A 110,523-nucleotide genomic window follows, 5' to 3' on the forward strand; every position below is an offset into this window, starting at 1 on the left:
AACTGGGACTGTGACAGTCGGGGCAATTGATCTGTATTTGTGTCTTCATAACCTCAAATATATCATCTTGCTTTGACTGTCACCCTCCCTTTATTACTCCAGCATACTTTTTGATACACCACCAAATATTTTAGTTGTCCCCTAGTAGGTCATTATTTGTATAACCAATCCTATATAAAGCTGACCGATTGTCGGTCGCGCTAAAACATTATTATCTTCGAGGTTTTATGAATGCTATTCTGAGTCAACACCCATGAGATGCTGCCACTGGTCTTGTACCAGCGTGCGTGTCTTTTTCCATAGTGATTCGTCCACCAATAGTGACTGCTCTGACAATGCCAACTGATGGGTAGCCGCACGAATTCTGAGATAGGCATCGGTTAAGTCTTGGCAGACTTGCTCTTCCCAAATGCCAAGCAGCGCCACTTCTTCAAAAATACGGACGTTGTCACTCCATTTGGTCAAGCTTCGATGCTCATGCGAATAAGCCAATACTGCAAATTGCGCCAAAAACTCAATGTCAATTATCCCGCCGGCGTCTTGCTTGAGATGAAACTTACCTGCTTGCTGTTGCCATTGACTGGTCCCTAGATGTTTTTGCATCTTGATACGCATACTGGTGACCTCAGTACGTACCTGCTCTATGGTACGCGGTAGTGCCAGTACATCTCGGCGGATATCACAAAAGCGTGCTGTTACGCGTCTGTCACCGCAAATCGCCCGTGCCCGTACCAATGCCTGATGCTCCCACGACCATGCCTTATCCATCTGATAGGTTTCAAAGGCATGACAAGATACCACCATCATGCCAGCATTCCCCGAAGGACGTAGACGCATGTCAATCTCATAAGCGCGACCATCTCGAGTTTGGGTGTTGAGATAGTTCATCAGCTTTTGTACCAAGCGCGCCGCAAACTTCATACCACTGACGGACTTTTCACCTGTGGTCATGCCCTGCTCTTTTATCTTATGTAAAAACACCAAATCTAAGTCTGATGAATATGACAATTCTAGCCCGCCAAGTTTGCCATAACCAATGATAGCAAAGCCGCAGTCCGCTTCGGTTACAGGATCGCCATCTTGTCCAATGGGATAGCCATAGCGTTTGACAATCTCTGCAAATGCTCGCTCTAGCGCCGCTTCCAACACCACTGCTGCTATATAAGTTAGAGAGTCTGACACCTTCATAATCGGACGTTCAGCCAATACGTCGCTGGCGGCGACAGCCAATACTTGGTTCTTTTTGAACAGTCGCAATACACTGAGCAGCTCTTCTTCGTCATTGGGCTCTACCCGCAATAACTGTTGACGCAAAATATCACGCAGCTCGAGCTTGTCCGGCAGATGACGATAGCGCTGCTGTAAAAACGTATCTAGTAGCACAGGATAATGTGCCAACTCCTTGGCAATCCAAGGACTGGCGGATAACATCGGAATCAGCTCAATGGTGGCATTAGGGTTTTCAGCAATCATCACCAAGTAGATAGAACGACGACAAATCGCTTCGAGCAAAGTAATAAGGCGCGGTAATGCTGTATTTGCCAGTTGCTGCTGCTCTTGATGAGCAAGTAACGCATGAACAATGACAGGATAGGCATCGTCTAAACGTTCACGAGCCTCATCGCTCAAATTAGCGACCATTTTTGATTGCCAAAAGCTCTGTAACAGCTCACGATTTTCTTCTGTTAATACATCATTTAACCGCGCAATCTGCTCTGTCAGATGCTCAGGCTCAAGGTCGGTATCTTCATGATCGGGTATCTGTCGCTCAGTGACCATTCGCTCAAATGGCACATTGACATTGTCTCGGTGATGATTGAGGGTACCAAGCAACCCATCCCAATCCTCAAAGCCAAGGGTAATAGCCAAGTTATGTTGCCACTGCGGATCATGTGGTAGACGCTGAGTCTGTTGGTCATTGATTGCTTGAATGGCGTGTTCAAGCCGGCGTAAAAACCGATAGGCCGCTTGTAGCTGCTCATATGTTGCAGGCTCTAAATACTCCAGCTTATACAATGCCTGCATCGCTTGCAGACAAGCTTTAACCTGTAGCTGTGGATGTCTACCGCCATAAATTAACTGAAAGGCTTGTACGATAAATTCAATATCTCTGATACCGCCTGCGCCAAGCTTGATATTGTCCAAGTCTTCACGCTGTGCCACTTGGTTTTGAATCAGAGACTTCATCTCTCTGAGTGCCGAAAACGCACTGTAATCCACATAATAGCGAAAAACAAATGGTTTGATGAGCGCTTGTATCTCCTCATAGAACGGCTGCTCTATGTTCCCAACCACACGTGCTTTGAGCCAAGCAAAACGCTCCCATGCTCGGCCATGTAATGAAAAATACTTTTGCAGCGCTGACAAATGGATAGCCAAGTCACTACCATCTCCCCATGGGCGCAGACGCATATCGACACGAAACACAAAGCCATCGGCTGTCTTGTTATCGAGTAATTTAATAATGCCTTGGCCCAGCCGAGTCATAAACCGCTTATTGTCTATGCTGCGTGTGCCCTTGGCTTTGTCACCATTGGTTTCACCGCGCGCTTGATGTACAAAGATAAGATCGATATCGCTTGATAAGTTGAGCTCGTGAGCACCAAGCTTACCCATGGCCATAATCGCCATGTCATCTATTTGTACATTGCCTTGATCATTAATAAAGGTTGGTTCACCATACTGCTTGGTTAGATGCTGATAGGTATAGTCTTTGGCAAAGGATATACAACCATCGGCAAATTCCGACAGCTCGTCGGTCAACTGCTCAAGCGCTATCAGCTGTAAGGCATCTTGCCAAATCCAGCGCATCATCAGCAGCGTACGTAGATGACGAAGGCCGCTCATGACTTTTGTTTCATCAGCGAGTTGATAATTATCATCCAATGTATAGTCTTGAATCAAATCATCAATTTGCTGACGTGTTAAGGTTTGATCCAACGGATAGCTACGTAAAAATGTCTGACATGAGACAGTCCGGCTCTCCCAAATCTGATAAGCAAACTCACTTGCCGTCTGCAATACTTGCAGCTGTTCTGCTGTCGGCTGACAGTCTGTACCATGAGTTGAGCGTAAGGACATAGCAGGTAACATAGGGAATGAAACTCCTTGCATAGAGTGCTAAGACTACGTGAACCTAGCCTATAAGTTTATTGTTTTTTCTTACGAGGCAGTCACAGCATCCAATAATTGTGGTGAATACATCGGTATTTGGCGCATAATATGCCAATATTTGGTACAGAACCTCATTTATTGACAGTGATTCTATTTGCTTTTAAGCGCTTTATGGTAGCATAAACACCTTTAGCACAGACGATTGATAAGACCTCCTATGACAACCACTACTCCACTGCTCTTAGTAACTGCTGACCCCAGTCATCCGCTTGCCCATTTAGCGCTGCGTTATGCGCGTGCTTACCTGCAAAGCACTTCTCAAACAGACATTGGCAATCAAAATACACCCTTAAACGTGTTTTTTTATGGAGACGGCGCTCATACTGCCAATAGTTTGCGTTGGCAGTCAGCAGAACAGCCTGATTTAACCAAAGAATGGCAAAAACTGGCTGAGCAGTATCATATGCCACTGCCTGTCTGTGTCAGTACTGCACTCAGTCGCGGCATTAGTGACACGGATAACAGTACACGCCATCAGCTAAATGGTGACAACCTGGCTACAGGGTTTACGCTGGTAGGTCTTAGTGAGCTGGCGATGATGATGCAAGATGACTGTCGTCTAATGCAATTTTAGCGATGCTCCTTTAAAATTTAAACACCTTTAAAACATTAAGCGCGCCTTGATTACCTGTACATCCTTAATGAACGGTGACTTTGAAAATACGTACGACGTAATGACAACAGTCAGTGATAGATACGATTAGGAATTACCCATGAAATTATTAATTCAGCTACATACACCGACTGAAATAGCCAGTTATGAGGGCTGTGCACTGGCACTAACGCTGGCAACCTTTGGTCATGAGGTGCAATTGTATTTGGATGCGCCGGTCTTTGGTTTATTGATGCAGACCGATTCGCGTTTACACGGTATGATTCAGTCACTTGAGTTATATGACATGCCAGCGGCGTGGCTACCTGATGATGTCTTTAGCGGTTGGGTCACGGGTATGCTACCTGTTGACTTATCCTCTCAATTGACGCTGATACCAGAAGTGATTAACGCAGCAGATTTTGACCAGATACTGACCTTTTGATTGGTCAGACACTTTTTAATTCATACGAATTAATCAGACAAATACTGGCTTAGCTTTTTATTTGGTTTTATTTTTGCTAATAAGCGCAAGCCATCAAATATGATTCGGACAACATTATGGCAACTTTATATCAATTACATAGCACCATGGATACACTCAGACGCAGCACCGAAGAGATGTCTCGCACTTGGCGTCTCGGTGACAGCATTGTATTACTAGGAACAACGGTCGCTTTTGTCGATTGGCTCAATGCTTACTTGCCCGATAGCGATATAGAAGGCGTTGCTGCCATTTATGCACTGGCTGATGATGTCGCACAACTGACAGCCAATACCTCTGGCAAACTGGATTTAGACACTAAGTTAAGTGCACTGTTAACAGATGAGGAGTGGGTAGCTCTGACTCAGAACACTGGTGTTAGTAGCACTGGATTTGATAAAGTGGTGACCATTACCTTATGAATAATGACAATATGAGTAAAGACAATATAAGCAATGAGAGTACAGGTACGTCTGTTGTAGCATTATCTACCCTAGAATTAGATCAAGACGGTCATCTGTGTGACCATGCTATTTGGACACCTGCCATCGCCCAGCAACTGGCCGATACTTTAGAGGTGCATTTAGAAGAGGAGCATTTGCAGGTTTTGCAGCAAGTGCGCGCTTTTTTTGATAAGTTCAATCACGCACCAGCGACGCGCCCACTGATTAAATGGCTACAAAAAACCTTACCCGAACACGATATGAGTAATCAGAAGTTGCAGCAGTTATTTAAGACCGGTTTGGTAGCCCGTCATGTCAATCGACTTGCAGGCCTACCAAAACCCCCTAACTGCTTATAATGCTATTTAATAAACAGACCTATTTTGGGTCATAAACCGTCAAAGTCTCATAACCAATACTACGACCCTCATCACCTGCAAACCCTTGCTGACGCCAAATCTCATAGAGACATATCGCCACGCTGTTGGATAAATTCAAGCTGCGTGAGTCCGCCAGCATGGGCAGTCTTAACCAGTGCTCAGCGCCAATATCCTCCCGTATCTCATCTGCCAGTCCTGCCGTCTCAGAGCCAAATACCAACGCGATATTTGGCATCTCATTAGGTCGCTGATTGGCAGTCTGCTGCCCCCTCTCTGTCTTGTCCGCAACTGGCTGACCACCAAAGTCGTACTCATAGAATGGCTTGCTCAGTTTGGTGGTCAATGCGGTAATCACATGACAGTCTGCAGCGTGCAGTGCTTGTTTTGCTGCTGTCCAGTCATCATGAACTTGCAAATGCGCGTACTCATGATAATCCAATCCTGCGCGGCGTAGCTTCTTATCATCAAGCTCAAACCCCAAAGGTCTAACTAAATGCAGCTGCGCGCCAGTATTAGCACACAAACGAATAATATTGCCTGTATTGCTAGGCATTTTAGGGCTTACCAACACGATATGAATGGTCATGATAACTCCGTCATTGATTGATGCTTATTCTTTATCTATTTATTTATCTCAGTAATTATCTTAAATAAGTAATCAAAAGTTACAGTTTACTGCCAATAATTACATTTTGATACTGTGCACCGTTTTTAACTTTCACTATGATGTCTCTAACGGATAGCGAGATAATCTCTACACATTATTCTCTTATCCAGTAACCACTCAGTGAGGCCATAGCATACTGCTTAGCGTCACTGTTATTATTTATAAAAATCGATTTATCTTGAGGATACTATTATGAAAAAAGTAATTATCGCATCTTTGACTGCTATGTTTGTTCTAACTGGTTGCAACACGTTTAAAGGTCTAGGCCAAGACGTATCAAGCGCTGGTGATGCTGTTACTGGCGGCGCACAAGACGTACAAAACAAAATCTAATTACTGATTTTATAGATTTCTTGAAGGGCTTATCATTTATTTGATAAGCCTTTTTTTAAGCCTGAATTCTGTCATACGTCATATCCCTTTTATATCGTTCTATTTGGTGTAATGGACAAAATTCATGCTGGCGTAGGGTCTAACGCTATATACTGTCTATATTTGCAAGGAATCAACGCCATGAATCAAAAAACTGCCCTTTTTGTAGTGATAAACACATCAAAAAGAATGGACGCAAGCTAGGCAAACAACAGTATCAATGTCTAGCTTGCAGACGGCAGTTTTTAGGTGGCATCAGACTCAATAATCAAACCCTTTGGAATGAATATACGCAAGGTAAACAGACCTACCAACAACTGGCTGATAAGTATCACTGTAGTCTTAAAACCATTCAAAGGCGCTTAGATAAAGTCAGTATTGAGTATCCAGTTAAACGTCCTAAGACTGCTAATATCATCATGGACACCACTTACTTCGGTCGCAAATTTGGTTTAATGGTTTTTATGGACAACACCACTAAAGCCGTTCTTTATTACGCGATAGTCAGCCATGAAACCAATAGCGCCTATAAGCAAGGGATTGATCACTTAGCATCGTTAGGCGTTGATATACAAAGCATTACCTGTGATGGTAGACGAGGGCTTAGAACGTTATTCACCCGAACCCCTTGCCAGATGTGCCAGTTCCATCAAGTGCAAATAGTGACTCGCTATTTAACTCGTCGCCCTAAGAATATCGCAAGTATTGAGCTTAGACGGCTCACTTTAAACTTAACACAGCTTAACACAGCTTAATAAAGCTGACTTCATAGAGCACTTAGATTATTGGTATTTGACTCATGAAGATTATCTTAATGAGCGTAGTACCAATGACGATAACAGTAGAACGTGGTACACGCATAAGCGTCTTAGAAGCGCTTATCGTAGTTTACGAGTCAATAATGATTGGCTATTCACTTATCAAGAATATAAGCACTTAGACATACCAAATACCACCAATTCTCTTGAAGGGTTATTCAGTGAGTTAAAGCGACAATTACACAGTCATCACGGTCTAAATGAGCAGCGTAAGCTGCGGTTTATTAAAGGCTTTTTAGGGTCAAAGTCACTCAAATAGCATGAATTATGTCCATTAGCGACTACCTTCTACTTTTTAGCATGAATTTTGTCCATTACACCTTCTATTTTTACTTTTAGAAACTACTTAAAATCTCAATTTATAAGAACGCTCTTAATATCTGATTAAGATAACGCTGTCCTAATAGCGTCGGCTGTAAGCGCTCAGCATTGTCCATCAATAACCCTTGAGCCACCAGCGCATCTACTTGTCGCGCAATATCGTCATAACCTAGCCCTGTCCTTGCGGTAAATAATGACCATGCGACGCCATCGTGCAGTCGTAGCGCATTTAGCATAAACTCACTGACCAACTCATCACTAGCTACGGCTTGCCAGCCGACCATTTTTGGTGCGCTTCGGCCAATAGTCGACAATTCATTAACGTTTTGATAATTTAAATAATCTTTCGGCAATCGCGACTTACTGAAACGATAGATGCCTGATTCTGCTAATAAATCATGATTAAGAATCGCATTTGTAGATAGTGCTTGAGAGTGAGAGTGACTCTTATCTAATTTACTTACTTCATTAGAATTTAATGCCTTATTAGCATCTGATGACTTATCGACACCTAATGACTTAGGAGCAACCGTTACTTTGCCATGTGCACCTGCGCCAATCGCTAGATAGTCACCGAACTGCCAATAGTTAACATTGTGGCGGCATGGCTTATCATGATTACCTGACCAAGCAGATACTTCATAATTTGTATAGCCTAGCTGCTGTAATAGTGACTGACCTGCCTGCTCAATGTCAGCTAAGTTATCTTCATCTGGCAATATGGGCTGGCTACGGAAAAATACCGTGTTGGGCTCAATCGTTAATTGATACCAAGAGATATGTGTTGCACCAGCATAATGCGCCATCTGAATATCATCTAACGCCTCATTCATATTTTGTTGTGGTAGCCCATGCATCAAATCCACATTAACCCGCTCAAAACCAGCGGCTCGAGCAGCATGAATAGCAGACAATGCTTGAACAGGGTCATGGATGCGCCCGAGCGTTGTTAGCTTATCAGCAGCAAAGCTTTGTACACCAATTGACAGACGATTGATACCCACGTCTAGATACTGCGCAAAAGGCGCATGTTCAAGCGTCCCGGGGTTGGCCTCCATCGTCACTTCGATGTCATCAGCGAATGTAAGAATTTGACGCAAACCGGTAAACAGTCGTTGATATTGCTCAATGGGCAATAATGAAGGCGTACCTCCACCGATGAAAATCGAGCTGATTTCTCGCCCTTGGGTTAATGGATGCTGCATTGCAGCATCTAATAACAGCGCATCTACATACTCGTCATACATCGATAGTTGCATGCCCGATGGCAGCTCATGTGAGTTAAAGTCGCAATAAGGACATTTTTTCACGCACCAAGGAATATGTATATAGAGCGCTAACGGGATATCCCCTACCTCTAGCCCATGCACATTGTTAGGTATATTTTTAGGCAGGGTCTTATGGGCACTGCTATCATTGGAAAATTTAACTGATTTGATATTTGACATAACAATGGTATCTATAATTTGACATAACGATGGTACGGTATAAGAAAATACGCACAACAGGATACGTATAAGAAGCCATAAAAACCACTAGCTGCTGTAATTGGCAGAAAGTAGCGCTAGGATAACGGCTAGATACCATAAAGAAAAGCACAGTGTTGATAAAATCATCAATGATGACCATTTACAAAAACGGATGTTGAAGTAAATGGCTTACGGAAAAAACACTATAATGCTATCAATTATGATTCTATGAAAATCCACCCTATAAAACACCCTATAAAACACCCTAAATAATCCTCTTAAGACCCTGTTCAGAAAAATTTGAATATTGATTGATAGCAAACCCTCAATTATAACAAAAGGATAACGCCATGGCTTATTGGCTTATGAAGTCTAACCCTGCCTATTTTGGTATCGATGATTTAAAACGCCTAGGCACTGACAGTTGGGATGGGGTGCGCAATTATAGAGCGCGTAACTTTATGCGCGATGATATGAAGGTCGGTGACAAGGTATTCTTTTACCACTCTAGTGCCAAACCATCCGGTGTGGCCGGTATCATGACAGTACACAAGGCTGGCTACCCTGACCCCAGTCAGTTCCATCCCGAACATCGGCATTATGATCCTATTGCCACTGAGGAGGAGCCACGCTGGTATATGGTAGACGTTGCCTTTGATCAAGCATTTACTGATGTACTGCCCCTATCAGAGCTCAAGTATTTACCGCCATTGGAGGACTCACTATTACTCCGAAAAGGCTGTCAGCAACTGACGGTTATCCCTCTAGAGCCCAAACACTGGCAAGCCATTATGAATCTGGCTGAGACACTTACTTTATTGCCAGATTGAAAATACCCTTTATACGTAACGATTGAGTAAGAATTTTTATGTCATCAATGAACACTTATTCCTGCGGTATCGATAGAAAGTTTGCTATATTTACGGACAGTAACGAATTTATTTGTACTTAAGACAATTTGAAATTGTCTGTGTAACTGCCAACCATACATCATCAGGACGCACTCATGAGCGCACCAAAGCTATTATTATCTGTATTAACCGTCAGCATATTCAGTCTAACTCTCAGTGCCTGCGGCAGTGATGGAGATAAAGTTAAAGAGGAATATGACCGTGTAGAAGATCAGGTAAAAGACGAATATGATCGTGTGGAAGACAAGGTCAAAGAAAAGTACAAAGAAGTAGAGGACAAACTGAGCGATGATGAAAAGAGCATGGCTGAGATTTTAGAGTCAGTATTTTTGCCAGAAGAGTCGCTTGATAACTTCTTAGACAAGCTAACACCAGAAGGTGGTCGCGGCGGCTTATATGTCGGACACTTCGTTGAAATTGATGACGGTGATAACAATGATATCGATATCGGCGCTGTCTATTTTGACATCAGTAAGGATGGTGCTGGCAGTGTCGATGGCAGCTTTAGTTATCAGCAACAAGCCTGCCAAGAAAACAATATTTTAGGCATCAATTCAGCGATTAAAGTAGACAACTATATCGCGGGCAAAGTAACAGGTAGTCTTGATACGCTAGAGTTTTTGGATATTAAGTATGTCAATGATTTGGGCATAGAGACGCCAAACTTATTGACCACTTTTGCAGGGAGCTTTGAGGAAAAAGAAGCTGGCACACCATGGAAAGGTAGCTTTGAGTATCAGGATGGCCTCGGCGGTAAACAACTAACCAGTAGCGAAAAAAACTGCAATGTTACTTATACCATCAGTGATCGCTCTAACTTTAAGACCTATCCACTAGATTACAGCCTTGGAAAAATGAATCTAGATGCCAGCGGAAACGGTAATCAGAAAATTGTTACTTGGCAGAACCCTATCAACACAAGACACGTATTGGTCAGCCAAATTGATGTTAATAAAGCAGAAGCTGGGGCGAACGGCTATGTGCAAAACCTAGTATTGAGCAACCTTGAGACACAGTTCACGCCTATTATTCCAAACACTTCAACCAATTATGCAATCGTAGTACAAGCATTCGATGCCAATAATACGTTGATTGGCTACCAAGCACTGGTACAGGATTTACCTGAATCTTTATAGCTATATAAAAATATGATTACTGAAATAGCTGTATTAGTATATTGGTCATGTATAAAGAATGCACAAAGGCTAAGTACGACTGTTAAATCAGGGATTATTTTTAGTGATATAAGGCTGTTAAAGCGTTGACATCCTAGTGTCGCTTGTTTACCATCTTATTTATTTATGACCTGTCAATTCATCTCTTGGATTGACGGGTTATTTTTATTTTGGTGTCTGCAATTTTATTTTCATACTCTGTCTATATGGGCTTGCTCATAATATTTATCGGAGTATTATCATCGGCATCATTCCTATCTTGTACCATTTCCAAAAAGCATAAACAGCAGTGACACACTTGCTTGGCCTACCAACGTAAGACGAACCATTTTTTATTGCTACTTACGTTTTTGGAAATGCTATTACTGTCTCGCTATTGACTGGTTGATGACCATATTTGCTCATCAATGATAACTACCGTCAAGAATAACAAGTTGCTCATTATGGTTTTCCCATTATCTTTTAGAGATTTTAGAAGTTATAGCTTACGCTTAGCCGTGCTAGCACTGCCTATTTTGATTACTCAGTTTTGTCAGGCTGCACTTGGTGTGGTAGATGCCATCATGGCAGGTCAGGTCTCCGCGCTTGATTTGGCGGCAGTGGCCGTCGGCTCTGGTATTTGGCTCCCACTATTTTTATTAGCCACTGGTATCTTAATCGCCACTACTCCTCTCATTGGCGAGGCCATCGGCCAAAACAAACACAGTCAGGTCCCTCATATCACGCAGCAGTCGCTCTGGACTGCAGGCGTCATTGGTATTCTAGGGTTTATTATTGTCAACCTGGCGCCTAATGTTCTTGGGGTCATGGGCGTGCCAGAGAATATCCAGCCGATAGCAACGCAGTATCTACATGGTGTCTCGTTTGGTTTCCCGGCGCTGGCAGTCTATGCCGTACTACGCAGCTATTGCGAAGCACTTGGTCGACCTGAACCTGTAACGATTATTAGTATTATTGGTTTGCTCGCCGATATACCGCTGAACTATATCTTTATTCATGGATTGTTTGGCATGCCTGAGATGGGCGGCGCAGGCTGCGGCGTGGCCACTGCCTTGGTATTATGGATAAACGTATTATTGCTTGCCACTTATACCAGTTTTACTAAACGTCGGCAGTTTGCCAGTACACGCTTTTTTTATGGTTTTGCCAGTCCCAATCGCGCACAAATAAAAAAACTGCTGAAACTTGGCATACCAATTGGTGTCTCTATCTTTTTTGAAGCCAGCTTGTTTAGCTTAGGTGCGCTCGTCATCAGTCCGCTAGGTGAGCTGGCAACCGCATCGCATCAAGTCGCACTAGCAGTGACCTCACAGCTATTTATGATACCTATATCGGTCGCTATGGCACTGACCATCATGATATCCAATCGGTTTGGTGAAAAAAACCTCATGGCGCTACGTCAAGTGCAAGCCACTGGACTGATTTGGACAGTCATGATTGCGCTGACTTGTATGCTTGGCATCTGGCTATTTAGACCACAACTGGCAGCCGCATTTACGGACAACCCAGCTGTCATCGCCCAGTCTATGCACTTATTAATCTTCGCACTTGGTTATCAGTTGTTTGATGGCTGGCAGGTCAACGTTGCGGGGATATTACGTGGTATGCAAGATACGACTGTACCGATGTGGGTGACGCTATTTTGTTATTGGTTAGTGGCATTACCACTGGGTATTTACTTGGTACGTTTTACCGATGTTGGTGCGCAAGGATTTTGGATGGCGCTTATCACAGGCTTATTTTTGTCCTCCATCTTATTGACTCTACGTCTACGCTATCAGCAAAAACGCCTGACTGAGATGTGGGGCTAAGTTTATTTAATAGCTATTTACCCAATCGTCGTTTTTAATAGTAAGGCACCCTTGGATATCAAAGTATCTGGTAACCATTACTGGCGCTACTTAGTCACATAGACTATGATAAATAATGAAGAATTCTTACTAAAAAGCCAGCTTACGTCAAAATATGTAAAAATTCTCAGTTAACAACTGTACATCGATTGCTCATTGCCTTGAATCTAGGTATCATTAGCAACTAATCAGACAATATTTAGTTACACTATTTCTCGAATTTAGTACAAGGCAAGATAAAAATTATGGATATTGAAAAAATACGCACCCTAATCGCCCTCATGGAAGAAAGTGAACTGGTTAATTTAGAAATCAGCTCAGACGATGAGCATATTAGTTTAACTCGTCACTATGATACTCCTGCACCGACGATGATGGCCGCCCCTACTGCTGGTGCCGCCCCTATCGCTGCTGACGCAAAGCCAGCGGTAAAGGCTGGTAGCGTTGAGACATCACCGATGGTTGGTGTTTTCTATTCAGCGCCTAGTCCTAATGACCCACCATTTGTAAAGGTTGGACAAAAAGTACAAGCTGGTGACACGCTTGGTATTATTGAAGCCATGAAAATCATGAATCCTCTTGAAGCGACTCAAAGTGGTGTTGTGGACGAAATCTTGGTAGACAACTCTGAAGTTGTGCAGTTTGGTCAACCTGTCATACGCTATAAAGCGTAACGATATTTGCCACACTTACTTCATGATGACTGTCTCTGGATACCAATGGCATCTATAAGCTTAATAATAATATGACGCTACATTTTGAGACATCATCACTGACTGTTGCTTCGACAAGGATGACCCCATGATAAAAAAACTGCTCATTGCCAATAGAGGTGAAATCGCGCTACGTATCGTACGAGCTTGTAAGGCATTAGGTATCGAAACTGTCGGTGTCTACTCCACTGCTGATGCCAACTTGATGCACCTGCGCTTCGTTGACGAAGCCATCTGTATCGGCAAGCCCAATGCCAACCAAAGCTATCTAGACATCAACACTATTTTGACAGCGGCTGAAATCACTGGTGCAGACGCCATTCATCCTGGTTATGGTTTTTTGGCTGAAAATGCTGAGTTCGCTGAGCGTATCGAAGAAGCGGGTCTCACCTTCGTAGGCCCTAATGCTGACCATATCCGGCTGATGGGCAATAAAGTCTCTGCTATCAATGCCATGAAAAAAGCTGGTGTCCCTACTGTACCGGGCTCTGTGGGCGCTGTGACATTACACAATGCTGAAGAGCAAGCACGCAATATCGGTTTCCCACTGCTGATTAAAGCGGCCTCTGGTGGCGGTGGTCGTGGTATGCGTGTGGTTGAGCGCTTTGAGGAAATTATCGGTCAAGTGCAAGCGGCAAAGCAAGAAGCTGAGCTGTGGTTTGGTGATGACACGGTCTATATGGAGCGTTACCTACAAAACCCACGCCACGTAGAGATACAGGTGCTAGGCGATGGTAATGGCAATGCCATTCATTTATATGATAGAGATTGCTCATTGCAGCGCCGCCATCAAAAAGTGTTAGAAGAAGCCCCTGCTCCTGATATTCCTGACGATGTCCGTCAACCTATATTAGATGCCTGTGTCAAAGCCTGTGAGCTGGTTAAGTACCGCGGTGCAGGTACTTTTGAGTTTTTATTTGAAAACAATGAATACTTTTTTATTGAAATGAATACTCGTGTGCAAGTTGAGCACACCATTACTGAAATGATTACGGGTATTGATGTGGTGGTTGAACAGCTCAAAATTGCTGCTGGTTATGGTCTGTCTTATCGTCAGAGCGAAATTGAAATCCAAGGTCATGCGATTGAATGTCGTATCAATGCCGAAGATCCCGTCACGTTTATGCCATCACCTGGTACTGTCACTCAGTTCTACTCACCTAGTGGGGCTGGTGTTCGCTTTGACTCACATTTATATCCAGGTTACGAGATTCCCAGTTATTATGACTCGCTCATCGGCAAGCTTATCTGTCATGGGCAGACTCGCCAGCAAGCAATATCTAAAACACTGCACGCGTTGGATGAACTAGTGATTGAAGGGATTAAGACCAATATACCGATGCATCGTGATGTCATTTTATCTGATGACAAATTCGTTCATGAAGCACAAAACATTCATTATCTTGAACGAGAGCTGTTAATCAACGATAAGGTGAAAGAGTCCTCTTAAACTGAGCGACCCTTCTTATAAGCAGCTTTTAGCTACTCACACGAGAGCTTGTCTCTAATGAAAAAAAACCGCTATTTTAATAGCGGTTTTTTATTGAGCTGAATAAAGACAGCATACTCTAAAATACTGCTATGGCAGCACTCTATTAAAATTCATAAAGCATTCTTGACCATCAGGGTCAGCACACCATTGCATTTGATTGTCATCGTGGTATAAGAATGCAATTAACGCCTCATTGGTTTGGTCAACCTGATTACCAGAACAATCTACTTCATTATTATCATAAACAGTCTTAATGGCGATAATCGGTAGCCCTTCTTCACGGTGAGTCACTAAGTAACGGCCGTAGGTCCATTCCTTACCACTGACTGCCCACATCTCATTATCAGCGCCAAAGTTATATAATTCACGGCACTGATTAGCACTCGTTGCAGAGGTGATCAAATTCTTATTAGTGTTAGGCTGAATATTGAGTACACGCTCTTCACTTTGTGTCAGCACTCCACCATCTGAGCCTGCCATGACTTTTGGCTCATTGGTTTTGCTGTTCTGTGCACTCTTTAGTGCCGCTTGCCGAGCTTCTGCTTCCTTGGTCATGGTGATACTGCTGTCTAAATCTATCTCCCATTGTCCCGCGATAGCAGGACTGATATGGGTAGTAATGGTCGGTTTGATAACGACCTCACCGTTTGCAGGCAATGAAGCCAGAATAGATGCCAATGTAAATGAAGCAAAGGATATAGGTTCCATAATTAACCTTGTATTTATCGTTTTATAATAATGCGTACCATGTACATTAGCGTAAGTCTTAGACACCAAAAACACAAGTAACATTATGCTATTAGTCGTCAAACTTTCGCCAACAATAGGTTAAATTAGATAAAAAATAACGCCATAGCAGTGCTTGCTAGAGGCAAGGTGCTATGGCGTTATTGAGATAATGAAAGCGCTTTAATCAGATTAAATTGAATAAATCACATTCAATGATTAAGCAGCTGTGGTATTTAATGCCTGAGCAAAGGCTGATAACGCCCCTTTCAACATCGCCGATACCGTACTGCTACAGGTTCCGATGCCAGAATATACTTCACCATCTACATTTAACTGAATATAGGCGGCAGCGTTAGCGTCAGTTTTATTATCACTGTTATTGTCATCATCGATACCATTACCACTGTTATGCTGCGGATTGATGGCATGTTCAGCATAATTGATAACGTGTATTGACTTACCCGTATGCTGTGCAAGACCATCGATGAATGATGATAATGGGCCGTTACCAGTACCATCAATCGTGATAGTATCGCCATTCATCTGTACTTGACCATTGAAATAAACGTCACCACCTTTGTTATTAACACTATAGTCTAATAGCTCAAAACTGCCCTGCTGCAGGTAGGTATCTTCAAAAGTTTGTAAGATTTCATCGTTCTGTAATTCGCGTGCAGCCGTTTCTGCTTGCTTTTGTACCACGCCACTAAAGTCAATTTGCATCCAACGTGGCAAGTTAAAGCCATAGTTACGCTGCAAGATATAAGCAACGCCGCCTTTACCAGACTGACTGTTGATACGCACCACATCTTGATAGCTACGACCAATGTGCGCCGGGTCAATCGGCAAGTAAGCCACATCCCAGATATTGTTGGTCTCATCTTGATGTTTTTCATTATAATCGAGAGATTTTTTGATAGCGTCTTGATGCGAGCCACTAAAGGCGGTAAATACTAGCTCACCCACATACGGATGACGTGGATGCAATGGCAAGTTATTACACTCACTCACCACTTGTACGATTTCGCTCATGTTACTAAAGTCTAGCTCAGGGTCAATGCCTTGACTAAACAAGTTCATCGCCATGACCATCACATCCATATTACCCGTACGTTCACCGTTACCAAGTAAGGTACCTTCGATACGATCTGCACCAGCCAATACACCAAGCTCAGCAGCAGCAACAGCGCAGCCACGATCATTATGCGTATGCAAACTAACGGTCACATGCTCACGCTGCGCAAGATGACGGCAGAAATATTCAACTTGATCGGCGAAGACGTTTGGCATAGAGGCTTCAACCGTCGCCGGTAAGTTCAAAATCACTGCTTGCCCATTTTGTGGTTGCCATACTTCACACACGGCATCACAAACTTCTACCGCATATTCGGTCTCCGTCTGGCTAAAGCTCTCAGGTGAATACTGGAACACCCATTCTGTCTCTGGGTACTTGGCCGCATACTCAACCAATAGGTTAGCACCAGCAATCGCAATCTCTTTAATCTCAGCTTTGTCTTTGCCATAAACCTTTTCACGTTGTACGCGACTGGTTGAGTTATACACATGGACGACCGCGCGCTTTGCACCTTTCAATGACTCAAAAGTACGGGCAATTAAATGCTCACGCGCTTGTACCAGTACCTGCAAAGTCACATCATCAGGCACATGATTTTCTTCGATAAGTTTACGAGCAAAGTCGAATTCAACCTGTGCGGCTGATGGAAAACCGATTTCAATCTCTTTAAAGCCAACCTCAACCAGGGTCTTAAAAAAACGCATTTTTTGTTCAATTGTCATCGGATCAATCAGCGCCTGATTACCATCACGCAGATCCACACTTGCCCAGATTGGTGCTTTCTCAATCGTTTTGCTTGGCCATGTACGATCTGGCAGCGACGGCGCAAATGCAAATGGACGATACTTTTTATAATCAAAAGCGGCACTTTTCGGTGTGTTCTTTGCGGCTGCAGTGTGTGTGGTTTGGTCAGACATAATCAATCCTTAGATGATATGGAGATTTATATTTGTAGCTGGATGGCCGGTGATTAGATCAGTGTTTATCATACGAGATAACCAAAGTTTATGCCATAATAATATCAAAGTTTGTGAAACAGAAATCAGCTTTCTTTTACTTAATTTGACAGTATTTTGGTGAAAAAAACCACATTAATGACTATAATTAGATTAATTCACTCAAGAGAAAGAAATAGATGACAAATAACCATTCTGACAATGTATTTTCTATTGAGATTGATGATACGGACAGACAGCTATTACGTTTGTTGCAGACTCAAGCGCGTATGAGCATTACCGAGCTGGCTGAACGTGTCAACCTATCAGCCACGCCTTGTGCACGCCGCATTAAACGTCTGGAAGACACAGGTATTATCACAGGCTACCATACGCAAACAGATGCGCAAAAGCTTGGCTACCCACTTGCCGTCTTTATCGCAATCAGTATGGATCGCCATACTGCCGAGCGTTTTGAGCTGTTTGAATCGAAAATCCAAAGCTTTGATGAAGTCATCAGTTGCAGCATCGTCACGGGTCGTACAGAAGACTATTTGATTAAAGTACGTGTGCGCGATATGGCACATTATGAAGAGTTTCTGTTACATAGGCTCAATCGTATCGAAGGCGTCGCTCAAGTACATACCAGTTTTGAGTTACGAGAAGTTTTTAGCCGTAACGTGGTTTAGCCATAGGCTTTAAACGATCACTCGTGATTGTCGACGGAATACTAACAGTAGCAGCAACCCCAACATCAAACCAATCGCGGCAACCAACAGACCCGCGTTAAAGTTGTCATTCTGTCCTGCTAGCGCTACTGTCACCAATGGCCCTAAAAACTGCCCAAGCGCATAGGCTAAAGTTGCCAATCCTATCAGCAAATTAGAGTAAGTTGGATTGATATTTTTGATGATATTCAAGGTCATCGAGACCATACCGACAAAGGTCAACCCTAAAATAGCGGCATTGCCATACAGTCCAATCGCACCGTCAAACCAAATCGGCAAGCACATCCCCACTGCTTGCAATAGAGTCAAACCCATCAAAGTTTTTATCTCGCCAATTCGCTTGGCAAGAGCGCCCCATAAGGGATTAGACAGCATGGCAAAAACACCAACGACCAACCAAATCAACAACCCTGAATAAGAATGTGCCGTTAAGCGCTGTGTTGCCATGACGGGCAAAAAAGTCGCAGAGGTAATATAACCAAAACCTGCCAGCACATAGCTTGCCGATAACAAAGCAATGGCTTTATGATGACCAGCAATCGCCTCATATAAAGCGCGTTTAAAATTTAGATAGGTTTGATGCATGCTCAGGCGTTGGCTGAAGTGTTGCGAGTTCTGTAGATGCAAGTTCTTGGCTTTCGATAATGTCGGTCTTATAGCATAGAGCAACCATAATAGTGGCAAACTACTGATTCCAGCCACCAGCCAAATCTTATCAAAATGATAACCGAGCATTAACAGCCACCACGTTAGTATCGCAGATGCACTAATACCAACACCGATACCGGCATAATGTACGGCTGAGAGCACAGAGCGCCGCTCGGTACTTAGGTTTTGAATGATGAAAGATGAGCTTAAAATCATGGCAATACCACTGGCAATGCCTGCTAGCAGCCGAATGACATACCAAAGATTGAGTGACAAGTCTGGTATTACCAGTAATATCGTGGTGATGACACTAACCACCGTCCACAGCATCATCGTCTGCCATGTTGAGCGCTGAGGCACAAACATGGCAATCAGTGCGCCGATAAAATAGCCAATGTAGTTGATAGAGGCTAACCAACCTGCAATCGTCGTTGATAGAGACAGTTGCATCATAATATCGGGCAAGGTGGCGGTAAATAAAAAGCGACCATAACCCATGACCACTGCCATGCAATAGAGACCGATAAAAGCAATGGCTGTTTCATTGGTAATAGTAGAGACAGCACGGCGTTTAAAAGTAGTCATCATGACAGCGCCATTTTGTGGCAATAAGCACACAATCCATTGTGTTTTAGTATTTGCGTATTTAAGAAACGTTTAACGTCGGTGGAATGCTAGGCTCATCTTCTGCTTGTCCTAGCATTTGCACACGCTGATCGCTAAACATATCCATATCAGGGGCTAAAGTACGCATAAAACGATCAAAATAAAGCATCTGCTTGGTCAGTAACGCAAAATCACGTGGAAAATGAATACCATGACGCTTACCGACTTCCACAATCTCAAGCATCATTTGATTCAGCTCATCGGCTTGCTCTTTGCTATTAAAAGGTACGCCACTGGTAAAGGCTTTATCCTCTGCCATGATGGTCTTCATCATACGCTGCAAATCATTACCCAATGCCACCACGTCAACCTGATTGCCACCATGCGTCATCTCCATATCAATCATATGGCGCGCCATTGCTTGATAATCACTGTCTTGCATGGCTTGCATCATTCCCATACAGGCGCGCCAGCTCTCAGCCTTTAATTTTCCAACGATCCCAAAGTCCAAGAAGCCAATACGACCATCCGTCAGCAGCATCAAATTGCCGGCATGTAAGTCAGCATGGAAACTATTACACAACATCAAACTGGCAAACCACGTGTTTAAAGTATCTGCCATCACTTGTGCAGGGTCAGCACAGTACTGACGCATGACCGACTCATCAACCATAGAGACACCATACAAGCGGCTCATGGTCAGTACACGCTTAGTGGTCAGCTCCTCATAAACCGTTGGTGCGACCACCCGAGTATTACCTGATACCGCTAAGAACTGCTGGAAATCGCGAATGTTTTGCGCCTCAGCGATAAAATCAGTTTCGGCAAGCATACGCAGACGAATCTCATCGATAATTGGTGCAATACTGGCAAATTTCATCGATGGCATGAGTATTTCAAGCAACTTGGTGACACCATGTAATACGCCCAGATCCGTCTGCATGATGGTCTCAACACCTGGCTTTTGCACCTTTAATACCACCTCATCACCATTGTGTAATCGAGCGGCATGCACCTGAGCGATAGAAGCTGATGCTAAAGGCTCTCGCTCGATATGAGCAAACTTATCATCAAGCGTTAACCCATCAACGGCCAGTTCTTCTTTTAAGACCTGCTCAATATAGGTATAAGACAATGGCGTGGTTTGATCCAAGCAGCTTTGAAATGCCTTTACATACTCACGTGGAAATAACGATGGTGTACTAGCGATAAATTGGCCAATCTTGATATAGGTCGTGCCCAACTGCTCAAAAGTTTCTTTTAACAACATCGCATCAGGCTTTTCACCCTTTGCGACTCTGAGCGCAGAAAGACCAGCCACGCTCGCGGTTTGGCGAACACGATTAACAACATTAAAGGTATGCTTTAATAAATGCGGACGATGAATTTTCATAAGAAACAACTATGGTAATAAAGAAAAGTGATAATAATAAAGAAAGTATAGTATGAACCAGTTGAACGATTGCTAATGCCTGCTACCAAGTCATTGAAAAAATCATGGAGAAAGACTAGCACATACTGGACAATGAACATCTTGTCGATAGCCCATTAATCGCTGCTGCATCTGCCTACCATCCCATATTAGCAGTTTGTTTGTCAGTGGATTTTTGGTTAATCCCAAATACTGCAGCGCAGCATTGGCCTGTAAATTACCCATGATGGCTGTCGTGCTAGCAAGCACCCCTGAATTGGCACAGCTACGCTCATCAGCCTCTGCATCCACTGCTACAGAACCAAAAACACAATGATAGCAACCTGTATTGAGATGTGGCTCATACAACGCTAACTGCCCCTGCATGGCTATCGCTGAGGCAGATAATAATGGAATCTGATAGCGCACACTAATGCGATTAATGATGTCACGCGTCGCAAAGTTGTCAGTGCAGTCTAATAGTAAATCGGGCTTACCTGTCGCCATATCAAGTAGCTCGTAAGCATTGTCTTCACTTAACCGTGCAACCGTACCGCGAGCAGATATTAAGGGATTAATCTTCTCCAACATTTCGGCAGCGATCAGCGCCTTGGGCTTACCAATATCTTCAGGTAAAAATAGCGTTTGCCGCTGCAAATTGCTTGCCTCAATCTCATCACCATCAATCAGATGAGTCTGCCCAAGTCCTGCACGTACTAAGGTCTCAGAGGCAGGACAACCCAGACCGCCCGCTCCTATTATGACCACACGAGACGATTTCAAGCGTAGCTGCGCATCGATATCCCAGCCATCAAGCAACACCTGCCGTGCGTAACGCATCAGCTCATCATCTGCTAGCTGCTTTGACTCTAACGACTGCACCATATGTATCACCAAAACCTATTCATAAATAGCCTACCAAAACAAATCACTGACTAAATCCGCCCTAATGTCACCCGATCATTGCCACCAAAGTCCTGCACCGTTTGCACGACTATAAAGCTATTATTTGAAAATATCTGACGTACTATTGCCCCTTGATCAAAGCCATGCTCAATCGCTAATAGCCCGTCTGTACGCAAATATTTTGGCGCTTGTTGAACAATATGCTCTATATCGGCCAATCCGTGATTGGGCGCACTTAACGCGCTAATCGGTTCAGCTATTAAACGTGCTAAATGCTCGTCCGACTCATCAATATAAGGCGGATTTGAGACAATCACATCGAATAACGGCACGTCCTGAGTAGACAACTTGTCATACCAGCTGCTTTGTACAAACTCAATATCAGCAACATCATTGATAACGGCATTGTGTTTAGCAACTTTCAATGCCTCTGCTGATAAATCGACCGCAATCGTCTGCCAATGACCATGTTTCGATTTGAGTTTTAACTCATGTGACAAACTAATAGCAATACAACCTGACCCCGTGCCTAAGTCTAACAAGCGCTTTGGCTTATCATCATCTAAACTTTTTGGCTGAGACTCTATCCAATTTAACACTTGTTCAACCAACACTTCAGTGTCAGGTCGAGGGATTAGCGTATGCTCATTAACGGTAAAATTGAGCGACCAAAACCCTTGTTGTCCCGTTAAATAAGCGAGCGGTGTGCCAGCCTGCATTTTAGCAACGCCAGTATTAAATTGCTCAAGCTCACTATCAGACAGCTGATAACTCTCATCAGTGATTAAAAATGAGTTTGGCTTGTCGATGACATGGAGTAACCAATCCGTTAGCCAAAATGACGGCAATGCAGTACCTGCTTCCCCATCCGTCAGTTGCTGACTCTGCTGCTTTATTTGACGAATGGTAAACGCTGTCATAAATCACTCTTGAAAATACTGGTTAATGAATAAGGTCGCTTCACTGGTTATGGTTTATTATTCTAGCTATTCCGAGGCACGTGGTGGTGCATTGGTGTCTGTCAAATTAGGGTTTGCCTTGCTTAACGAGGGCTTACCACCACTATTGCTATCGTCATCGCCTTCATCACCATAAATATCATCATTATCGCCAATGACGATATGCTTATCGACAAAGTAAATCAATGCAAGGATAGGAATGCCGATAGCAAAGGTAAATAAGAAGAAGAACGGATAGCCCATTGCGTCAACGATACCACCAGAATATCCGCCCAGCACTTTAGGAGCCAATGTCATCAAGGAAGAGAATATAGAATACTGTACAGCGGTAAACTTAATCGAAGTCAGGGCGGATAAGAAGGCAATAAACACGGCACTGGCAAAGCCTGCTGCTAAGTTATCTAATATGACCGCAAGATACATATACTCTAGACTGCCTGGGTGATAGGTCAAAAGCACAAACAGTAAGTTGGTAATACTTGCTAGTATCGCCCCCAACATCATCACATGCATCATGCGCATTTTTTGCGCCAATATCCCGCCTAAGAAACCACCAGCGAGCGCCATTAGCACGCCTACCAACTTCACAGCATTGGCAATATCAACTTTACTAAAGCCCATGTCTTGATAAAACACATTAGATATAACCCCTGCGACAATGTCAGAGATACGGTAAAGACCGATTAAGGCTAGTAATAACAATGCTTGCTTGCCATAACGCTTGAAGAAGTCCGCAATAGGGTCTATCCACATCGTTTTCGCGACTTCTTTTCTGGCCAGTCCCACTTTTATGAGCGAATATCCTACTGCCATTGCCACTGCTAAGCTACCAAATAACCGTACCGTCTCAGCGATAAAACTCAGCAATACACTCTCGGTGTCTGTAAACAACCCACCGATGGCAATAAAGGCACCTATAAAACCAATGACGGTAATGATAAATAGTAAGACAATTCTCACGTAATCATTACGCGTTTCGACCAGCAAAGAGACTTTGTTGATAATCTTAGGTTGGTTAAATATGAAGAATAATAGTAAAAGCGGCGCGCAAGCAACCAAAGCCAAGAAGTAAAAATTGACAGCGGGCTGGATGGCGAGCGGTATGAGTGTAATATCCGCATTCAAAAAGTTGTTATAAATAATCTTTATTAAACTGAGCAAACCATATATCGAACCTGGTATCACTAACAAGCCAGCATATATAAAAAATGCCTTGAGATTGTTCTTTTGCTTTTTGAGCTGTAAAACTTCAGCAATCGGCTCATAACCCGCAAAGGTTGCCAAAATCCCGATAGACATCACCGCCGCCATAATATAATAAGTATTACGCCACGCTTCATAACTATAAAGCGCTTCTGTAGAGCCGAAGTAGTCTGCTAAGTATAGCGCGCCTGCCCCAGCAACAATCATACCCACTCGATACCCTGCGACATACATGGCGGCTAATGTCGGCTGCAATGCTGGCGGTGCTATCTCAATACGATACGCATCGATGACAATATCCTGCGTCGCCGATGAGAAACCAAGTAGAACCGCTGATGCTGCCATAAACCACAGAGCTTGGTCACTGATCGGGTTAAAGCTCGCCATCAATAATATGGCAATTACGATAAGCAACTGCGAGGTGACAATCCATGCCCGACGCCGACCAAGCCATTTGGTCAAAAAAGGAACAGGAAGCGCATCAATCAATGGTGCCCAAATAAACTTAAAAGAATAGCCAAGCGCCGCCCAACTAAACATAGTCACGACACCGCGCTCAATACCTGCCTCACGCAGCCATAGTGATAGGCTCGAAAAAATGAGCAGAATAGGAATACCTGCGGCAAACCCTAAAAACAATATAATAATAGCGCGAGGGTCAAGGTAAGCTTTCGCAGCTTCGCCCCATGATTTTTTTGCAACTGATTGATTGGGTGGCACAGATTTGACAGCAGACATAATAACTCACCAACACTTGAGATAAATAACACAACTTCGCACAGTTTTTATCAATCACTCGTATTTATCTCTTCTCGTACTTTCATTCATAGATAGAATCGATAAAAACTGTTTAACGTTGTACAAATTTGACCATTACAACAAAATTCAATTATGGTACTTGAGAACGCCTACCTTGACTAGATATTTTTGCATTAACTTATAAACGTGGCGGTTAGCCACCATCTATATTTCGACTTGGTAACGCGTTGTGTCATAACCTTGCTTTATTATAAATAGCCAACGTTAAAAACACTGATACTGTCTTCTAAAGTTAAGCAGTAGTTAAGGGCTATTAACGACTTTTTGGACTGTTATTTTGGTCAAAGAAATCGACAAACTGGTCATATGAAAACTCTATATTCCTAATTATCATAATTTGATAGCTATTTATTATATACAAGAATATTAACTTTGTTTTACACTACTCTCTTACTGCATATTTGTACGTTTTCACTTTTATATACAGACAGGGTTTGTATATTTACTCAATAGGATTCAGTTATGGCAATCGACGTAGTGGTCAATCAGCGACATCTACAAATCCAACTCAAACAGTTGGAGACTGTATGGCATACAGTAATCAACGGCTATAACTTAAGCCAAGCAGCGACAGTACTGCATACCAGTCAATCGAGCCTATCCAAACATATTGCTGCACTAGAAAACCAGTTGAAAACTGAAGTATTTATTCGTCAAGGCAAGCGTCTAACGGGTCTTACGACCATGGGTACAGCACTCATGCCACACATTGAGTCTATCTTTGCTGAAATCCGTACCATTGAGAATCTGAGTCTCGATTTTAATAATCCTAATACGGGTACACTGACGATTGCCACCACTCATACGCAGGCACGTTATGTACTGCCGCATGTGGTAAAAGAATTCAAAGAGCGTTTTCCTAAAGTTAATTTAATCTTGCAACAAGCCGATCCCGAGACTATCGCGCAGATGGTGATTCGCGGACAAGCCGATATCGGTATTGCCACCGAGTCTTTACTCTATAACAACTATCTACGCTGCTATCGATATTATGACTGGACGCATCGCGTCATTGTGCCGAGCGACCACGAACTTGCTGGACAAGAATCCATTGACTTACCCACATTGGCAAGCTATCCAATCGTGACTTATCATGGAGGCTTCACAGGACGCGGTGCCATTGACAAAACTTTTGAAGCGGCAGGATTAGAGCCTGATATTGTATTAGCCGCGCTTGATGCTGATGTCATTAGCACCTATGTTGGTCTTGGCTTAGGTATTGGTATCATTGCTGAGATGGCTTTTGAGCCAAGTCACTATCAAAACCTAACGGCGATTCCAGTCGACCATTTTGGGCGCTTTACCAGTTGGATGGCGGTACGTGATGATGCAGAAATTCGCCAATATGGTCGTGCTTTTATGGAGCTCTGTCAAAAGCAGTTTAGTGAGTAGCTTTTTAAATAGTAGCTTGTTAAATAGTAACTACTCTACGCATAGCTAATGAGCACTTTTATCTATAAAAATTCAACGGCATCGTTATCAGCAGATAGCGGTGCCGCTTGCTTTTTATACTATTATTTCTCCTAAAAACTGTATTTCACTCCTGTACAACCATCACATTATTAAGATTTGTTATTACCTCATACTCTGACCTTGATATTCACTATAACTGCCCCATCATACTAATTATTGAACAATCAGTAGGCAGTCACGTCAAACTAGTGCCTTCTATAACTATAATTGAATACAAATATAATAATGTCGTTGAGACACGGCATCATAACAATAGGTGAATCATGAGTAATACAATCCCTTTGTCATTTTTAGACCTAGCGCCCGTTCCTGAGGGTAACACCATCGCTGAAGGTATCGCCCAGACTGTTGAGACCGCACAACAAGCAGAGGCAGCCGGCTTCAACCGTTATTGGATGGCAGAGCACCACAATATGCCCGGTATCGCTAGTGCAGCGACCTCGGTGCTACTATCGCATATTGGTAGTCAAACCAAGCGCATCCGTATTGGTGCAGGCGGTGTGATGTTACCTAACCATGCTCCGCTGGTCATCGCTGAGCAATTTGGTACCTTGCAAGCACTCTATGGCGACCGTATTGATTTGGGCTTGGGCCGCGCCCCTGGTACAGATGGAGCGACGTTTCAGGCGCTACGTCGGCAAATGAAAGATGCTGAGCGCTTTCCGCAAGATGTACAAGAACTGATGTATTTTTTGGGCAATGATACTGATAATAGTCCTGTACAGGCATTCCCAGGCGCCAAATCAAACATTCCCATTTGGATATTAGGCTCATCATTATTTGGAGCGACCCTAGCTGCACATTTAGGACTCCCTTATGTGTTCGCTTCTCATTTTGCCCCGCAGATGCTTGGTCAAGCCATCACTGCTTACCGTGAGCAGTTCAAACCTTCGGCTTATTTAGATAAGCCTTACGTGATGCTAGCTGCGAATTTATTACTTGCTGATGATGATGAAACTGCACAGTATCACTTTACCTCAGCGCAGCAGAGTTTTGTACGCTTACGCCGTGGTGAAACAGGTCAAATGCCAAAACCGACTCATGATATGGATAGCATCTGGAGTCCAGCAGAAAAGATGATGGTAGACAGTGCACTATCAATATCATTTATTGGCTCTGTTGAGACTGTCAGACCCAAGCTGGCTAAATTCCTTGAGCAGTATGCGCCAGATGAGCTCATTGTCACTGCGAACGTCCATAATCAAGCGGCTCGTTTACGCTCACTTGAACTTACACCTGAGCTAAAATTGTTTACTTTACAATGAGATAAGACGCTTGCATAATTATTGATCGACTCTCATGAGGTAGCAGTGATGGAATCTTCTGCTTTTATCGGTTCATCAATATTTTTATATATCGTTGCCTTTATTGCTGTTATGGTCGTTGGCGGTTATTTGACGTACCGTACCAGCCCTAAACGTAAACAACGTCGAGACCACAAGCGCCGTAAAGACGATTTAAATTAGGTCATGTTTTTAATTCAATTAGACTGTTATCTACAGTAAATATTTAAAAAACACCTAAATCAATGTAAAAAGCCCCCTTCTCTTATTTGAAAAGGGGGCTTATTTTTTGCTCAGTTATAAAAATCTTTTATTTCCAAATGCTGACTGTCTTACTATTTAATAGTACTATTTAACATTACCATTCCACAGATGAGCCAAGGTTTTTTTGTTTGGCTTGCTTGGCAACATACAGTGCGACTGCCGCATCAAAACTTGCCGCACCAACTGATTTAAATAAGGTGACACCTTGGTCGCGTTCACTGCTTTTTTCTTCTAACGCCCCTGTCACTAGCGCTTGTAAGTCACCAGTGAGATCATCCCATACCCACGCGCACTCATCGCTATCATGTGCTTGGATTAAATCGCCCGCTTCGTGACGGCTACCAACCAAGTCATCAACGATGACCATTTTACTACTGGCAATCACATCATTACTTATCTCTTTCATCGACGGTTGATAAGCGCCTACCGCATTGATATGTGCATTAGGTTTAATTTGATCGATACCAAATAAACCTTCAGTTGCACGGGTTGCTACGTTGATAACATCGGCATCACGGACCGCATCACTTAACGCTGCACAAACCTTCATCTCAACATCCCATTGAGAATAGTCACGGGCGAAACGTGTTTGAAACTGCTTCGCGCCTTCATGGCTTCTGTTCCATAAATACACTGTTTTAATGTCAGGGCGTACCGTTAATACAGCGTTTAACTGCTCATAAGCCATACCACCACAACCGATAACAGCGACACTTTGGCAATCAGACTTTGCCATATACTTAGTAGCGATACCTGATAAAGCTGCCGTACGCACCTGCGTGATATAAATACCATCCATAATCGCTAATATTGCGCCAGTATCATTGTTTGATACGGTAATAATAGCAGTGGTCGTTGGCATATCACGACTAGGATTATCAGGGCAAATAGTGACGAGCTTTACGACTGCGTATTCTTTGTCACCATCATAAATCGTGGCTGGCATGGATAAATGCGAGCCTGAGCTATGACTCTCAGATTCACTAAAGGTTTCAATGACCAAGCGCTCAGGTGCTTTAACCCAATTGGGGTGTACTGCTTGTTGCTGTAATAATTCTTCGATAGCATCGATGGCTGCCTGCATCACGAGATGTTCAGTCACTACCGCTTTGCTTAACAATTGCACTTTTAGCGCTCCTATTTATTTATATTGATATGTTTATTATTTAACGCCCAGTTATCACAACCATAATAATCATAATAGTTAACTTATCATAGTAGTATATTAGGTTAAGCCAAGGGTTACATCCAGCCTAAGACCCGTAATGTTGCCGCACCAATCGCCATGCCAAACATACCCACCACCGTGGTAAAAGCTAAAATATTGGCCGCCAATATATCATTTCCACCCATGGCTTTTGCCATTACGTAACTGGCAGCAGCAGTAGGAGACGCCACCATCAAGAACAGCACACCCATATGGACGCCTGATAAACCAAACGCCAGACCAACGGCAATTGCTATCATAGGGGCAACCACGATACGTCCAATACTCGCCTGCATAGACAAGCCTGAAGGATGCAGCATCGACTTTAAGTTGATACTGGCACCAGCGCAAATCAGTGCCAATGGCAATGCAACTGCGGCTAGCAAGTCGCCAGTCGTATGAATGACCCCTGTGAGCGGCGGCAACATCAAGGCTTTATAAGTAAAGGCGGCTAGCAACGCCAGTATCAGTGGATTGGTAAATAGCTTTTTGATGATCATGGTGCTACGGCTAACCCACGTATCATCGACACTTTTAGACACACGGCTAAGAGTAATAACCGCTAAAATATTAAACAGTATCGTCACGACACCCATATATACTGCACCGATACTTAAGCCGCGCTCACCATAGGCGTTGGCAACCGTTGCCAGACCGATAATGGCCATATTGCTGCGAAATACGCCTTGTACAAACACCCCTTGATCTGCTGGACGACTGACAAAACGCTTGGCATAAAGCTCTGCACCGATAAATAATATAAAGGTGACTAAAATACCAGCCACTATCAGTGTGAACTGCTTGCCATAATCGACCTCACTATCGACCACGCTAAAGAAAAGCAAACAAGGCAGACAGTAATTAAAAACGAAGCTTGACGCCTGATCGATAAATGCCTGACTGGCCTCGCCGCGTCTTTGCATAAAAAAACCCAACCCCATTAAAGCAAGGTTGGGCAATACAATCGTAATCGCAAAAACAATGGCTTCAATCATAAAAGAACTCAGCTCAGCAATTGGGCTTAGCAATCAACATTAATAAAACAGCCACTAGCAATAAATAACCATCATTAAAGATTTTACTCTAATGATGGCCTAGTAACATATTATGAGTCCAAAGCAGCCTTAGCTTTTTTGTGCTTTTTGACTGTCATGGCTAATAATTGAACAGCTGCAGGCGTCACGCCGCTCACGCGCCCAGCTTGGGCAAGCGTAGCAGGACGTACTTGCGTTAGCTTTTGCACAATCTCATTTGAGAGCCCCGACACGATACTATAGTCAAAATCCATTGGTAGTGCGGTATTCTCTAAACGCTTCATCTGATCAATATCTTCTTGCTGACGATCGATGTAGCCGGCGTACTTGACAGAAATTTCAATCTGCTCACCCACCTGTGCATCAACTTGCGAATCAGTAATCGCAGCGATATCGGCAAAGTGGATTTGCGGACGTTTGAGCAGATCAAAAGCAGTCGCTTCTTTGCTAAGTACTTCGCCTGTTTGCTCAGTGACTTTTTGCCCTAGAGCATTCGCAGGGGTTGCCCACATATCTTTTAGACGAGCAGACTCAGTAGCGATAGATTCCATTTTCTGCTCGTAAGCCTGCCAGCGCTCATCATCAACCAAGCCAAGCTTACGACCCGTCTCAGTCAAGCGTTGATCCGCATTGTCTTCACGTAATAATAAACGATACTCTGCACGGCTAGTAAACATGCGATACGGCTCAGTCGTGCCATGAGTGATTAAATCATCGACAAGTACGCCAAGATACGCTTCATCACGGCGCGGTGTCCAGGTCTCAAACTCACTATTATTAGTCGTCACTAACGCCGCATTAGTTCCCGCTAGCAACCCCTGCACGCCTGCTTCTTCATAGCCAGTCGTACCGTTGATTTGACCCGCGAAGTACAAGCGATCAATAGACTTGGTCTCAAGCGTTGGCTTTAGATTTTGTGGATCAAAATAATCGTATTCAATCGCATAGCCTGGACGGGTAATGTGCGCGTTCTCTAACCCTTTCATACTATGAATAAAGTCTAATTGCACATCAAATGGTAAGCTGGTTGAGATACCATTTGGATACAGCTCATGCGTTGTCAGACCTTCTGGCTCAATAAAGATTTGATGACTGTCTTTATCAGCAAAGCGGTGAATCTTATCTTCAATCGATGGGCAGTAACGTGGACCCACGCCTTCAATTTTGCCAGAGAACATCGGTGAGCGATCTAAATTCTCACGGATGATGTCATGAGTACGCGCATTGGTATGTGTAATATAGCAATTGACCTGTTCAGGGTGCATAGATACATCACCCATGTAGCTCATCACTGGTAGCGGTGTATCACCTGGCTGTACCGTCATCACACTAAAGTCAACGCTACGCGCATCGATACGTGCGGGTGTTCCAGTCTTTAAACGTCCAACTGGCAGCTTAAGCTCACGCAAACGATCCGCCAATTTGATAGAAGGTTGATCCCCTGCACGTCCGCCTTTTGAGTTCTCAAGACCGATATGAATGACACCGCCCAAGAATGTTCCTGAAGTTAGAATTACGGTTTCGGTCTTAAAGATAATGCCAGTGGAGGTGACAACCGCCGTCGCGCGACCATTTTCTACCAAAATATCATCAGCACCTTGTTGGAATAAATCAAGATTGGGCTGGTTCTCTAACGTCGCGCGTATTGCAGCTTTGTACAAAATACGATCCGCTTGCGCACGAGTTGCGCGCACGGCTGCACCTTTGCGACTATTCAATACGCGAAACTGAATACCTGCCTTGTCGGTTGCCAACGCCATCGCACCGCCCAACGCATCAATCTCACGTACCAGATGTGATTTACCAATACCACCAATCGCCGGATTACAGCTCATCTGCCCCAGCGTCTCAATATTATGCGTCAACAGCAAGGTCTGCGCGCCCATACGTGCGGCTGCCAAGGCAGCTTCAGTACCGGCGTGACCGCCACCGATGACTACCACGTCGTAATGTTTTGGATATTGCATGCATGCCTCGCTTGAATGACGATATTTTTAGCAACAAGTTATTGATTAATAAAGATAACGTATCACGTAATGAATAGGCGTCAGTCTTATTTTAAGAACGGATAAGATAAGTTGTTAGAAACAAAATAGATAACTGACAATTATAACAATTTTTTAACATGTAAAAAACGTTGCAACAAAACTATTAATAATAAAAGTTATTTATCATAAAATTATGAGCCTAGATACGCTAAATCAATCAGCTTATCTACGCTCATTCAATGACTTGCTTAATGAAATGAATTAAACCATTGTTTTAATTCAAGCCACCGCCAGGACTAAGTGGCACAATGCGATCTGCCTGACCACTAGCTAGCATATGCTGGCTACCATAACCCTCTGGATTAATCTGCAAATAGGCATTCATTTTGCCAATCGCTTCGCCATCATTGCTCGCTAGTATCTTGGCTTTGATGACTTCAACCGGCGGCAGTGGTAGATTTTTAAGCAGCGCTAAAAGTTGATCGTTATCGCCTTTATTCACGACCAATTCAATGAGCTGACGCGCGTCAATTGGTAAGTCTGGCGTATTCTGTGCCAGTAGCGCCAAGTGATAAGCACCAGTCGGATCCTGATCCGCCACGACACGCTGCTCAATAGCAATATAGGTCGCTTCAGTTGCACCGCCTGCCACACTAAGCTGATGGATACATTTTAGAGCAGAGTTTGGCTCGTTACCTGCCATATCAATTAAACGTGCAGACTCATTTTTTAGATGCTCACGGCGCTTTTCAATAGCCGCTTGCTCAGCCACTTCTTGTTGCTCAGTCAACACATTTTCTGATAATTGATTATTCATATTATTCTCTCTTTTTTATGTAGTCTATATTTACTTTGAACACTATATGGGGCTAAATCCTATAAAAACAATGGATTGTCTAGGCAATAAAAAACCCGAATAGCCATTCCAATCTGTTAAGGAAGGCTACTCGGGTTAGCGACGCTTCGATGCTTAAAACCATTTATTGAGACATACAAGCTGCCCAATAAAAGCGCTTAAACATTAAGCAGCAGGGCTGTTGGCTTCAACCAATGGTTTCAGCTCGCCTGATTGATACATCTCTAAAATGATGTCTGAACCGCCCATTAATTCACCATCAATCCATAATTGCGGGAACGTTGGCCAGTTGGCAATTTTTGGCAAAGTCGCACGGATTTCTGGATTTTCTAAAATGTTGACAAAGGCAAATGGACGACCAATTTGAGTCAACACTTCGATAGAGCGCGCTGAAAATCCACATTGTGGAAACTGCGGCGTGCCTTTCATATAAATGATTACTTTGTTGTCTTTGATTTGATCACGAATCAGCTGTTCAACATCGTTTGTAGCGGTATTTGGGGTTTGCTCGCTCATAAAAGCTCCTATTAATAAAGCGGTTCATTAAACTAGTTATTGGTACAAAAGAATGACATAGAGAGTTGCCATAATACATGGGGCAATTGCCACTGTATTACAAGCACAGTTATATGTTGGTTCAGCTAACAGTGATTTCAGTTAATCACTATTTAAGCTACAGTTATTTAGGGTCGACGACATTAGGCACTAATAATACCACGGCACTAGCCATAATGCCTTCTTGCCGACCGGTAAAACCCAGTTTTTCAGTCGTTGTTGCTTTTACACTGACGTTACCAATGTCAGCCTGCAAATCACTGGCGATATTTTCACGCATCGCTTGATTGTGTGGGGCGAGTTTTGGACGCTCACACATCACCGTAATATCAGCATTACCCAGCATGTAGCCTGCTTCTTGTACCTTGCTATAGACATAACGTAGCAATACTCGAGAGTCCAAGCCAGCATGCGCGGCGTCAGTGTCCGGAAAGTGCTGACCGATATCGCCAAGCGCCAATGCGCCAAGCAGCGCATCCGCGAGCGCGTGCAGTACTACATCACCATCAGAGTGTGCAAGCAAACTATGAGTGTGCTCGATAGGCACGCCCGCTAGTATGACATATTGCTGCTGCTGACCATTATTATGAAAAGCATGCACATCAATACCTTGACCAATTTTTATCATTATTATTCCAAACAAATAAAGACCATTAAATAAAGGCATTTAAAATAACTCAAAACCACTATCTGAATTTTCAAAGGGGTTTTGTCGGCTCTAAGATGCCATAGCTCGCCACCAGTTTCAATTAACTGGTATAATATGACCCTTATTTTATCATATTACCCTGTCTAAGAGATAAGTCTAAAAGATACGCTGAGATTATTAAATCGCTCAGCCTGAACCTTAGTGATTTTGTTGATATCAGTATCCAAATTTAGACAAGGTATAAAAAGTTGAGCCATTCTATGTCAGTCATGCCAAATACATCAAACACACCCGTTTCTGATTCTTTCAACGCCCAGCGCCCTTTGACGCTTGCCGATATCGACAATCCTAGCAGCAAACATGTGATTGTTGGCATGTCAGGTGGGGTCGATTCTTCCGTGTCTGCCGTTTTGCTCCAGCAAGCAGGCTTTAAGGTGGAAGGTCTGTTCATGAAAAACTGGGAAGAAGATGACGGCACCGAATACTGTACCGCCATGGATGACTTAGCAGATGCGCAAGCCGTTTGTGACAAAATTGGTATGAAACTACACACAGCCAACTTTGCCATGGAATACTGGGATCGTGTTTTTGAGCATTTCTTAGCGGAATACAAAGCTGGACGCACGCCCAATCCTGACATCTTATGCAACAAAGAGATTAAATTTAAGGCATTTCTGGACTACGCTCTGACTCTTGGCGCTGATTATATTGCCACCGGTCACTATACGCGTCGCAGTGTGAACTACAAAAATGATGATGGCGTAGAAGTTGCACAGCTATTGCGTGGCCTAGATAACAACAAAGACCAAAGCTACTTCTTACATGCGGTTGGCGGCGACAAAATTGCCAAGACCTTGTTCCCAGTTGGTGAGCTTGAAAAACCCGTCGTACGTCAAATCGCTGAAGACCATGATCTAGCTACCGCTAAAAAGAAAGACTCAACGGGCATTTGCTTTATTGGTGAGCGTCGTTTTAAAGACTTTTTGCAGCAGTATTTGCCTGCCCAAAAAGGCGACATTATAACTGACGACGGACACATCATCGGTACTCATGATGGGCTCATGTATTACACGTTAGGTCAGCGTGGCGGTATCGGTATTGGCGGTGTCAAAGACCGTCCAGAAGAGCCATGGTTTGTACTCGCAAAAGACTTGGACAAAAACCGTTTAATCGTTGGTCAAGGTCATGAACACCCGATGCTCATGAGTAATGAGTTGCAAGCTTATAAGCTCGACTGGATTGATGGTCTGCCACCTACGGATATATTTAGCGCTGATGGCTTACGTTGCATGGCAAAATCACGCTATCGTCAACCAGATCAAGCCTGCTCTGTATTTGCAACCAATGTTGATGGCAGTGAAGTCCGAGTCGTATTTGACGAACCGCAACGTGCAGTCACTCCAGGTCAATCAGCAGTATTCTATATCGACGAGGTTTGTTTGGGTGGCGGGGTTATTGAGTCTATTGATGCGCCATCTCTGGTTGTCAGTGACAGCTAGAAATGGCTAATAATCAAAGGTTTATTTAAGATTTTACAATCTATCTAACGAATGATACCTTTTAGCGATTTTTCTGAAAGCAATCCTCAAAGAGTATGTTATAAACAAATACCTCAGCATATACCTTTATAAGCAGTAGCTTTACTCCATTTCGGGATGTTTCATGAATTATCGTTTTTTACCTATTAGTGACTCTACAAAAACTTTAAATACGCCAATCAAATGCTCTATTGCATTTATTCTAGTTTTTGCTTCGTGTCAGGCCTATGCGACTCCAAAAGATTTTGGAGAATTCACACCTGATGACTCACCTAAAAAGGGGGTCGCATCCGGCAGCTATAAAACGCTAACGGGTGCTACTGGTAGTTATAGCATCTCAGCAGGGGTTATAATGGTAGGACAATTACAGCTGGAGATAATGGTGTGGACATTAAAAACAATTCCAACTCTGGTAACGACAGAGATAAGTTCACCTATACGATAACTATTACGCCAGATGACAGGACTTCTATCCATACTATAGTTATTGGTCAAGCTAGCTATGCTGAAGGTGGTAATTCAGAAGTTGCTCGTCAAACACTAAGCTTTACTGAAAATACTCAGATCAATATACCTGTGCAAGCGACAGTTAGAGAAAACCCCAAAGTTAACTACTTTTTTGGTGCCATGGGTGATTACTTTATGGGTGAAAAGCTGGCAGGAAATAGCTTTAGCTCTAACAATCCCACTAATCAGCCACAGCTACGTGTCGATAGCTTCAGTGGTGGCAACAACAATCTGTATTATTATAACCTGACTGCCCTAAACGGTACCGGCAACAGCAGCTCATTTACCCCGACTACCAATGGTAATGGGTACGTATCTTTTGCATCTGGCCGAAAAAGAGGTATCTTGCCCGATACTCCTACCTTTAAAAATATTTTAAAAGAGAGCTCCACCAACCCTAATAATCAAAACTCATACTCTGCTCTCAATACCAGCACTGTTATCCCTAATAATGGTAGGTATGTCAGCTATGGGGTTGAAAATATCACAAGCAATTATGTGATTGCCGTTAGAAACGCTGAATCAGTTACATTGACCTACGAAGGCATCATGCAAGGGAATAGTGCACTTGAGGCTGACGTGGTGGGTGAGACTTATAATGAGTGGATTAGCTTTGGAGTAGAGAGCGAGCCACTTTACGTTTTTTCGGGCAAGGTTTTTAATGATAATGGTGGGATTGAGAATGCGGACCCACAAGATATTTCTATTGTGAATAATACTAACTATTTCAATGGCAAACTCGATAATAATGAAGTAGGAATATCAGCATCTAATCTTCAAGTTCGTTTAACAGATTGCAACAATAACAATATCGTTACTGTTCCTGGTACGCCTAACCCTCAAACGGTTGCTAATACTAATCAAGATAGAGGAAAGTACAGTTTTTCAGTTTTGCCAACAACATTGGCCAATAATACAACAGAGATATGCGTTGTTGAAGAAGAGCCACTAACAAGTTCATGGATCTATACTGTAGACACCACACCAAATAAGCTCAATACTAACTTTACAACTAGTACTTATAAGTATACTGATTTGAATTTTGGCGAGGTGACGCAAAACAACTCAGCTTTAGCACTTAAAAAGTACCAGTTTGTTCATAAGTGTGATACTACGCTGCCATATAAAAGTATAGATCCTGATACCTCTTCGCCACTTACTGGTTTTAGTACAAAAGAAATACGTGATATAGATCCTGGCATGTGTATTGCTTATAAAATAGAAGCTTACAACCGAGGTCATGTCAGTTTGGCAAGTATTCAAATTATAGATACACTACAGAAAGCATCTACAAACCCAACCAAAGTTGAATCTGTTTTTTACTCTCCAGTACCGGGTGGAATCCCTGCAACGTTACATGAAGGTGATAAACCTAGTAGCCCACCAACTACTTTGGGTAAAAACGGTACTATTATATCTGATAAGTTTAATCTAACTAATACGACTAGTAGTACCTCTATACCTATGGAAGTGCTGTATTTTAATACCAAATATGGTACGACCACGACGCCCTAATTAAAGGCTGACATCAATAGATTACTTTATTAAATCTGTATTTCTGCTATATTACGCGCATCAAATTTAACCACTCACTTATATAGCGATTTTCATTGGCTATAACTTTTGCAGTTTTTCATTTCATAACTATTTGAGGCATGACTATGACTCCACTTACCGCACTCTCCCCAATCGACGGTCGTTACGCATCAAAAGCTGATAGCTTACGTCCTTACCTATCTGAGTTCGGTCTCATTAAAGCCCGTGTCACCGTTGAGATTCGTTGGTTACAGTCATTAGCAGATAATAGCGCAATCGGTGAACTAGCAGCGTTTGATACAGATACCAATGCCTTTTTGAACAGCATCGTTGATGACTTTAGCGAAGCGGATGCGCAAGCAATCAAAGACATCGAAGCGACGACCAATCACGACGTAAAAGCGGTTGAATACTTTATTAAAGATAAGTTTCGCGGCAATCAGCAGTTAGAAGATAGCCTAGAATTCATCCACTTTGCCTGCACCAGTGAAGATATCAATAACTTGTCTTATGCGTTGATGCTAAAAGATAGCCGCGAGATTGTGGTTGCTAAAATGCAGCAAGTAACCGATAGCATCGTTGACTTAGCCATTACTCATGCTGATCAACCAATGTTGTCACGTACGCATGGTCAAACTGCCAGTCCAACCACGCTTGGCAAAGAGATGGCAAACGTGGCTTATCGCTTAGCTCGCCAAATCAAACAAATCGGTAAAGTTGAACTGTTGGGCAAAATCAATGGTGCAGTCGGTAACTACAACGCCCACTTCTCAGCCTACCCTGATGTTGACTGGCAGACCCATGCTGAGCAATTCATTAATGAGCGTTTAGAGCTGACTTTTAATCCCTATACTACGCAGATTGAGCCACATGATTACATCGCTGAGTTGTTTGATGTGGTAAGACGCTTCAATACGATCTTGATCGATTTTAACCGTGATATTTGGCAATATATTAGCTTAGGCTATTTCAAGCAGCGCCTAAAAGACGGTGAAGTGGGTTCATCAACGATGCCGCATAAAGTCAATCCGATTGATTTTGAAAACTCAGAAGGTAACTTGGGCGTTGCCAATGCGATGCTCGCACACTTAGGTGAGAAGCTTCCGATCTCACGTATGCAGCGTGATTTATCAGACTCGACCGTACTACGTAATATCGGTGTTGGTCTGGCACAAAGCATGATTGCGTTTGACGCTTGCTTAAAAGGTGTGAGCAAACTTGAGTTAAATGCACAGCGCTTAAATGACGACCTTAATCAAGCACAAGAAGTATTGGCTGAGCCGATTCAGACAGTGATGCGCCGCTACCGCGTTGAGAACCCTTATGAGAAACTTAAAGCCTTAACTCGTGGTAATGCCATGACTCGCGAAGCGATGTTGACTTTCGTTGAAAGTGACGAGTTAGCAGCCGTTAGCGATGCGGATAAAACACGTCTACGTGAACTAACTCCAGCGACCTATATCGGTAATGCAGCTGAGCAAGCACGTACGATTAAAGAGTGGATTGCTAAGCTTTAATCATTAGCTATGAATAATTGCTAATAATTAAAGAAGCGTGCAAATGCATCGAAACTTTAACTCTGTCATTGTCAGTACTGTAGCGGTATTTATCGTCATGGTACTGGCAAGCATTGAGCCTCTAGAGTGGTCAAGCTACCTACTCCATCAATTAGGCACGCTGTTGTTTTTGGCATTAATGCTGTTTGCGTATCGCTACTGGCATATTAGCTCACGCTCCTATGCCCTTGCCTCAATATTCCTCCTCATTCATATCATAGGCGCACGCTATCTATATTCGTATGTGCCTTATGATAACTGGACAGAGCGGCTATTTGGTATAAGCCTAAACGAGTTGTTTGGTTGGCAGCGCAATATGTATGACAGGCTCGTACATTTTAGCTACGGGCTATTGCTGTTCAATGCGATGGTTGAAAGCTCAAAATCTATCTTTAAGATATCATCCATCAAGCTTTTAGTCGCTATCGCCCTCATGATTAATATGTCATCGAGTCTGCTGTACGAGCTACTTGAATGGGGAATTGCAGCGACTTTATCACCAGAAGCGGCAGAGGCTTACAATGGTCAGCAAGGCGATATTTGGGATGCCCACAAAGACATGGCATTAGCGCTCCTCGGTGGGCTGATTGCGGCAGGCATTCTTTTATTTAAGGCTTCTATTCAAACTCGTAGCTTTAACAATAACCGTTAAATAACAGCCTTTTAAAACAGACACAAAACGATTGCTAAAGAATAAGTTAATCGTCCTTTTTGTCGTCATCACTGTCGCCCGGTATGATAGCTTTGCCCACAGCGACGGTACCTTTTACCACGCCCTTGGTGGTTTTATAAGCGACTTTAGCAGGTACGGTCACTATCTTATGGACACAAGCCTGTAGTAAAAAGACGCTAGCGATAATGACGATAAAATGTATTTTTTTCATAAATTTCCTACGATTGATGGGATGTTCTGATAGTAGCTATTGATACTGATACTGATACTGATATTGATATTGATACTGTAATACTCGCTATCAGATAGGCGATAATCATAAACTATTAAAACTGTCCTATAAAGCACTCCTCACTATTAATCTTATACCCATTTTTAGATATGGATTTATCAATGACCTCAATTCCTCTTTGTTTACCCGACTGTATTACGCCTGAGCAATTCCTGAACGAGTATTGGCAAAAAAAACCATTGCTTATTAAGCAAGGTCTACCACAATTAGTCGGCATGTTCGAGCCAGAAGACATGCTTGGTCTTGCCCTTGAAGAAGACGTCTCGGCGCGCCTACTGACACAAGCCGCGAGCAAGCAAGAAGGCTTTCCACAGTGGCAACTCAAAAAGAGCCCGCTAACCGAAGCAGATTTTGATAATTTGCCAGAACAATGGACCGTGCTGGTACAGAATATGGAACAGTGGTCACCTGAGCTTGGTCAATTATGGCAAGCGTTTGACTTTATTCCGCAATGGCAGCGTGATGACATTATGGTCTCATATGCGCCTACAGGCGGCTCAGTTGGCAAACATTATGACGACTATGATGTGTTTTTAGCGCAAGGGTTTGGGTCCCGGCGTTGGCAGCTCGGCAAATTCTGTGATAAGAGCACTGAGTTTGTCGCAGATGAGCCGATTCGATTGTTTGATGATATGGGCGAGATCATCTTTGATGAGATACTAGAAGCCGGTGACGTGCTCTATGTACCGCCGAAACTCTCGCATTTTGGTGTTGCGCAAGATGACTGCTTAACCTTTTCGTTTGGCTGTCGTCGTCCAAACTTAATGCAAATTATTGATAGCCTAGCTGATATCGCCACCAGTGATAGCGATTTATTTATCCCAATGTTATTGCCACAAGCGCTACAAGCGTCAGGTGAATTGCAAGCAGATAGCATTGATGCTATTAAAGACCAGCTATTGCAAATGCTGCAATCTGAGCGTGGCGACGATATCATTCGTCAAGCGGTGTCGGAAGTCGTGAGCAAACGTCAATACGATGCGCTGGTACCGGAAGAAACGGTAGATACTGATGAGCTGATGCAAGCTTTAGTGGATGGTGCAACGCTGCAAGCCGACTATAGTAATCGCCTACTCTATAGCCAAACCAATGATGGCTTGACGCTATATGCCAATGGTCAACGCCTTGATGGTCTTGATGCTGCGCCATTAGCCATACTAGTGCGCTTGGCTAATGGCGAGCACTTACAACATCAAGACGTCATAGATATCGATTCAGACGAGTTAAGTGAATGGTTAGAAAATGGCTGGGTGTGGCTACAATATCCCGAATGATACGGTAGCCATAACAGCTCACTAATTATGAGTATTATTTAAAAAATTTACCTTAAAATAAGCTGGCTATTTGTCAGCTTATTTTATGCCGCCGCTTTTTTATAACGACTCGCCCCAGCAATAACTGTCTCCTCAATCACCCTATCATCGCCGAGCATCATCAATACAAATAATCGCTCTTCAAATGTTTTAGTCTGCGCCATACGTCTTTCTAACAAAGGCGTTGCTGCCATGTCTATTACTACAAAATCTGCTTCCTTATCAGGCATAAAGTTACCGATTTTATCATCTAGCATTAACGACTGCGCATTGCCCAAGGTAATCTGATATAGCCCTTGATGAGCGGACAGTTGATTGTTTTGTAATTGCTGAACTTTATAAGCCTCTGACAAGGTGACGAGCATCGATAAACTGGTTCCCGCCCCTACATCAGTGGCAATACTGACGCCGGTATAGCTTAATGTTTTAGGTAAATCAAATAATCCACTACCTAAAAATAAATTGGACGTTGGACAATGCGCTATCTGTGTACCGGTCTCACGTAGCCTTTCGTATTCTGGAGTTTCAAGATATATACCGTGCGCCAAAGTAGTATACCGACCGAGCAGCCCCATATCCTCATAGACATCTAAGTAGCCTTTATGCTTGGGATAGAGCTTACGTACAAAAGCAACCTCATCACGGTTTTCTGCCAGATGTGTTTGCAGATAAACAGTGTCGTAGCTGGCATAGAGCTCGCCTGCCAATTGCAGCTGTGTTGGCGTTGAAGTAATAGCAAACCGTGGAGTAATCGCCACATGTTGGCGTCCACGCCCATGCCAATTATCAATAATATCTTGCGTATCTCGAATGCTTTGCTCAGCAGGCACACACAGATGCTTAGGGGCGTTTTGATCCATTAGCACGTTACCCGTAATCATCCGCATATTCAGACGTGTACTCTCGGTAAAGAATGCCTCAACCGATTCAGGATGGCTAGTCGCAAACACCATGGCGCTAGTGGTGCCATTAGCGAGTAACTGATTTAAAAAGAACTGTGCGGTATCATGGGCAACCTTTGGATCACCAAAATTGGCTTCAGTAACAAAAGTATAATTATTAAGCCAATCAAGCAGCTGCTCACCGAAAGCCGCAATCATATCTATCTGCGGATAGTGCACGTGGGTATCGATGAAACCCGGCATAATCAGCTTATTACGATAGTCATAGATTTTTACTGGTTCTTGACCATTAGTTTCAGCATAACTTGCTAACATTGCTTCGCTACTACCATAGTCTATAATGCAGCCTGTTACATCATCGACAACCAACGCACCCTTAGCAATATACTCAGGATAGACGTTCACGCCTGCAATGACGGGTAGTAACGTGATGTTTTTATCAATGGTTGCTGTATTTGGGTGGTTATCAGTCGCTGAGCTGGATTTCTCAGTATGCGCACGTTCAGCCACTTGATTCAGATCATTTTCAGTAAGATAGTGCAGGAGCTGCGCTTGATAAATATGTAGAGCCATTGGTAAATCTCCCGTCACTTGGTCATACCGAACGTTTTAGTTAGAATCTAAATTAATGCTAAAGGTAGAAATCAGTATTGATGGTCTAGCACTTATGGCTTATTTTTGATGATAATGTTGCAAAATTTGCGCGGCGATAGACACGGCAACGACCATAGGCTCTTTACCACCGATTGGTAGTCCTATGGGCATAGTTAGTTGATCGACTATCTGCTTATCATAACCACGTTGCAGCAGACGACTTTTAAAACGCTCTGCTTTAGTTGCCGAGGCAATACAACCAATATAAGGCATCGATACTTTTGAGCGACCATCACCTAAATGGTTATCTAAATCATCATTATCGAGACTAGTTGCTAAACGGTTTGCCTCTGAAGCAGCATCCAACGCGGTACGTACAAGCTCAAAATCAAGACTATGATCATGGGTCATAACCAGAATAAAACGCTGACCGCTTTGTTTAAATGGTTCAATAAACGGGCGAATGGAATCAACAGGATCATCGTCAACATGCGGACGGATATGGGCAGGAAGATTATAAAGCTTGGGCTGAGTCAAACTAGGCTGAGTTTCTAATCCTTGAGACAAATCTTCTGTTTGAATAGATTTGTTTGGTAAATTAGAATTATCTAATAAATAACGCTCAAACATTTCAGGGCGACTATCAACCCAATCCACTTGGCAAGGCAGCTCTGCCAGTATTGTCATCAACGCTGCTGCCACGTGCCCTGCCCCAAAGACCAATATCGACATCGGTGGCGTCACATTAAAGCATTCAAACATAATGGTGACACTACCACCGCAACACTGCGCTAGCTTTGCGCCTAGCGGATAATGCTTGGTATAAACCGTATCGCGTCTTACTATTTTAGTTGGCTTTGACTCGCTGTCTTTATTGTTATCTTTATCGTCATCATTGTCATTGTCGATATTCTTATTGACACCTTTGTCTCTTTTAGAAGCTTTTGCTACGGTTGTATCTATCTCACCATTTAGCAATTGCCGTGCTGTCGCAACAACATCATGCTCAAGGCCGCCGCCACCGAGCGTATCGCAACAGTTATCATGGGTGATCACCATTTTGGCCTGTAGCGCTCGCGGCGCAGACCCATTAACCGCAACGATAGTCGCCAATACGTGCGCAGACCCTTGCTGCTGATACTGGGCTAGACCATCATACCAACGGATCGGTATTGGCACGGATGACAACAATGAATTATTCACTGTGCGTTGGTTCACTATGTGCAGGGCCTCTTGAACCCGCTACGTTAGGATGTTCTATCGCTTCTGGCTGCTCGTCGACTGTCTGACCCTCGACCTCTGGCGGCTTGATATCTTCGGCATGTGGCACGAGTTGTGGCTTAACTTTATCGTCGTCAATACCGCAGTTGTCCTCCTCATCTCTAGTTAAACTATCAATCGCATCAAAGTTTACATTCGTGTCAATTTCCCACGCCTCGCCTTGCATATGCATTACCGCTTTTAATACTGCCTCTGGGGTTGCAGGCATCGTAAGATCAGGGTTCTTTTTATAATCACTTAAGCTTGCGACTGCATTATTGATAGCACACCAAACGCTAGCTGCCAGCATAAAAGGTGGCTCACCAACAGCTTTAGAATTATAAATGGTTTGCTCTTCATTTTTACGGTCGTACAGTTTAACGGTAAATTGTTTTGGTAAATCGTGCGACGTTGGAATTTTATAATTGGCGGGGCTATTGGATGCTAGCGTGCCCTTTTTATCCCAAGTAAGCTCCTCAGTTGTGAGCCAACCCATGCCTTGCACAAAGCCGCCTTCAATCTGACCAATATCGATAGCGGGGTTAATCGACTGTCCTGCGTCGTGTAAGATATCGCAGCGCAGCACTTGATATTCACCAGTTAAAATATCTATTTCAACTTCAGAACAGGCAGCGCCTAAGGCAAAGTAAAAGAAAGGTCGACCCCACGCTTTAGAACGGTCGTAAAATATCTTTGGCGTTTTATAGTAGCCAGTAGAAGATAGGCTAACGCGGTGCTGATACGCTAACTGCACCATTTCAGCAAAAGTAAAATCTTCCTTGTCGCCAATATAGACATGGTTGCGCTCAAAGCGTATGTCTTCTTGCGCCACTTCAAAATACTCAGCGGCAAACTCCACTATACGTGCCTTAATGGTTAAACAAGCGTTTTGCGCTGCTTTACCATTGATATCGGTGCCTGATGAGGCCGCAGTCGGTGAGGTATTGGGTACTTTATCGGTACGCGTTGCGGATACTTTTACGGTGTCTAAGTCCACGGCAAACTCATTGGCGACGATTTGAGCAATTTTGACAAATAGCCCTTGCCCCATTTCTGTCCCGCCGTGATTGAGATGGATGCTACCATCGGTATAAATATGTACCAAAGCACCCGCCTGATTGAGCGTCTGCACGGTAAATGAGATACCAAATTTTACCGGAGTTAGGGCAATTCCAAGACGTTTGTCGCTGCCTTCAGCTTCGGCTTGCTCATTGGCTTTTATAATCTGCTGACGACGCTGATCGTAATCGCAATCTTTTGCCAGTGTCTCCATAATCGTTGCCAAATCAAAATGCTCGATTGGCTGACCATAATGAGTACTTTGGCCATTTTGGTAGAGGTTAGCCAAACGCACTTGCAGAGGGTCTTTGCCTAAAGTATAGGCGATATGATCCATCATATATTCGGCAGTCATCAAACCTTGAGGCCCGCCAAAACCTCGATAAGCCGTGTTCGATACCGTGTGCGTTTTGCAGCGATGTCCTGCTACCTGCGCAGCTGGATAATAATAAGCGTTATCACAGTGGAACATCGCTCTATCAACGATAGCATCGGACAAGTCTGGTGCATAACCACACAAACCAGCCAGCTGCATATCGACGCCAACAATTTGTCCTGATTCGTCAACACCGACTTCATAACGATTGGCAAATTCGTGGCGTTTACCGGTCACTACCATGTCATCTTGACGATCCAAGCGCATACTGACAGGGACATTGTGACGCTTGGCAACGATACTGCAAAAGCATGCCCATGCCGCAGCTTGGGTTTCTTTGCCACCAAAACCGCCGCCCATTCTGCGCACTACTGTATTGACTGCATGAAACGGCAAATCTGTTACCTCAGCAACCAGCTGCTGCACTTCACTCGGATGCTGCGATGAGGTATAAACTTCAAGTCCGCCATCATCACAAGGCACGACGTAGGATACTTGGCCTTCCAAATAAAAGTGCTCTTGTCCCAGCATATGAATATGACCAGCGATACGCATAGGCGCATTTGCGAGCGCCGCTTCGGTATCACCGCGCTGCATAAAGTGGCTAGGACGTACAAACTGCTCCTGCTCTAAAGCCTCTTCAATACTTAATATCGCTGACAATGGCTCATACTCTATAACTGCTTTGAGCACTGCCTTTTTTGCAGCACGGTGAGTGGTTGCAACCACCAAAAACAGCGTCTGTCCTACGTATTCTGTGATCTCATCCACCATCAATGGCTCACCGTCGAATACAGCGCCGATATCCGTCTGAGCGGTTAAGTCTTTAAAACTTAAAACGTCAATGACCCCGTCAGCTGCTTTAACAGCGCTGAGATCCATACTGGTTACCCGAGCATGAGCGTGACTGCTTTTACCGACTGCCAAATGTAAAGTGCCTTGCGGCTTTAAGATATCATCGACATAGGTGGCCGTCCCCATGACGTGGCTTATCGCACTATCATGTTTGGCAGAGGTGCCGATTTTGTTTTTAGGCGGACGTACGCGTCGAATACTGTAACTGTCAAATAAGGAAGATTGATGGCTCATGATGATTCTCTCTTTATTTTCAGCAAAAGCTATAATTCAGCCCTTACTGTCTTAGCTATCATTAATAAACTTGTTAAGCGCTCTCAGCCTCTACATCTCTTAACAGCTGCTTGCCACATTTAATCAACAAACGTTGTACCACATGCAAGCGATACTCACGGCTGGCTCGGACATCCGTCAATGGTGAGACATCCATCGGTAGCGCCTTTGCAGCCTTCTTAAAACTTGCAATCTCAAGGGGCTGGCCTAGGAGTGCTTGCTGGCAACTCTTTACTAATAACGGTATCGCTGCCATACCGCCGAGACCAATTTTTGCATGGTCGATAGCCATACCGTCTGCCGACAGATCGATTCTTACGGCAACCAAACAAGCAGAAATATCATCTTCATAACGCTTACTAATTTTATGAATAAATAGATGCTGATTATCCTGCATCAGTGGCATATGAATAGCAACAATGTAACTGCCTGCCCGTAGCTTGGTTTTTTTATAATCTAGAAAAAATTCTGATAAGGGTATTATCTCGTCGACATAAGATGTTTTGTTGTGTTCATTGCTTTCATTCTTAGCACTGGCATCTTCGCCACCAACATCTCTATTATTGGGGCTACAATGACGTAAATGAATACGCGCTTCTAACGCTAGTAAAATCGGCGGTAAATCTCCTATTGGTGAGGCATTGGCAATATTACCGCCAAGCGTACCCATATTACGTATTTGCGGTGAAGCCGTTCTTGCGAATAGTGCTGCAAAAGCAGGATAGTACTGCTCAAGTATTGGCAGCATTTGCTGATAGGTCATGCCCGCACCAAACGTCAATTCTTGTACTGCTACTTCATTATCAGTGGAATTATCTAACTCGGACAACGACTTTGCATCAGCCTTTGAGCCAGACTTTGAATGAGAGAGCGACCATGTTCTTAGCTCATCAATAGCAGACAGCTGAATAATCACTTCATGATCAACCAAGTGCTGCGTAATGCTCAATCCCAAGTCCGTACCACCGGCCCAAATTGTTGCACTTGGATATACAGCTAATAGCTGATTAAGCTCATCTACTGTCTTTGGAATGAATAGCTGCCGCGACTCTTCACTCAGTGCAGGCTCAATAGTTGACGCTTTATTCGAGGTATCCAACGATGCAGTTTTAGGTTGCGACTTACTGTTACTCGCCATCGCATCCGTAGCTAAGCTTATCGTTAAATCTTTTGCTACTGTTTTATCAGCATCTCTTTGCTGACCAATTTTACCCATCGTCAGGCCTGCTTCGATAATGGGGCGATAACCGGTACAACGGCATAGATTTCCTGAAATTGAGGCGACAATATCATCATAGCTTAGCTCGTCATTACTTAGCAGTTCATTAGCTGACTCACCATTTGAGCTACCCTGCTTGGCATTTTTCTGTTGTTGCATACGATTATTTTCATATAAATTCGCAAGAGACATCACAAAACCAGGCGTACAAAATCCACACTGCGAGCCATGACAGTCAACCATCGCCTGCTGTGCAGGATGCAATAGCGCCCGCTCTGGATGATGTGCTGGATTGTCCGCTAAATAAGAAGCAGTCATTAAATGATGACCATCCATTAGCGACAATAGAGCAATACAAGAGTTAAAAGTATAAAAAGGCGTGCTAGCACTAGAATTGCTTGTCGCATGATTAGGTAAGCGTTGCGCCATAATGGTACAGGCACCGCAATCCCCACTACCACAGCCTTCTTTAGTATCAGTTTGATGTTCGTGCAAGCGCAGATACTCAAGTACCGTCGTATTCGGATTGAGGTGACTTATCTCATGGCGCTTTCCGTTTAGATAGAAACTAATCATAGCAATACTCGGCTAAAAAATTGGGCTTTGTGAAATTAAACAGCTTAAATAGAGTGTTAATATAAACACTTTTTAAATGGCGCAAACCAATCAGTCTATATTTAATAGATATCACACAATAATATTAACCAATCACACTTCTATTAAATATTTACTTTTATATATCAGCGTCTTGGGTATCTTCTGGTAAAAATAAACTTAACGAAATCGCAGTAATAGCGCCTATTGCGACAGGCGATATCAGCACGTTACGTATCAGTTCGGGCAATTGTGACAATACCTCAGGCACCATAGATACACCGATGCCCATCCCTACAGAGGTAGCAATAATCAACATATCACGGCGGTCAAGCTTGGCGCTAGCCAATACTTTGATACCAGCCACCGCTACTGTCCCGAACATCACCAACGTTGCACCGCCAAGTACCGGCTGAGGCATGGTTTGCAAGATAGCACCAAAAACAGGAAATAATCCGATGATAATCATCAGAGCGGCAATGTAGATACCGACATGACGGCTGGCGACTCCAGTTAATGCAATGACGCCATTGTTTTGGCTAAAGGTAGTCGATGGCATACTATTTAAGGTAGCAGCAATCATAGAATTGACCCCATCTGCCAATACACCGCCCTGGATTCGATTAAGGTAAATGGGACCTTTGACAGGCTCTTTAGAAACCACAGCGTTGGCTGTGAGATCGCCTGTCGTCTCAAGGGCGCTGACACAATATAGAATGGCTATTGGAATGAAAGCGGCAATATCAAACTGAAAACCAAACCTAAATGGGATGGGAACAGTGATAAAACCGACATTGTTCAAGGAAGAAAAATCTAACCTACCCATAAAAAAGGCGGCTAACATTCCCAAGATTAAAGCAATAACAATGGAGGAAAGTCTTAATAATGGATTTTTTGAGCGGTTAAATACAATCACTGACACCAGCACAACCATACCTAAGAATAAGTTCTGCAAACTGCCAAAGTCCTCTGCCCCAAAGCCACCTGCAATATCAGTCATGGCGACTTCAATCAGTGGAACACCGATGAGAATAATAATGGTACCGGTAACAACCGGGGTAAATATTCTTTTTAATTTGTGAATAAAGCGGCTAAGAACAACCTCAACAAAGGCAGCGCAAAAACTAACACCAAAAATAGTAGCCAAAATATCTTCCGGCGAACCACCACGGCCCTTTACAATCAGTCCAGCAGCGATAATAGCGGTCAAAAAAGCAAAGCTAGTACCTTGCAAACTGAGCATGCCAGCGCCTATAGGACCTATTTTTTTACATTGGATATAAGTGCCAATCCCAGAGGAGATGAGCGCGCAGCTAATTAGATAGGGAACGTAATCACCCAAACCCAAAGTTCCGGCGACAATTAAGGTGGGAGTGACAATAGCGACGATACTAGCCAGTAGATGTTGTAAAGCGGCGAAACTTGCTGGCCAAAAGCTGGGCTTGTCATTGAGCTGATACATCAACTCAGCGTTTTTTTGAGACTCTAAAGATTCAGACATTTTAATCATCCTTGATTAATATGACCTTAAATCTATTAACAATCCTTGTTAATAGTTGTAGGCTGCTCTCGTTAAATTCCCCACCTTATTACTAGTCACAACATCAATTAAAAAGATGACTATTTGGTCAGGTTTTATTTATAGTATCACCACTATTGTTTGCCTACAAGCTAAAAAACCATGGATTTAAAAGGTTTTTAACGTCCAAGCAAAATAATAAATAATTGGTGGTGTATCAAAAAGTATGCTGGAGTAATAAAGGGAGGGTGACAGTCAAAGCAAGATGATATATTTGAGGTTATGAAGACACAAATACAGATCAGTTGCCCCGACTGTCACAGTCCCAGTTTAAAGAAAAATGGCATAAAAAGCTATGGCAAGCAGCACTACCAATGCAAGGACTGCAAACGACAATTTATTGGTGACCATGCCTTAACGTATCATGGCTGTCACTCTAGAATAGAAGACATCATACGGCTAATGACGGTTAGAGGTTGCGGCGTTAGAGACATAGCCGTTATAGCCAAGGTTAGCATTGGTAAAGTGCTTAGCACCATAGGCTCATCCATTTACAAGATTGTACCTAAGAAGCGCTACTATGAACGCTTAGAGGTTGATGAGTTCTGGACTTACGTATATCGCAAGAAACGTAAAGTGTGGCTCATCTACGCTTATGACCGTGCTACTAATGAGATTGTCGCTTATGTCTGGGGCAAACGTGACCTAAAAACGGCTAAGAAGTTAAGAGCACGTTTAAAGCAGCTTACAGTCAGCTATGGCTCTATCAGTATGGACAACTGGGACAGTTTTATAACCGCCTTTAGAAGTGATAACAAACGAATTGGCAAACAGCATACGGTAGGTATAGAAGGTAATAACTGCCGTCTTAGACACCGATTGCGTCGGGCGGTTAGAAAGACTTGTTGCTTCTCAAAAAAGCTTGATAATCACTTTAAAGTATTCGATCTGGTGTTCTTTTATGTCAATTATGGTTACGTCTGATGCCAGCATACTTTTTAGAACACCACCAAATAATTTAAGAAGACTATAAAAAAACGGTCAGTAATCATTTACCAAAGCGCTTGGAAAACAATTACTGACCGTCATGTGTGAGATTCTATTTTTATCTACTAAAACCTCTAAACTTTTATCTATAAAACTTTACTCTGTGCCAAGTTCTAGTAAGCTGGCATTACCACCAATCGCTGTGGTATTGATTGTCTTGACACGCTCAGTGACAAAGCGATAGAGATAATCAGGCGTTAACATCTCTGACAAGCCCTCCATATCAGTGACGCTAATGACTTGCGTCAAGATACCGTCAGTATTTGCAAGTTCTTGACTGATGGCTTGTACTTCGCTGTTATTTCCTGAGACAGCCACTTGAGCCAGACGATCTATATATAGCAGAGTGACGGTTTGTGAGTCATTAGCAACGCTCAATACATCGTCACTGATACCAGTGTCATACAGTATCTTTGCTGCTTCATCACACATCTCAGCCTGACTAGGACAATGAAGTATCACCTCGTTACCAGTAAGCAATGCTGCAATGAGCTGCCCAAGTACTGCCATTGCACGCGCAGACTCTCCACCGATAACCATCGTCTTACCACGAGCAGTGACGTATAAATCATTTGACTCGCCCGTAGCACCAGTCATACGGTGCATCTCATCCAAACTAGGTGCCGCGCTCAATAGATGATGAAACAAGCGCTTTGCCTTATTGGCATCTCCTGTTAACAACGCCAGTTTTGGAATGGCTGCTTGCAGATACGTTGCGCGATTCACTGCACCAAGTAATCGCCAAGATTCACAAACCTGAGCATGATTTTTTTTGAATTCAGTCGCCATGTTGCTACTCCTTATGCGATTTCTGTTTGAGTGTGTGATGCAGTTGCATTGCTAGTATTTGTCTGAGTAGCATCAACTGACTCAGAGCTTAACTGCATCAGACGCGCGACATAGTGCGGACCACCTGCTTTTGGACCCGTACCAGACAGACCACAACCGCCAAATGGCTGAACGTTTACGACGGCACCAATTTGGTTTCGGTTGATGTAAGTGTTACCAACGAACGCACGACGTTCAATATGCTCAACGATGTTCTCAATACGGCTATGAATACCTAGCGTCAAACCAAAACCCGTACCGTTAATAGCATCAATCAGCTTATTTAAGTCACGAGCTTGATAGCGTAATACATGCAAAATTGGACCGAAATGCTCACCGCCTATCACATCGATGCTCTTGACTTCGATGGCGGTTGGTAGGACGAAGGTGGAATTATCTTGACTGACCACTGAGCTTGCGCTCATCGGTGTCTGGGCCAAAATAGTCGCTGTAGGCTCCGCACTCATACGCTCGATGTGCGCCTCAAGACCTTTTTTGGCGTCCGCATCAATTACTGGGCCCACATCTGTGGCAGCATATAACGGATTGCCAACAGAGAGCTCAGCCATATTACCTTGCAGTAACTCAATTAACTCATCAGCCACTTCTTCTTGGACACATAATATGCGACATGCCGAACAACGCTGACCTGCTGAGCCAAAGGCTGACAATACGGCATCCTTAACCACTTGCTCAGGTAGTGCGGTTGAGTCCACGATCATCGCGTTCTGACCACCCGTTTCAGCGATAAGTACAGGCAGCTCACCGCTGGCTTGCGTATGATCATTTAAGCTTTGGTTGATACGCTGCGCCGTTTGGGTTGACCCTGTGAATATCACGCCCGCGATATTATCAGCGGCTGTCAAGGCACCGCCTACATCGCCTGCACCCGTGACTAACTGCAATGCTTCTGCTGGCACACCTGCTTGGTACATCAATTGCGCACCAAAATGAGCAATTAAGCTGGTCTGCTCGGCCGGTTTAGCGACAACAGTATTGCCCGCTGCTAGTGCAGCCACAATTTGACCGGTATAGATTGCCAATGGAAAGTTCCAAGGGCTGATACAAACAAAGGTACCACGCGCTTTGTAAACCTGACGAGATTGCTTACCTGATAAATCAGTAAATTCGTGCACCACCTCGTCCAAACGCTCTGCTTCATCCGCATAGAAACGACAGAAATCGACGGCTTCTTTGATTTCATCGATACCGTCTTGCATCGTCTTGCCAGCTTCAACTTGGCATAACGCCATTAGCTCTGCGTAGTTCTCTTCATACAGGTCCGCTGTTTTGCGTAGGATAGCAGCACGTTTAGCCGCTGGTACTGCTTGCCACGCGCCTTGACCTGACACTGCTACATCTATTGCTTGAAGTGCGAGTTCAGCATTGGCATATTTCACGTCACCAGCGATAACGTCATGATTCCAAGGAGCACGTACTTTTTGAGACTCAAGCTCATGAATTTTACCGTCGGCTTCGTATTCATCAATCGCTTTGCCATTGATAATAGAAGTCGCTGACCACGTTTTATGTAAATGGCTATCGATGGCATCTTTAAACGGCAGCCATTGCGACTCTACAAAGATGTTTGGCCCAAAGCTAGCACGGCGGTCACCATAAATGTCTAATGGCAACGGAATATCAGGATTGTGCAGATTGCCATTGGCAAGCAATTTGTCGTACGGATGTACGGTCAGCTTATCAATGGGATAAGACTTGTCTAATAACTGATGGACAAACGAGCTATTGGCACCATTTTCGAGCAGACGACGTACCAAGTACGGTAGCAAGTCTTTATGAGCACCCACTGGCGCATAGATACGCACTGGAATTTTATAAGCTTGCAAGATATGGTCATAAAGGGCATCGCCCATACCATGCAAACGTTGGAACTCAAAGTCTCTATGCGCACTCATGGTCATAATAGACGCGAGTGTGTGCGCATTATGCGTCGCAAACTGCGGCCAAATTAGTCCACGCAGATGGTCTGACAATAAGAAGCGCGCACAGGCAAGGTAGGCTGTGTCCGTACCTTCTTTACGTGTCCAAACAGGATAGCCTGACAGACCTTTTTGTTGAGCCAGTTTGATCTCAGTATCCCAATAAGCGCCTTTTACCAAACGTACTGGAATACGATCGCCAACTTCAGTCGCCAGTCGTGCCAACCACGCTAAAATCGCAATCGCACGTTTTGAGTAGCCTTGAACGACCAGCCCTAGGCCATCCCAATCTGCTGTCAAATTATCACGATACAAAGACTCAAATAGCTTCAGAGAAATCTCAAGACGATCTGCTTCTTCGGCATCGATACTGATATCGACATTGACTTCACGTGCCGCTTCAATCAGCAATAAGCAACGCTGACGTAATAAACCCATCACTTGCGCTTCTTGCGTTGCCTCATAGCGTGGGTGCAATGCTGATAACTTGATAGAAACAGAAGGCTTTGGCATACCCTCTTTCACTTTAATACTGGCCGTGGCTTTAATGGCATGCAAGTAATCATTAAAGTATTTTTCGGCATCTTTATGAGTGATGGCAGCTTCACCCAACATATCAAATGAATAGGTATAGCCTTTATTGCGATATGGTTGGCTGTTTTTATTAGCGTCTTCGATGGTTTCGCCCAATACAAACTGATGACCCATGATACGCATGGCTTTTTGCATCGCACCACGAATGACAGGTTCGCCCATCTTCTTAGTCATGCGATCCAAAAACCCTGAGGCTGTGGTACTACTATCAATACTGACCACACGGCCCGTCATCATCATGCCCCAAGTAGAGGCATTGACCATAAAACCATTATCGTTCTTAATATGTTTTTTCCAGTCAGCCACACTCATCTTGTCATGAATCAAAGCATCAGCAGTATAATTGTCTGGAACACGAATCAAGGCTTCTGCCAAGCTCATCAGCAAAATACCTTCTTGGGTATCAAGGCTGTACTCAAGCAATAACGAGTCAACCATTTTGACCGCTTTGCCATCGTTACGGACATGCTCAACCAGCTGGCGAGTTTGCTCAGCAGCAGCGTCACGTTCTTCAGAACTTGGCTTAGCAAGTGGCAATAACTCTGACAACCAGCGATCTTCATCAACGCTATACAACGGCGAAACACGCGAAAGCAGCACATCTGATGACTGCGCTATATAATCCGGCGACAGCAAATCGACAGGATTGAATAAAATCGGTTCTTGCGGGGTAAACTGGTCTACTGGGTTCATAACAACTCCATAACTATCGTTTAAAAACCATAATAAATGGTGCTTTAGGAAGTCTGATCGTCCTGTCTAACTGCCTATGACTGCTATTAAATCAAACAGCGCTCATCAACGGATATTTACAGCAATAATCAAAAGACCAAATGGCGCCATCACAAAACGAGAAAATCCAGCATAGGCTGGAAGCGGTTAAGTAGGTCGTTCTAATGTTAAACGGGCTACGTTAACAATACAAAGGCAACAACGGAAAGTTAAGCGGCATTAGTGCCTTCTTCTTGTTAGTAGTGAAAGGAGTGGGATGATTAGATTTTGCGGCGGCAATTAAAATTAAGCTCATTGAAATACCATTATTAAAGCTATAAGAACTCGCTCTAATCACTGAAAATCTGTCATCTAAAATGACGCTAATTCACTGTAAGAAAAACCTCTACGGCGTTGATTGAGGTGATGCGCTTAACATGGCAATAGTATCATGAAAAAAACTTTCAAACTAACGATATACTCTATTTTAACAAATCAATATATTAATAAAAAACAATTAGTTATAAGCATCTCATTAACGATGACGCCCTAGTTATAACTAGCTGTTTACTATTGGCTATTAATTGTTTTTTAAATCAAATACTTGGCATATATACGGCTGATTTAATTGCTATTAAAGCTCAAAAAGAACCTCTTTATCTAGTAGATAGACAAAGAGGTTCTTTTGGTGAAGACAATATCTAATATTTTATAAGAAGACAATCTTAATCAATAAGATGGCTGTTAAAAGCCAAACGGCAATACTAATATCAGCAAACTTACCAGTTAGCGCTTTAATCGCGGTAAAGGTAATAAAGCCAAGCGCAATACCATCAGCGATTGAGTATGTCAGCGGTGTGAATAACAATACAACCACCACTGGTGCCGATTCTGTCAGATCGCTCCAGTGAATATCTTTGAGCGTGCCCATCATGAGTACAGCCACATAGAATATAGCGCCAGCGGTTGCATAAGCAGGAATCATACCTGCTAAAGGAGAAAAGAAAACACTCAATAAAAACATCACACCAACAGTCACTGCCATCAAACCCGTACGCCCGCCTGAGGCGATACCTGAGATACTCTCAATATAACTGGTCGTCGATGACGTACCCAACATAGCACCCGCTACTGTGGCCGTGGAATCTGCTAATAATGCCTTTCCCATATTGGGGATATTACCGTCTTTATCAGTCAATTTAGCCTGGCTTGTTGTTGCAATCAAAGTACCTGCAGTATCAAACAAATCAACGAATAAGAAAGCAAATATCACACTTATCATGGCCACATCAAACGCACCAGCAATATCCAGCTGCATCAGCGTAGGTGCAATCGAGGGCGGCGTTGACATAATACCGGTAAACTCTGTGTAGCCTGCTAATAAACTAATAAGTGCAACAAGCAAAATCCCGATGGTTACTGAACCTGGTACTCTTTTATAAGACAAGGCAACAATAACAATAAAACCTATCGCAGCCATCATAGGACCAAATGATGTCATATCACCAAGACCAACCAATGTCGCATCATGATTGACGATGATTCCTGCACTTTGTAAGGCAATAAATGCTAAGAATGCGCCAATACCAGCAACTACCCCATTTTTAAGAGATACGGGAATAGCATTGATAATGGCTTCACGTATTTTAAACAAACTTAATAATACAAAGATACAACCAGACAAAAACACTGCCCCTAGGGCTGTTTGCCAGGCATATCCCATGCCAAGCACCACACCATAAGTGAAAAAGGCATTTAAACCCATACCAGGTGCAAGTGCTACTGGCAAGCGAGCATAAATCCCCATGATAAAACAGCCTACCGCAGCAGCGATACAGGTGGCGACAAATACCGCACCTTTATCCATTCCAGCATCAGCAAGTACGTTAGGGTTGACAAAAATAATGTAAGCCATCGTTAAAAACGTGGTTACACCAGCTAAAATCTCTGTTTTGATCGTAGTGTTTTCACCATCGATTCCAAAATAGCGTTCAATTGCGTTCATAAGAGTCGCTTCCAAATAGCAGTACGTTAATTATCATTATCCACCTGCGTTGATAAGTGCCATTTTTTAAATAGCGACCATCAATGCGGCTTTTAAATCAAACATATAAAAATACATCCAAATTGCGACCATTAATGACGCTTCCGAATTGCGACTATAAATGATGCTTAAAGATTGGGATTGGAGATGATGTTTTTAATCCTTTAGCCACATATAACTTTGGCAAATGCGGAGCCACCATGAAAAGCGATAGCAACAAACAATTACATTCTAGTGAAATTGTCTTACAATTTCAATTAATGTCATCGTTTTTTAGATTAAAGGATACAAATTAGTTGACTAAATGGACAGCTTTATGAGCGCATTCATTATTACGGTTCTTTGACCACGATTAAATTGAGCACTTAACACTTTAATAAATGACCTTTTTATCATTTAGCAGTACACTAGGCGGTTGATAGCAGTTTGCTAAATTATTGTAATATCATATTAGTTCATAAAGGTCTTATCTGGTTTGTGTGTCATGCCCTACCAGCTATTATTAATCACTCATGAGTCAAATACATGCCTGAATCATTAAATATCATCGACCTTATCACCCAAGCCAGTCTGTTGGTACAGATTGTGATGGCGCTCTTGTTATTAGCGTCTTTGCTCAGTTGGGTGATTATCTTTCGTATGAGTGCACGGCTTGGTACTGCCAAAAACTTCGACCAACAGTTTGAGACATGGTTTTGGTCAGGTGAAGACTTAGCCAAACTCTATCAGGGTGTACAGGGCTCACCGGAACGCCAAGGGCTTGAACAGATTTTTTATGTTGGCTTTTCTGAATACCTGAGAATGCATAAAAAGCGCCAACCCAAAGATGACATCATCGATGGGGTTGAACGTAAGCTAAGAGTCGGTCTAGGACGTCAGCAGCAATTACTGGAGTCAGGACTGACCACACTAGCAAGTATTGGTTCGGTTGCCCCTTATATTGGTCTGTTCGGTACCGTTTGGGGCATCATGAACGCCTTTTTGGGTCTGTCGCAAACTGAGCAGGCTACCTTAGCCTCAGTGGCCCCTGGTATTGCAGAAGCGCTTATCGCAACTGCTATGGGTTTATTTGCAGCAATTCCTGCTGTACTGGCGTATAACCACTTTACCGCCAAGTCTAGCCGTCTGTATGATTCAAGGGCGCTATTTTGTGATGAGATGACAGGCATGCTGCAACGCGAGACCAGTGCAGAAAGCAATGCCAATAGAGACAGTAACGTTAATAGAGAAACGCCATCTACTGCCAGTCAGATATAAGGACGACGGAACCATGAAACAAAGTCCCTATCACCGTGAAAAAAAAGCACTGAATGCAGAGATGAATGTCGTTCCTTATATCGATGTGATGCTGGTGCTATTGGTGATATTTATGGTGACAGCGCCGATGCTCATCACTGGTGTCGATGTTGACTTACCAAAAGAGCAAACCAATACCATGAGCCAAAGCCAACTACCTGTCATCGTATCGTTGACCGATAGCGGCGAGATTTTCATCAGTTATGAGAATAATATTGACTTACCGATTAGTGAGCCTGAGCTGATCAACACTTTATCCAATCTACAATCGCAAAGTAGCAATGCAGGTGAGCCACCATTACAAGTCATGATTAATGCCGATCAAAACAATCAATATGGCTCTATCATGACGTTGATGGCAACTTTGCAACAAGCAGGTGTCGAAAAAGTTGGACTGCTCACTGGCGCTCCCTTACCAACGCCCGGACTGTAATCAACATTATTCTCCACTAAGCCTATACTAAAATAGTAGATAAACCGATGCACCACGTTCATGAGTATAAAAACCATGCATAATACTCCTGCCGTCTATGTCCCCACTCAACCTGAAGGTAACGGGCTAACCATGCCGACGCTACTCAGCTTGTTGGCGCATGGTCTTGTGCTTGGTATATTGGTTTATACCTATCAGCATACCGAAGTAGAAACTGCAGGCAGTATTGAGACCGTCATGGTATCCCCTGAGCAACTCGCTGAGATGCAAGGACAAATATTGGCCAATCGCGCCGCCGCCTCTGCGGCAATGCAAGACAATAGTAGCGCATCGAGCGCCATGCCTTCACAAACGTCTGATAGTCGTGCTAGTAGCCAAAGCACCAATCAGCCCAACTCGCAGCGCGTACCAGTATTTACTCGCTCTGACGATCCTGCTAGCCAACCTATGTTAATGAGCGAAGAGCAGCATCAGCGCTTACTTGAACAAAACCAAGAATACGAACGTCGAATGGCAGAGTGGGCAGCGCAGCTAGACGAGTCTGTTACAGAAGAGCATGACCACGTTGAACGAGAAAAAAGAGAGCAACTGATAGAAGAGCAAAAAAGGCTCGGAGAGTTCCGTCATAAACAGAACAATCCACCGAAGATTAAACGCCCGACTGCCAACGACCGTAATATAGAAATAGATACTGACAGCACAGGCAGTGCAGGCAAGACGTTTAGCCTGTCAGAAGGTCAGTCTACCCTATCTGGTGACACAGCAACCTCGAGTCCCTCCAAGGGTAACAGCCGTTCTGCGGCAGGTGGCAGCCGCGGTGCCAGTAACAGTGAAATCATCAACCTTATCAGACGTAACTATAGTCCGCCTACCGCTGCAAAAGGCTCAACTCAGCGTGCAACTTTAACCATTACAGTCAATACCAGTGGCAATATCGTTAATGTCTCTGCATCAGGGCCTGATAGTGCAGTTAATGAGGCGGCAAGACAAGCAGTATTAAACACTGGTAGTCTACCAATCGATGCTGACGACCCTAAATATCCAACCTTTACCATACAATTTAAAGGCAGTAATTAATCAGTTGCTCAGCGCCTAGAATGTTGATAACGTTACTTTAATCGGCTTGTGCGACACAAGAGATTGCCTTATTCTAATAGTCACACTACCCCTATAAAAATGATAATGATACTATTTCAGGAGCTCACCTCACTCATGCATATCCATAAAAAACTATTGGTCTCTTTACTTGCCAGCGCATCTACGTTGCTAGTTGCTCCTAGCGTGCTCGCCGCTCCTGTCGTGTTAGAACTGGATTATGAGATTCCAGTCCAGCAAAACCAAGTGGCATTTGTGCCTTTTGCAGGCGACTCTGTATTATCACCTATTATCCTAAATGATTTGAGCAAAACAGAGCTAAAAGTGACCAGTCAAAACTTACCGCAGCAGCCGCGCAGCAGTAGTGAGCTAGCAGGCACACTGCCTGTCTGGCAAAGCATGGGGATTCCTTACTTGGTAGTCGGTAGCACTCGTAGCAACCGCGGCAAAATCGTCACGGATTATGAGGTGATTGATATAAAATCTGGTCGGGTGCTTCAAGGTAAGCAAAGCTTAACGGCTGATAATAATAAAGAGAGCATGCGTTACGCCGCTCACGTCATAGCGGATAAAGTTTATGAGCTGATTACTGGTATTCCCGGTGACTTTTCAGGACGTATTGCCTATATCGAAGAAGTTGGCACAGGTAAACAAAAAGTCTCTCGTCTAAAAGTAATGGATGCTGATGGCGAAAATGCCAAGACCATTACTGAAGTGGCAGGATCTATCTTTTCACCAGCTTGGTCACCAGACGGCAATCGCATCGCTTATGCGGTACAACGTGATAAGTCTTATCCTGTTATTTATGTGCAAAATGTCAGTGGTGGTGGCGCCACTGCCTTGACACCATTTACGGGCAGCAACCTCAGTCCATCGTTCTCACCCGATGGTAGCAAGATACTTTTTTCTAGCAGTTTTGAAGGCAGTGCCCATATTTATGAGATAAGTGCTAGTGGCGGTCAACCTAAAAGATTGACCAATTGGCCAAGCAGTGAAGTCCAACCAAGCTATGCGCCTGATGGCAAATCTTTTGTTTTTGTTAGCGACCGTGCTGGGTTTAACAAACCTCAGATATACCGTTATGTGTTTGGTTCAGGAAGCACAACCAAAGTATCCAATAGCGGTTATGCAACCAGTCCGCAGTTCAGTAGCGATGGCTCACAAATTGCTTTTTTAAGTGGTCGCTCAGCAGCAATCATGAATAGCAATGGTGCAGTAACGGCTAACCTTGGCAATACAGGTATCGATGAGGCACCAAGCTTCTCTCCTAATGGTAAGCGTGTGGTGTACGCCTCTACGCAAGGCGGCAAAGGTGTCCTAACCATTAAATCGCTCAATGGTGGCGAATCCTTTGGTAAATCAGGACAAGGGATAATTCGCTCACCGGTTTGGTCAGCCAGTCCTAAATAATACCATTTCCAAAAATTAGAGTAACGCGGAAAACTTGCGCAAGTACTACACCTCGTAGGCTTAGCAAGTTTGACAAAGTTAATCGGACTTTTTGGGTTGGTATAACCTTTTAATCCTTCATCATTAAGAGTTAATCTTTCCTTATATTTATGACTCTTCTAAAAAAAAGAAAGTGCCTAATAGTTATTTATTAGGCACTTTCTTTTTTTGCTTAGAGATTCAGTGATGTTTGTCACAGTTATCCCTATTTTTAAGAATATGTGTTTAAGAGAAGGTGTTTAGTTAAACACATACCACGACTTTACTCGTCACTCGGATCACTAGCAGGTGGATTAGCATGTCTTAGTTGTGCGACATCCTGAGCCGTAACGGTATCGGTAAAACCGTTTAAGTCACTGACGACATATTGAGTCACTGCTGCCATCTGCTCATCGTTCATCATCCCATGAAATGATGGCATGCCTCTAAAGCCGTTAATCAAAATATCAATAATATAATACTTTGATTGCATCTTACTGTTATCGGCAAGCGGTGGATAGTACCCTGCGCCATAAGCACCCTCACCTTTGTGCATATGACAGGCTGCACAAGAGTCGTGATACAGCTTTTTACCATCCGTGGTCACAAACGCATTGCCTCCTTCAAACTTTGCATCCCATTCAGTGATACTTGGATCATTCTCCATACGAGGGAGTGAGCTGTCGTCAACGATGTTAATAGGTGGTGCTGCGAGCTCCTCTCGGCTCATATAGACGCCACCCCAAGCACCTGTATTGCGGCTGGCCTGATAATCATTGGTTGTCAGGGGGTCTTGCTCGTGCACGCTCGCCACCGTTTCTACATCATCCGACTGTTGACTACAGCCTAATAAAGCTGCACTGCTCATCACACTCAGCAACATCACCGTGAGCAGTTTGGGTGTCCTGTTTTTCATGGTTAGTTCTTTCATGATTGCATTGTCCATGATAGCCTCTGAATTTTTATATTTATCTATAGTAGCCACGTATTTAACCCAACATTTTTGCTTTTTGATGTAGGCGCTTTGCAGCATCCATACCAGATAAAATAGCACCTTCTTGCCATGCTGGAATGTGTGAGCAGTGCTCGCCCGTTAAGACGATACGGTTATCAATACTACACAAAGTATCGTAATGTTGGCGACGAGTCGATTCATTCCAAATGCCGTAACAGCCTAATGTCCAAGGAATGCGGTGCCAGACGACCGACGTACCCGCACGAAACTCCTTTGGATACTGTGGATGGACATACTTACCATAGGCTAGCGCGACATTGATACGCTCTTGCGGGGTCAAAGTATTAAATTTATAAGAAGTCGGCCCGTAGCCATAAGCGCCTAGTAATACGCCACTACCATCTTTGAACATATCTTCTGAAGGATAGGCAATCTGAGCAATGGGCATGTCGGTATAAGTCAGACCACCATAAATCCACTCATCTTCTTCCCAAAAGCGACGGTTAAACTCTAGACCAACTTTATAAGAGGTTTCATAAGGTATAGCAGCCATCGCTTCTTTCATTGGTTTTGAGACGTTAATGTCGATTTGAGTCAACACTGTCAGCGGAATATTACAGACACACCAATCAGCGCGAACCGTCTTGGTCGCACCATCAGGGCTATTGCTATCGACATAATCTACTGTCACGCCAGTCTCATCTTGGTGAATCTTTGTGACTTTGGCATTAAACTCAATCATGTCACGGCATTCACGGGTGAAAGCATCACCGATTTTGCCCATGCCGCCCACTGGCTGGAACATCGTTGGCTGATGGCCATAAGTCATATGATTGCCATAAATATCCGCCCACATGCCTGAGTCTAATATCTCACTGATAGGCAAAGGCTTCGATGGCTTCTCATCAGGCATTAAACCACCACCTGGGAAAACGCTATAGCCGCGATGCTTACTTGTCGCATTACTGGCACGGTAGCGATAGTCTTTATCGAGTACGCCCCAGCCTTTTAAACCTTCTAGTAGTTTCTCTTTATCCTCAGTATTAACTGAGCGGTCTAGACCACCGACGTTCACTGACTTTGACAGCAGTTCAGCCACATGACCTTGGATATCATTTTTTACATCACCTAAGCGCTGCGGCACTCCGTTGAAATGGGTAGTGCGATGCAGATAAGCGCGATCATTGGTTTGCACAAATGGTTGCATCTCAACACCAAACTGTTTGCAATAATGGAATACAGCATAGTGATGGCTTGGCAGACGCCATGGCCCACCATTAAAATAATTGCCTTCTTCAAAATCACAAGTGACCTCTTCGCCACCAAGCTCAGTGTATTTATCACCACTGTGTAGTGTCCAGCTACGACCACCACCACGATTTTGATACTCAAGCACCTTGACGTCATAGCCTGCTTTGCGTAACTCGTAAGCAGCAGTCAGACCACCAAGACCAGCGCCAAGGATAACAATACTGGCACCAGGAGGGGCACCCTTTAAGTCTATCGTTTCTTTAAAGCTAGACTCTGAAGCAAATCCTAGCGTAGTCATTGCTTGGTACATGGCAGTTGCACCTGCAGTTTTGCCAATCATCGAGAGCAGTTGGCGCCGCGTTGGTGATTGAAGCATGTCTTTCATAATAATGTCCTTAAAGGTAACGTTCGTACATGACGGTAGGCGATTATTATCTATAATCATTATTAAACATTTGGATTTATATTAAGCTTAGCAAAGGTGAAACCCTATGCTGCCAAGCTTTTCCTCTCTACCGTCCTACTTTCGATCCTCAACTTGTATTTAGTGTACAAAGCGCATTTATAAACGTATTTAGAGCTTCATTTAAAAATGCATTTATGAATGAGTTACTGCGCTATTCTTCATAGCTTCATCGATATTGCTATAAAGCCTAACGACGGCGTCTAGAACGTAAGATGGCTCGAATAATAAATATAATAACCACAATAGCGACGATAATACCTAATATCGCTAGCAAGCCAGCGTATTTAATCAAAAACGGCTTATCTACCCCAGTCGTCGCGATACGATCGACATCAGCAGCACTAACTTCACTACGTTCGAGTCCACCAAAGTTTACGCGCACGTAATTTGTAATCCCAGCAATCTGTTCACTGTTTAGCTCGTCTGAGAATCCTGGCATGATAGGCGACGTATTGGTTGCCCCTTCCACACCATGAAGAATCATATTAACTAAGGCGTCAGGCTTGTCACGACGTAGGCTACTTAGACCCACGATTGGGGCATAACGAGCATCAGGCTGACCATAACCATCAACACCATGGCAGCTACCACAAGCTGCTAGATATAGAGACTCTGGCGCATTGCTACCATTACTAACCGCTGTTTTCGCTTGGGCTAAATAGTCTTTTTGTGCTAGCAGGTCATGTGTGATGGATTCATTGATTGGCGTTGGTAAACGAGATACATCAACCGCTGACATTTTATCGTCGGTCTGGATAGCAGGTATGGCTTTGAGGTAAGACGCAATCGCACTCAAATCCTCATTTTTAAGATAACGCGTACTGTGAGCGACTGCCTCTCCCATTGGCCCACCAGCATAAGCGCGCTGTTCGAGCTCACCTGTTTTTAGATAGGTAACGATATCTTGCTCACTCCAACTGCCGATACCGCTCGACTCGTCCGGAGTGATGTTGGGTGCGTGCCAATGACCAAGCTGAGCGCCCGATAAGTACATTTTTTTATCAAAACCCATGGTACTGTTACGCGGCGTGTGACAGGTGCCGCAGTGTTCGAGATTATTAACCAGATACTCACCGCGTTGCTGTGCTGGGCTAAGTCCTTCACGGTTTTCAGTAGAAGGAACGTTCAAAAAGTTCCAACCAAGCATCAAGGCCCGTATATTGAATGGAAACGGCAAATCTGTTTTCTTTTCTGGTGCTTCGTCAACTACTGGCACTGTTTGTAAATAGGCAAATAGCGCACTGATGTCTTCATCCTTCATCCCACTATAAGAAGGGTAAGGCATAGCAGGATAAAGCATGTGACTTGGTGCACGACCTTTCTGCAGCGCGTTTTTTAAATCTTTTTCGGTATAATTACCAATACCATAACGTTTAGAAGGAGTGATATTGGTAGAGTATATACCCCCCATCGGGGTTTCAATGGCCGTCCCGCCAGCATAGTCTTCGCCGTGACACGCCATACAATCAGCAGCACGCGCAATATATGCACCGCGATTGACAAGCTCACTATTGGCTGGACTTACATTGGGTAGGCTGGCATTAGGAAGGTTAGCACCTTCAGCCATAACGGCGCTGGAGGTTATACCAATGGCTAGCATTGATAGCATCACAGAAAGTGGCTTCATAATATCCTCTTAATAGCTGGCACCTAAGGTGTTTTAATTATTTTTATCGCTTAATACACGATTATTGATATCAATCAGTAAATGGCTACCTTTAGCTCAAAACTCTTAATCGTCTTTTAAAAAAGCTCAAACAGGCAGATAGTTACTAAATAATGTCTACTAACCCCTCTAATGTAAATGTATTTTGCTGATATTGCTTGAATAGTAACTTATTCGCCCCATTTTTTTACAAAAACTCAATAATTTTATTTATTATGACTGATATCCAATTATTCATTTCATGTTTTTATATTATTAGAATTAATAGATAGATAACTCCTTTAAAAACAACATCTAATAAATAAATCTATTTTTTCTTTTGTATATTTAGCAATATTATCTTTATAAAAGGACTGAAAATTGGCTAAATGCACTATTATTATGGATTTTAAATGTACATAATAGATACAGTACATGAACGAATACTTAAGACAGATTTAGCTTAGCTTCTTAAATTATTACACCTAAAACACATGTAACGTTTTATTCTGCTTATATTTCAATATTAAAAATACTATTAAATCGCTCTGCTTCTGAGACCAAATTATGAAATATTTCGCTACCACCTATTTGTTGACCACAACAGTATTTCTGACAGGGTGCCAATCTTTTCAATTTGTCGAAAGCCCTATTCCAGTCAACCCTGCTACAACACAAATTTTATGCTCAACTGCTTGCTAAGGGATTCCCAAAGTTCATTCGATAGATATCTACATAGGTTAAAGCAGATATAAACACAATAGACACAAAAAAAGCAGACACTCAACGAGGTCTGCTTTTTTATGTTATAACTTTTATCCGAGTAGTGTTTATCACGCCACTGTTTGCCACTTATTTACGGTTTATTTACGGTCTGCTATCTGCTGGCTGATGTTTGATAATGGTTTTAGCCAAATGGTTACCGAACCAAACAGCCGTATCGATATCGCCTTTACCTGGCGTCTCTTCAGGTGGCGCATCTAGCGATTGGGTCATTAAGCCCAAGTAACTTGCCAAGCGATTCAAATCGGTCGCTTCGTGTCCAGTTGGCATCAAGGGCAATCCGATCCAGTTCATGCCGTGCTGCATCGCATATAACGAGATTTGCTGTAATACTGCCAATTTATCACCGCTCAAACCACCTGAGTTGGCAAACGCTGCTGCCCACTTCCCTTCCCATTTTCGGTGATACCAACGCTTTGATGTCTCATCCATAAAGGTTTTAAATCCTGCTGTTACGCTACCCATATAGACCGCACTACCAAATACCAGCAAATCTGCTTGATCCAAAAACTCCCAATCGACCTCATGGACATCGATTGCTCTTGCCTGCGCCTCTGGCAATTGTTGGCGCGCGCCTTGCACTATTGCTTCTGCGACGCGTTTAGTATGACCATAATTGCTGTGAAAAATAACAGCCATCGATACGTTAGGCACGTTTTGTTTGGGTTTAGATGATGACGACGATTCGGTAGATGTATTCATACAAGCTCTAATAATGACAATAAATAGTTGCGGCAAATAATATAAGTAAAATGATAAGCACATTAATCAGTGGCGATGAATTGCTTTCCATCAAGAAGCTCAGTAATTTTTTAACTCACAAGCCCTATAACTCAGGGGCTCTCCAACTCAAAAGTAGCCTATTACTCGATAGTCACGCCACGTGCGATAACCAATGCCATACGCCCTGTGGCTGGCTGCTGCAAATGAGTCTGACGCCGATACGAGTAATAATGCCTATCCGCATAGCTACAGCTTATCGGTAATGCCTTGTCTAACATAACGCCAGCGGTGCTCAATTGGTCAGCGGCAAGCTTCGGTAAGTTCAGCTTAATCTTATCAGTATATATAGTAGTGCCATTCGCTGCCTCAGCAGCAGTATCGAGTGAGCTCTGACTGTTAGCTGAGTCTTCAAGAGCATCGGTCACGATGTTTTTAGGAGGCGTTTTGGACTTTGTAACATACAATCGATCAAAGTCACTCGTGCTGCCTGTGACTTGAGCTGACAGTGATTGATTGTCTCTGCAGCCTGCCAGCAGCTTGTCTCGAACCTGACTACCCACTTCGTAATTCTCTTGACTGATGCACACCCCTATCCACGCTTTAATTGGTGCAGACTTGGCGAAGCGTTTGACAGTCTCTGGGATAATGCCACATGCCAGACCTTGCCAGCCAGCATGAATGGCTGCAATTTGACCCGTTGCTGGTTGGTATAGCACTATAGGCACACAGTCGGCTGTCATAATGGCCAGCCCTAGTCCTTGTCGCTGACTAATCATTGCATCAGCGGCTAGCGGCTCCATACCAAGCTGTGTATCGTCGATATCATGAATTTGCTTGCCGTGAATTTGATTGACCCAATGCAAGCGCTTAATCAATAGAGGTTGTTTTTGCTCTGACAACAAATGGCTTGTTGGTTCATTGATAGCGGTCAACAAGCGCATACGATTGTTAAGCACCTTCGTCGCATCATCATTCACATGTAAGCCTAAGTTTAGCTCACCATAATCTGCCTTGTTGCTCTGATTACATTGCTGATTCACTCTTAACGCTTTTGTAATAGTGTCAGAACCAATATCATCGTTAAAAAATGCAGCCGTCTGAAAAACAGCCACATCATCAATTTGTGCAAGCAATGTCACCGGGATGTTAGTCATAGCTGAGTCATCATCTCAATCGTTTGGCTTAAGTTTTTATCTATTAACGGATATTTAAAAGTTGCAATAGGCTGTTGTCCTACTCCTCGTCATAGCCATCACTCAATACAGCCATTAGCTGTTGCATATCCTCAGGGATTGGTGTGGTGACTTCGATGTCCTCGCCAGTGACTGGATGGACAAAACCCAAGGTATAAGCGTGCAGTGCTTGGCGCGGGAAACTGTTAATCGCTTGACGCTGTGCTTCTGTCAGACCTGCTCGTAGCTGGCGACGACCACCGTAGACGCGGTCACCGACTATCGGATAGGTAATATGGCTTAGATGTACACGAATCTGATGCGTACGCCCAGTTTCTAGACCAACATCCAACAGACAGTAGTTATCATTAAGAGCCGTAACGTTTAATAAGTGGGTAACAGCCTCACGTCCTGCTGTCATTACTGTCATCTTAGTGCGTTGATTGCGATGGCGACCGATAGGGGCATCAATGCGACGATGGCGCAATAAACTGGCTGCATCGCCTGCTACAACACATTGATAGTGGCGATAGACAGACTTGTCTTTTAGTTGTTCCATCAAGGCCATTTGCGCAGGTTTGGTTTTACCGATTAATAATAGTCCCGAGGTATCCTTATCAATCCGATGCACCAGACCTGCACGTGGCAAATGATGCTGCTGCGGATAATGGTATAACAGAGCATTGACCAAAGTGCCCGACTGATTGCCAGCACCCGGATGGACAACCATACCGACTGGCTTATTAATCACCAGTACTTCATCATCTTCATAAACAACATCAATATCGATGTTTTCAGGCTGATCTTCGCTATGCTGCTGCAGCGTTGTTGATAGATGCAAAACGTCATCAGCTTTCACTCTAACTTTGGGTTTTTGCACGCTGCCGTTGTAGAGCAAGCTACCATCGCTGATCCACCCTTGTATCTGTACGCGTGAAAAGTCTTTAAACGCCAGTGAGGCCACTTTATCAATACGCAAACCCGACTCGTCTTCTGTGACAGTGTGGGTCATATCGATATTCATTGGCATTGCTTGACCAGCGATTGACGTTTCATCATCGTCGCTGTCATCCATATCGGTTACATCACCATCATCCACATAACTGCTATCGTCATACGATTCGTCATCTAACATGCCACTCTCTAAAACGGCATTGTCATGCATTGGTTCATCAAGCGCTGGTTGGTTATCATCAGTTGGCTCATTATTATTTACAACATTATTCGGCATCATTGGCTCTTGCGCTGATGAATCAGTATCTTGTGATTGATTCGGTGTTGAGTTGGTAGTCATAGCATCAGTATTCATAACAGATTTACACATGGAAAAGTCCCTGATACAGCAGCATACAGCGCTACCTTAAGGTGACTTTAAAAGAAAACAATAAATAAAATACAGTACCACTCGCTGATTAGTGACTGACTATAAAACCATCGTGGTCAAAAAATGCGAAGGCAATACTGCTATAGTGTACCATGCTGAGCGCTTAAGCCCTATAAAAGTGCTCCGTTATCTGTCAGTTTTTTGATGGTCATCAAATGCACTAGGCATCATCAATCAACTCTCTGAAATATGACATTGCTGTAATTTACTGTATATTTAACCCTGCAAACGAGATTCGATATCGCTCGTCATGACCGTGCATGATAAACTGCCAAACGAAAACGAACATGACTTTAAGTCTGACCATAGCAACTAGAATGCATAGCAAATTATCATAAGATGACAGATAATAGCGCTGGCAAAAATATGCGGTACAAAAGTTATTCTATAAAGTAAACTGTATTTTGCTGTATGCTATGGCACAATATTGTGATGACTCTCATGCGCAGGCGATGTTTTAAAATAGCCCTACTACATTAAAATCAAGTACATTAAAGCCAGATGTCGTTATAGCAATATATTATATTTAATGGTCATGATAAAACTGCGTCTGATAAAATCACATGAGCACACGCAATCATAGACAGTTAACCGATGCCATAAGCATCGCTTTGAATCATTACCCTTTTATTCATTAACCTTTCATATAGTATGGTAGCGCTGCTGCTATGCGTCCTGTGTCGGAGAAGAAGTATGCAAGCTGTTGGCAATACGTTTATCAAACTGTCCTCAATTACCCTACTAGCGCTTAGCGTGAACTTGGTGGGTTGTCAGACCTTTAAAAACCTGACTGGTGGTAAGGACGTCGATGCAGTAGAAACTGCAGAAAAGTCAGAGCAAGGCTACTATAACGATGCCATCGCTCAGATTGATAAAGGTCGCTACACCCAAGCTGTCGAAGACCTGACCAATTTACGTACTTTTTATCCAACCGGTCAGTACGCTGAACAAGCGCTGCTCGATGTGATGTATGCGCAATATGAGAGCGGTAAATATGAGATGGCAGCTGCCAGTGCGGAGCAATTCATTCGCCTATACCCGTCTAATCCGCAAGTCAGTTATGCCTATTACGTACGCGGTGTGGCCAATATGCAAGGCTCTTCAGAAGGTCTAAAAATATTTAAGCTCAATCAAGCCGAGCGTGACACTGCCTATTTACGCTTGGCCTTTGCTAATTTTCAAGAACTTATCAACAAGTACCCTAATAGCCCTTATGCGCCAGATGCCGCTCAACGCATGACTTTTATTTATAACCAGTTTGCTGAGCATGAGATGAGCGCCGCCAATTGGTATATTGAGCGTGAGGCCTATGTGGCATCAGCAAACCGTGCCAAGTGGGTCTTCCAATACTATCCACTTAGTGAGTCAATTCCAGAAGCCATTGCCACCCTAGCCTATAGCTATGAGCAATTGGGTATGACCGACTTGGCTAAAGAGTACAAAACTCTGCTGCAGATTAACTACCCAACCTTGTTAACCAATGATGGACGTGTGAAGCTAGATACCAAACGTGATCGCAGCTGGTTCAATAAATTCACCTTTGGACAGCTTGGTCGTTCAAGCATGAAAGACACCTCAGTGGCAACAGGTGAGTATAATGGCGCGACCAAAACTCAGATGATTCGTAATGCCAATCAATTAAGACTGCCAAGTGAAAACACAGCGAACGCAAATGCACCGCTGAATACGTCACCGACTCGTAACAGCGGTGTTAATTTAGGATTGGGTCTGCCTGAAGCATCTGCTGAGCGCGTCACCAGCCAATCTAGCACTGGCTCTACCGCTAGAGAAGCAAATATTGACCCACAAAACATCAATCCAATACGCCGTACCACATTACCTACTGAGTAAGTTGATATTACCTACGTCTATTTTAGATGTGTTTCGCATCTCATTACAAATAAGGTCAACATTCTGTTGGCCTTATTTTTCTATCTGTATCCTATTGTAGTTATCCCTAAATAATTGACCTATGGTAAACTGTTTTTTGTATGAGCATTCCTAACCATATTCTCGAACAATTAAATAGCCAAGCTGACTTGATCAGTATCATTGGGCGTCATACCACGCTTAAACGGGCTGGTAGTGAATATAAAGGCTGTTGCCCATTTCATGGCGAAAAGTCACCTTCCTTTTATGTCAATCCACAAAAAAACATCTACCACTGCTTTGGTTGTAGCGTTGGTGGTAATGCCATTAGTTTTTTACGCGATTATGAAAGTCTAACCTTTATCGAAGCGGTCAATGAGCTGTCAAAGCAGACAGGTATTGAAGTACCTAAAGATGAACAACGAAATGTGAGCTATCAACGCACCAAGCAGCAGCCTACTGTCAAGCCTACAACGAAACCAGTTGTTAAACCAATTACACCACAAGCCGATGGTCACTCGTCCCCAAACACACCACCTGACTATCAAGAGCAATCAAATAATACCAGCTATGCTGAACAGCCTGCCTACGATAGCAACGGTTACGACGATTACCCACCACTAGAAGATTACGACTCAATTCCGTATGCAGAAGATGGTTACGGTTCCGACTACCAAAATGATGACAGCTATCCGCCCGCCTGGTTGAGCGATTCAGATAGTGGTGCAGGCTTTAGCAATATCGATGGCGCTGCAACTGCCCAAGAAGGCAACCTTTACGAGCTGCTAGAACAAATCCAGCAGTTTTATCAGCACAATCTCAGTATTCATCCTCATGCCAAGCATTACTTTTTATCACGTGGTATCACTGACGACATCTTTGAGACTTTTGGTCTCGGCTACGCACCCTTTGGTTGGCAGCATCTTGAGCATCAGTTCCCGCAGGATATCGAAGGTCTTAAGGCCTTAGGATTGGTACGCCAATCAGAATCTGGACGCGACTACGACTTACTTCGTGATCGGGTTATTTTCCCGATTCGAGACAATCAAGGTCGTACCATCGGTTTTGGCGGTCGAGCGCTCGATGACGAGGTAAAGCCCAAATATATCAACTCATCTGACTCTCCTGTATTCCATAAACAACACGTGCTGTATGGTTATTATGAGTCTCGCCAGCAACGTGCCGATAACTGGCTAGTGGTCGAAGGCTATATGGATGTTATTGCTCTTTACCAAGCCGGTATCTATGGTGCGGTGGCCTCCATGGGCACGGTGATTAATGAGACGCAGATATCACGGCTGTTGACATTAAATCCTACCCTAACGTTGAGTTTTGATGGTGATAGCGCTGGACAAAAGGCTGCTTGGCGTACACTTGAGGTGGCGCTACCTGTGCTCGGCGATGACAAAGAATTGCGGTTTTTGACGCTACCCAACAATCATGACCCTGATACCTTTATCAAAAGTCAAGGTAGCGATGCCATGCGTGAGCAAATCGCTAATGCCATGCCGTTATCACAGTATATTTTTGCCTATCTAAGTGAACGTTACGACATGAGCTTAGCAGAAGGTAAAGCCAAGCTTATGTCGCAAGTACGCGCGTTGACCACCGCCCTACCTAAAGGCAGTAGCTTTCGCTATCTTTTGAATAATGACATCTATCAAAAGTTGGGCGGCAAGCGCAATCAGAATAAGGATGCCAAAGACGCACTGCTAGATTTTGATGGCGATATGACCATCAGCCAGCAATTACAGCTGTGTTTTTTATTCCAGCCGCGTGCCTTGAGTGAAGACCCTATCGAATCTATTTGGCAACAAGCCGGTATTTTTGATTTGCAACTCCCCACTCACATTAAACAAAAAGCCTCTACTGATATACTGCGTCCGCTGGCGTGGGAAGACCTGCAAGACAATGCCCTGCTCGATATGGTCAGCACCATTAAGCGCTGTCTTAATTACTTACCCAAAGACGCCAATGCAGCTGCGCACTTTATTTTATCGAATGTCAAACCCAGCACCCAAGAGACACTGAGTCGTGATTGGGGTGGTTTTTATAAAGCGCTTACCACGCGCAATATCTTAAGTCTTGACGGTTTGGTCGAAGAGCTGGTAAGCCAATTGATTGAGCGTCATATGAAGAGAAAAATTCAAGACCTGGTCAAAAATCCTGACAATATAAAACTGGCGATTGTCCGTAAACAATCACAGTTACTAAATGATTGGCTACGTGCACAACAAGCCGAACAGTCTGCGCAAATGGTCACTGTCCAATCTTGATTTTTACTAAAAAAATCCCAAGCCCTTTAAAAGTATCTAGGCTGCCCCCACTACTAATGATTATGCCGAATAGCCTGAGCGCGACTTTGAGCCAGTGCTAAATAGAATTAACGGCGGGTAACTGATATCAAATAATCAGTAAAAAACCGTCGGTAAACATCACTACCTCGTGCTTGACTGCGCTGGTCTGTGTTAAACTGTGTCGCTGTATATTAACAGCACGGTTTGGCCAAATATCATCAGCATGTATTTTTAAGCACATATTTTGAATATTATTTTTAAGCAGCCGTTTTAGGTGCTGTTATTGTTAAACATTACTTTTTTAGAGAACGTTTTTTTTAGAGAACGTTTTAGAGAATATTTTGAAGCCTTTTTAGCTTTTTGAATTTTTTGCTGTTTTCAGCATTGTTATTGTAGTGTTTTGAGCCTTTATTCATATCAACTCATTTTTGATATTATTGACAACCTCTACGCCATATTTTGATCAATCGATTGATAAGATCAACGCACCCAGCAAGCGATAGCGAGTCACAATATAAAAATGTCCGATGCAAGTAAGCGAGTATTTATGAACGATAAGTCAGTTTCTAAGTCCACATCCCAACTGGCCACCTTAATCCAAATGGGTAAAGAGCAAGGTTATCTAACCTATGCTGAGGTGAATGACCAACTGCCCGACTCTATTACCGAAAGCGATCAGATCGAAGATATTGTGCAAATGCTAACTGACGTTGGTATCAAAATCTTTGAATCTGCTCCTGATGCCGATGACATCTTGATGAACGATGATTCAAGTGATGATGACATGGCAGCAGACGAAGCAGCAGCCGTATTGGCTTCTGTTGAAACTGAGCCTGGTCGCACCACTGACCCTGTACGTATGTATATGCGTGAAATGGGTACGGTTGATCTATTGACCCGTGAAGGCGAGATTGCCATTGCCAAGCGTATCGAAGAAGGTATTCGTGACGTACAGCATGCCATGTCTTACTGGCCAGGTACGGTACAGTTCGTGCTTGACGAGTACCAAAAAGTCCAAGATGGTGAGAAAAAACTCTCTGACGTCATCACAGGTTTCTTAGACCCTGAAACCGAAGAAGACAAAATCGCTGCCCAAGAAGCAAAAGAAGCGGCGAAAGAAGAGCGCGAGCGTATTAAAGAAGAGAAAGAAAATCCGCCACCAATCAAGCCAAAAGCCAATGCCAAAGCGGCACTCGACGATGATGAAGACGAAGAAGAAGTCGAAGAGGAAGAAGCTGAAGAAGAAACCAGCGGTATCGACCCTGAAGAAGTACGCCTGCGTCTAGAAGAGATTGAGCATCTGTTTATTAAAGCCAAACAAGCTTTGATTGACTATGGTCGTGGTAGTGCAGAAGCAGACGCAGCATATGCGCTGCTTGCAGAACGCTTTATGATGCTTAAGCTAAACAATCGCTTGTCAGACCAAGTCATGGCGATTATGCATGATGTCTATGATGATGTGCGTAAGCAAGAGCGTCAAATCATGCGTTTGGTCATTCGCCGTGGTCGTATGCCGCGCGAAGAATTCCGTAAGACCTTCCCTAGCAATGAAACCAACGTCGACTGGCTCATTGAACGCATCAAAGGTAAGCCGGCCTTTGCTGGTACCTTAGAAAAAGTCACAGACGACGTCATTTTACTTCAACGTCGCATTCGTGATTATGAGCAGCAGCTCGACATGAAAATTCACGATATGAAAGATGTCGCTCGTCGTATGGCTGTCGGTGAAGCAAAAGCGCGCCGTGCGAAAAAAGAAATGGTTGAAGCCAACCTACGTCTGGTTATCTCTATCGCCAAAAAATACACCAATCGTGGTCTACAGTTCTTGGACTTAATCCAAGAAGGTAACATCGGTCTGATGAAAGCGGTCGATAAATTTGAATATCGCCGTGGTTATAAGTTCTCCACCTATGCTACATGGTGGATTCGTCAGGCGATTACCCGCTCTATCGCCGACCAAGCGCGTACCATTCGTATTCCTGTGCATATGATTGAGACCATCAACAAGATAAACCGAGTCTCACGTCAGCTGCTACAAGAGATGGGACGCGAGCCAACGCCTGAGGAATTAGGCGAACGCTTAGAGATGGACGAAGTCAAAGTCCGTAAAGTGCTGAAAATTGCCAAAGAACCTATCTCTATGGAAACCCCAATCGGTGATGATGAAGATTCACACCTAGGTGATTTCATCGAAGATGGTACAATCTCAAGCCCTGTGGATGATGCAACGGCTGCTGGTCTACAAGAAGCGACGCGTGATGTACTGGGTAACCTGACTGAGCGTGAAGCACGTGTCTTAAAAATGCGTTTCGGTATCGATATGCCAACGGATCATACTTTGGAAGAAGTTGGTAAGCAGTTTGATGTGACGCGTGAACGTATTCGTCAGATCGAGGCAAAAGCACTACGTAAATTGCGTCATCCATCACGCTCTGAGCACCTGCGCTCTTTCCTTGAAAATGACTGATTTATCTAGACAGTTCTAAATCCATAAAGCATTTATAAGATTTAATCAAAAAGCTGAGCATGTCTCAGCTTTTTTGTGTCTGTTTAACAGATTCGTTCTCTGTAAGCTTTACAGATTCTATTTATGTATTAAAATCTTACGGTAGACGCAACCCCTCACTTATACACTCTATCGCTAGGAAGCTGACATGATTGTCCGGCAAACACCGAATGCCCTCAAGATATTTTTTACCCTTCGTGGCTCAATCATTCCAAAAATCTACCCACAGATTTTGCTAGTCACCTTGCTCAGTACCTTCGTTACGATTATTCAGCACCAGTTTCCTTTATCATTCCCCGCTTACAGCACCGCGCCTTTTACCTTGCTCGGAATCGCTTTATCACTGTTTCTGGGCTTTCGGAACAATGCAAGCTATCAGCGCTGGTGGGAAGCTCGCACTCTATGGGGTCAGCTAGTCTATGATGCCCGTAGTTTGACTCGTCAACTGCTCTCTTTCATAGATGATGACACTGAGGCTGGGCGCAATACCCAACGTTCGATGATTCACCTCACCATCGCTTTTACTCATGCTGTCCGCCATCGACTGCGTGGCACCCCACCTTGGCAAGATATCGAGCGTTTTGTTGAACCAAAACATCATGCCAGCATGCACCAAACGCAAAACCTACCTGATTATCTGATGCGCCTAATGGGTAAGGAGCTCGGTGATAGTCGGCGTCAACGTTTGACCTCGGAGCAGATGATACAAAACATGGACGAACGTCTGACTTCTATGACGATTGTTTTGGCTGCCTGTGAGCGTATTCATAACACACCTTTGCCATTTGCTTATATGCTCTTGGTTCATCGAACGACTTACCTGTATTGCATGATGCTACCTTTTGGCTTGGTATCCTCACTAGGCTGGGCGACTCCATTAATCTGTGCAGTGATTGCTTATACCTTTTTCGGTCTTGATGCCCTTAGTGAAGAGCTAGAAGAGCCTTTTGGTCTAGCACCCAATCAGTTACCGCTTACCTCATTATCACGCACTATTGAAATCAATTTATTAGAAGCACTGGGAGAAACGGAATTGCCAGCTGATATCGCTCCTAAAAATGGCTACTTACAATAAATTATTGACTGGCTATTTAGCGCACAGCTCAAAAAAACTAGGGCATGAGCTCCTATAAATCAGAGAATAGTCTATAAAGATATTGCCTTCATCTAAGATAGCGAGTATAACTACCTACCGTTCGGTAGTTAAACAATTAATAGCTAATAGTGCACTTTTATGAATAAGCAAACCAATGTAAAACACATCAGTATCAAAACCGTTATCTCGCTTGCCATTATTGTGGCGCTTGGCCCTGCAGCCATCGATATGTATTTGGCCTCAATGCCTAATATGGCAACAGACCTCCACACTTCCTACGCTACTACACAGATTACCTTAACCGTCTTTCTTATCTTTATGGGTTTAGGACAGTTGGTATTTGGTCCTGTATCTGATGCCATAGGGCGAATAGCACCATTATTTGTAGGCTTGCTGGCATATATTGGCGCTTCCGTGTGGGCGATGTGGTCACAAAATATTGAAAGCCTAATCTTTGCTCGTATCTTGCAAGGTCTTGGCGCTTCTATGGCTATCGTGGTGGTGATGAGCATGGTACGCGACTTAGTCGATGGCCCCAAAGCAGCGCAAATTTATGCTTTATTAAACACCATTGTGGCATTAGGTCCAATCGTCGCGCCAGCAATTGGCGGTATCGTCGGTGCACATTATGGTTGGCGCGGCGTGATGTTTATTTTGGCGGCGTTAGGTATCATCGTGCTGATTAATACGCTGGTCAATATCAAAGAAACCTTGCCAAAAGACAAGCGCATTCAATTAAATATAAAAAATATTACAGGCATTTATGTCGGCATATTAAAGAACAAAACCTTTGTCTTTAATCTCTTTGCGCTATCTGCGGTGTATTTCTTTTTGTTTGCTTATATCGGTGGTTCTGCTTATGTCTATCAAACAGGCTATGGTCTTAGCCTAGAGCAATTTGGTTTTGTCTTTGGCTTGACCAGTATCAGTCTAATTTTAGGTGCTTCTTCTACCGCTTATTTGGTCAAAAAAACATCAGCGTCACATTTGGCTTTAATCGGTGCCGGTGTCATGATGCTCGGTAGTGCCGTCTGCATCGTCGCCTATCTGCTATCGATGGGTTTGGTCGGTATTGTCACTGGCATTGCCTTGGGATTATTTGGTCTTGGTGTATTAGAAGCGACGTTGATGGCGATTGCAATGGACTCGCAGCGCAGCGCTTTGGGTTCAAGCGCAGCTTTATTGGGCGCCATTCCTATGTTACTCTCATCCACTGCCACACCCATCGCAGGACAATTGGTCGAAATGAACACCTTATATTGGTTAATCTTGCTAGGTGCGATGGGACCAATTATTTTGATACTGGTCTATCTCGGTTCTAGAAGTTTAAAACCTTATAACACTCTCTCCACACCATCATTAGAGGAGGCCTATGCAAAATCATAAACCACGCTCAAGCGCTAAGCAACGTATTATTGATGCCGCGTTTGAGCCTTTTTTTATGCATGGCTATGAGGGCGCATCACTCAGTGATATTGCCAAGGCTGTGGGCATCCGCAAAGCCTCTCTCTATACGCATTTTGCCAGTAAAGAAGCGATGTTTTTAGAATTACTGCAAGATGTACTCGAGTCGGAATGTGCGTTTATTAAGTCATGCTTTACGACGACTAGTGAGCTTACTGCTCCCGGTGAAGCGTATTGCCATGCTTTTGAAGCGCGTTATGAAAGCGCAATTACCTTACGGTTTTTAATTCGCATGGCCTATGCCGCACCTGTGCATTTGACCGATACCAGCGCGGCGACTTTTAATGTCTATATAAAGGTGTTGACTGAGCAAATACAGCTGGCTCTACAGCCTTATCAGCTCGACTCTGCGCAGCTAGAGCTGTATACCGATGCCTATCTAGGCGTGATCGATAGCTTAAGTGTGGAGCTGCTATATGCGGAAGGCTTATATGAGCGCCGTTTTAAAGCCATGCTGATGCTCTACCATACCGCTATTGAACAGCTCGATAAAAAATAATTTTTTAAATATAGGTCGACCTTATCGATGGTTGTTAGGACATCACTTGCTAATGATGGCTGAGTTCGCCTATCATAGAGCTGATTTGTTAAGCTATTTATGAACTACCCACCACCTATAGAGGTAGGGGTTTCTTAGGTAATACCCATACTTGATACGATGTTTTGTATCAGCGGTTAGGCAAATGGACTAAGCTAACCCCGTCGCACCGACGGTTTTGAGTGTTGCCAGCCTTAGTCCTTCGTTTAGGATGTTGATACTAGCGTTGATGTCTCTATCGTTGGATTGCAAGCAGCTGGGGCAATTCCATGATCTCACCTGTAATGGTAGCTCAGCCTTAGTCAGTAAGTGACCACAGCCTGAGCAGGTCTTAGAAGATGGATACCATCGGTCTATTTTGACAAGCGTTTTGCCGTACCATTCAGCCTTGTAGTTCAGCATGGTGGTGAAGGTTGACCATGAGCTGTCTGATATGGCTTTAGCAAGCTTTTTGTTCTTAACCATGCCTTTGACGTTTAAGTCCTCAATCGCAATCACATCGTGGTTTTTGATGAGAGTGAATGATAGCTTATGCAGAAAGTCTTTTCGGATATTGGTTATTTTTTCATAGACCTTAGCGACTTTAACTTTTTGTTTTTGATAGTTGCGGCTGTCAGATAGCTTGCGCTGATTCGCTTTGGCAACGGCTCTGCGTTTGGCCAGTATTTTCTGTTCTCGCGTCAACTTGTTTTGCAGTTTAGATAAAAAGGTAGGATTGGCAACTTTCGTGCTGTCCGATAAGACGATAAAGTCTGTCAGTCCTAAATCAATACCAATGTTAGACCTGATTTTTGATAATGGCTCAACAACCGTTTCAGCCAATAGGCTGACGTAGTATTTGCCTGATGGGGTGCGGCTGATGGTCGCTGATTTTATTAAGCCATTTACCTGGCTTGGAAATTTAGCGTTGATGTGACCTATCTTAGGCAGTTTGACAGTGCTGTCTGTGATCGCTACTGTGCCTTTTTGATTATTGGTAGTGTAGCTGTCACGATGGCCTTTTTTCTTGAATTTTGGGAAGCCTGCGCCTTGCTTGAAAAACTTGTTATAGGCAGCTCTTAGGTTCTGCTGCACATTCGCCAGTGCCAGGCTATCGACTTCTTTGAGCCACTCAAACTCTTTCTTATAGTGAGCAGGAGTATTTTTAAGCTCGGTCTTATGCTCGTTGTAATACTCAATCTTGTCACTAAGCATCCTATTCCAGATAAAGCGTGTACAGCCGAATGATTTGGCAAAGAATATTTGCTGACCCTCATTAGGGTATAATCTTACTTTATGGGCTTTTAGGATTTGTTTTGGCATGAAGCTATTGTACCATATCAAAAGTCTGACGCATTCATCTCACTACTTTAGAGGTAGGGGAATTCTGCGCTGAAAATGTTAAAAAAACAGCAGCTCAAAACCATTTAAATTTTATATTTATTATTAAAAAATAAACCTTGTCGGGGTGCTTTGATTTTGATGTTTTAACTATAATCAAAATCATGGCTGAGAGTTACCCGCGAACCTGATGCAGTTAGCACTGACGTAGGAAACAAGCGTGTCGATATATAAGTCACATTTACTTTATATTTTGCCAATCTATTTAACTTAGACTGGTGGTTTTTTTGTGCCTTATCACTTTTCGTTTCCTGCCAATTGCTTGCTCGTACTTTATAACAGTAAGTAAAAACTATGGATTATCAAACGCTACGTCACAATTGCCCCACATGGGATGATTACATTCAGCATGATTTCGTCAAGCAATTGGCGGCAGGTACGCTGGCCCCTGACAGCTTTCGCCACTACCTTGTGCAAGACTATTTATACTTAATTCACTATACCCGCGTGATGGCGCTGAGCGTATATAAGAGTGACACACTGGCACAAATGCGCGTCGGTCAAGCCGGCATCAATGCCATGCTCGATATGGAAATCGCCATGTATTTGGATTTCTGCCGTCAGTGGAATATACCACTTGAACAAGTAGAAAACGCCCCTGAATCTGCCGTGACCATTGCCTATAGCCGCTATATATTAGACGCGGCTATGTCAGGCTCACTGGCTGAGCTGTATGCCGCAATTGCGCCTTGTTTAATGGGCTATGGAGAAATTGGCAAACGCATCAAAGAGCAAAGCTTTGTCACTGACAACCCTTATCAACCATGGATTGACGTGTTTTCTAGTGATGATTTCCAGACCATTACGGCGCAGAACGAAGCGCAAATTAATACGCTATTAGCCGATGCCAGTCCTGCTCAGGCAGACAAGTTCCAACGGTTATTTAATACCGCCGCACGTATGGAGGTCAATTTTTGGCAGCAGGCATTAGATTTGTCATAGCCATATTTTTTATAAAAAATTAAACTTAACCCACTACTTAAGGAAAAACATCATGGCAGCATTCGATGAACACGCAAGCGCGTACGACAGCTGGTTTTTTGACAATCAAAATCTACTGACCAGTGAGCTAAAACTGGTCGCTCACTTCTTGGATAAAGACAGTGAGATATTGTCTATCGGTTGTGGTAGTGGTCTTTTTGAATCACTGTTGGCCAAAGATTACGGCATTCATATCACACATGGTATCGAGCCATCGAAAGATATGGCTGAAGTCGCTGAGAAACGCGGCTTGCAAGTAGATATCAGCCCTGCCGAAACCTGCGAGATTGAGCCCAATAAATTTGATATCATCATGTTTAATGGCAGCGTCAGCTATATCAGTGATTTGGATGTCTGTATCAAAAAGGCATTTGACGCTCTAAAGACTGGCGGCAAACTTATCCTGATTGATGTGCCAAAAGAAAGCGGTTTTGCCAGCTTATACAATTTGGCCAGCGCGGTAGATACGTGGGAGCATCCACTACTCGAACACATCTCCCCTGCTGACCCTTATCCTATTGAACTGGTTAAATCAGCCAACTGGCGTACCTCTGATGAAAAAATCGAGTTAATGCAAACCAATGGTTTCGTTGATTTTGAATATGCACAGACTTTACTGACTCACCCTATGTATGCCAATGACAAGGTGCAAGAAGTCATCGAAGGCTATGATCGCGGTGACTATGTGGCAGTATGTGGCTATAAGAGATAAGCGGGCAGTTGCGACCTATTATTAGAGTCCATAATTGTTAGTAATGTGTTGCCATCGGTATGACACCACTTGAATTATGTGCTTAATGCCACTATAAATGGGGCATCAAGTTATCATATTAATAAAACAAGGCACACATTATGAGTGACGATCCAAAAAACACCAGTAATCAAAATACTGATGCGCAAAATATCAACAATCAGAGCAGCCAAAATCAAACCTCTAAAAAAGATGTCAAGGTCACTGAGCTGGTCGCTAATGACGGTATTTTGAAGGGTAAAAAGACGGACATTCAAAATCCAGAGCTTTGGGAGTTCCCAATGAACTACCCTTTGAGCATCATTGGTCATGAAGGCGAGCATGAGACGTTGCTGAATGAAGTGAAGCTTATTTTGGGCAGTCAGTTCCCTGATTTTGATTTGGCCTCGATAGAAGTCAAACCTTCTAAAACGGGTCGTTTCCACTCGGCGCGAGTCAATTTGTACCTAACGGCCGCTGAGCAAGTGAATACGCTTTATGCGTCACTTGAAGATGCCAAAACCGTTCGTATGGTGGTATAACTCGCTATTATATCGTGCTATCGCTCGTTAATGGTCATTTAGAAAAAACCAGTCCGTTTTTCGTCCGAATCGTCACTCATATGGGTGGCGATTTTTTATTGTCTGAGGTACAATCTGCGCCCACATTCTTATTGCTATGACGCCTTTTATTGGTCAACAATTTACGAGAGAATGAAAAGCGAAGAGTGAGTAGATTTTTACAAAATTTTTATTATTCATCGCATTTGCGTCTAACCCTTGTGCCATCGTCCTTTGCCAAAAATCCGATGACGCACAAGTCCTCAGCAACATAGTTTTACTCTAAAATCAATATAGCATTTTCAAAATTTTCCCGCTATATTGTGCCTACCTACTAACAAACACGCTATATGTAGTACTCAGTGATTTAACCCATCACTATGAGTAGTGGTAGCTTTTTGCCTAAAAAAACAGGCTACCCTGACAGGAAGTTATAGCATCATAAAGAATGCTGGCTGGATATCACTCCGTGCAGCATCACCAAAAGCAATCCATTTAAGAGGGCATCATGACACATATTGATAAAATCCAAGTGACCAAACGTGACGGACGTTTAGAGCCTATTGATTTAGACAAAATTCACAAGGTTATTGCGTGGGCAGCGGACGATTTGGATAACGTGTCTGTGTCACAAGTTGAGCTAAAATCGCACATTCAGTTTTATGAAGGTATCAAAACTCGTGATATTCATGAGACCATCATCAAATCTGCGGCCGACCTTATCTCTGAGACCACGCCTGACTATCAGTATTTGGCCGCGCGTTTGGCAATCTTCCATCTGCGTAAGATTGCTTATAACAAATTCACGCCGCCGCACCTGTATGATCATGTCAAAACCTTAACGGACGCTGGCAAGTATGATGAACACATTCTAGCGGACTATAGCCGTGCGGAGTTTGACGAGTTAGAAGAATACCTCGATCACTGGCGTGATATGAATCTTGCCTATGCGGCGGTTGAGCAAATGGCGGGTAAATACCTCGTGCAAGATCGCGTCACCAAGACCGTTTATGAGAGCCCGCAGTTCTTGTATATGCTGGTCGGTATGTGTCTGTTTGCCAATTATGACAAAGCTGAGCGCATGAGTTATGTGAAGCGCTTCTATGATGCGACGTCACAGTTCAAAATCTCACTACCGACGCCAATTATGTCAGGTGTGCGTACGCCATCGCGCCAGTTTAGCTCGTGCGTATTGATCGAATGTGGTGATAGCCTAGACTCTATCAACGCAACCACTAGCGCCATCGTACGCTATGTGTCACAGCGCGCTGGTATCGGCATCAACGCAGGTCGTATCCGTGCCCTTGGTAGCCCTATCCGTGGCGGCGAAGCACAGCATACTGGCTGTATCCCGTTCTACAAACTGTTTCAAACTGCTGTTAAATGCTGCTCACAAGGTGGCGTCCGTGGCGGTGCTGCGACTCTATTTTATCCACTATGGCATTTAGAAGTTGAGTCATTACTGGTACTGAAAAACAACCGCGGCGTTGAAGACAACCGTGTCCGTCATATGGACTACGGCGTACAGTTAAACAAAACGATGTACACGCGCTTGATCAAAGGTCAAGACATCTCGCTATTTTCACCAAGCGACACACCGGGTCTATACGATGCGTTCTTTGAAGATCAAGACAAATTTGAAGCGCTATACACCAAGTACGAGAATGACCCAAGCATTCGTAGCCGTCAAATCCCAGCGTCTGAACTGTTCAGCTTGATGATGCAAGAGCGTGCCAGTACTGGTCGTATCTACATCCAAAACGTCGACCATTGCAACACTCATAGCCCGTTTGACGCGACCGTTGCGCCGATTCGCCAGTCAAACCTATGTATGGAAATCGCCCTACCGACCAAGCCACTTGATAACATCAATGATGAAGAAGGCGAAATCGCCCTTTGTACGCTATCAGCGGTCAACTTGGGTAAAGTTGAAAACGTCAGCGATATCGAAGAGCCAGCCGAACTCATCGTGCGTGCGCTTGATGCCCTGCTCGATTATCAAGACTATCCTGTAAAAGCGGCTGAAAATGGCAGTATGCGTCGCCGTACACTAGGTGTGGGCGTGATTAACTACGCGTATTACCTTGCGAAAAATGGCGTGCGCTATTCAGACGGCAGCGCGCTTGGTCTAACGCATCAAACGTTTGAAGCGCTACAGTACTATCTACTGAAAGCCTCGAATAAGTTGGCAAAAGAGCAAGGCGCGTGCCCTGCTTTTAACGAAACCACCTACTCGCAAGGTATCTTACCGATTGATACCTATAAAAAAGACTTGGATAAAATCTGCCAAGAGCCGCTACATCTCGATTGGGAAACGCTACGTGGCGAGATCACTGAGCACGGACTACGCAACTCTACCCTAACTGCCTTGATGCCGTCTGAGACCTCTAGTCAGATTGCCAATGCGACCAATGGTATCGAGCCACCACGTGGTCTGGTGTCTATCAAAGCGTCAAAAGATGGCATCTTAAAGCAAGTCGTGCCTGAGATTGATAAGCTAAAAGATCAGTACGAGCTACTGTGGCAAATGCCGAACAATGACGGTTACCTAAAGCTGGTCGCTATCATGCAGAAGTTCGTCGATCAAAGTATCTCTGCCAATACCAACTATGATCCAACGCGCTTTGATGGTCAGCGTGTACCGATGAAGGTATTGCTACAAGACTTGTTGACTGCCTATAAACTTGGCGTGAAGACGTTGTACTACCATAACACTCGTGATGGTGCGAACGATGCCCAAGCGGATATGGAAGATGATTGTGCAGGCGGTGCATGTAAGATTTAAGCTATTGATAGATGGCGGGTTTGGCTTTTGGGTTAAGCTCGCTGTTTACTACTATCTAATCGGTTATGCTAATGCAGTTCGTTAAAAGCTATTTGTAAAACTACTATTAGTCGTCTTCGTGTCATATTGAATAATAACGGAGGGTTCTTAATGTCATCGATAGATAATTACCAGCGAAATATACAGCGTAAAAGAAAGGAGTTGCAGAATTTAATGCAACTTAAGAATAGAGAGCAATTAAAAACAAATACTCTAAATAGTAAAATCAACTCCACATCTCTAGCTTTGTCTAAAACAAAAATTGTCAGTACGGCAAAATCTAAAATTCGCGATATAGATAGATTTAGGAGTCAAGTTTTAGTTATAGATAAAAAAATTGTAGATTACGAAAAGAAAATAAATAGTAAAAATAAGCAAATTTTTGATGAAGAAAAAAAGCTAGTTAGAGCACAAGATAATGAAAGTAAGAGTAAGCAAAAAGAACAGTTGTCAAACCTAAATGAGATAAAAACAACACTTTTTGAACATGAGGGAGTACATGAAAAAATGACTGCTAATATAAAGACACTTCAAAACCTCCCAGAAAAGATAAATGTTCTATTTCTAGCTTCCAATCCTATAGATGTCCAGCAATTAAGACTTGATGAAGAGGCACGCTCAATCAAAGAAATGATTCGTAAAACAAAATTTCGCGATTCAGTTTTATTTGAAAGTAGATGGGCAGTACAACCAATGGATGTTCTACAAGCTATTAATGAGCTTAATCCAACAGTAGTGCACTTTAGTGGTCACGGTTCAGATTCAGATTCAGATGAAATCGTATTTCAAGATGCTGAAGGCAAGGCTAAACTAATTAGTAAAGAAGCTATAGTACAGACTATGATGGCTTCATCAAATACTATTAGATTAGTATTTTTTAATACATGTTACTCTCACAATCAGGCAAGATCAGTAGTTGAGCATGTAGAAGCTGCCATTGGAATGAATACCACTATAGGTGATAACGCTGCTCGAATTTTTTCCTCTCAGTTTTATTCTGCTATAGGCTTTGGGATTTCATTAGGAAAAGCTTTTGAACAAGCTAAGGCACTACTAATGATGGAAGGAATAAAAGAAGAGAATACTCCAGAACTTTTTATCAAGGAAGGCTTAGATGCATATGAATTGATAATTGTTAAGCCAACTGAATTACTATAATCGAAACCTAGATAGTTATAGGGTGCGCCCAGCGCGCCGACAGCATGGAAATTATGACTAAAGGTACGCGAGTCGCACCCTACAAAATATATAGATTAACAAATAAGACCTAATTTTCGTGCTAATATTAGACCTATATTTAGGGCACAATATTAGTGGAGAATAAATCATGCATCCGATATTTGCGACACAGACAGCCAGTATCTCAGAACTAAAAACCAACCCTTCGGCACTGATTAAACAGTCGGATGGTGAATCCATTGCTATTTTAAATCATAACAAACCTGTGGCTTATTTAGTTTCAACAGATATGTATGAGCGTATGATGGAAGCGATGGACGATATGGCATTAAGCCAAACCGTTAGCGCCCGAATGGATGACGGGCAAACGCCAGTAAAGGTAACGTTGGATGACTTATAATCTTGAGTTTCATCCTTTAGCATTAAAAGAATGGAAAAATTTAGCGCCCAGTGTTCAGCAGCAGTTTAAGAAAAAATTACAGCAGCGATTATCAAACCCTCGTGTGCCTGCTTCAAAACTCTCAGGACATACAGACGCCTATAAAATCAAACTACGCACCATAGGCTATCGTCTGGTTTATACCGTCAAAGATGATGTGGTGGTGGTTTATGTGCTAGCCGTAGGCAAAAGAGAAAACAATAAGGTATATGAAAGCCTTGTGTCGCGCCAACCATAATCGAAACACAGACAGAATAAAAATGACGGAGGTCATAGACGTGCAATATACCGCAATCATCAAAGACGGTGGTTTGTTTATCCCAAACGTATTTTCCGACCTAAATGATGGTGGCTCGCATATCGTGCAAGTAGAAGTCGATATCGAGGAGGTTCGTCAGCAGTTAAGCGAAAACGCAGCATCAACGTCACAGACACCAAAGAAAGACGCCACAAAAGCATCGAAAAAACCAACCAAGAGAACCACCAAAAAAGACATTCAGCAAGAAGCACAAAAGGAATTACAAACACGAGCAGATGACGGTTTGAGTGCGCTGCGTAAGACCGCAATCGATGAATTGGAAGCATTGGATGATGTAGAGCTTAGCGAGATTTTCAAAGCCTACATGAATGAGGGACAAACACCAGAACAGATATCGTTAGAAAACCTATAATACAGTCTAGCAAAGACAGCTTATAACGTATTTTAGCTTATATTTTAGAGAAATTTTTATACTTGGATGTACAATTAGATTCACAATCGTATCACTGATAAAGGTAGAACAATGACGTACTCGATTTTTTCCCAAACGCCGAATAATGCGCTAAAAGAGCCGATGTTTTTTGGTAATCCGGTCAACGTGGCACGCTATGACCAACAAAAGCACCCTATCTTTGAGCAATTGATTGAAAAGCAGCTGTCATTCTTTTGGCGTCCAGAAGAAGTTGATGTGTCAAAAGACCGTATCGACTTTGGTAACTTGTCTTCGCATGAGCAGCATATATTTTTGAGTAACCTTAAGTACCAGACCCTACTCGACTCTATCCAAGGTCGTAGCCCAAACGTGGTGCTATTGCCATTGGTATCGATTCCTGAGCTGGAGACTTGGATTGAGACGTGGTCATTCTCTGAGACCATTCACTCACGCAGCTACACTCATATCATTCGCAATATCGTCAATGACCCAGGCATTATCTTTGATGACATCATGCAAAATAAGCACATCTTAGAGCGTGCGTCTGACATTGCTCAGTACTACGATGAGCTGTACCGCAACTCACAGCTATATAGCTTATACGGTCCAGGCACGCACAATATCAATGGTCAACAAATCACCGTTGATTTGAAATCATTGAAAAAACAGATGTATCTCTGTATCGTCGCCGTTAACGTCTTAGAAGCCATTCGTTTTTATGTCTCATTTGCTTGCTCGTTTGCCTTTGCTGAGCGTAAGCTGATGGAAGGTAACGCCAAAATCATCAAACTCATCGCTCGTGATGAGGCGCTGCATTTGACAGGCACGCAGCATATGTTGAACCTGATGCGCAATGGTAAAGATGACCCTGAGATGGTTGAGATTGCTGCTGACTGCTATGAGGAAAGTATCGAGATATTCCGCAAGGCGGCCGAGCAAGAAAAAGAATGGGCAGGTTATCTGTTCAAAGATGGTTCGATGATTGGTCTGAACAAAGACATCCTTTGTCAATATATCGAATACATCACCAACTTGCGTATGGAAGCGGTTGGCTTGCCAGCGGCATTCCCAAACTCTAAATCTAACCCGATTCCTTGGATCAACACATGGTTGTCCTCTGATAACGTGCAAGTGGCCCCGCAAGAGACGGAAATCAGCTCATACTTGGTTGGTCAGATTGATTCAGATTTATCAGACAGTGACTTTGATGACTTTGAGCTCTAGAGGCTCTGAGCTTTGGGCTTTACAGGCTCTGAGTTTTAAGAACTTTAGACTTTAAGAGCGGACGCTCTAGAGTAAACTTTAATAGTCGAATACTAAATGGCTTAATCTTAATTATTTAAGCTTAAGCCGTTTTTTTTAGCAATGTTTTATGGACAAGGTAATGCTCAAAAACTGGCGTATGACAGCCGGTTAAAATAGGAGTCACCATGACTTGGGTAATGACCAGTAAAAAACAGTTCTATTTGCATGACGATGAAAGTCTGCTCGATGGACTGCTACGCACCGGACATGATATCAACTATCAATGCCGTGAAGGCTACTGTGGTAGCTGCCGAGTCAAGCGTATTGCTAGCTCACATACCGTTGACTATCCGTTTGAGCCACTCGCCATGATTGATGAAGATGAAATATTACCCTGCTGCTGCCGTGTGCAAGGGGTTATTCATATTAATCACGAACCTATTGTAGAGTAGGATTATCATTAAAACTAAAACCAAAAAAGGTTAATAGTAAAACCCGTACAAACGAAAAGCGCGCTATCTTATTTGGATAGCGCGCTTTTTTTGTATTTTACTGAAGAGAATGCTTGTTCAAAACTTTTCCTATTGAAAGGATTTGCTGATTATAAACTGCAAAACGCGACCCTTATTGAGGATCGCCATTACCCTCAAACAGCTTTAGTAGCTCTTCACGCATACGATCACGCTCTTCCTCTGACATCATTGGCACGGCTTCATCGCTCTGTATGTTGGGTTGCTCCATACCACCTAACGCTTCATCTTGTAGTACCACTGGACGCGGCACAGGCTCTTGTACAGGACGCTCCTCTAACAATATCTGCACTTGGGCATTTTTACCTTGGCGTAGGATTTGCGCGTTTAGCTCAGTGTTTGGTGCTTTACGAGCGACATACTGAATCAAGGTGTTGGCATCCGTCATCTCGACACCATCGATGGTGAGGATGATATCACCCACACGCAGACCACTCTTGGCTGCTGGACCTTGGTCAATGACGTTTAGTACTTCGACACCCGTTGAGGTCTCAAGGCGTGTAGGATCACGCAGCTGTGACTGAATCTCAATACCCAACCAACCACGGCTCACCTTACCGTCTTTAATAAGGGCATTCATCACCTGCTCAACGATAGCGGTTGGAATGGCAAAACCAATACCCATCGAGCCACCAGAGCGTGAGAATATCACGGTATTGATGCCGACTAACTCACCGCTAGCGTCAACGAGCGCACCGCCTGAGTTGCCCGGGTTGATCGCCGCATCGGTCTGAATAAAGTCTTCAAATTTATTGACACCCAGACCAGTACGACCAGTCGCTGAAATAATACCTTGGGTCACCGTCTGTCCCACACCGAACGGATTACCGATAGCGAGTGCTAAATCACCGACACGAATAGGGTCTTCACGAAAGCCCAATGGCGTCAGCCCCGTCATATCGACTTTAATCACCGCCAAATCACTATCAGGGTCAGTACCGATAATTCTAGCACGGCTCTTACGACCATCATTGAAAGCCACGGTAATCTCATCTGCTTTTTCGATAACATGCGCATTGGTCACGATATAGCCATCTTCTGACACAATGACGCCCGACCCTAAGTTGGTAGAGCCTTGATCTTGTGACGGTCCACCATGAAACTCAAAGAAACGACGCAATACAGGGTCATCCATATAAGGATGTTCTGCCATGGTTTGAGTGGTATAGATATTGACGACAGACTGTGACGCCCGTGCCACGGCATCATGATAAGAGGCTATCGGCGCTGGCGTATCAGACACTGGTTGGGAGACTTGCTCAGCAGGTGGTGTCCGTGGTGGCTCCCACGCTGCCTCTGACGATGTTGTCTTCATACTCGTGAACAACCAGATAAACGCTGCTAATACTAGCAACAATAAAACCCAAGGTAACCACTTTAATAGAGACGCCTTGTTATTGGTGTTCCGGGATGACGACATATATAAACCTCTATAAATTTGATGCAAACAGACGATGATTCAAACAAACAATAATAAAAAATTAAATGAGCATTATGATACTACGATGATAAGGTAACTATTATCTCTGACAGCCACTACCTGCTAGGTAATATTTGATAGCCAATCTCTACTGGCAATGCCCTATTGATACCATTTTATCATGCCATCGTAATGATAACGATGATGGTGGCACGCTACTCATGCAGTAGGGTCATGTATGTAAATTATAACCGTCAAAACTATCAAATAGTAACGCATCGTGTACCATTTCAGTTATTGGCCTTGTCTACTCTTTTACACCAGCATGTTAAAATGACCGTTACTTATTAAACACTGATTGTTAAAAATCACGCTTTAAAAATCACGCTAATGACTTGCACGGTTTAATTTATTACCAAACACCCTACTCTCAACCAGATATTGCCAACTAAAAATATAAAGGAAAAACCATGACAATACATAATATATCTAACGACTCATCGAGTAAGACGATTGCTGCCCAAGCATTGACCCAGTTTTGTGATGACTATTTATCTGCCGATGCCTTTAAAGATTACGCACCAAATGGATTGCAAGTAGATGGCGGGCGCCCTATCCAGCGTATTGTCACAGGCGTGACAGCTTGTGAAGCGCTGATTGATGCTGCCATTGCGGATAATGCCGACGCTATTATGGTGCATCATGGTTATTTTTGGAAAGGCGAACCTGCTCCAATCACGGGCATGAAAGGTCGACGTATTCGCAAATTGATGCAACATGGCATCTCGATGATTGGCTACCATTTACCGCTCGATGCTCATCCGACCATTGGTAATAATGCCAAGCTCGCCGATGTACTTGATATGACCATTACAGGGGCGCTCTATCCTAACGAATCACACCCTGTAGGCAACATCGCTTCTTGCGACCCTCAATCTGCAGAAACACTCATCGCCACGATTACCCAAGCATTGGGACGCAAGCCACTACATATCGCCGCTGAGTATCATAAAGACTCCTCTGCTAATACCACAAGTGGTAGATTAATCAAACGCGTTGGCATCTGTACAGGTGGCGCACAAGACATGATTGAGCAAGCCGCTATGATGGGCTGTGATGCCTATATCTCTGGTGAAATATCTGAGCGCACTACTCATAGTGCTCGTGAGCTTGGGATTGACTATTTTGCCTGTGGTCATCATGCGACAGAACGAGGCGGCATTCAAGCATTAGGTGAGATTATTGCGCAAGAGTTTAGCTTACCAGTGACTTTTATCGATATTGACAATCCAGCATAAGATAGCACTACAAAAAAAAGGCTTACTGAAGCCCTTTGTATTGGTGTTGGATATATAGTCAAAATACCCTAAAAACGCTACGGTATTGCTGATATCAATTTTTTGTAGCCTCTGTCTGTGCAGGCACAGCAAGCAAGAAAAAGTGATATCAGCAGCGCGTAATGTATCGATATTACTTTTCACTAACTATAGTAATATCAAAAGCAGTTATTCATACATGATATCTAAAAAAATAGCGCAAGTGGGGCAATCTTGAAGCAGTAGATAATTCTACTAAAGCTGTTATTTTATGACTCTTAGTCGATTTTCAACTTAGTAATTCATAATATAGCCAGTTTTAACCGTTTATCACGCTATTGTTAAGTTTTATCGCTATTTTCTTAACTCTACTTGAATAATAAAAAGAGTAACCGCATATTACTACCTGTAAGAAAGAACGTTTTGTCATGAAACTTCCCATTATTACAGCTTCCGGTTATGGCATTAAAATAACGATAAGTATCTAATATTTCTTTATTGTCCGTGATAACACCCATGGAAAGAATAAGAATAAAATTTTGGATAGTTATCTATTGGTGTAGTGTCGCTATATAGCGTATTTCTATGTAGCACTGTATTCCATGATTTTAGTGGCGCAACGACGGTTTAGTGTGACCCTTTTTTATAGTAGCTTTTAGCAGCTATTGATTTTGAAGAAGGTGACTGGCTAGCCCTTGTTGCTGAACAACGATATTACGGATTATTTACTTTACTATATATAATCTAAAGAGTAAGTAATCGCTGATATTAGCGTAATAGAATTTGGTCAGAAAATTAGTGATGGCAATTAATCATCATATTCAGACCAATTTACGCCATTGTTTCAATAACTTATTCATGACCTTACCTGTGTTTGATACATAGTTGTTTTGCCATTAGCCCTATCTATTATCGATGAAGGAATCATCTGATTTACATCCTTCGTGATTTTGTGCGTCCTTGTTTTTTATCAAGGCTTTGAGCTCGCCATATTAAGCGTCTCAAAAGGCATACTGATAGTTTGCTCATTGTAAAAACCCACTGTTATAGTCGATATAGTATGACGTGACGGCGCTATTATTAAACAAGATAACCGTACACTGAGATGATTGAGAGTGCGCTGTTATCTAAAATGTCATATCAATACATGATTGCTTTATCAGTCTGCATTGATACTCATTTTACGGTAAGCAGGATGGCTAAAATCAGGAGACATCCATGCAGCGTATTACTTATCGTGTGAAAGTATCTGCACAAGGGGCCAAACGCCGTATATCTTATTTACTGCGTCCATCTAAGCGCCTACTGAACACTAAAAGTAACATCGTTTCATCCGTTAATCCCGCTACATCGAGTCGTTTTGCCAGAACCAAGAAGCTGGCACAGGTCTCTAGTATCGCGCTTCTCTCTCTCCCTGCAGAGAGTTTGACGACGATGCGCACGCCAGTACCAGCCTATGACAACGTCATGCTGGAGAATACTCTAACCATCGCGGCTGTCCCAGGTGACAGTACGTATTTTGCAACCGATGGTTTTCAACATGGCTTTGGCTTTGATTTGGTACGTACTTATGCCGACGAGCTTGGCGTAGATATCGATCTAAAGGCATATGCCAATGAAGAAGCTGCCCTAAAAGCGTTGAGAGATGGTGATGCCGATATGGCATTAACCACCGCCAGCACTAAGCTGAAAAGCCAGTACAACTTATCCTCTGTCAATGTCAGTTGTGGCTACGATGCTAGTCTGACTAAGAATGGTCTGCACCCTAAAGTGAGCTGGTCGTTTAACTCATCTAAAGATCCATTGTCTCAAAAAGCCAGTTACTTTTTATGTGACAGCATCAAGCTTGATAACACACAAAAACTGGCAGCTTTTTATAATCAAAACTTGCTAAAAGATGCTTATAGTCAAGACCATTTTAAAAAGACGCTGACAGAAAAACTGCCAGATTACCAAGCTTCCTTTGAAGAGCAAGCACGTAACTACAATCACGATTGGGAGTTGCTGGTAGCAATGGGTTATCAAGAATCACACCTTGACGCCAATGCGGTCTCGCCTACAGGCGTACGTGGTCTGATGATGCTCACCAATAATACTGCCAAAGCAATGGGCGTATCAGATCGTGTCGATCCGTATCAAAGTATTGGCGGCGGTGCGCGGTATTTGGAACAAGTCAAAGAGGACTTCGCCGATGTACCAAAAAAAGATCGCATATGGTTTGCGCTAGCCGGTTATAACATGGGTCCTAATGCGGTGAAAAGTATTCAGCGTAAATTAAAGGCGCAAGGAATCGATGATAAAAGCTGGGCCAATGTCTACGCGTACCTAGCCGAAAACAGAGCCTCTAATAGCCGTTATGGTCAAGCGATGCATTACGTGAGTAATATCAGAAGCTACCTTGAAACCATCAAAACTCAAACGGTTTAATCGTTTCTGTCTTGCCTCTAATCAGATTGATTTGAGTGAGTTTAAGTCCAAGTGATTGCCTTAAATGATAGTCAGGTGCTTTTGATTAAGCACCTTTAACTAAGCACTGTTTATCAGCTATATTTAAACACACTCAGTAAATAAAAAAGCGGCTCTTAAATAAGAGCCGCTTTTTTGTGTTAAGCAGTCAACGATTTTTTTCAATTCATTTAGCTTTCTGTTAAGCAATAAACCATTATTAATTAACGATTAGGTACTGTCAGGCGCTGACCACGCTGTAGCATGGTGTCGGCTGCTATATTATTCATATCCGCAAGCTCTTGGGTTGAGACGCCATATTTACGCGCAAGTCCAATCAGACTGTCTCCTGAACCGACAGTATAGCTGACAGTTGCTTTTGGTACCTTAAGCGTCTGTCCACGTTGCAGTTGGGCATTGGTCGCCAAATCGTTAGTCGCTGCCAAATCCTCTACCGAGATACCAAACTGACGGGCTAAGGCAATTAATCCATCACCCGACTTCACTTTGTAACTCTCCGTATTGCCCAGTTTTTTGCCGGTACTGGTCGCTGTGCTAGTGGTGATTGAGCTACTAGCAGGACCACTGCTGTTTTGACTACTACTGCTAGACGCAGATGCAACACTGCCGCTGGCAGGAATGGTAATTGTACGACCAAGTATCAGGTTAGAGTTGGTTTTTAGGTTATTTGCTGCCGCCAAATCACTCAGACCAATATTATAACGTTGCGCCACACCCGTTAAGGTGTCACCTGATTTCACTTTGTAGCTGACGGTTTTGTCATTCAGCTGACGATCGACCAGCTCTTTTGTCGCTGGTACTTTGATGGTTTGTCCACGTTGCAGACGGGCTCTGGCATCAAAGTTACTATTGACCGCAGCAATCTCTGCTGGGCTTACCCCTACACTATTAGCAATACCAATTAAAGTCTCGCCTGACTTCACTTTATAGTTAGTCGTCGCGACAGAACTTGAACTGCTGGCGTTATTAGAGCTGGTGTTGCTGCCACTGCTAGTCGTGGTGGAATTAAAGTCAACGCTAGCAGGTACTTTAAGCGTTTGACCAACGTATAACGAATCTGTGGTACTGATACCATTCAGGCTAGCTAAGGTCGATGTTGGCACATTAAACTGACGCGCCAGCGCAATCAAGCCATCACCCGCTTTTACTCGGTAGTTCTTAGTAGCAGTAGAAGATTTGGTTGGTTTAGAGGACGGTGCAGCAGGTGTTGTCGCTGGGGCTTTCACTTTACCTGGTACTAACCATAACTTCTGACCTCTCAACAGGTCTGCACGGCTACTTAGATTGTTGTAACTAGCAAGCTGGGTCACTGATAAACCAAAGCGATTGGCGGTACCAATTAATGTATCCCCACCTTGCACCACATAGCTCTCAGGCTGACTGGCGGCTGTATTACTGGCACTGCTCAAAGGCTCAATCGTTTTAGCATTGTATAGATATAGAGTGCTGCCAGATAACAAGTTAGCACTGGCATCTATTTGGTTCCATTCTGCAATATCGCGCCAGCTAACACCTGCACGACTAGCGATATTAGACAATGTATCACCACGTTTTACCGTATAAGTAGTACGTGTCCCTTGTGGCTTCGGTTTACTGACTGGCGTTTTAGCAAAGCTCAGTTTCTTCTCATTACCACTGGCTTCTAGAATAGACTGCTGTGTCTGCACTGCTGATAAGTTAATATTACCATCAGCATTGATGACATTAGTCTCAGGCGTATTGCTACGGATTTGGTTGGCAATGAAATCACGCTCTTCTTTACTCAGCGGTGGCTCTTGGACGATGGTGTTATTTGACGTTATTTGAGCAGAAGTCGTCGGTAACGTATTGCTGCTTTTTAGCTCAGCGTTGATTTTATTGGTTTCTGCCGTGGTCAACGGTGGCTCAGTATAGACTGAGGCATTGTTACTGTATACCGAGCTACTGGTCGGTGTGGTCGTAGGCGAGATGTAGCTTGTTGTCTGTTGAGGCACACTGGCGCTAGCGGCATAATCCGCCAAGGCACTGCCAGTAGACGGCAATGATGAGCCTGTATATGGCTTGTTATTATAGCTTGGTGTCGTCGCTGGCGTGCTTGGGCTACTGGTATTGCCTGCGGCCAGCACATTACCCATACCATTGCCACGTAACGAGCTCAGCTTGGCGTCTGTTGTTAAGCTTACATCGTTAGGAATGATCACACGCTGCGGACCTGAAGAGTCTACACGTCCAGAGGTCAATGCTGTATTCAGTCTTTCTAACTCATCGTAGCTCACGCCTGTGAGTTGTGACACTTCAGCCAAGCTAACGCCATAATTCACTGGCACGCTACGGAAATGCTGACGGTTGGCAATGGCTGGTAAATATACGCCATACTGTTCAGGCTTGGCAACGATTTCAGCGACTGCTAAGAAACGCGGCACATAGTTCATGGTTTCAGTTGGTAGTCTCAGCGACCAATAATCAGTTGGCAATCCGCGTGCAGCATTGGCGTCAATCGCTTTTTGTACACGTCCAGGACCGGCGTTATAGGCTGCTAATGCCAGCTCCCAACTGCCGAACTGGTTATGTAGCGCTGTCAAAAAGTCATAAGCAGCACGGGTTGATTCGATAACGTCACGACGACCATCGTAAGTGCTACTTTGGTTTAGACCATAAATACGACCCGTACTTGGAATAAACTGCCACAAGCCCGCCGCTGCCGCACTACTGGTACCACTTGGATCGTAGGAGCTCTCGATAACAGGTAACAAAGCAAGCTCTGTTGGAATATTACGACGTTCGGCTTCTCGTACCGTATGGTAGATATAGCGACTGGCACGCGCCGTCAAGCGGTTGAGATACTCTTGTCTACTGGTAAACCAGCTTTTTTGCCCTTCAATGCGTTGGTTATACACTGGCTGACCGCCATTCATACGATAACCAGCACGTAAGCGGTTCCACAAGTCACCGTACTGCTGAATGGCAAGTTTATTACCTTCAACCATAGTCATGTCTGTGGCTTCTAATAAATCTGCCAGTTCATCCAAACTCTCAGCATCTAGATAAGCGGTTGAGTAATCAGTAGTGTTACCTTGTGCCGCCTGCGTGGCTGGGCGCTTAGTGACCACTGCCGAAGTATTGGTGGCACCTTTATTTTTGACTGGTGATGTATTGCTACACGCACTGATAAGTAACGTCGATACCGCAAGCGTCAGTGGCAACGCAATAAATGAGCGAGATGTTGATAGCACAGTAGACATGATATTGGAAGTTTCCTAACGACAAGAAGTGATAAGATAAAGTTGCTTGATAGTATAGTCTGCAATGTAAAGCAAAGACCAGTCTATTATAAAAATAATAGTCAGAAGTCCAGTCAGCGACATGCTCATGAGTTAATCACGTTTATCAAAGCTCTGATTAATTGATAGCCACCTGTGATACTGCACGTAAGAGTACGGCGTTACCAGTAGATAGCGTTAGCGTCACTCTCGAAGTCGTCACAAACGAAACTGGTTGACCATCTTTTACCCAGCTTTCATTTGTCGTTACATTAGCCTTAGCTTGCGCGCCTGTAATAACAATATTATCAACAGAAATATCGTAGCGATAATTAGACGTATCATTCCAGCTATTTTGTAATAGCTTTAAATAAGCGTCTTTGTCTAAACTGGTCGTTTTACCTTTTCTTGATAATGAAATCAGTGCATCGTCTGATACCAAGCGTGATACTTGGTTGATGCTTTGGCTGTTCGCTGACGACTTCATTGCTGCTGCATAGTTCTGCACCAGAGCTTCAGTCATGGTTGCTGCTTGCGCACTGATGCTTACCGTAGTGGCAACAGCAACGACTGCAGCGACACTCGTACTCTTCATCAATAGAGCCAAAAGCCCTTTTCCCCATAATCGTTTCATGATAATCCTTAGCGATACTGTTTTCGTTGTAGTCATATATTGCAATCATACACTGACGGCTAACGTTCTTTTATTGCCTCTTAGCTAGGCTGCACATCTACGTATAATGATATCTTAATTGATACGATAGCTTCCAGTTATACTTATGACCGCTTTCTTATAACCGATTTGGCGGCGTACTCGTATCATAGTGTGAGACTATCATTCAATTCTCACAGCCATGTGACACCCTGTGTAATTATTGCGAATGTCAAAATGCAAAAACACAGGGTGTCTATGAACTTTTATTAGTATCCAATCATCGTCTATTTAATGATTGTCTTCAAGCTGCTCGTCGTCACTAAGCTTCATGCCTAGACGCTCTACTCGTCTGTCCATCATTTGACGCGCTAATGCCTGCATGTCTTCGACGCGATCTATCTCATCAACAATCTCAAGACCCAACAGGGTTTCAAACACATCTTCTAACGTCACTAAACCTTTGACTTCACCATACTCACCGACTGTAATAGCGATATGAATACGGTTTTTTAGCATCAGCTCTAGCAAGTCAAACAGTTTCATTTTTGAAAATACAAACGTAATCTCACGCTGAAACTGCGTCAATGGTTTATGCATGGCGTGGTTTACTTTGGCCAATAACATATCAGTCTTCAATACAAAGCCTGTAATATTATCCAAATCACCATCATAAATTGGCAAGCGCGAGAACGTCAGCTTTGGGCGGTCAACCAATAGCTCAGCAACGGTTTTATTCTCTTCAAAAGCCAGCATCACAGAACGCGGAGTCATGATGTCTTCGACCTTGATGGCACCAAATGCCAGTAAGTTACGAATAATGCGTGACTCTAGTGGATCAATCTGTCCTGACTCTTCACCGATACTGGCAAGCGCGGCAAACTCACGACGGCTGAACGTTTGCGGCTCTTTACCACGTACCAGTAGCTTGGTGAGACGCTCTGATACCCAAATGAGCGGGTACAACAGCATAATGATGCCACGAACAAAGTAAGCAACGATGCCACTTAGCTGACGCCAATATACCGTTCCAAGAGTCTTCGGGATAATCTCCGAGATAAATAAGATAGCCAACGTCATAATCGCAGAAAACAAACCAAACCAAGCACTACCAAATACAATGGTAGCCTGCGCACCAGCACCGATAGAGCCTAATGTGTGAGCCACGGTATTCAATGTCAAAATAGCAGCGAGCGACTGATCGATATTATCGACCTTTAAACGCCTTAGCATATTTGCTTTTTTAGGGTTATTCTCTTGAACGTCAGCAATATAAGACGGCGTCATGCTGAGTAAGGCAGATTCTGCTAAAGAGCAGATAAAGGAGATGCCAATGGCAATAACCACAAAAAATATCAATAAAAATATATTGAGGGCAGTTGGATCTGCTGCACCAGCGGCAGCAAAAGCAGGATATGGCAGCAGCATTAAGAGCGACGCTATCAATGAGCCAATAGACAACTTAGTACGACTCAGACGCGCTAAATAGCGTGTTGTCGGAGGAGGTTCTGCAGACTCGTCGTCTGTGCGACAAGCGCGTGGACGACATAAACGAGGTACAAACATAAAAGTGGTGGACAAGTTGGGTAACCTAAACAGAAAAGAGGAAAATGGATAATAATATAACGAGCAAGCCACATGAAGTATTGAAAGCAAATAATACGATTAAATAAAACATCAATCAGTCTATCTACCAAAAAACGCTATGCAGCGACTCATTGCCAACTTAGCCTATCATTATCGGCTTTATAAAACCTTAAAAGACAGCCTGCTAAATATAGGCAATTATTGTCATTTGATAGTAGCATTGATGATAATATTTCACAATAAGTCGGCATTCTTAAGTCTTTATTTTTTACTATCTTTTATTGCCCCATATCTAATGAACGCTTCTATACAGATTAAGAAGAGCCTGAGAGCTGCTGACGCTTTGTGCTTTAGCAGTATGCAAATGAGGTCGCAAAGCCATTGTCGTGATAACTATTGGCTGCTAGTATGCTTCCACGTTAAGAAAAACATGCTCAGCCTATGATTAACAGTTACCAAGTCTGAGATTTTTTGTTACTATGCGTTTAATTTTATTATTATCTATGACTTACTGAGAGAGATTATGTTCTTATTTATCCAAGCTGCTCATGCTGCTGAACCTGCAGGTGCTGCATCACTATTTGGTCAAATTTTATTGCCAGTCGCTTTTTTTGCAATTTTCTATTTCTTGGTTATTCGCCCGCAATCTAAGCGTACTAAGGAACATCGTGCAATGGTCAATGCCTTGACGGTTGGTAGCGAGATTATCTTCGCTGGTGGATTGATGGGCCGTATCAAAGGCTTAGAAGGCGACTACGCTATCGTGAGCTTAAACAACAATACCGATGTAAAAGTTCAACGTGCTTCTGTTATCTCAGTTCTACCTGCTGGCACTATCGAAAGCGTTTAATTATTAATATTATTTTATTAATAATTATTTGATAGTCGTTTCATCCGTGGGTGTCGCGACTAAAAAATGACCGTATATTATTTACGGTCATTTTTCGCTATAAAGCACAGACGTGTGTCAGCAGAGACTCAAAAAAAATCTATGTTGACTCATTGATTCGTTTTACTAAGTTGTCCTTATCCGTTCTACCGCTCATATTTTTGATGACTCTATAAACATACGTCTGTATTATTTGCTTTACTGTTTTACTATCACCGCGGATGATCGCAATGGTGCGTGATGACGACTGCTAAACATGGCTTTCGACCATTGCTATCGCTAACTTCCCATCTGCTAACTTGTGGCCTATGTCGCCAGTCGTTTATCAACCTAAAGAAGTGATTATGCAATATCCCGCTTGGAAATACTTACTCATTACCGTCGTGCTAATCATTGCCGGACTATATGCAGCCCCTAACCTCTACCCTGATGAACCTGCCGTACAGATTACAAGTGCAGCAGCAGGTACGCAGCTGTCTGAAGGTATTTTGACGCAGTCTCAAAGCTTGCTTGAAGAGGCTGGTTTAAAAAACCATGATGGTACATTTGAGGGCAACAGTGCTCTAGTACGTCTTAATAACCCAGTCGATCAGCTAAAGGCGCAGGAAGTACTGCGTCAGAACTTGGGTGAAGACTATGTGGTCGCACTCAACTTAGCGCAGACTACCCCGCAGTGGCTTCGTGATATCGGTGCAAAACCGATGAAACTTGGTCTCGACTTACGTGGTGGTGTTCGTTTTGTGCTAGAAGTTGATATGGACAAAGCACTCGAACAACGCTTGACCAGTGCCAGTCGCGATATGCGTCGTGAGCTACGCGCTGAGAAAGTTGCGGTTAAAGGTATCAAAACCGAAGATCGTAGCGTGGTATTGCATTTTGCTGATACTGATGCGCGTAACCGTGCTCAGAATATCTTGCAAGGCTCTATGGGTAACACCTTTAGTTTACAGTCTTCTATAGATAATCAAGGTCCGGCATTAATCTTGGCATATAATGATGCGACCCTTGACGAAATCAATAGTTATGCGGTCAATCAAAACTTGACTACCCTGCGTAACCGTATCGCTGAATTGGGTGTCACTGAAGCCCTAGTCCAATCTCAGGGCGCCAGTCGTATCGTCGTAGAGCTACCTGGTGTACAAGATACGGCAGAAGCGAAACGCGTTCTTGGACGTACTGCAAACCTTGAATTCCGTATGGTCGCTGAAAATGCAGACACTTATACAGGTGGCATTCCTCCGGCAGGCACTGAAGCATTTCCGTTTGAGACCCTTGATGGTCCACCTGTACTCCTAGACCGTCAGGCAATTGTCACTGGTGATAAAGTCACTAACGCTCAAACCGGTGTTGATGAAAGCGGCTCGCCTGAAGTGAGTATCACGCTAGATAGTGCTGGCGGTAAGCTGATGCAAAACGCCACCCGTACTGCTGTTGGCAAACAGATGGCAGTATTGTTCATCGAAAACAAGCAGAGAATCACTTACGAAGACGACCCAGCAACGGGTGAGACAGTCGAAGTACGGACGCCTTATGCTGAGACCAAAGTTATCAACCGTGCCAATATCCAAGCAGTACTTGGCTCATCTTTCCGTATTACTGGTCTAGATAGTAGTGCTGAAGCGGCCGAGCTTGCGCTATTGTTACGTTCAGGTGCACTGGCAGCACCGATGTATTTTGTCGAAGAGCGCACCATTGGCCCATCACTGGGTCAAGAAAATATTGATAAAGGTCTATTCTCTACTCAGGTCGGTTATCTGTTGGTCTTCGCCTTTATGATTATCTTCTATCGTTTATTTGGTGTGATTGCCAACGTGGCGCTAGCAGTAAACGTCATTATTATCATCGCTATTATGTCAATCTTAGGCTCATCGCTTACCCTTCCAGGTATCGCAGGTATCGTCTTGACCATCGGTATGGCGGTCGATGCCAACGTACTGATTTTTGAGCGGATTCGTGAAGAGCTTGCGAATGGTGTACGGCCAAAATCAGCCATCGTGGCAGGTTTCGACCGTGCCTTTAGTAGTATTTTTGATGCCAACATCACTACCTTATTGGTTGCGTTTATCTTATTTGCGATTGGTACTGGTCCGATTAAAGGCTTTGCGATCACCTTAGCAATTGGTATTGTCAGCTCGCTGTTTACTGCTATTTTGGTAACTCGTGCGCTAGTACAAATTGCTTATGGTAAGCGTAAATCTATCAAACGTTTGAGCATCGGTTAGGAGAATACTATGGCGATCGATAAGAACAACCCTTTAGAACAGCAAAACAATCCAGATCGAAATGGTTCAGGTGGCTCAAACAATGATGCAAACAGCACCAGTACGCGCCGCCGCAAAAAACCACGCCGTGATGGTAAAGGTAGCAACACCCAAACCAATAAACCTAATACTGAAAAATCGAGTAACGGTAAAAGCCGTCGCAGTGGCAAGGGTGCTGATAAAGACAGCCAAGCGCTAGCCACACAAGCAATCGACCCTACTCTAGATATAGGCGATGCTGAAGACGATGCTGCTGCAGAGGCAGAAGGCGGTATCAAAGCCGTTGGTAACCAACGCATCATTCCGTTTATGAAGATAGAAAAGCCAATGGCTATTTTGTCTTTATTGATGGTTATTGGCAGTATCATTGCTATCGCCGTCAACGGTTTAAACTTAGGGCTCGACTTTACAGGTGGTGTCTCTGCAGATGTGCGTTACGATCAGCCTGTTGAGCAGGTTGAGGTAGTACAAGCGCTAGCTGATAATGGCTTCAACGATGCAGTTGTACAGTATCTAGGTACACGAGAAGAGCTACTGGTACGTTTGCCACCACAGTCTGACAACGTGGATGGACTTAGCACCAGCCTTACTCAAGCGCTAGCCTTACCCAATAACACGGCTGATATCAGTAACATTAATATCATCGGTAGCCAAGTTGGTAATGAAGTTTACCTAAACTCAGTCATGGCATTGGCTCTGGCACTACTGTGTATGCTCGGTTATGTGGCACTACGCTTCCAGTTTAAATTATCACTGGGCGCAGTACTGTCACTGTTCCATGATGCCGTGGTCACCATTGGTGTCTTTGCTTTGTTTGGCTTACCATTCGACTTGACAGTACTGGCTGCTATCTTGGCCTTGATTGGTTACTCGTTGAACGATACGATTGTTGTCTATGACCGTATCCGTGAGAACTTCCGTCGCGTCCGTGGTATCACGCCAAGTCAGACAGTGGATTTATCTTTAACAGAGACATTACGTCGTACCATTATGACCATATCAACTGTACTCTTGGTTGTGCTTGCGATGATGTTCTTGGGCGGTGATGGCTTGTACTGGTTCTCAGTTGCACTGTTTATTGGTTTGCTTGCTGGTACTTATTCATCGACCTATATCGCCAGCTCGATTCCACTACGTATGGGACTGTCACGCGATGACTTTGTCGTAAAAGTGAAGCCTGAGTTTGAAGAAGAAATCGTTACTTTCAATGATCCAAAAATGTTTGAACAAGACAATGTTTAAAATGTATGATGTTCAAGATAAATGATATTTGAGGTAAGCACTATTTAAAATAAGTAACCCTTGAACAAAACAGTTTTAAATAAAAGCACCTGACTCATCAATAGTGAGTCTAGGTGCTTTTGTCTTTGTAGTGCTTTTAGACATGATGAGAATTATAAAGCATGCTAGAGCGTCTCTATTCTTGCTATGCCAGTGAGTAGCATCAAGTAATGAGCGGCACTGTGTCTATCACATCAATCCTTTATTGCATCTATTTTTTGTATAAATGAGCCAGTAAATGCCAACCACATCATCTAATGCCATGCCGCCAATTGATACTCGCTATGCGCGTATCATCGCTATTGCGCTGCCTGTGTTATTGGCCAATCTGGCCATGCCGCTGCAAAGTGTTATAGATACCGCAATCGTCGGCAACATGAATGACACAGCTAAACTTGCTGGTATGGGTTTGGCGATACAGTTACTGTCTTTATTGCTCGTGAGCTTTAACTTTTTGCAATATGCCTCTTCTGGACTATCCGCCCAAGCATTGGGACAAATGGCAAATTCTGTTGATAAACCAAGCAAGGATGTTTCGAAGTCAAAAATCACAACGTCATCTCATTTAAGGCCTTCACCATTATTGTCCATTTTACAACGGGCCTTATTATTGGCGTTCGGGATTGGCGCTGTTCTCCTACTGGCAAAACCTTGGTTGATAGATTTTGGTCTGCAGGCTTTATCTGCCAATCCTGATAGTGGACGTGCAGCAAAGACTTATTTGGACGTGCGTTTTTGGGGTGTCATTGCTGAGCTAATGAACTTTGCTTTTATTGGCTGGTTTGCAGGTCAAGGTAAAACCCGCTACATGCTCTATCAGCAAGGGTTTATTGCCATACTTAATATCATACTGACGTTGTTTTTTGTTTTTGGCATGCAAATGGGATTGGTGGGTGTGGCGCTAGGTACTACCATCGCTTTTTGGTCAGGTGTGTTATTGGCATTATGGCTAAGCCGTCAGCATCTGCAAATATCTTGGATGGCATTATTCAACGCTGACCGTCAGCATTTTACTAAAGATAAAATGCTTAGGCTATTTTCGCTTAATAAAGACATCTTTATTCGCACGCTTATTTTAACATTAAGTTTTGCTTGGATTACTCGCCTATCTGCTCAAAGTGGAGATATCATACTGGCTGCTAACGCGATTTTATTGCAAGTATTGAGCATATCAGCCTTTGCGCTTGATGGTGTTGCAGTATCCGCTGAGACACTAAGTGGGCAAGCCGCTGGACGACGCGATTGGCTGCGTTTTCGTATTATCGTTAAGCGTACAGGTATCGTCAGCTATGGACTTGCCATCATGTTGAGTGCGATTTGGTGGCTTGGCATGCCAACGTATTTGCAATTTATGACCAACATTGCATCCGTCTTTACACTCGCTTATGATTACCATCTTTATGCCGTGTTACTACCGTTGGTCGGCGTTGGTGCGTATTGGCTGGACGGCATATTTTTTGGCTTAACTGCTGGCAACGTCATTCGTAACGCGGCTCTGATACTGGCCGCCGTCTTTTTTCCGCTTAGTTGGCTACTTTATCAACAATGGGATATGACAGGTATTTGGCTAAGCGTGTGGGCTTTATTACTACTGAGGCTTGTCATTTTAGGTGGTTTTTTATATCACGCCCATCAAACAGGTAGTTATGAGAAATTTCAGCCAGACGTTTGATGGTTCATTAGTATTCATGTATTAGGTCGTCTTCTCAATTTGATTACCATAATCTGAGCATAAAACGCTAAGTGGGCTAAAATCAGTACAGGCTCTAGGATGCATCAATCATTATCTTTCATCACAATTTATCAATAATAATCAAAGCATTATAGTAAGAAACATTAGGATGTCATGTGACTACTCACTCAAAAGAATTACATCAACAACACGAGACCAGCTACGACTGGGCTGAAGGCTTTAAAAAGAGCTTACCAGTAGCAATGGGTTATTTACCGGCAGGTATTGCGTTTGGGGTACTGGCACAAGTGGCAGGTATTCCTGTGTGGGCGACCATTATGCTCAGTGTCGTGCTGTATGCAGGTGCAGCCCAATATGCCTGTCTGCCAATGCTCAGCGCGGGCCTACCGATTGGCAATATGGCCACCAATATTGCCGCGATTAATTTGCGTCATGTGTTTTATGGCATGCCGTTATTGCAATATCTGCCTAAAAACAGGCTGGCCAAAACTTATTGCTTATTTGCATTAACCGACGAAACGTTTTCTGTGATGACCAGTTTGCCAAATGAATCACGACAATCATTGATATTACCTATTAGTTTGTTTAACCAAAGTTGGTGGGTAATAGCAGGTGCTATTGGGGTGATGATTGGTAGTACACTGAGTGACTTGGTGCCGCACTTAGACTTTGCCTTGGTCTGTCTGTTTGCCATTTTGGCTTATGAGCAATTTCAAAGTATCAAACGCTACTTCCCGATTGGCATTGCAGTAATTGCATTGGCCATTGCCTCATTGTTTACCAGTAACTGGTTATTATTGGTAGCAATTACTATCTGTATGATGATGATTTTGGCACGTGGTTTTTGGGTGCAGCGTCGTGTAAAAGGAGAAACTCATGACCAGTAGCTATTTGATTTTTGCGACATTTGCGATGGCTGCCGTGACTTTCATTACTCGTGCCCTTCCCGCTTTAATACCTAAAAAAGTTTTAGACACGCCTTGGCTGCATCGATTGAATGAAAGCTTGCCACTATCAGTAATGGTATTGCTGATCCTGACCAGTCTATCCTATCAGGGCTTATCATCAGCTACTGGTATCAATAGTGCAGAACTACATTTAATAATGGCACAAATCGGCGCGCTACTGTTGGTACTATTAATCTATCATATCAGCCGTCAACTGTTGATTAGTATGATTGTCGGTATCGCCGCTATTAATGGGTTACTATGGCTGTTTACTCACTTTTTAGGTTCATAAATCGGTGGTGTGTCAAAAAGTATGCTGATTAAAGTTTGAACAATTTTTGAAGCTTTGAAAGCCATATAGAATCAGAGAACTTAGCATAGACTTCCTATTGACTTTTAGCGCCAGCATACTTTTTAGAACACCACCCATAAATCGTTAAGATAATATCTAAAAATTTTATTAACATCAGATATTGCTAATGAATATTCATGTATTTCGTCCTAAAATAAAAAAAGGCTGGATTCTCATTGAATCCAGCCTTCTTATTATAAGAGCACTTTACGAAAGTACCTGTTTTGTAGATAACTCTTTTTAAAGCTCTTCTATACCCATCATATCGACAGGCGTATCAGCCACTATTTGCACGCCCTTTTTACCGGTTTTGGCGGTATCATTGCGTTGCTCTTGTAGATGCTCAAGATAGGCTTCATTGATTTGACCTGTGATATAACAGCCATTAAACACGGCACAGTCAAAGCCTTCAACCTTGCTATGTTTGGTATCTTTCACAGCTTCAATCAAATCATCCAAGTCTTGAAAAATCAAGCGATCAGCACCAATGATGTCGCGTACTTCTTCTACACTATGGCCTGAGGCAATCAGCTCACTACGGACTGGCATATCGATACCATATACGTTTGGATATTTCACTGGCGGCGCTGCACTAGCAAAGAATACCTTATTAGCACCAGCATCTCGTGCCATTTGGATAATTTCATGGCAGGTAGTACCACGGACGATAGAGTCATCAACCAAAAGTACATTTTTGCCTTTGAACTCGAGTGGTACAGCGCTTAGCTTTTGGCGGACTGATTTTTTGCGTTGTTGCTGACCTGGCATGATGAAGGTACGACCGATATAACGATTTTTCATAAACCCTTCACGGTACTTAACGTTCATTTTTAGTGCCAATTCCATCGCTGAGGTACGCGAGGTATCTGGAATAGGAATCACTACATCGATATCGTGGTCTTCGCCCCATTCTTTTAGAATTTTATCTGCCAGTTTTTCACCCATACGTAAGCGTGATTTGTAAACTGAAATATTATCCATGATGGAGTCTGGACGAGCAAAGTAAACATATTCAAAGATACAAGGTGTGTATTCTTTTTGCTCCACGCACTGATGCGTATGTAGCTGATGGTTTAAGTCAATAAAGATAGCTTCGCCTGGCTTTACATCACGAATAATTGTAAATCCTGAGCCTGTCAATGCCACTGATTCTGAAGCAACCATATACTCAGTACCGCCATTGGCTGCCAAACGCTCACCAAAAATAAGAGGGCGAATACCGTTTGGATCACGGAACGCTAGCAAGCCGTGACCAGTAATGAGGGCAACCACGCCATAAGCGCCTTCGATACGGCTATAAACGGCTTTTACCGCTGCAAATGTATCGGCAGGTGTTGGATGAGTTTTACCCAGATTTTGCATCTCATGAGCGAGCACGTTTAGGAGCACTTCAGAGTCTGAGTCGGTATTTAGATGGCGACGATCTTCGATATAAAGTGATTTTGCTAAGCTCTCAGCGTTGGTTAGGTTACCATTGTGCGCTAAGGTAATACCATAGGGTGAGTTGACATAAAACGGCTGAGCTTCAGCACTACTAGAGGTGCCAGCCGTTGGATAACGCACGTGACCAATACCAAACTTACCAACCAACTTTATCATATGACGGTTCATAAACACGTCACGCACCATGCCATTCTCTTTACGCAGATAGAGTCGTCCATCCTGCAAAGTTACAATACCTGCTGCGTCTTGCCCGCGATGCTGTAACATCGTTAAGCCATCATAAAGAATCTGATTGACTGGCTCATGAGCTGCAACCCCAACGACTCCACACATAGTTATATCCTATTTTACCCATACATTAGTACTACAATAACGACTTAATTTCTAACTGCTCACTTTTAACACATCAACAGTCAATCGTCGCCTACCTGATACTTATCTATGAACTACCGATCACCTAAAGAGGTAGCGGTTTCTTAGGTAATACCCATACTTGATACGATGTTTTGTATCAGCGGTTAGGCAAATGGACTAAGCTAACCCCGTCGCACCGACGGTTTTGATTGTTACCAGCCTTAGTCCTTCGTTGAGGATGTT

88 protein-coding genes and 1 riboswitch are annotated in these 110,523 nt (G+C 43.4%); of the genes, 51 read left to right on the forward strand and 37 right to left on the reverse strand.

The annotated features are described in order from the left end of the window. Window positions 1-234: 234 nt before the first annotated feature. The gene (glnE, locus tag QL919_RS05685) at window positions 235-3,081 is read right to left on the reverse strand and encodes a bifunctional [glutamate--ammonia ligase]-adenylyl-L-tyrosine phosphorylase/[glutamate--ammonia-ligase] adenylyltransferase (RefSeq protein ID WP_290188605.1); all 2,847 of its coding nucleotides are present in this window, start codon (window positions 3,079-3,081) and stop codon (window positions 235-237) included. Between the two features lie 250 nt (window positions 3,082-3,331). On the opposite strand from glnE, the gene tusD reads away from it, so the two are divergent. The 4 genes from tusD to QL919_RS05705 all read left to right on the forward strand — a co-directional run bounded on the left by tusD (window position 3,332) and on the right by QL919_RS05705 (window position 5,052). Beyond that, a complete protein-coding gene (gene tusD / locus QL919_RS05690) occupies window positions 3,332-3,748 on the forward strand; it encodes a sulfurtransferase complex subunit TusD (protein WP_290188606.1) in 417 nt (138 codons plus the stop codon). 139 nt (window positions 3,749-3,887) lie between these two features. Beyond that, window positions 3,888-4,211 (forward strand): hypothetical protein, encoded by a 324-nt coding sequence (locus QL919_RS05695; RefSeq protein ID WP_290188607.1) that lies wholly within the window; start codon window positions 3,888-3,890, stop codon window positions 4,209-4,211. A 116-nt stretch (window positions 4,212-4,327) separates the two neighbouring features. Next, window positions 4,328-4,672, forward strand: coding sequence for a hypothetical protein (locus QL919_RS05700; RefSeq protein ID WP_290188608.1), 345 nt, complete (start codon window positions 4,328-4,330; stop codon window positions 4,670-4,672). A gap of 11 nt (window positions 4,673-4,683) precedes the next feature. After that, entirely contained in the window at window positions 4,684-5,052 is a 369-nt protein-coding gene (locus QL919_RS05705; RefSeq protein ID WP_290188683.1) for a TusE/DsrC/DsvC family sulfur relay protein, read from the forward strand. A 19-nt stretch (window positions 5,053-5,071) separates the two neighbouring features. On the opposite strand, the gene QL919_RS05710 is transcribed toward QL919_RS05705, so the two are convergent. Continuing rightward, entirely contained in the window at window positions 5,072-5,659 is a 588-nt protein-coding gene (locus QL919_RS05710) for a tRNA (cytidine(34)-2'-O)-methyltransferase (RefSeq protein ID WP_290188609.1), read from the reverse strand. 273 nt (window positions 5,660-5,932) lie between these two features. Between QL919_RS05710 and QL919_RS05715 the strand changes: the two genes are divergently transcribed. The 3 genes from QL919_RS05715 (at window position 5,933) to QL919_RS05725 (ending at window position 7,189) form a co-directional block, all read left to right on the forward strand. Beyond that, complete coding sequence (locus tag QL919_RS05715) at window positions 5,933-6,073, forward strand: entericidin A/B family lipoprotein (protein WP_201587171.1); 141 nt, start codon at window positions 5,933-5,935, stop codon at window positions 6,071-6,073. Window positions 6,074-6,531: 458 nt separating this feature from the next. After that, window positions 6,532-6,867, forward strand: coding sequence for a hypothetical protein (locus QL919_RS05720; protein ID WP_290188610.1), 336 nt, complete (start codon window positions 6,532-6,534; stop codon window positions 6,865-6,867). Between the two features lie 37 nt (window positions 6,868-6,904). Continuing rightward, window positions 6,905-7,189, forward strand: a complete 285-nt coding sequence (locus QL919_RS05725; RefSeq protein WP_201541598.1) for a hypothetical protein — start codon at window positions 6,905-6,907, stop codon at window positions 7,187-7,189. Window positions 7,190-7,289: 100 nt separating this feature from the next. Here QL919_RS05725 and hemW read toward each other — a convergent pair whose 3' ends face one another. Then, on the reverse strand, window positions 7,290-8,621 hold the full coding sequence (gene hemW / locus QL919_RS05730) for a radical SAM family heme chaperone HemW (protein WP_290188684.1): 1,332 nt from the start codon (window positions 8,619-8,621) through the stop codon (window positions 7,290-7,292). Between the two features lie 449 nt (window positions 8,622-9,070). On the opposite strand from hemW, the gene QL919_RS05735 reads away from it, so the two are divergent. The 5 genes from QL919_RS05735 (at window position 9,071) to accC (ending at window position 14,819) form a co-directional block, all read left to right on the forward strand. Further along, complete coding sequence (locus QL919_RS05735) at window positions 9,071-9,550, forward strand: EVE domain-containing protein (protein WP_290188611.1); 480 nt, start codon at window positions 9,071-9,073, stop codon at window positions 9,548-9,550. Between the two features lie 176 nt (window positions 9,551-9,726). Continuing rightward, window positions 9,727-10,767 carry a hypothetical protein gene (locus QL919_RS05740; protein ID WP_290188612.1) on the forward strand — a complete coding sequence of 347 codons (1,041 nt, stop codon included), beginning with the start codon at window positions 9,727-9,729 and terminating at the stop codon, window positions 10,765-10,767. 482 nt (window positions 10,768-11,249) lie between these two features. After that, complete coding sequence (locus tag QL919_RS05745) at window positions 11,250-12,617, forward strand: MATE family efflux transporter (protein WP_290188613.1); 1,368 nt, start codon at window positions 11,250-11,252, stop codon at window positions 12,615-12,617. A gap of 284 nt (window positions 12,618-12,901) precedes the next feature. Next, window positions 12,902-13,330, forward strand: coding sequence for an acetyl-CoA carboxylase biotin carboxyl carrier protein (gene accB, locus QL919_RS05750; protein WP_290188614.1), 429 nt, complete (start codon window positions 12,902-12,904; stop codon window positions 13,328-13,330). Between the two features lie 127 nt (window positions 13,331-13,457). Continuing rightward, window positions 13,458-14,819 carry an acetyl-CoA carboxylase biotin carboxylase subunit gene (gene accC, locus QL919_RS05755; RefSeq protein ID WP_290188615.1) on the forward strand — a complete coding sequence of 454 codons (1,362 nt, stop codon included), beginning with the start codon at window positions 13,458-13,460 and terminating at the stop codon, window positions 14,817-14,819. Between the two features lie 129 nt (window positions 14,820-14,948). Here accC and QL919_RS05760 read toward each other — a convergent pair whose 3' ends face one another. Further along, a complete protein-coding gene (locus QL919_RS05760; protein ID WP_290188616.1) occupies window positions 14,949-15,569 on the reverse strand; it encodes a hypothetical protein in 621 nt (206 codons plus the stop codon). 237 nt (window positions 15,570-15,806) lie between these two features. After that, window positions 15,807-17,582, reverse strand: coding sequence for a 2-isopropylmalate synthase (leuA, locus tag QL919_RS05765; RefSeq protein WP_290188617.1), 1,776 nt, complete (start codon window positions 17,580-17,582; stop codon window positions 15,807-15,809). A 218-nt stretch (window positions 17,583-17,800) separates the two neighbouring features. On the opposite strand from leuA, the gene QL919_RS05770 reads away from it, so the two are divergent. Continuing rightward, a complete protein-coding gene (locus QL919_RS05770; protein ID WP_290188618.1) occupies window positions 17,801-18,289 on the forward strand; it encodes an Lrp/AsnC family transcriptional regulator in 489 nt (162 codons plus the stop codon). A gap of 9 nt (window positions 18,290-18,298) precedes the next feature. Here the strand turns inward: QL919_RS05770 and QL919_RS05775 are convergent, their stop codons facing one another. From QL919_RS05775 to QL919_RS05795, 5 genes are all read right to left on the reverse strand, one after another. Further along, window positions 18,299-19,564, reverse strand: coding sequence for a YbfB/YjiJ family MFS transporter (locus tag QL919_RS05775; RefSeq protein WP_290188619.1), 1,266 nt, complete (start codon window positions 19,562-19,564; stop codon window positions 18,299-18,301). Window positions 19,565-19,622: 58 nt separating this feature from the next. After that, window positions 19,623-20,975, reverse strand: coding sequence for an AarF/ABC1/UbiB kinase family protein (locus QL919_RS05780; RefSeq protein ID WP_290188620.1), 1,353 nt, complete (start codon window positions 20,973-20,975; stop codon window positions 19,623-19,625). A gap of 102 nt (window positions 20,976-21,077) precedes the next feature. Further along, window positions 21,078-21,878, reverse strand: a complete 801-nt coding sequence (locus QL919_RS05785) for a HesA/MoeB/ThiF family protein (RefSeq protein ID WP_290188621.1) — start codon at window positions 21,876-21,878, stop codon at window positions 21,078-21,080. A gap of 50 nt (window positions 21,879-21,928) precedes the next feature. Continuing rightward, the gene (prmC, locus tag QL919_RS05790; RefSeq protein ID WP_290188622.1) at window positions 21,929-22,819 is read right to left on the reverse strand and encodes a peptide chain release factor N(5)-glutamine methyltransferase; all 891 of its coding nucleotides are present in this window, start codon (window positions 22,817-22,819) and stop codon (window positions 21,929-21,931) included. A 66-nt stretch (window positions 22,820-22,885) separates the two neighbouring features. Beyond that, a complete protein-coding gene (locus tag QL919_RS05795) occupies window positions 22,886-24,799 on the reverse strand; it encodes an MFS transporter (protein WP_290188623.1) in 1,914 nt (637 codons plus the stop codon). A gap of 543 nt (window positions 24,800-25,342) precedes the next feature. On the opposite strand from QL919_RS05795, the gene QL919_RS05800 reads away from it, so the two are divergent. From QL919_RS05800 to QL919_RS05810, 3 genes are all read left to right on the forward strand, one after another. Beyond that, window positions 25,343-26,272, forward strand: a complete 930-nt coding sequence (locus QL919_RS05800; RefSeq protein ID WP_290188624.1) for a LysR substrate-binding domain-containing protein — start codon at window positions 25,343-25,345, stop codon at window positions 26,270-26,272. Between the two features lie 344 nt (window positions 26,273-26,616). Then, window positions 26,617-27,618 (forward strand): LLM class flavin-dependent oxidoreductase, encoded by a 1,002-nt coding sequence (locus QL919_RS05805; protein ID WP_356650012.1) that lies wholly within the window; start codon window positions 26,617-26,619, stop codon window positions 27,616-27,618. A 48-nt stretch (window positions 27,619-27,666) separates the two neighbouring features. After that, window positions 27,667-27,819 carry a hypothetical protein gene (locus QL919_RS05810; protein ID WP_290188625.1) on the forward strand — a complete coding sequence of 51 codons (153 nt, stop codon included), beginning with the start codon at window positions 27,667-27,669 and terminating at the stop codon, window positions 27,817-27,819. A gap of 175 nt (window positions 27,820-27,994) precedes the next feature. Here QL919_RS05810 and QL919_RS05815 read toward each other — a convergent pair whose 3' ends face one another. The 6 genes from QL919_RS05815 to ispF all read right to left on the reverse strand — a co-directional run bounded on the left by QL919_RS05815 (window position 27,995) and on the right by ispF (window position 34,168). Further along, window positions 27,995-29,026: an ornithine cyclodeaminase family protein gene (locus tag QL919_RS05815; protein WP_290188626.1), complete on the reverse strand. Its 1,032-nt coding sequence runs from the start codon at window positions 29,024-29,026 to the stop codon at window positions 27,995-27,997. A gap of 116 nt (window positions 29,027-29,142) precedes the next feature. Next, window positions 29,143-30,102, reverse strand: coding sequence for an AEC family transporter (locus QL919_RS05820; protein WP_290188627.1), 960 nt, complete (start codon window positions 30,100-30,102; stop codon window positions 29,143-29,145). Between the two features lie 110 nt (window positions 30,103-30,212). Beyond that, window positions 30,213-32,108: a tRNA uridine-5-carboxymethylaminomethyl(34) synthesis enzyme MnmG gene (mnmG, locus tag QL919_RS05825; RefSeq protein ID WP_290188628.1), complete on the reverse strand. Its 1,896-nt coding sequence runs from the start codon at window positions 32,106-32,108 to the stop codon at window positions 30,213-30,215. A gap of 295 nt (window positions 32,109-32,403) precedes the next feature. Next, window positions 32,404-32,946, reverse strand: a complete 543-nt coding sequence (locus QL919_RS05830; protein ID WP_290188629.1) for a hypothetical protein — start codon at window positions 32,944-32,946, stop codon at window positions 32,404-32,406. Window positions 32,947-33,150: 204 nt separating this feature from the next. Continuing rightward, complete coding sequence (grxD, locus tag QL919_RS05835) at window positions 33,151-33,501, reverse strand: Grx4 family monothiol glutaredoxin (RefSeq protein ID WP_290188630.1); 351 nt, start codon at window positions 33,499-33,501, stop codon at window positions 33,151-33,153. A gap of 163 nt (window positions 33,502-33,664) precedes the next feature. Next, on the reverse strand, window positions 33,665-34,168 hold the full coding sequence (ispF, locus tag QL919_RS05840) for a 2-C-methyl-D-erythritol 2,4-cyclodiphosphate synthase (protein WP_290188631.1): 504 nt from the start codon (window positions 34,166-34,168) through the stop codon (window positions 33,665-33,667). Between the two features lie 281 nt (window positions 34,169-34,449). Between ispF and mnmA the strand changes: the two genes are divergently transcribed. From mnmA to QL919_RS05865, 5 genes are all read left to right on the forward strand, one after another. Beyond that, window positions 34,450-35,688, forward strand: a complete 1,239-nt coding sequence (gene mnmA, locus QL919_RS05845) for a tRNA 2-thiouridine(34) synthase MnmA (RefSeq protein ID WP_290188686.1) — start codon at window positions 34,450-34,452, stop codon at window positions 35,686-35,688. A gap of 163 nt (window positions 35,689-35,851) precedes the next feature. Next, a complete protein-coding gene (locus QL919_RS05850; protein WP_290188632.1) occupies window positions 35,852-36,172 on the forward strand; it encodes a hypothetical protein in 321 nt (106 codons plus the stop codon). Further along, complete coding sequence (locus QL919_RS05855) at window positions 36,112-37,749, forward strand: hypothetical protein (RefSeq protein ID WP_290188633.1); 1,638 nt, start codon at window positions 36,112-36,114, stop codon at window positions 37,747-37,749. Before QL919_RS05850 ends, QL919_RS05855 begins: the two co-directional genes overlap by 61 nt. Window positions 37,750-37,895: 146 nt before the next feature. Then, window positions 37,896-39,287: an adenylosuccinate lyase gene (gene purB / locus QL919_RS05860; protein WP_290188634.1), complete on the forward strand. Its 1,392-nt coding sequence runs from the start codon at window positions 37,896-37,898 to the stop codon at window positions 39,285-39,287. Between the two features lie 43 nt (window positions 39,288-39,330). Continuing rightward, window positions 39,331-39,978 carry a DUF2238 domain-containing protein gene (locus QL919_RS05865; RefSeq protein WP_173240446.1) on the forward strand — a complete coding sequence of 216 codons (648 nt, stop codon included), beginning with the start codon at window positions 39,331-39,333 and terminating at the stop codon, window positions 39,976-39,978. Window positions 39,979-40,024: 46 nt separating this feature from the next. On the opposite strand, the gene QL919_RS05870 is transcribed toward QL919_RS05865, so the two are convergent. Further along, the gene (locus QL919_RS05870) at window positions 40,025-40,210 is read right to left on the reverse strand and encodes an NF038104 family lipoprotein (RefSeq protein WP_290188635.1); all 186 of its coding nucleotides are present in this window, start codon (window positions 40,208-40,210) and stop codon (window positions 40,025-40,027) included. A gap of 182 nt (window positions 40,211-40,392) precedes the next feature. Between QL919_RS05870 and QL919_RS05875 the strand changes: the two genes are divergently transcribed. Then, a complete protein-coding gene (locus QL919_RS05875; protein WP_290188636.1) occupies window positions 40,393-41,565 on the forward strand; it encodes a cupin domain-containing protein in 1,173 nt (390 codons plus the stop codon). Window positions 41,566-41,648: 83 nt separating this feature from the next. Here the strand turns inward: QL919_RS05875 and guaD are convergent, their stop codons facing one another. The 5 genes from guaD to QL919_RS05900 form a co-directional block, all read right to left on the reverse strand. Further along, on the reverse strand, window positions 41,649-43,079 hold the full coding sequence (gene guaD, locus QL919_RS05880) for a guanine deaminase (protein ID WP_290188637.1): 1,431 nt from the start codon (window positions 43,077-43,079) through the stop codon (window positions 41,649-41,651). Between the two features lie 99 nt (window positions 43,080-43,178). Continuing rightward, window positions 43,179-44,279: an XdhC family protein gene (locus QL919_RS05885; protein ID WP_290188638.1), complete on the reverse strand. Its 1,101-nt coding sequence runs from the start codon at window positions 44,277-44,279 to the stop codon at window positions 43,179-43,181. A gap of 16 nt (window positions 44,280-44,295) precedes the next feature. Then, the gene (gene xdhB, locus QL919_RS05890) at window positions 44,296-46,884 is read right to left on the reverse strand and encodes a xanthine dehydrogenase molybdopterin binding subunit (protein WP_290188639.1); all 2,589 of its coding nucleotides are present in this window, start codon (window positions 46,882-46,884) and stop codon (window positions 44,296-44,298) included. A 73-nt stretch (window positions 46,885-46,957) separates the two neighbouring features. Continuing rightward, the gene (locus QL919_RS05895) at window positions 46,958-48,718 is read right to left on the reverse strand and encodes an FAD binding domain-containing protein (protein WP_290188640.1); all 1,761 of its coding nucleotides are present in this window, start codon (window positions 48,716-48,718) and stop codon (window positions 46,958-46,960) included. 157 nt (window positions 48,719-48,875) lie between these two features. Beyond that, window positions 48,876-50,237 carry a nucleobase:cation symporter-2 family protein gene (locus tag QL919_RS05900; protein ID WP_290188641.1) on the reverse strand — a complete coding sequence of 454 codons (1,362 nt, stop codon included), beginning with the start codon at window positions 50,235-50,237 and terminating at the stop codon, window positions 48,876-48,878. Window positions 50,238-50,537: 300 nt separating this feature from the next. Between QL919_RS05900 and QL919_RS05905 the strand changes: the two genes are divergently transcribed. After that, window positions 50,538-51,239, forward strand: a complete 702-nt coding sequence (locus QL919_RS05905; protein WP_290188642.1) for an IS1 family transposase — start codon at window positions 50,538-50,540, stop codon at window positions 51,237-51,239. Window positions 51,240-51,398: 159 nt separating this feature from the next. Here QL919_RS05905 and QL919_RS05910 read toward each other — a convergent pair whose 3' ends face one another. The 3 genes from QL919_RS05910 to QL919_RS05920 form a co-directional block, all read right to left on the reverse strand. Further along, the gene (locus tag QL919_RS05910) at window positions 51,399-52,091 is read right to left on the reverse strand and encodes a 1-pyrroline-5-carboxylate dehydrogenase (RefSeq protein WP_290188643.1); all 693 of its coding nucleotides are present in this window, start codon (window positions 52,089-52,091) and stop codon (window positions 51,399-51,401) included. 11 nt (window positions 52,092-52,102) lie between these two features. After that, window positions 52,103-55,357, reverse strand: a complete 3,255-nt coding sequence (gene putA / locus QL919_RS05915) for a bifunctional proline dehydrogenase/L-glutamate gamma-semialdehyde dehydrogenase PutA (RefSeq protein ID WP_290188644.1) — start codon at window positions 55,355-55,357, stop codon at window positions 52,103-52,105. A 727-nt stretch (window positions 55,358-56,084) separates the two neighbouring features. Then, the gene (locus QL919_RS05920) at window positions 56,085-57,380 is read right to left on the reverse strand and encodes an NCS2 family permease (RefSeq protein ID WP_290188645.1); all 1,296 of its coding nucleotides are present in this window, start codon (window positions 57,378-57,380) and stop codon (window positions 56,085-56,087) included. A gap of 564 nt (window positions 57,381-57,944) precedes the next feature. On the opposite strand from QL919_RS05920, the gene tolQ reads away from it, so the two are divergent. From tolQ to QL919_RS05940, 4 genes are all read left to right on the forward strand, one after another. Continuing rightward, window positions 57,945-58,676 carry a protein TolQ gene (gene tolQ, locus QL919_RS05925; RefSeq protein WP_290188646.1) on the forward strand — a complete coding sequence of 244 codons (732 nt, stop codon included), beginning with the start codon at window positions 57,945-57,947 and terminating at the stop codon, window positions 58,674-58,676. 13 nt (window positions 58,677-58,689) lie between these two features. Next, window positions 58,690-59,148: a protein TolR gene (gene tolR, locus QL919_RS05930; protein WP_290188647.1), complete on the forward strand. Its 459-nt coding sequence runs from the start codon at window positions 58,690-58,692 to the stop codon at window positions 59,146-59,148. A 60-nt stretch (window positions 59,149-59,208) separates the two neighbouring features. After that, entirely contained in the window at window positions 59,209-60,225 is a 1,017-nt protein-coding gene (locus tag QL919_RS05935) for a cell envelope integrity protein TolA (RefSeq protein ID WP_290188648.1), read from the forward strand. Between the two features lie 135 nt (window positions 60,226-60,360). After that, complete coding sequence (locus tag QL919_RS05940; protein ID WP_290188649.1) at window positions 60,361-61,653, forward strand: translocation protein TolB; 1,293 nt, start codon at window positions 60,361-60,363, stop codon at window positions 61,651-61,653. A gap of 301 nt (window positions 61,654-61,954) precedes the next feature. Here QL919_RS05940 and QL919_RS05945 read toward each other — a convergent pair whose 3' ends face one another. From QL919_RS05945 to QL919_RS05970, 6 genes are all read right to left on the reverse strand, one after another. After that, complete coding sequence (locus QL919_RS05945; protein WP_290188650.1) at window positions 61,955-62,617, reverse strand: cytochrome c; 663 nt, start codon at window positions 62,615-62,617, stop codon at window positions 61,955-61,957. A 43-nt stretch (window positions 62,618-62,660) separates the two neighbouring features. Beyond that, window positions 62,661-64,262: a flavin monoamine oxidase family protein gene (locus QL919_RS05950; RefSeq protein ID WP_290188651.1), complete on the reverse strand. Its 1,602-nt coding sequence runs from the start codon at window positions 64,260-64,262 to the stop codon at window positions 62,661-62,663. A 268-nt stretch (window positions 64,263-64,530) separates the two neighbouring features. After that, window positions 64,531-65,970, reverse strand: a complete 1,440-nt coding sequence (locus QL919_RS05955; RefSeq protein WP_290188652.1) for a cytochrome c — start codon at window positions 65,968-65,970, stop codon at window positions 64,531-64,533. A gap of 885 nt (window positions 65,971-66,855) precedes the next feature. After that, the gene (locus QL919_RS05960) at window positions 66,856-67,473 is read right to left on the reverse strand and encodes a flavodoxin family protein (RefSeq protein WP_290188653.1); all 618 of its coding nucleotides are present in this window, start codon (window positions 67,471-67,473) and stop codon (window positions 66,856-66,858) included. A 161-nt stretch (window positions 67,474-67,634) separates the two neighbouring features. After that, a complete protein-coding gene (locus QL919_RS05965; RefSeq protein WP_290188654.1) occupies window positions 67,635-68,648 on the reverse strand; it encodes a polyphenol oxidase family protein in 1,014 nt (337 codons plus the stop codon). Window positions 68,649-68,727: 79 nt separating this feature from the next. Beyond that, the gene (locus tag QL919_RS05970; protein WP_290188687.1) at window positions 68,728-69,960 is read right to left on the reverse strand and encodes an RluA family pseudouridine synthase; all 1,233 of its coding nucleotides are present in this window, start codon (window positions 69,958-69,960) and stop codon (window positions 68,728-68,730) included. A gap of 783 nt (window positions 69,961-70,743) precedes the next feature. Here QL919_RS05970 and QL919_RS05975 point away from each other — a divergent pair. From QL919_RS05975 to QL919_RS06000, 6 genes are all read left to right on the forward strand, one after another. Then, window positions 70,744-71,901: an outer membrane protein assembly factor BamD gene (locus tag QL919_RS05975; protein ID WP_290188655.1), complete on the forward strand. Its 1,158-nt coding sequence runs from the start codon at window positions 70,744-70,746 to the stop codon at window positions 71,899-71,901. A 140-nt stretch (window positions 71,902-72,041) separates the two neighbouring features. Then, window positions 72,042-74,195, forward strand: coding sequence for a CHC2 zinc finger domain-containing protein (locus QL919_RS05980; protein WP_290188656.1), 2,154 nt, complete (start codon window positions 72,042-72,044; stop codon window positions 74,193-74,195). A 568-nt stretch (window positions 74,196-74,763) separates the two neighbouring features. After that, the gene (gene rpoD / locus QL919_RS05985) at window positions 74,764-76,683 is read left to right on the forward strand and encodes an RNA polymerase sigma factor RpoD (protein ID WP_290188657.1); all 1,920 of its coding nucleotides are present in this window, start codon (window positions 74,764-74,766) and stop codon (window positions 76,681-76,683) included. Window positions 76,684-76,870: 187 nt separating this feature from the next. Further along, window positions 76,871-77,797, forward strand: coding sequence for a bestrophin family ion channel (locus QL919_RS05990; RefSeq protein WP_290188658.1), 927 nt, complete (start codon window positions 76,871-76,873; stop codon window positions 77,795-77,797). 159 nt (window positions 77,798-77,956) lie between these two features. Further along, on the forward strand, window positions 77,957-79,204 hold the full coding sequence (locus tag QL919_RS05995) for a multidrug effflux MFS transporter (RefSeq protein WP_290188659.1): 1,248 nt from the start codon (window positions 77,957-77,959) through the stop codon (window positions 79,202-79,204). Further along, a complete protein-coding gene (locus QL919_RS06000) occupies window positions 79,191-79,781 on the forward strand; it encodes a TetR/AcrR family transcriptional regulator (protein ID WP_290188660.1) in 591 nt (196 codons plus the stop codon). The genes QL919_RS05995 and QL919_RS06000 overlap by 14 nt, the downstream gene beginning before the upstream one ends. Window positions 79,782-79,970: 189 nt before the next feature. Here QL919_RS06000 and tnpB read toward each other — a convergent pair whose 3' ends face one another. Next, entirely contained in the window at window positions 79,971-81,122 is a 1,152-nt protein-coding gene (tnpB, locus tag QL919_RS06005) for an IS200/IS605 family element RNA-guided endonuclease TnpB (RefSeq protein ID WP_290188661.1), read from the reverse strand. A 131-nt stretch (window positions 81,123-81,253) separates the two neighbouring features. Further along, window positions 81,254-81,371: riboswitch (TPP riboswitch) on the forward strand. Window positions 81,372-81,494: 123 nt separating this feature from the next. Here tnpB and tenA point away from each other — a divergent pair. From tenA to yfaE, 10 genes are all read left to right on the forward strand, one after another. Next, window positions 81,495-82,142, forward strand: a complete 648-nt coding sequence (gene tenA / locus QL919_RS06010) for a thiaminase II (protein ID WP_290188662.1) — start codon at window positions 81,495-81,497, stop codon at window positions 82,140-82,142. 52 nt (window positions 82,143-82,194) lie between these two features. Next, complete coding sequence (locus tag QL919_RS06015; RefSeq protein WP_290188663.1) at window positions 82,195-82,893, forward strand: class I SAM-dependent methyltransferase; 699 nt, start codon at window positions 82,195-82,197, stop codon at window positions 82,891-82,893. A gap of 266 nt (window positions 82,894-83,159) precedes the next feature. Next, complete coding sequence (locus QL919_RS06020) at window positions 83,160-83,453, forward strand: DUF493 domain-containing protein (protein WP_356650034.1); 294 nt, start codon at window positions 83,160-83,162, stop codon at window positions 83,451-83,453. Window positions 83,454-83,979: 526 nt separating this feature from the next. Beyond that, window positions 83,980-86,256, forward strand: a complete 2,277-nt coding sequence (gene nrdA, locus QL919_RS06025; RefSeq protein ID WP_290188665.1) for a class 1a ribonucleoside-diphosphate reductase subunit alpha — start codon at window positions 83,980-83,982, stop codon at window positions 86,254-86,256. Between the two features lie 150 nt (window positions 86,257-86,406). Next, a complete protein-coding gene (locus tag QL919_RS06030; protein ID WP_290188666.1) occupies window positions 86,407-87,453 on the forward strand; it encodes a hypothetical protein in 1,047 nt (348 codons plus the stop codon). Between the two features lie 169 nt (window positions 87,454-87,622). Continuing rightward, entirely contained in the window at window positions 87,623-87,874 is a 252-nt protein-coding gene (locus QL919_RS06035; RefSeq protein ID WP_290188667.1) for a type II toxin-antitoxin system Phd/YefM family antitoxin, read from the forward strand. After that, window positions 87,864-88,151 (forward strand): type II toxin-antitoxin system mRNA interferase toxin, RelE/StbE family, encoded by a 288-nt coding sequence (locus QL919_RS06040; RefSeq protein WP_290188668.1) that lies wholly within the window; start codon window positions 87,864-87,866, stop codon window positions 88,149-88,151. Before QL919_RS06035 ends, QL919_RS06040 begins: the two co-directional genes overlap by 11 nt. A gap of 22 nt (window positions 88,152-88,173) precedes the next feature. Then, a complete protein-coding gene (locus QL919_RS06045) occupies window positions 88,174-88,584 on the forward strand; it encodes a hypothetical protein (RefSeq protein ID WP_290188669.1) in 411 nt (136 codons plus the stop codon). A 111-nt stretch (window positions 88,585-88,695) separates the two neighbouring features. Continuing rightward, window positions 88,696-89,829, forward strand: coding sequence for a class Ia ribonucleoside-diphosphate reductase subunit beta (nrdB, locus tag QL919_RS06050; RefSeq protein ID WP_290188670.1), 1,134 nt, complete (start codon window positions 88,696-88,698; stop codon window positions 89,827-89,829). A 206-nt stretch (window positions 89,830-90,035) separates the two neighbouring features. Then, on the forward strand, window positions 90,036-90,302 hold the full coding sequence (yfaE, locus tag QL919_RS06055) for a class I ribonucleotide reductase maintenance protein YfaE (RefSeq protein ID WP_290188671.1): 267 nt from the start codon (window positions 90,036-90,038) through the stop codon (window positions 90,300-90,302). 172 nt (window positions 90,303-90,474) lie between these two features. Here yfaE and QL919_RS06060 read toward each other — a convergent pair whose 3' ends face one another. Further along, complete coding sequence (locus QL919_RS06060) at window positions 90,475-91,800, reverse strand: trypsin-like peptidase domain-containing protein (protein ID WP_290188672.1); 1,326 nt, start codon at window positions 91,798-91,800, stop codon at window positions 90,475-90,477. A gap of 470 nt (window positions 91,801-92,270) precedes the next feature. On the opposite strand from QL919_RS06060, the gene QL919_RS06065 reads away from it, so the two are divergent. After that, window positions 92,271-93,098 (forward strand): Nif3-like dinuclear metal center hexameric protein, encoded by an 828-nt coding sequence (locus tag QL919_RS06065; protein ID WP_290188673.1) that lies wholly within the window; start codon window positions 92,271-92,273, stop codon window positions 93,096-93,098. Between the two features lie 1,236 nt (window positions 93,099-94,334). Then, window positions 94,335-95,543, forward strand: a complete 1,209-nt coding sequence (locus tag QL919_RS06070) for a transglycosylase SLT domain-containing protein (protein WP_290188674.1) — start codon at window positions 94,335-94,337, stop codon at window positions 95,541-95,543. 242 nt (window positions 95,544-95,785) lie between these two features. On the opposite strand, the gene QL919_RS06075 is transcribed toward QL919_RS06070, so the two are convergent. The 3 genes from QL919_RS06075 to QL919_RS06085 all read right to left on the reverse strand — a co-directional run bounded on the left by QL919_RS06075 (window position 95,786) and on the right by QL919_RS06085 (window position 101,039). Continuing rightward, window positions 95,786-98,803: a LysM peptidoglycan-binding domain-containing protein gene (locus QL919_RS06075; RefSeq protein ID WP_290188675.1), complete on the reverse strand. Its 3,018-nt coding sequence runs from the start codon at window positions 98,801-98,803 to the stop codon at window positions 95,786-95,788. 157 nt (window positions 98,804-98,960) lie between these two features. Further along, window positions 98,961-99,455 (reverse strand): hypothetical protein, encoded by a 495-nt coding sequence (locus QL919_RS06080; RefSeq protein ID WP_290188676.1) that lies wholly within the window; start codon window positions 99,453-99,455, stop codon window positions 98,961-98,963. Window positions 99,456-99,764: 309 nt separating this feature from the next. Beyond that, window positions 99,765-101,039 carry a hemolysin family protein gene (locus QL919_RS06085; protein WP_290188688.1) on the reverse strand — a complete coding sequence of 425 codons (1,275 nt, stop codon included), beginning with the start codon at window positions 101,037-101,039 and terminating at the stop codon, window positions 99,765-99,767. Window positions 101,040-101,583: 544 nt separating this feature from the next. Between QL919_RS06085 and yajC the strand changes: the two genes are divergently transcribed. The 6 genes from yajC to QL919_RS06115 all read left to right on the forward strand — a co-directional run bounded on the left by yajC (window position 101,584) and on the right by QL919_RS06115 (window position 108,423). Further along, window positions 101,584-101,910 carry a preprotein translocase subunit YajC gene (gene yajC, locus QL919_RS06090; protein ID WP_290188677.1) on the forward strand — a complete coding sequence of 109 codons (327 nt, stop codon included), beginning with the start codon at window positions 101,584-101,586 and terminating at the stop codon, window positions 101,908-101,910. 383 nt (window positions 101,911-102,293) lie between these two features. Continuing rightward, window positions 102,294-104,171, forward strand: a complete 1,878-nt coding sequence (secD, locus tag QL919_RS06095; protein ID WP_290188678.1) for a protein translocase subunit SecD — start codon at window positions 102,294-102,296, stop codon at window positions 104,169-104,171. A 9-nt stretch (window positions 104,172-104,180) separates the two neighbouring features. Beyond that, a complete protein-coding gene (gene secF / locus QL919_RS06100) occupies window positions 104,181-105,452 on the forward strand; it encodes a protein translocase subunit SecF (protein WP_290188679.1) in 1,272 nt (423 codons plus the stop codon). A gap of 277 nt (window positions 105,453-105,729) precedes the next feature. Beyond that, on the forward strand, window positions 105,730-107,163 hold the full coding sequence (locus QL919_RS06105) for an MATE family efflux transporter (protein WP_290188680.1): 1,434 nt from the start codon (window positions 105,730-105,732) through the stop codon (window positions 107,161-107,163). Between the two features lie 263 nt (window positions 107,164-107,426). Next, entirely contained in the window at window positions 107,427-108,071 is a 645-nt protein-coding gene (locus QL919_RS06110; protein ID WP_290188689.1) for an AzlC family ABC transporter permease, read from the forward strand. Next, entirely contained in the window at window positions 108,061-108,423 is a 363-nt protein-coding gene (locus QL919_RS06115) for an AzlD domain-containing protein (RefSeq protein WP_290188681.1), read from the forward strand. Before QL919_RS06110 ends, QL919_RS06115 begins: the two co-directional genes overlap by 11 nt. A gap of 300 nt (window positions 108,424-108,723) precedes the next feature. On the opposite strand, the gene purF is transcribed toward QL919_RS06115, so the two are convergent. After that, the gene (purF, locus tag QL919_RS06120) at window positions 108,724-110,259 is read right to left on the reverse strand and encodes an amidophosphoribosyltransferase (protein WP_290188682.1); all 1,536 of its coding nucleotides are present in this window, start codon (window positions 110,257-110,259) and stop codon (window positions 108,724-108,726) included. Between the last annotated feature and the right edge of the window lie 264 nt (window positions 110,260-110,523).

It is taken from the genome of Psychrobacter sp. APC 3426, from assembly GCF_030408035.1.
In the GTDB taxonomy this organism is placed as follows: Bacteria; Pseudomonadota; Gammaproteobacteria; order Pseudomonadales; family Moraxellaceae; genus Psychrobacter.

What these genes read in the sequence shown, in the direction of transcription:
- accC (WP_290188615.1), top strand. Translation starts at nt 13,458, where the DNA reads ATGATAAAAAAACTGCTCATTGCCAATAGAGGTGAAATCGCGCTACGT.
- QL919_RS05995 (WP_290188659.1), top strand. Translation starts at nt 77,957, where the DNA reads ATGAATAAGCAAACCAATGTAAAACACATCAGTATCAAAACCGTTATC.
- QL919_RS05950 (WP_290188651.1), bottom strand. Translation starts at nt 64,262, where the DNA reads ATGAAAGACATGCTTCAATCACCAACGCGGCGCCAACTGCTCTCGATG.
- QL919_RS05910 (WP_290188643.1), bottom strand. Translation starts at nt 52,091, where the DNA reads ATGGCGACTGAATTCAAAAAAAATCATGCTCAGGTTTGTGAATCTTGG.
- QL919_RS05965 (WP_290188654.1), bottom strand. Translation starts at nt 68,648, where the DNA reads ATGACTAACATCCCGGTGACATTGCTTGCACAAATTGATGATGTGGCT.
- QL919_RS06085 (WP_290188688.1), bottom strand. Translation starts at nt 101,039, where the DNA reads ATGTTTGTACCTCGTTTATGTCGTCCACGCGCTTGTCGCACAGACGAC.
- QL919_RS05850 (WP_290188632.1), top strand. Translation starts at nt 35,852, where the DNA reads ATGAATTATCGTTTTTTACCTATTAGTGACTCTACAAAAACTTTAAAT.
- tusD (WP_290188606.1), top strand. Translation starts at nt 3,332, where the DNA reads ATGACAACCACTACTCCACTGCTCTTAGTAACTGCTGACCCCAGTCAT.
- QL919_RS05895 (WP_290188640.1), bottom strand. Translation starts at nt 48,718, where the DNA reads ATGATTAGTTTCTATCTAAACGGAAAGCGCCATGAGATAAGTCACCTC.
- QL919_RS05830 (WP_290188629.1), bottom strand. Translation starts at nt 32,946, where the DNA reads ATGAATAATCAATTATCAGAAAATGTGTTGACTGAGCAACAAGAAGTG.
- QL919_RS06060 (WP_290188672.1), bottom strand. Translation starts at nt 91,800, where the DNA reads ATGTCGTCATCCCGGAACACCAATAACAAGGCGTCTCTATTAAAGTGG.
- QL919_RS05780 (WP_290188620.1), bottom strand. Translation starts at nt 20,975, where the DNA reads ATGAAAATTCATCGTCCGCATTTATTAAAGCATACCTTTAATGTTGTT.
- QL919_RS05940 (WP_290188649.1), top strand. Translation starts at nt 60,361, where the DNA reads ATGCATATCCATAAAAAACTATTGGTCTCTTTACTTGCCAGCGCATCT.
- purB (WP_290188634.1), top strand. Translation starts at nt 37,896, where the DNA reads ATGACTCCACTTACCGCACTCTCCCCAATCGACGGTCGTTACGCATCA.
- tolQ (WP_290188646.1), top strand. Translation starts at nt 57,945, where the DNA reads ATGCCTGAATCATTAAATATCATCGACCTTATCACCCAAGCCAGTCTG.
- QL919_RS05760 (WP_290188616.1), bottom strand. Translation starts at nt 15,569, where the DNA reads ATGGAACCTATATCCTTTGCTTCATTTACATTGGCATCTATTCTGGCT.
- QL919_RS05735 (WP_290188611.1), top strand. Translation starts at nt 9,071, where the DNA reads ATGGCTTATTGGCTTATGAAGTCTAACCCTGCCTATTTTGGTATCGAT.
- QL919_RS06110 (WP_290188689.1), top strand. Translation starts at nt 107,427, where the DNA reads ATGGGTTATTTACCGGCAGGTATTGCGTTTGGGGTACTGGCACAAGTG.
- QL919_RS05710 (WP_290188609.1), bottom strand. Translation starts at nt 5,659, where the DNA reads ATGACCATTCATATCGTGTTGGTAAGCCCTAAAATGCCTAGCAATACA.
- QL919_RS05700 (WP_290188608.1), top strand. Translation starts at nt 4,328, where the DNA reads ATGGCAACTTTATATCAATTACATAGCACCATGGATACACTCAGACGC.
- QL919_RS05810 (WP_290188625.1), top strand. Translation starts at nt 27,667, where the DNA reads ATGGAATCTTCTGCTTTTATCGGTTCATCAATATTTTTATATATCGTT.
- QL919_RS05955 (WP_290188652.1), bottom strand. Translation starts at nt 65,970, where the DNA reads ATGAAGCCACTTTCTGTGATGCTATCAATGCTAGCCATTGGTATAACC.
- mnmG (WP_290188628.1), bottom strand. Translation starts at nt 32,108, where the DNA reads ATGCAATATCCAAAACATTACGACGTGGTAGTCATCGGTGGCGGTCAC.
- QL919_RS06015 (WP_290188663.1), top strand. Translation starts at nt 82,195, where the DNA reads ATGGCAGCATTCGATGAACACGCAAGCGCGTACGACAGCTGGTTTTTT.
- QL919_RS05970 (WP_290188687.1), bottom strand. Translation starts at nt 69,960, where the DNA reads ATGACTACCAACTCAACACCGAATCAATCACAAGATACTGATTCATCA.
- QL919_RS06065 (WP_290188673.1), top strand. Translation starts at nt 92,271, where the DNA reads ATGACAATACATAATATATCTAACGACTCATCGAGTAAGACGATTGCT.
- glnE (WP_290188605.1), bottom strand. Translation starts at nt 3,081, where the DNA reads ATGTCCTTACGCTCAACTCATGGTACAGACTGTCAGCCGACAGCAGAA.
- QL919_RS06000 (WP_290188660.1), top strand. Translation starts at nt 79,191, where the DNA reads ATGCAAAATCATAAACCACGCTCAAGCGCTAAGCAACGTATTATTGAT.
- QL919_RS06040 (WP_290188668.1), top strand. Translation starts at nt 87,864, where the DNA reads ATGACTTATAATCTTGAGTTTCATCCTTTAGCATTAAAAGAATGGAAA.
- QL919_RS05865 (WP_173240446.1), top strand. Translation starts at nt 39,331, where the DNA reads ATGCATCGAAACTTTAACTCTGTCATTGTCAGTACTGTAGCGGTATTT.
- QL919_RS06030 (WP_290188666.1), top strand. Translation starts at nt 86,407, where the DNA reads ATGTCATCGATAGATAATTACCAGCGAAATATACAGCGTAAAAGAAAG.
- QL919_RS06045 (WP_290188669.1), top strand. Translation starts at nt 88,174, where the DNA reads ATGACGGAGGTCATAGACGTGCAATATACCGCAATCATCAAAGACGGT.
- accB (WP_290188614.1), top strand. Translation starts at nt 12,902, where the DNA reads ATGGATATTGAAAAAATACGCACCCTAATCGCCCTCATGGAAGAAAGT.
- QL919_RS05820 (WP_290188627.1), bottom strand. Translation starts at nt 30,102, where the DNA reads ATGATTGAAGCCATTGTTTTTGCGATTACGATTGTATTGCCCAACCTT.
- QL919_RS05695 (WP_290188607.1), top strand. Translation starts at nt 3,888, where the DNA reads ATGAAATTATTAATTCAGCTACATACACCGACTGAAATAGCCAGTTAT.
- QL919_RS06070 (WP_290188674.1), top strand. Translation starts at nt 94,335, where the DNA reads ATGCAGCGTATTACTTATCGTGTGAAAGTATCTGCACAAGGGGCCAAA.
- QL919_RS05905 (WP_290188642.1), top strand. Translation starts at nt 50,538, where the DNA reads ATGAAGACACAAATACAGATCAGTTGCCCCGACTGTCACAGTCCCAGT.
- purF (WP_290188682.1), bottom strand. Translation starts at nt 110,259, where the DNA reads ATGTGTGGAGTCGTTGGGGTTGCAGCTCATGAGCCAGTCAATCAGATT.
- QL919_RS05900 (WP_290188641.1), bottom strand. Translation starts at nt 50,237, where the DNA reads ATGTCTGAATCTTTAGAGTCTCAAAAAAACGCTGAGTTGATGTATCAG.
- QL919_RS05945 (WP_290188650.1), bottom strand. Translation starts at nt 62,617, where the DNA reads ATGGACAATGCAATCATGAAAGAACTAACCATGAAAAACAGGACACCC.
- QL919_RS05990 (WP_290188658.1), top strand. Translation starts at nt 76,871, where the DNA reads ATGATTGTCCGGCAAACACCGAATGCCCTCAAGATATTTTTTACCCTT.
- QL919_RS05800 (WP_290188624.1), top strand. Translation starts at nt 25,343, where the DNA reads ATGGCAATCGACGTAGTGGTCAATCAGCGACATCTACAAATCCAACTC.
- nrdA (WP_290188665.1), top strand. Translation starts at nt 83,980, where the DNA reads ATGACACATATTGATAAAATCCAAGTGACCAAACGTGACGGACGTTTA.
- nrdB (WP_290188670.1), top strand. Translation starts at nt 88,696, where the DNA reads ATGACGTACTCGATTTTTTCCCAAACGCCGAATAATGCGCTAAAAGAG.
- QL919_RS05980 (WP_290188656.1), top strand. Translation starts at nt 72,042, where the DNA reads ATGAGCATTCCTAACCATATTCTCGAACAATTAAATAGCCAAGCTGAC.
- QL919_RS05870 (WP_290188635.1), bottom strand. Translation starts at nt 40,210, where the DNA reads ATGAAAAAAATACATTTTATCGTCATTATCGCTAGCGTCTTTTTACTA.
- QL919_RS05715 (WP_201587171.1), top strand. Translation starts at nt 5,933, where the DNA reads ATGAAAAAAGTAATTATCGCATCTTTGACTGCTATGTTTGTTCTAACT.
- yajC (WP_290188677.1), top strand. Translation starts at nt 101,584, where the DNA reads ATGTTCTTATTTATCCAAGCTGCTCATGCTGCTGAACCTGCAGGTGCT.
- grxD (WP_290188630.1), bottom strand. Translation starts at nt 33,501, where the DNA reads ATGAGCGAGCAAACCCCAAATACCGCTACAAACGATGTTGAACAGCTG.
- secD (WP_290188678.1), top strand. Translation starts at nt 102,294, where the DNA reads ATGCAATATCCCGCTTGGAAATACTTACTCATTACCGTCGTGCTAATC.
- QL919_RS05805 (WP_356650012.1), top strand. Translation starts at nt 26,617, where the DNA reads ATGAGTAATACAATCCCTTTGTCATTTTTAGACCTAGCGCCCGTTCCT.
- QL919_RS06105 (WP_290188680.1), top strand. Translation starts at nt 105,730, where the DNA reads ATGCCAACCACATCATCTAATGCCATGCCGCCAATTGATACTCGCTAT.
- QL919_RS05740 (WP_290188612.1), top strand. Translation starts at nt 9,727, where the DNA reads ATGAGCGCACCAAAGCTATTATTATCTGTATTAACCGTCAGCATATTC.
- tnpB (WP_290188661.1), bottom strand. Translation starts at nt 81,122, where the DNA reads ATGCCAAAACAAATCCTAAAAGCCCATAAAGTAAGATTATACCCTAAT.
- mnmA (WP_290188686.1), top strand. Translation starts at nt 34,450, where the DNA reads ATGTCAGTCATGCCAAATACATCAAACACACCCGTTTCTGATTCTTTC.
- tenA (WP_290188662.1), top strand. Translation starts at nt 81,495, where the DNA reads ATGGATTATCAAACGCTACGTCACAATTGCCCCACATGGGATGATTAC.
- ispF (WP_290188631.1), bottom strand. Translation starts at nt 34,168, where the DNA reads ATGATAAAAATTGGTCAAGGTATTGATGTGCATGCTTTTCATAATAAT.
- QL919_RS05745 (WP_290188613.1), top strand. Translation starts at nt 11,250, where the DNA reads ATGGTTTTCCCATTATCTTTTAGAGATTTTAGAAGTTATAGCTTACGC.
- QL919_RS05960 (WP_290188653.1), bottom strand. Translation starts at nt 67,473, where the DNA reads ATGAATACATCTACCGAATCGTCGTCATCATCTAAACCCAAACAAAAC.
- QL919_RS05875 (WP_290188636.1), top strand. Translation starts at nt 40,393, where the DNA reads ATGACCTCAATTCCTCTTTGTTTACCCGACTGTATTACGCCTGAGCAA.
- QL919_RS05920 (WP_290188645.1), bottom strand. Translation starts at nt 57,380, where the DNA reads ATGAACGCAATTGAACGCTATTTTGGAATCGATGGTGAAAACACTACG.
- yfaE (WP_290188671.1), top strand. Translation starts at nt 90,036, where the DNA reads ATGACTTGGGTAATGACCAGTAAAAAACAGTTCTATTTGCATGACGAT.
- rpoD (WP_290188657.1), top strand. Translation starts at nt 74,764, where the DNA reads ATGAACGATAAGTCAGTTTCTAAGTCCACATCCCAACTGGCCACCTTA.
- QL919_RS05795 (WP_290188623.1), bottom strand. Translation starts at nt 24,799, where the DNA reads ATGTCTGCTGTCAAATCTGTGCCACCCAATCAATCAGTTGCAAAAAAA.
- QL919_RS05785 (WP_290188621.1), bottom strand. Translation starts at nt 21,878, where the DNA reads ATGGTGCAGTCGTTAGAGTCAAAGCAGCTAGCAGATGATGAGCTGATG.
- prmC (WP_290188622.1), bottom strand. Translation starts at nt 22,819, where the DNA reads ATGACAGCGTTTACCATTCGTCAAATAAAGCAGCAGAGTCAGCAACTG.
- putA (WP_290188644.1), bottom strand. Translation starts at nt 55,357, where the DNA reads ATGAACCCAGTAGACCAGTTTACCCCGCAAGAACCGATTTTATTCAAT.
- QL919_RS05705 (WP_290188683.1), top strand. Translation starts at nt 4,684, where the DNA reads ATGAGTAAAGACAATATAAGCAATGAGAGTACAGGTACGTCTGTTGTA.
- QL919_RS05720 (WP_290188610.1), top strand. Translation starts at nt 6,532, where the DNA reads ATGGACACCACTTACTTCGGTCGCAAATTTGGTTTAATGGTTTTTATG.
- leuA (WP_290188617.1), bottom strand. Translation starts at nt 17,582, where the DNA reads ATGTCTGACCAAACCACACACACTGCAGCCGCAAAGAACACACCGAAA.
- QL919_RS05770 (WP_290188618.1), top strand. Translation starts at nt 17,801, where the DNA reads ATGACAAATAACCATTCTGACAATGTATTTTCTATTGAGATTGATGAT.
- QL919_RS06075 (WP_290188675.1), bottom strand. Translation starts at nt 98,803, where the DNA reads ATGTCTACTGTGCTATCAACATCTCGCTCATTTATTGCGTTGCCACTG.
- QL919_RS05775 (WP_290188619.1), bottom strand. Translation starts at nt 19,564, where the DNA reads ATGATGACTACTTTTAAACGCCGTGCTGTCTCTACTATTACCAATGAA.
- QL919_RS06035 (WP_290188667.1), top strand. Translation starts at nt 87,623, where the DNA reads ATGCATCCGATATTTGCGACACAGACAGCCAGTATCTCAGAACTAAAA.
- QL919_RS06115 (WP_290188681.1), top strand. Translation starts at nt 108,061, where the DNA reads ATGACCAGTAGCTATTTGATTTTTGCGACATTTGCGATGGCTGCCGTG.
- xdhB (WP_290188639.1), bottom strand. Translation starts at nt 46,884, where the DNA reads ATGAGCCATCAATCTTCCTTATTTGACAGTTACAGTATTCGACGCGTA.
- tolR (WP_290188647.1), top strand. Translation starts at nt 58,690, where the DNA reads ATGAAACAAAGTCCCTATCACCGTGAAAAAAAAGCACTGAATGCAGAG.
- guaD (WP_290188637.1), bottom strand. Translation starts at nt 43,079, where the DNA reads ATGGCTCTACATATTTATCAAGCGCAGCTCCTGCACTATCTTACTGAA.
- QL919_RS05975 (WP_290188655.1), top strand. Translation starts at nt 70,744, where the DNA reads ATGCAAGCTGTTGGCAATACGTTTATCAAACTGTCCTCAATTACCCTA.
- secF (WP_290188679.1), top strand. Translation starts at nt 104,181, where the DNA reads ATGGCGATCGATAAGAACAACCCTTTAGAACAGCAAAACAATCCAGAT.
- QL919_RS05935 (WP_290188648.1), top strand. Translation starts at nt 59,209, where the DNA reads ATGAGTATAAAAACCATGCATAATACTCCTGCCGTCTATGTCCCCACT.
- QL919_RS06080 (WP_290188676.1), bottom strand. Translation starts at nt 99,455, where the DNA reads ATGAAACGATTATGGGGAAAAGGGCTTTTGGCTCTATTGATGAAGAGT.